The sequence below is a fragment of the Citrobacter sp. CK180 genome (genome assembly GCF_030333655.1).
GTDB classification, from domain to species: Bacteria; Pseudomonadota; Gammaproteobacteria; order Enterobacterales; family Enterobacteriaceae; genus Citrobacter_B; species Citrobacter_B koseri.
Genome location: NZ_JAOWFM010000034.1, coordinates 1 through 84,630 on the forward strand (window position 1 = coordinate 1; position 84,630 = coordinate 84,630).

The window sequence follows — 84,630 nt, forward strand, 5'->3', positions numbered from 1 at the left end:
TTGTTCCGTGTCAGTGGAGGCGCATTATAGGGAGTTATTCCGGCCTGACAAGGGGAAATTTAAAATTATTTTCCGACTGCGTGTTTTTTATTCTTTACGTTTATTTTGCCAACGATTTGTTGGTTAATTGGGCGATGTCGCGGGCAAAATTCGCCACTTGTTCCCAGTCGGTATAGACCACTTCTTTACTCGTATCCGTTTCACCGCCAGACATCTTCATAATGAGCTTAATCATCAGACGGTCATACCAGCGGTAACGAGGGTAACGAAGCGCGCCAGCAATAACGGCGCAAAGATCGGGTCGCCACTGCGAACTCATCAGAAACTTGCGCGCGTAGCTGTTGGTCTGCGGTGTGCGCTTTTCAGGTTTACGCGCGACAAGGTTAACGGAATAAAACGCACTCGGCATCGCGTTCAGGCGCGTAGCGTGCTTCTTCACAAACTCCTGGAAAGCGGCATGGTAATGCCCATAACGAATAGAGGCGCCAATCACCACGCGATCGTAACTTTGCCAGTCCAGCTCTTCAGTACGATGGAGATTAATCACATCCGCCCAGATCCCCAGCTCCTTTAATTCCGAGGCCAGATAAGAAGCTATCTCGCGCGTTTGTCCGTCCCGGGTAGAAAAAAGAATCAATGTTTTCACGTGTTACTCCATTATTCACGCCAGAAGGTAGGGGTAAAAAGTACCAGCAAAGTAAAGACTTCAAGACGACCAAATAACATATTGGCGATCAGAATCCATTTCGCAACAGGGTTCATGCTGGCAAAGTTGTCCGCAACCACACCTAACCCTGGCCCCAGGTTGTTAAGGGTCGCCACAACGGAGGCAAACGCGGAAAAGTCATCCACGCCAGTCGCGATAATGGCCAGCATACTGACAATAAAGACTAAGGCATAAGCAGAAAAGAATCCCCATACCGCTTCGAGGATACGTTCCGGCAACGCACGGTGCCCCAGTTTTATACTGTAAACCGCATTCGGATGGACCAGACGCTTCAGTTCACGGTTCCCCTGTTTGAACAGCAGCAGGATGCGGATCACCTTCAGCCCGCCGCCCGTTGACCCCGCACAGCCGCCGATAAACGCAGAGCATAACAGCAGCACCGGCAGAAAGAGCGGCCAGCGGGCGATGCTGTCGGTGGTAAACCCGGCGGTTGTCGCCATTGATACGACCTGAAAGAACGCCTGGTTGAGCGTGGTCAGCGCCGAGTTATAGATATCGTGGAACCACAGCACCAGCGTACAGATCACTACCAGCGTCAACTGAACGCCAATGAACATGCGAAATTCAGGGTCACGCCAGTAAACTTTCAGGCTGCGCCCGCTTAATAAAGAGAAGTGCAGACCGTAGTTACAGCCAGAGATCAGCAAGAAGATAGCCATGATGCTGTTAATGGTCGGGCTATCGAAATAACCGACGCTGGCATCGTGCGTAGAGAAACCGCCGATCGCGATAGTAGAAAAACTGTGCCCAATGGCGTCAAACGCGGGCATTCCGGCGAACCATAGCGCCAGCGCGCAGGCCACCGTCAGTAACACATAAATCAGCCATAGCGTCTTTGCCGTTTCCGCAATACGCGGGCGCATTTTATTGTCTTTCAGCGGCCCCGGCATTTCTGCGCGGTAGAGCTGCATCCCCCCGACGCCGAGGATAGGGAGAATCGCCACCGCCAGCACAATGATCCCCATCCCGCCAAACCATTGCAGCATCTGGCGGTAAAAGAGAATCGCGTGCGGTAAAGAGTCCAGCCCCACCAGCGTCGTCGCGCCCGTTGTCGTTAAGCCGGAGAATGATTCAAAAAAAGCATCGGTAATGGTGAGGTTCGGGCTTTCAGAGAAGATAAACGGCAACGCCCCCACGCTTCCCAGTACGGTCCAGAACAGCACCACAATGAGAAACCCTTCGCGGGATTTAAGCTCGCCTTTCTCCCGGCGGTTGGGCCACCACAGCAGAGAGCCGATCACCAGTGCGACAAAGAATGTCTGCGTGAATGCCCGCCCCGCCCCATCACGGTAGATCAACGCAACCAGTCCAGGGAGGATCATTGTTCCCGAAAATAAAATGACCAACAGTCCAACGATTCGGGTAATGGCGCGAAAATGCATCTCTGCCGCTTCCTTTGTTCTTCAAAATGAGGTGGGATTATTCTTCAATCGCTAACAATTGCAATGAACCACGGCTAAAATCCGCCAGCCTTGCTGAAAATTCATCCACATTTGCATAAGGAAGCGCCACCCTGAGCCGAACGAATGCCTGATAATCGCTGGTAACGATTTGACCGGCAAACTGCCCTAATAATGCTTCTATTCCGACCAGTTGGCCGTACTCACACTGCAAAGTATATTCGGTTAACGGCGTCTTGCGCTGCGTCGTTAACTGACGCAACGCCTGATTCACGCCGCCGCCGTAGGCTTTTACCAGCCCACCGGTGCCGAGCAGAATACCGCCATAGTAACGCACCACAACAGCGGTGATCTCGCCAACGCCGCTGCCCATTAGCTGGGCAAGCATCGGTTTGCCCGCCGTTCCCGCCGGTTCGCCATCATCAGAAAATCCCAGCTGTTGTGAATCATCCGGCGCGCCCGCCACCCATGCCACGCAATGATGACGCGCATCTGGATGCGCCGCTCTGACAGCATCAACAAAGGCTTTCGCCGCTTCAACACCGTCCGTGTGGGCGAGCAGCGTAATGAAGCGGCTTTTTTTGATCTCTTCCTCGACAGTGACCGGCGCCGCAGGGATTAACCAGCTGTCCATCACGCCAGTTTCAAATCCCGCGTCATATTTTCAACACCGTTTTCGTGAATCACCACGTTGTCTTCAATACGAATGCCGCCGAACGGTTTCAGCGCTTCAATTTTCTGCCAGTTGAAGTGCTTGCTGAATTGCCCCTCGCGCCACGGCGCCAACAGCGATTCGATAAAGTAGATCCCCGGCTCAATGGTCAACACCATGCGCGGTTGCAGCACGCGGGTGCAGCGCAGATAAGGGTATTTCGACGGCGCGGCCAGATGCGTCCCGGTATCGTCCTGCATAAAGCCTGCAACATCATGAACCTGAAGACCCAGTTGATGACCAATACCGTGCGGCATAAACGGCCCGGTGAGATTGTTCTCGACCATCGCTTCTTCGCTGATATCGGTGACAATCTGATGCTTACGCAGCAATTTCGCGATGCGTTGATGGAACTGAATGTGATAATCCACGTAGCTGACGCCCGCTTTCATGGTCGCAATCAGCGCCAGCTGTTCGTCATTCACATCTTTGATTAACTGAGCGTAATCGGTGTCATTGTTTGCCGCCCAGGTACGCGTCAGGTCTGCGGCGTAACCGTTATATTCCGCCCCGGCATCCAGCAGGAAGCTGCGCATTTCAGACGGCGCGCGATGATCCAGTTTGGTGTAATGAAGAACCGAAGCGTGCTCGTTGAGCGCCACGATATTGCTATAAGGCACATCGGTGTCACGGTGGCCGGTCGCGGTCAGGTAAGCCAGGTTAATGTCGAACTCGCTCATACCGGAACGGAACGCTTCTTCTGCCGCGCGATGGCCGTTCACCGCCGTTTTCTGCGCTTCACGCATACAGGCCAGTTCGTAATCCGTTTTGTACGCACGGTAGTAATGCAGGTAATCGATCACCCCTTTCGGGTTGATGTTGCTGGCGGCGATATCCAGTTGCAGCGCACGCTCCGGCACCGGACCGATGTAACCGATATTACCGCGCGCGGCAGGGAGCTGGCTGCCAATACCGTCGGCTTTCGGCAGGGCAATCACCTCTACCTCTTCGGTCCAGAACGACGTGGGCAGCGGCTCAACGTTGTGCCAGTAATCCACCGGCAGGTAGAACCACAGTTTGGGTTTATTCACGCCATCGACCAGCAACCAGCAATTTGGAACCTGTGTGACCGGTACCCAGGCTTTAAACTGCGGGTTAACTTTAAACGGATAGGGATGGTCGTCGAGGAAGACGTTGATAAGCTCGCCGGAGTGAATAAGTAGCGCATCCAGCTTAAAACGCGCCAGTGCGTCACGCGTCCGTTCTTGTAAGGTAACGATATGATTTTTATAGAGTGCGGCCAGTGATTCCATTTTCTACCCTTCTGTTTTTTTGACCTCGAGTCTCCGCATCTTAGCACATCGCTCCGGGAGAGCGTGATTTCTGCCGAGCGTGATCGCATCGGCATTTTTTTAATCTCTTATTTGCATTTTTTTAACACAAAATACACACTCGCTTCATCTGGTATGACCAGATCACCTTGCGGATTCAGGAGACTGACATGCTTTACAAAGGCGACACCCTGTACCTCGACTGGCTGGAAGATGGCATCGCCGAACTGGTGTTCGATGCCCCAGGATCGGTCAATAAACTCGACACTGCGACCGTCGCCAGCCTCGGCCAGGCGCTGGACGTGCTGGAAAAGCAAACAGATTTAAAAGGGCTGCTGCTGCGCTCTAACAAAGCAGCCTTTATTGTCGGTGCTGATATCACCGAATTCCTTTCGCTGTTCCTTGTTCCTGAAGAACAGTTAAGCCAGTGGCTGCACTTTGCCAACAGCGTCTTTAATCGCCTCGAAGATTTACCGGTGCCAACGCTTTCCGCCATCAACGGCTATGCGCTGGGCGGCGGCTGCGAGTGCGTACTGGCAACTGATTATCGTCTGGTGACGCCGGATCTGCGCATTGGCCTGCCAGAAACGAAGCTGGGCATCATGCCGGGCTTTGGCGGTTCTGTCCGTATGCCTCGTATGCTGGGCGCTGACAGCGCGCTGGAAATTATTGCTGCCGGGAAAGACATTGGCGCTGAGCAGGCGCTGAAAATCGGCCTGGTCGACGGTGTCGTGAAACCGGAAAAACTGCTTGATGGCGCAATAGCGGTATTACGTCAGGCGATTGACGGCTCACTGGACTGGAAAGCCAAACGCCAGCCGAAACTGGAACCGTTGAAGCTCAGTAAAATTGAAGCGGCGATGAGCTTTACCATCGCCAAAGGCATGGTGGCGCAGACGGCCGGGAAGCATTACCCCGCCCCGATGACCGCCGTGAAAACGATCGAAGCCGCCGCACGCTTTGGCCGTGAAGAAGCCCTGAATCTGGAAAATAAAAGCTTTGTCCCGCTGGCGCATACCAATGAAGCCCGCGCGCTGGTCGGTATCTTCCTCAACGATCAGTTCGTGAAAGGTAAAGCGAAAAAGCTGACCAAAGACGTTGAAACACCGAAGCAGGCAGCCGTACTGGGCGCAGGTATTATGGGCGGCGGCATCGCTTACCAGTCAGCCTGGAAAGGCGTGCCGGTGATCATGAAAGATATCAACGACAAATCCCTGACGCTGGGCATGACCGAAGCGGCGAAACTGCTGAATAAGCAACTGGAACGCGGCAGGATCGACGGCCTGAAACTGGCGGGCGTGATTTCAACGATTCACCCAACGCTGGACTACGCCGGTTTTGATCGCGTTGATGTGGTGGTCGAAGCGGTAGTGGAAAACCCGAAAGTGAAGAAAGCGGTACTGGCGGAGACCGAAGACAACGTCCGCCCGGATACCGTGCTGGCGTCGAATACGTCCACCATTCCAATTAGTGAACTGGCAAGCGCGCTGAAGCGCCCGGAAAACTTCTGCGGCATGCACTTCTTTAACCCGGTACACCGGATGCCGCTGGTTGAAATCATTCGCGGCGAGAAAAGCTCGGATGAAACCATCGCTAAAGTCGTCGCCTGGGCCAGCAAAATGGGCAAAACGCCGATTGTGGTCAACGACTGCCCCGGCTTCTTTGTTAACCGCGTACTGTTCCCGTATTTCGCCGGTTTCAGCCAGCTACTGCGCGACGGCGCCGATTTCCGCAAAGTCGACAAAGTGATGGAGAAACAGTTTGGCTGGCCGATGGGCCCGGCTTATCTGCTGGATGTGGTCGGGATCGATACCGCGCATCATGCGCAGGCAGTCATGGCGGCCGGTTTCCCACAGCGTATGCAGAAAGATTATCGTGATGCCATCGACGCGCTGTTTGACGCCAGCCGCTATGGTCAGAAAAACGGTCTCGGCTTCTGGCGCTATAAAGAAGACAGCAAAGGCAAGCCGAAGAAAGAAGAAGATGCGGCCGTGGACAGCCTGCTGGCAGAGGTCAGCCAGCCGAAGCGCGACTTCAGCGACGAAGAGATTATCGCCCGCATGATGATTCCGATGGTCAACGAAGTGGTGCGCTGTCTGGAAGAAGGCATCATCGCCAGTCCGGCAGAAGCGGATATGGCGCTGGTTTACGGTCTGGGCTTCCCTCCGTTCCACGGCGGCGCGTTCCGCTGGCTGGATACGCTCGGCAGCGCAAAATATCTCGATATGGCGCAGCAGTATCAGCACCTCGGCCCACTCTATGAAGTGCCGGAAGGTCTGCGTAACAAAGCGCGCCATAACGAACCGTACTATCCCCCGGTTGAGCCAGCCCGCCCGGTTGGCGACCTGAAAACGGCTTAAGGAGTCACAATGGAACAGGTTGTCATTGTCGATGCAATTCGCACCCCGATGGGCCGTTCAAAGGGCGGCGCATTTCGTAACGTGCGGGCAGAAGATCTCTCCGCACACTTAATGCGCAGTCTGCTGGCGCGTAATCCCGCGCTGGAAGCAACCGCTATCGACGACATTTACTGGGGCTGCGTGCAACAGACGCTGGAGCAGGGTTTTAACATCGCCCGCAACGCCGCGCTACTGGCTGAAATCCCCCACTCCGTTCCGGCGGTCACCGTTAACCGTCTGTGTGGTTCCTCCATGCAGGCGCTGCACGATGCCGCTCGGATGATCATGACCGGTGACGCGCAGACGTGCCTGATTGGCGGCGTGGAGCATATGGGCCATGTGCCAATGAGTCATGGCGTCGATTTCCATCCCGGCCTGAGCCGCAACGTAGCCAAAGCCGCCGGGATGATGGGGCTGACGGCAGAAATGCTTTCCCGTATGCACGGCATCAGCCGTGAAATGCAGGATGCGTTTGCCGCACGTTCACACGCCCGCGCCTGGGCAGCCACGCAGTCCGGCGCGTTTAAAAACGAGATCATCCCGACCGGTGGTCATGACGCTGACGGCGTGCTGAAGCAGTTTAGCTACGACGAAGTCATCCGCCCGGAGACCACCGTCGAAGCGCTGTCGACTCTGCGCCCCGCGTTTGATCCGGTCAGCGGCACCGTGACCGCAGGCACCTCTTCCGCCCTCTCCGATGGCGCAGCCGCCATGCTGGTAATGAGCGAAAGCCGTGCGCATGAACTGGGCCTGCAACCACGCGCCCGCATTCGTTCAATGGCGGTTGTCGGTTGCGATCCCTCAATTATGGGTTACGGCCCGGTTCCGGCGTCAAAACTGGCGCTGAAAAAAGCAGGGCTTGCCGCCAGCGACATCGATTTGTTTGAAATGAACGAAGCGTTTGCCGCGCAGATCCTGCCGTGTATAAAAGATCTGGGACTGATGGAGCAGATTGACGAGAAGATCAACCTCAACGGCGGCGCGATCGCACTGGGCCACCCGCTGGGTTGTTCCGGGGCGCGCATCAGCACCACGCTGTTGAATCTGATGGAGCGCAAAGACGCCCAGTTTGGCCTGGCGACGATGTGTATCGGATTAGGTCAGGGTATCGCGACAGTATTTGAGCGAGTTTAATCATAGAGCGTTATTTATTGCAGGCCGGGCAAGCGAAGCGCCCCCGGCGACCATGCCGGATGACGACGCTCAGGCGTCTTATCCGGCCTACAACGCAAATGCCACTCTATAACAATTTAGTTGCCGTTCTTCCCGCCTGTCAGGGGCGGGTTTTTTATTGCTTAGATAAAGGCAAACGCATCGCCAAACAGGCGATCTTCCCGCGCGTTACGCTCATTGCAGAACAGGTCACGAGCGATTTTCGCCATCTCAAAACGACCGGCAATGTAGATATCATGCCCCGCCAGCGTACCGTGATCCTGCAATACCGCAGTTAATACCGTGCCCGTGCGGCCACGCCAGCCTTCTTCCGGTTGCTCTACCACCGGCTCAACGCGCAGATTCGGGTGCTGAACCGAAAGCGCCTCCAGCTCAGCGAGATCGTAGAGATGTTTCTCTTCACGTCCGCCCCAGTAGATCGTCACGTCGCGATTCGGATTACGCGCAAGCGCCGTCAGCAAGATTGAACGGACATAGGAGAAACCCGTTCCCCCCGCAATCAGAATCAGCGGACGCTCTTCATCATCACGCAGCCAGGCTTCGCCATGCGGAATATCGACGACAATTTCTCTGTCTTTCAGAATGCGATCCATCACCGCCATCGCATACAGATTAAGCTCCGAAGCGCCAATGTGCAGCTCAATGAATCCGTGCTCATCCGGCGTGGAGGCCATAGAGAACGGACGCTTATCCCGCTCATCCATTACGACCATCAGATACTGACCAGCGCGAAAGGAAAACGCCGCGTCTGGCACTAAACGAACGCGATATACGGTATCGGTGATAGCTTCTACCGAGGTCACTTTACAGCTTAAGGTTGTCATGCGCTCCCTCTGTCGGGTCTATAGGGCAAAACGATCGCGCCTCAGGCGCCTTTACCGTCGTTAAAGATGGCCAACTCATCCCAAATCGCGTCAATACGCGCAGTCACTTCAGGATCTTTCTTGATAGGGCGCCCCCACTCACGTTGGGTTTCGCCCGGCCATTTGTTTGTGGCATCCAGTCCCATTTTTGAACCTAGCCCGGAGATCGGCGAGGCAAAATCCAGATAATCAATGGGGGTGTTTTCTACCAGCACCGTATCCCGCGCCGGGTCCATACGGGTGGTGATCGCCCAAATCACATCATTCCAGTCGCGTGCGTTGACGTCGTCATCGCAGACGATAACAAATTTGGTATACATAAACTGGCGTAAAAATGACCAAACGCCCATCATGACGCGTTTCGCATGGCCCGCGTACTGCTTTTTCATCGTTACAACGGCCAGTCGATAAGAACACCCTTCCGGCGGAAGATAGAAATCAACAATTTCCGGGAACTGCTTTTGCAAAATCGGGACGAAGACTTCATTCAACGCCACACCGAGCACAGCAGGTTCATCAGGCGGTCGGCCGGTATAAGTTGAGTGATAAATGGCGTCTTCACGCTGCGTAATGTGCGTAACGGTGAAAACCGGGAAGTTATCCACTTCATTGTAATAACCGGTGTGGTCGCCATACGGCCCTTCCGCCGCCATTTCGCCCGGTTCAATATAACCTTCCAGGACGATTTCCGCACTTGCAGGTACTTCAAGATCGCTGGAGAGACATTTAACCACTTCCGTCTTTGTGCCACGCAGCAGCCCTGCAAACGCGTATTCCGACAGCGTATCCGGTACGGGGGTCACTGCGCCGAGAATGGTGGCCGGATCGGCGCCCAGCGCCACGGCAATCGGGAAACGCTCGCCAGGATGCGCCGCGCACCACTCCTGGAAATCCAGCGCGCCGCCACGATGCGACAACCAACGCATGATCAACTTGTTTTTGCCGATCAGTTGCTGACGGTAGATCCCCAGATTTTGCCGCTCTTTGTGAGGGCCACGCGTCACGGTCAGCCCCCAGGTAATAAGCGGCGCGGCATCTTCCGGCCAGCAGGTCATGATGGGAATACGCTGTAAATCAACGTCGTCGCCAGAGAACACTTTCTGCTGGCACGGCGCGCCGCGTAGTCGTTTGGTCGGCATGTTCAGCACTTGCTTAAACTGCGGCAGCTTATCAAACAGGTCACGGAACCCTTTCGGCGGCTCCGGCTCTTTCAGAAACGCCAGCAGCTTGCCGACTTCGCGCAACGCGGTGACATCTTCCTGGCCCATGCCCATTGCGACGCGTCTGGGCGTGCCAAACAGGTTGCACAGCACCGGCATCGCATAGCCTTTGGGATTTTCAAACAACAGAGCAGGCCCGCCCGCACGCAGCGTACGGTCAGCAATTTCAGTCATTTCCAGATGAGGATCTACCGCAAGCGTAATGCGTTTGAGTTCACCCTGCTGTTCCAGCAGCGTCAGGAAGTCGCGTAAGTCGTGATATTTCATGGCGTCAGTTGTGGCCTCTTTGTAAGCGCCTCATTATACGGCGTTCATCATCGTGATGCTGTATTTTTGTTAAATTAGCGTGAACTCTGACGGTACAGGGGAACCCGGGGGTTATCTACTCAATGAATTTCAGGTTGCGGCGAGGTAGCCAACAAAGAAGCAGCCTGAAATACAACGGGTATAATTAACTTAGCGCATGGCTTTTGTTATGCTTGCGCCCCGGACAAGCGGATAAGAGTTATTATGCAATCCTGGTATTTACTGTACTGCAAGCGCGGGCAACTTCAGCGTGCCCAGGAACACCTCGAAAGACAGGCGGTAAATTGCCTGACGCCGATGATCACGCTGGAAAAAATGGTGCGCGGCAAACGTACCGCCGTTAGTGAACCGCTCTTTCCTAACTATCTGTTTGTTGAATTCGACCCGGAAGTGATTCATACCACCACGATCAACGCCACGCGCGGCGTCAGCCACTTCGTGCGGTTTGGCGCACACCCTGCCACCGTTCCGTCCAACGTGATTCATCAGCTTTCTGTCTACAAACCGGAAGGCGTTGTTGATCCCGAAACGCCCTACCCAGGGGACAGCGTGATTATCACTGAAGGCGCATTTGAAGGTCTGAAGGCGATTTTTACCGAACCGGATGGCGAAGCGCGCTCCATGCTGCTGCTTAACCTGCTGAATAAAGAGGTGAAGCAGAGCGTGAAAAACACCGCGTTTCGTAAAGTTTAAGCGCGCTTTAGAAAGCAATCCCAAACAGCGTTTTAACATTGGCATCCGTTGTGGCCGCCAGCCATTGCGGGTCTTCCCCGCGCCAGTGGGCAACGCGCGCAAGAATGTGCGCCAGATGCGCCGGTTCGTTACGCCGCGAAGCCGGTTTAGGCGTGAGATCGCGCGGCAACAGGTAGGGGGCGTCGGTCTCAATCAACAGTTTTTCCGCAGGGATGAAGGGCAGCAACTCACGCAATTCAAGACCGCGACGTTCATCGCAGACCCAACCCGTGATACCGATATAAAGCCCTCTGTCTATGCACTCCTGCATTTCCTTACGCGTACCGGTAAAGCAATGCAACACCGCGCCCGGGAGTTTATCCAGCCACGGCTCAAGCAGCGCCAGAAAACGCGCATACGCATCCCGACAGTGCATAAAAACGGGTATCTGCAACTCAGCGGCAATGCGCAACTGCGCCTGGAAGGCGCGTTCCTGTTCTTGCGGCGTGGAAAAATTACGATTGAAGTCCAGACCACATTCGCCAATCGCCACCACGTCCGGCAGGCTTGCCAGAGCGACGATCGCGTCTTCAGTTTCTGATTGCCACTGACTGCTGTCATGCGGATGTACACCAGCCGTCGACCAGCAGCAGGCATAACGCTGCGCCAGTTTTTGCGCCTGCTGGCTTTCGTGCAGATTGGTTCCGGTCAGAAGCATACCTGACACCCCGGCCGCCAGCGCGCGCGTCACCACGTCATCGCGATCTTTCGCAAATTGCGAACTGGTTAAATTAACGCCGATATCAAACATGCTTCCTCCCATATAACAACCGCCCTGACGGGCGGTTGCGTTTATTCTTCAGTTTTCCCGGCCTGCTCAGTCTCGGCCTCGTCATCTTCTTCTCGTGGACGTCGTTTACCGACATAGAAGCGAGAGAAGAACACGCCAACCTCAAACAGGCAGTACATCGGTATCGCCAGCAATGTTTGTGAGAAGACATCTGGCGGCGTCAGCAGCATCCCCACGACAAACGCGCCAACCACGACGTAAGGGCGCTTCTTACGCAAGTCCTCAGGGGTAGTTACCCCCATCCAGCAGAGCAGGACAATCGCGACGGGCACCTCGAAAGAGACGCCGAATGCCATAAATAACGCCATCACAAAGCTGAGGTAACTGGCGATATCGGTAGAAACCTGTACGCCCTGCGGCGCGGTATTGGCAAGGAAACCAAACGCGAGCGGGAAGACCACAAAGTAGGCGAACGCCATGCCGATATAGAACAACAGCGAGCTGGACACCAGCAGCGGCACGACAAGACGACGTTCATGCTTATACAGCGCAGGGGCAATAAACGCCCATACCTGGTACAAAATCACGGGCGCAGACAGGATCAGCGACACCATGAAAGTCAGTTTGATAGGGGTGAAAAACGGCGAGGCCACGTCGGTGGCGATCATCGTCGCACCCTGCGGCATCTGTTCGATCAGCGGCGCGGCAACCATGTGATAAATGTCATTGGCGAAATAGACCAACGCCAGAAAAATCACAATAACCGCAATAATGCAGTTCAACAGACGCTTACGCAGTTCAATCAGATGCGTAATAAGAGGTTGGGTATCATCTACAGCCATGTTTACGATTTATCACTCGACGAGGGGGAGGATTCGACAACAGTCGCGGCGGATTTCTTTTCTGCGTCCATCTCGTTTACGGAAGCGGCTTCCGTCTGTTCAGGCTGCCCGGCATCAGCCGTTTCCGGTGTTTGCTCAGGAGAATTGGCCTGGGTTTCAGCGGCGGCAGGTGTAACCCCTTCATGCTGCGCTTCGTTATCCTTCACCACCGGATTATGGATGGTATGCGCTTCATCGCTCGCTTTTTCAGGATCGTTGGCGCTGTAGGAACGCTTCATCGACTCCGCGGCCTGACGAAGTTCATCCATCGAGGCTTTCAGTTCTGGAGTCAGGTTCTGGAGGCTCGCTTTTTCGACCTTCTTCAGACTGTCCTGAAACTCCTGGAGCTTCAGCTCCTGGGTCAGTTCATTCTGCACCGTGGTCGCAAGGGATCGCAACGCGCGTACCCAGCCCGCTACCGTTTTTACCGCTACCGGCAATCGTTGAGGCCCCAGAACGATGAGGCCGATCACGAATACCAACAGCAGTTCGCTAAAACCGATGTCAAACACGAATTATACCTGCTCTTTATCGTGACTTTTGGCGTCTTCTTTCTTCGCTTCGCCTTGCGCTTCACCTTGCTTATCAGCGATAGATTTAGCGGTAAAATCAGCGTCCTGACTGGTTTTATCCTGCTTCGCATCATCATCGCTCATCGCTTTTTTGAAGCCTTTAATGGACGCGCCAAGATCGGAACCGATGGAGCCGAGCTTTTTGGTGCCAAATAGCAGTACAACGATGACGGCAATGATCAACAACTGCCAAATACTGATACCACCCATACGAGTTCCTCTGTGATAGATGATGAATTATTAAGGTCGCATTATACACGACTTGCCTTGAGCGATGAAAAAATCAGCGAGTTTTACGCCAGCCAATCAGCCAGGCGACCAGGCCTCCGGCCATTAACCAGCAAGGCATCAGCCCCCATTCCGGGCGGCTGACAAGCAGGAATGTCCCACTTAACAACAACGTCGCGCCAATGCCCAGTAAATAGCGGGATTGTCCCTGACGCACATGATTCTCCTGAAGCTCGCGCGCAATCTTATCAACACTGTGCTGTAAATATTTGCCCTGGCGCAAACTGTCATACACCAGTTCAGGTATTTCTGGCATTTTTTCGACCCAGAACGGCGCTTTTTCCTTAAGTGCTCTGGTGAGCGCAGGAATGCCAACCTGATCTTTAATCCAGGATTCAAGAAACGGCTTCGCCGTTTTCCACAGATCCAACTGTGGATAGAGCTGGCGTCCAACCCCTTCAACATACAGCAATGTCTTTTGTAACAATACCAGCTGTGGCTGGACTTCCATGTTAAATCGACGCGCCGTATTGAAAAGGTTTAATAAAACGTGACCAAACGAGATTTCCGCCAGCGGTTTTTCGAAAATGGGCTCGCACACGGTGCGAATAGCGAACTCAAACTCTTCAACATTGGTATCCGGTGGCACCCATCCTGAATCCACATGCAGTTCCGCTACTTTGCGGTAGTCACGGTTAAAGAACGCGATGAAATTCTCCGCCAGATAGCGTTTATCCTCTTTGTTCAGCGACCCCACAATGCCGCAATCAATCCCAATGTATTTCGGATTTTCAGGATGCTCATAGCTGACGAAGATATTGCCAGGGTGCATATCCGCATGGAAAAAACTGTCGCGGAACACCTGGGTAAAGAAGACCTGTACGCCACGCTCAGCCAGCAGCTTCATGTTGGTGCCGTTCTTTTCCAGCGTCGCCACATCCGAAACGGGAATGCCGTAAATCCGCTCCATGACCATCATGTCCTGACTACAGTAGTCGGAATAGACTTCGGGAACATACAGCATGGGGCTGTTTTCAAAATTACGCCGTAGCTGGATGGCGTTTGCCGATTCACGCAGCAAATTCAGTTCATCGATCAGCGTTTTTTCATACTCGCGAACGACTTCGGTCGGGCGAAGGCGTCGTCCATCCGGCAGCAGGCGCGGCACCCAACGGGCAAGACGGTAGATCAGTTTTAAATCGGCTTTAATAACCGGCAGAATATCCGGGCGGATAACCTTAATCACCACCTCTTTACCGTTCGACTTCAGCCGCGCGGTATGTACCTGGGCAATCGACGCAGAGGCTAATGGCTGGATGTCAAAGTCATCAAACCACTCTTCAACAGGCAGGCCGCCCATTGCTTCTTCAATTTGTGCTTTCGCCAGCGCGCCATCAAAAGGGGCAACTTTATCCTGCAATAGCGCAAGCTGATCGGCAATCTGAGGCGGGAAAAGGTCACGACGGGTGGAAAGCATTTGACCAAATTTGATCCACACCGGCCCCAGCTCCTGCAAAGCCAGCCTTAATCGTTCACCCAGCGGTTTGTCTTTATGCCGGTTCGGCATCCAGAATAATGAGTAACGCCATAACCGAAGCGGCAGCGTGATACGCATTTTGGGGATCAGCTCATCAAGGCCGTAACTTAAAAAGGTGCGAATGATGAAATAAAGGCGCCGTACTTCACCTGGCGTCATTTGGCCTCCAGTTTTTCCAGCCGTTTAGTCAGCGCGTCTACTGCACGCTCAACGGCTGCCGTTTCTTCTGCAAACCATGCCACTTCCAGCGGCCCAGGCGCCATACGCCACTCTTCAGTCATCGCCTCAGCGATATAACGCTGCTGACGCTGAATGTTATGACGTAAAAACTTAGCGCCGCCACGCAGGACTTTGCTGATCCCTTCCGCCGCGATATCGCCGGTATAAGGCGCCAAAAGCTCTGCGGGATCGAATTCCGCCAGATCGGCCAGCGCCACAAAATTCTGTACCACCTGAATATCGCCCTGAACCTCCAGCTCGCCGCTGCGAATAAGCGCGGTAAGCCGCTGGCGATCGCGCAATTCAGGCAACACGCTGGCATGCGTGATGACCGTGCAATCAGCCTCGCCTTCCCATGCCCCCAGCACATCGACCTGGCGTTCACTGAACACCAATACGAGCGGCGTCGAAAATCCTTTGAGCTCCACACGCAGCACCTTGTCCTGCAAACGCGCTCTGGCGGATTTCAGCGCCGGTGAACGGTACAGAAAGGTATTGAGCAGATTTTCGATTCCTGCGGTCACGAAGGGTGTAAAAGGCATCCCCGGTCTCCTGTCAGAACTTATAGCCACGATGCAGCGCAACAACGCCCGCCGTCAGGTTGTAGTAATCGACGCTTTCAAACCCGGCGTCCTGCATCATCGCTTTTAAGGTGTCCTGATCCGGATGCATACGGATAGATTCCGCCAGATAGCGGTAACTGTCCGCATCATTCGCCACGACTGAGCCAATACGCGGCAAAATGTGGAATGAATATGCGTCATACGCTTTGCTCAGCGGCTCGATAATTGGTTTAGAAAACTCAAGTACCAGCAAACGCCCGCCCGGTTTCAGTACACGGTACATGGAACGCAGCGCTTTCTCTTTTTCCGTCACATTACGCAGACCAAACGAAATGGTGATGCAATCGAATGTGTTATCCGGGAAAGGTAGCGCTTCGGCGTTGGCCTGCACGTACTTAACATTGCCAATCACGCCAATGTTACGTAGCTTCTCGCGGCCCATTTTGAGCATCGAGTCATTGATATCCGCCAGGATAACGTTGCCGGTTTCGCCAACCAGACGCGAGAATTTGGCTGTCAGGTCGCCTGTACCGCCCGCCAGGTCAAGAACAGTCTGACCACGACGCACGCCGCTACAGTCGATGGTGAAGCGCTTCCACAAGCGGTGAATGCCAAATGACATCAAGTCATTCATGACATCGTACTTTGACGCCACAGAATGAAAAACGTGGGCCACCATGTCAGCTTTCTGCTCTTTAGCGACGGTCTGAAAGCCAAAGTGCGTCGTTTCTTGTGAATCTTCCACCATCTCAGTGCCTGCTCATCAATAAAATGTTCGAGAAGTGTAACAGATTGGGCCAATTTGCCCTACCCTTCAACCGGGCTCCGCTACCCCGAAGGAACTAGTGCGATTGCTGATTTATCCGCTCATCATCAGCACAAGGCGTATCCTGTTGATCTTCAGGAACCGCGCGTAAACGATACTCTTCATCCTGCGAGGTCGCACGTTCAACCAGATCTGGATTTATCTCGCGTTTGATTTCCACCCCCAGCTCACGAAAAGCCTCCGCCTGCGCCAGCACATTTCCACGCCCTGAGGAGAGTTTTTTCATGGCTTGCCGGTAGTTGTCCTGCGCTTTGTCCAGACTCTGGCCGATGGACGACATGTCATCGATAAATAAGCGCATCTTGTCGTAGAGTTTGCTGGCTCTGTCTGCGATGTGCTGCGCGTTACGGCTTTGATGCTCATAGCGCCATAAGTTGGCAATCGTACGCAACGCCACCAGCAACGTCGTCGGGCTGACCAGCATAATATTATTTTTAAGCGCTTCGGTAATCAGTTCGGGCTGTCTGTCCAGCGCCAGTAAAAACGCAGGCTCGACAGGAATGAACATCAGCACATAGTCGAGCGTGCGTAACCCCGGCAACTGCTGGTAATCCTTGCGCCCCAGCAAGCGAATATGGTTACGTACTGACGCGATGTGCTCCTGCAACGCGCTTTCGCGCGTGTACTCATCTTCAGCGTTAAAATAGCGCTCATAGGCAACCAGCGTCATTTTGGCGTCGATGACGACATCCTTCCCTTGCGGCAGACGCACAATAACATCCGGCTGCATACGCGAGCGGGCGTCATTTTCAATACTCACCTGGGTTTCATACTCATAACCTTCACGCAGACCCGAGGCTTCAAGTACGCGCGTCAGCACCACTTCTCCCCAGTTACCCTGGGTTTTATTATCGCCTTTCAACGCGCGCGTCAGGTTCACCGCTTCCTGCGTCATTTGCGCATTCAGCTGTTGTAGATTGCGGATCTCATGCGCCAGGGTGTGGCGTTCACGCGCCTCCTGACCAAAGCTGTCCTGCACCTGGCGACGGAAGCCATCCAGCTGTTCGCGCAGCGGCGTTAACAGGCTATTCAGACTCTGGCGGTTTTGCTCATCAACCCGGCGGTTGCTCTGCTCGAAGATGCGGTTGGCAAGGTTCTCAAACTGCTCGCTTAAGCGCTGTTCGCTGTTGATCATCTGGCGGATTTTATCTTCCGCATGCAGCTGAGTGGCCTCCAGTCGCGTGGTGACTTCACGCAGATCCGCTTCCAGCGAGGTGTTGATGTCCCGCAGATTGCGCAGTTCGTTATTGAGCAGTTCACACTCCTCGCGCCAGTGTTCGCTTAGCGCAACCTGCTGTCTTGCAGCGCTGAGCGACGCCACAATCTCTTCACGTTCCGCCAGCTGTTCGGCCTTATGCTGCGCCTGTTGATAACTGGCGATCAGCCAGCCTACCCCCACACCTGCCAGCGCCAACACGGCATACAAAATGATTGTGATATCCACCACGCCCCCTGCATCAAGGAATTACCCGCACAAAATAGAATTGTGCTGTATAAACGTCCAGTTTGAAAGGGTTTTCCTGCGAGGCGCTACGCAAAAAGAAAAGGCCGAACGCGTCGGCCTTTCGTGGGAAAGGGAAGAATTACAGCAGACGACGCGCTGCTTCCACAACAATTTTCACCGCATGGCTTTCGGTCTGTTTCATCGTTTCCGCATTCGGGATCTCTTGCTGAGTGCGGTTAACGATAACGCCCGCCACCATACCGGCACGCAGACCCTGGCTCGCGCACATGGTCAGCAGCGTAGCGGATTCCATTTCGTAGTTCATGACGCCCATCGATTGCCACTCTTCCATAGAACCTTTGAAACGACGAACGACGCGGCCAGAGAAGGTGTCGTAACGTTCCTGACCCGGATAGAAGGTGTCAGAAGAGGCGGTAACGCCAACGTGAGTGGTCGCGCCCACGGATTTCGCCGCTTCAACCAGCGCAGTCGTACATTCAAAATCGGCGACGGCCGGGAACTCCATCGGCGCAAAGTGCAGGCTCGCTCCGTCCAGACGTACAGACGCGGTTGTGACCAGCACATCGCCCACGTTGATATGCGGCTGAATAGCGCCAGTGGTGCCGATACGCAGGAAAGTACGAATACCCAGTTGCGCCAGTTCCTCTACCGCAATAGAGGTGGACGGGCCGCCAATACCGGTAGAGCAGACGATGATAGCTTTACCATCCAGCTCAGCACGCCAGGTGGTGAATTCGCGATGAGATGCCAGCTTAACCGGCTTTTCCATCAGCGCGGCGATCTTTTCCACACGCTCCGGGTCGCCAGGGACGATAGCCAGCGTAGCCCCTTGTAAATCATTTTTGGTGAGGCCGAGATGAAAAACATCAGACTTGGACATAAAAACTCCTCTGTGAATCGGGTTTGTCAGAAGAAGCAAAAAGACACTTTACCGAAGAGCTAAAAATAGTTTCGTGACGCTCATCACCATGAAGTAAATAAATTGCATTGAATTACCATGAAATAGTGAGTTACATCACATAAATATATCAATACCGCGCACCATTGCACAAAAGATAGCCTGTTTCAGGCAATGTGATTTGTTGCATGCTGTCTATATTTAACATTGCGCTATTTCCTTAAGGGTACGGAGAATACCATGACAACGATACAACAATCTGGCTTTGCACCTGCTGCTTCCCCCCTTGCTACCACAACGGTTCACACCCCTGATGACGCCATTATCGCAGGCGTAACATCCATTCCTACTCAGGGTGATGAGATGCCCGCCTGGCACGCGCGGCCAAAAGTGAACGATGGCGCGTTACCCGTTGTCATTGTGGTGCAGGAGATCTTTGGCGTTCATGAACATATTCGCGACGTTTGCCGCCGCCTGGCGCTGGAAGGATATCTGGCTATCGCACCAGAACTCTATTTCCGCGAAGGCGATCCGAATGATTTTGCCGATATCCCAACGCTGTTAAGCGGTCTGGTGGCCAAAGTACCGGACTCTCAGGTACTGGCGGATCTGGACCACGTCGCCAGTTGGGCCTCCCGCAACGGCGGCGATGTACATCGTCTGATGATAACCGGCTTTTGTTGGGGCGGGCGTATTACCTGGCTGTATGCTGCACACAATCCACAGTTAAAAGCTGCGGTAGCATGGTATGGAAAGCTGGTCGGGGACAAAACCCTGAACTCGCCTAAACACCCGGTGGATATCGCGACCGATCTGAACGCGCCGGTTCTGGGGCTGTATGGCGGGCAGGACACTGGCATTCCCGTGGATACCGTCGAAACCATGCGGCAGGCGCTGCGCGCAGCAAACGCCAAAGCGGAGATCGTCGTTTACCCGGATGCAGGACATGCTTTTAATGCGGATTATCGTCCGAGCTATCATGAAGAGTCGGCGAAAGATGGCTGGCAAAGAATGCTGGAGTGGTTTGCGCAGTACGGCGGGAAGAAATAAACGTTAATTGCCCGGTGGCGGCTACGCCTTACCGGGCCTACAACAGTTGCGATTTCCTGTAACCCGGGTAAGCGCTAGCGCTTCCCGAGCACCAAATTATGCCTGACGCAGATTCTGCGCGGCTTTGACCATGTTCGCCAGCGCGGCGCGGGTTTCCGGCCAGCCGCGGGTTTTCAGGCCGCAGTCCGGGTTCACCCACAGACGTTCCGCCGGAATACGCTGAGCGGCTTTATTCAGCAGGGCTTCAATCCACTCGACGCTCGGTACGTTCGGCGAGTGAATGTCGTAGACGCCCGGCCCGATTTCGTTCGGGTATTCAAATTCTTCAAACGATTCCAGCAGCTCCATATCAGAACGCGACGTTTCAATGGTAATCACGTCCGCATCCAGCGCCGCGATAGAATCCATGATGTCATTGAACTCGCAGTAACACATGTGGGTATGGATCTGGGTATCATCCTTCGCCACCGCAGCGTTGATGCGGAAGGCTTCCACACCCCATTGCAGGTAAGCATCCCAGTCGCTGCGACGCAGCGGCAGCCCTTCACGCAGTGCCGGTTCATCAATCTGAATGATGCCGATTCCCGCCGCTTCCAGATCGGCAACCTCATCACGCAGCGCCAGCGCAATCTGTTTAGCGATAGTTTCACGGCTTACATCTTCACGCGGGAATGACCAGCAGAGGATCGTCACCGGGCCGGTCAGCATCCCTTTCACCGGTTTATCAGTCAGGGACTGCGCGTATTTCGCCCACTCCACGGTGATCGGTTCCGGGCGGCTGACATCGCCAATGACGACCGGCGGTTTCACGCAGCGGGAGCCATAGCTCTGCACCCAGCCATTCTGGGTGAAAACAAAACCGTCCAGATGCTCACCGAAGTACTCCACCATGTCGTTACGCTCGGCTTCACCGTGTACCAGTACGTCTAAACCTAAACGCTCCTGCTCAACGATCGCCTGTTTGATGTGTTCAGCGATGCCGGTACGGTAGTGATTCGCATCAAGGTTGCCCTTTTTGAAGTCCAGGCGCAGGCTGCGGATTTCCGTCGTCTGCGGGAATGAGCCGATCGTGGTGGTCGGCCATGACGGCAGGTTAAAACGGTTACGCTGCGCCTGGGCACGTTCGGCATAAGGGCTGGCACGCTGGCTGTCCTGGGCGGTAATCGCCGCCAGACGTTTCTCCACCGCCGCGTTGTGCACGCGGGTGGAGTGGCGACGAGCCTGAATCGGCGCGCTCCACGCTTCAAGTTTTGCCGTGTCGCCGCTGTTCAGCGCATCGCGCAGCAGCGCCAGTTCACCGCATTTTTGCAGCGCGAAAGCAAACCAGCTCTTCACTTCCGCATCCAGACGGGTTTCGACGCTCAGGTCGATCGGGCTGTGCAGCAGAGAGCAGGATGAGGCCACCCACAGGTCGCGTTTGCCGACAATGTCCTTAATTTGCGCATATTTTTCCGTAAGATCGGCGCGCCAGACGTTGCGACCGTTAACCAGCCCCGCAGACAGCAGCCAGTCAGACGGCAAACGCTTGTGCAGTTCGGCAACGTCATCTTTACCGTGTACCAGATCAACGTGCAGACCCTGCACCGGCAGCGCGGCGATGGTATCCAGATTCGGCGTAACGCCTTCAAAATAGGTCGTCAGCAGCAGCTTCACCTGGCCTTGCAGCGCATCATACGCAGGCTTGTAAGCATCCAGCCATTCCTGCGGCAGTTCCAGCACCAGCGCAGGTTCATCAATCTGTACCCATTCAACGCCGCGTTTCGCCAGCTCGGTCAGTACCTGTTTGTAGACCGGCAGAATGTCGTTCAGCAGGCTCAGACGGTCGAACGACTCCCCCTTCACTTTACCCAGCCACAGGTAGGTTACCGGCCCCAGCAGTACCGGTTTCACCTTGTGACCCAGCGCCAGCGCTTCGTCCACTTCATCCAGAAGCTGAGTCCAGGTCAGTTTAAATTGCTGACCCTTCACAAACTCCGGCACCATGTAGTGATAGTTGGTGTTAAACCATTTGGTCATTTCCGCCGCCGCAGCCGGCTCACCGGTCGGCGCGCGACCGCGGCCAATGCGGAACAGAGTGTCGATATCCACCGAGCCGTCGCTGTTCTGATGACGAGCCGGTACATTGCCCAGCAACAGGCTGGTGGTCAGAACATGGTCGTACCAGGCGAAATCGCCCACCGGCAGCAGGTCGATGCCCGCCTGCTTTTGTTGATCCCAGTGGCGCGCACGCAGTTCACGTCCGGTTGCCAGCAGGTCTTCACGGGTGGCGTTGCCCGCCCAGTAGCTCTCTTGCGCTTTTTTTAACTCACGACGCAGGCCAACGCGAGGAAAACCGAGGGTGTGATTGCGGATTGTCATGTTTATTCCTCTCTTATTTCATTGAATCTGAAGAAAAACTCTAAATAGTTCGGCTTGCAGGAAGGCGGCAACGATGCGCATCCCCAGGAGCTTACTGAAGTAAGTGACTGGGGTAAGCGAGGAAGCCAACGCATCTGCAAGTCGAAATATGACGAGTTTTAGCCGTCCAGATGTTTACACATCTATAATTGGCAGGTACTGTATATTCCTCAAGCGCAATTTACTCATGCCGAAGTGAAGGACTTTCATGATCGAGATTAAACACCTGAAAACGCTCCAGGCGTTGCGGAATAGCGGTTCGCTGGCGGCTGCGGCGGCTACGCTGCACCAGACCCAATCCGCCTTGTCTCACCAGTTCAGCGATCTGGAACAGCGCCTTGGCTTCCGGTTATTTGTCCGTAAGAGTCAGCCGCTGCGTTTTACGCCACAGGGGGAAATTCTCCTGCAACTGGCAAACCAGGTACTGCCGCAGATTAGCCGCGCCCTACAGGCCTGTAACGAACCACAGCAGACCCGATTACGCATTGCGATTGAATGTCATAGCTGTATTCAGTGGCTGACCCCGGCGCTGGAAAACTTCCACGCCAGGTGGCCGCAGGTTGAGATGGATTTCAAATCCGGCGTGACGTTTGATCCCCAGCCCGCGTTGCAACAGGGGGAGCTGGATCTGGTGATGACATCAGACATCCTGCCGCGCAGCGGGCTGCACTATTCACCGATGTTCGATTTTGAAGTACGACTGGTGCTGGCGCCCGATCATCCGCTGGCCAGTAAGGCGCAGATTACGCCGGAAGATTTAGCCAGTGAGACGCTGTTGATCTATCCGGTACAGCGCAGCCGACTGGATGTCTGGCGGCATTTCCTGCAACCCGCCGGCATCAGCCCGTCACTGAAAAACGTGGATAACACCCTGCTGCTGATCCAGATGGTCGCCGCCAGAATGGGCATTGCCGCCCTGCCGCACTGGGTAGTGGAGAGTTTCGAACGCCAGGGGCTGGTCGTCACCAAAACCCTGGGCGACGGCTTATGGAGCCGCCTCTACGCTGCGGTGCGCGATGGCGAGCAGCGTCAGGCGGTGACTGAAGCGTTTATTCGCTCGGCGCGGAACCACGCATGCGACCATCTGCCGTTTGTACGGAGCGCGGAGCGACCCACTTCCGATGTACCCACAGGGAAGCCAGTATCACAAGCGCGCCTGTAATAAAACTCGGCCAGTGGGGCTGTTGATGCCAGATCGCCAGATTAACCAACAGTCCCGCAGGCACATGCATATTGTTCATGATGCCTAACGTACCGGCATCCACCTGGGTCGCGCCATAGTTCCACATGAAGTAGCCGATACCCGATGCCGCCACGCCCAGGAAGATCAGAATGCTCCACTGTAGCGTCGTTTCCGGCATATTCTGCGCGTTCCCCAGCATAGACCAGGCGACAACGGCCACCAGAAATGCCCCGACGTAAAACCAGGCGAACGCGTTATGCTGCGGCATAGGCCGGGTTTCCATCAGACGCTTGTAGCCCACCATCCCGATGGCAAAACTGATATTGGAAAGCTGTACCAGCAGTAACCCCGTCCAGAAATGATCGGTAACCTGGTCGTAACGAATAATCCCAGCGCCGATGACCGCCAGCAACGCGCTGAAGGCATAACCCCAGCGCAGGCGACGCTTGCTCATCAAATCATAAATCAGCGTGATATAAAGCGGCGTGAGGACGGTAAACAGCAGCAGTTCGGAGACCGTCAGATAGAGATAGGCGCGGAAACTCAACATATACATAATGCCAAGCTGCATCGCCCCCACCAGCATATACAGGCCAATGGTTTTTACGCTATGCCCACGGGTACGCAGAAACGGGAGAAACACCAGCGCTGCCAGCCCAACACGCACCAGCACCGCAAAATAGCTATCAACATGACCCGCGAGATACTCGCCGAACAGGCTAAAGGAGAAGGCCCACAGGATAGTGGTAATGATGAGTAGCGCCACAATGGATGTCTCTTTGAATAAGGGGCACCCATTGTAGCGGAGAGTTTAGTTGACAACTGGTCAACTAAAGAGCAATCGCATTACCGCAAAAAGAGCTTACGCAGATAATGCGGTACGGCATCGTCGGCATTGATGCCAATGATTTCCAGGCCCGGATGCAGATCTTTCAGGCGCTGATGGGCATTGCCCATAATGCAGCCTTTCCCCGCCATCGAGAGCATTTCCGCGTCGTTCATGCCATCGCCAAACGCAATGCAATCCTGCAATTTGTAGCCCATCGCTTTCGAGACGGCTTCCAGAGCATGCCCTTTCGACACGCCTCCCGCCATCACTTCCAGACAGGTCAGCGTAGAGAAGCTGACGTTCACACGATCGCCCCAGCGTGCGTTAATCGCCTGCTCCAGCGGCAGTAGTTTTTCATGCGCATCGCTGGTGAAGAACACTTTGCTGACCCCTTCAGGCTCCAGCATCGCCGGTTCGAACAGCGAATAGTGAAATACCGCTTCTTTGAAGAAACGCATTTCATCCGGGCGGTGGCGGTTCATAAACCACTCATCATCGCGATAGACGTTAGTCACGATATCCGGGCTTGCATTCACTACGCCAAACAGATCGCTGGCGATGTCGCGGTCAAGGTTGTGGGTGAACACCAGGTTCCCGTCGGTGTCATGCACGCGCGCGCCGTTGGAGGTAATCATGTAAGACTTAATCTCAAGATTATCGCGGATTTGCCCCACATCGACGTGGTGGCGGCCAGTCGCGAACACAAAATTCACGCCACAGGCGGTCAATAATTTCAGCGTCTCTTTCGCGTAAGGGGACAACGTGTGATCGGGAGAGAGCAGCGTACCATCTAAATCAGACGCAACAACCTGATACATAAGAAAATTAAACCTCAAGGCAAAGCGGTTTCCGCTGGATGAATTAGTTATGCCTGTCGAAAAATTCGACAATGGCGTTAAGCGCGACTGAGCGCATTGCGTCCTTTTCAAAAAGGATCTCATGGTACGCGCCTTTTATGACAAGCGGTCGCTCTCCCTCTACGGGATGGCCCGCTGCGGCGCGGATTTCACAAAAACGGTCATGCGCGCGGTTATCCACCACACGCTCTTCTTCAGCCTGAACGAGTAGCACAGGGGTTGCGTCATCACCCGCCCCCGCCAGAGCCTGCTCACCCGCCAGAATACCTTCACGCACCCAGTGGTAAGTCGGCCCCCCGACGCGCAGCCGGGGTTCATCGGCATAGAAACGTAAATTGCGCCGATAGCGCTGCCGACTGTGCGTTAGCACATTCATACTAAAGGGCAGCGCTCGCCAGCGCCCGGTGCCAATGGCATACCCTTCACGGATTCGCTGATGCCCCTCGGCCCAGTCAAGAATGTGGCGCACCATCCATTCCGGTAAGCGCATCACGATACCAAACATCGGCGCGCAAAGCGCGATGGCATCACACTGGACGGCGTTGCGTTGCAGGAACAGCGTGGCGATAGCGCCCCCCATAGAGTGCGCCAGAATATAGCGTTTCCGCCACGGCCCCGATTGCACTTCCTGCTGCCAGAATGCGGTTAAGTCATCGACATAATCGTTAAAATTGACCACATGACCACGGTGCGTATCCGACAGCAAACGCCCGGAGCGCCCTTGCCCGCGGTGGTCGATGATGAGGACATCAAAACCAAGATGGAACAGGTCATACGCCAGTTCGGCATACTTTACGTAGCTTTCAATGCGACCTGGACAGATGACGATGACACGATCGTTTTTCTTTGCGTGAAAGCGGACAAAGTGTACGGGAACGTCGTCCACGCCCGTGAATTCTGCTTCTTCCCGCTGACGCCAGAAATCTGTCAGTGGCCCCATAGAAAAAGCAGCGAACGCGTTTTCTCTCGTTTCCCAGTCCTTTTGCTGCTGAAACATCGGGTATCCAGCCTCGTTTACCAGGTAAAAATCGTTTTCTTTATGATGCCTGACACAATACAGCGACAGTAGGGTATTGTGGCATAAAAACAGACAATCAGGGAGTTCCTCATGACCTTCGAATGGTGGTTCGCTTATCTGCTGACATCCATTATTTTGAGCCTTTCTCCCGGCTCCGGCGCCATCAATACCATGACCACGGCAATCAGCCACGGCTATCGCGGCGCAACGGCGTCTATTGCGGGTTTGCAGACCGGGCTTGGCATTCACATCGTACTGGTTGGCGTGGGCCTGGGGACGCTGTTTTCACGTTCCGTCGTCGCATTCGAAGTCCTGAAATGGGCAGGCGCCGCTTATCTGATCTGGCTGGGTATCCAGCAATGGCGTGCCGCAGGCGCCATCGATCTCAACACACTGGCGCACGCGCAGTCCCGAAGCCGTCTGTTCAGGCGCGCGGTATTTGTAAACCTGACCAACCCAAAGAGCATTGTTTTCCTCGCCGCGCTATTTCCGCAGTTTATCAAGCCGCAGGAGCCGCAGCTGATGCAGTACGTCGTGCTCGGCATCACAACCATTGTCGTTGATATCATTGTGATGATCGGTTACGCGACGCTGGCAACACGTATCGCAGGCTGGATTAAAGGGCCGAAGCAAATGAAGGCGTTGAATAAGGTATTTGGTTCGCTGTTTATGCTGGTGGGTGCGCTGCTGGCGTCCGCAAGGCATGCCTGAGAAATTGCCGGATGGCGCTAACGCTTATCCGGCCTACGATAATTAACGCGAAATAATCAGGTGAATGCCGAAACCGGCAAACAACGCACCGGCAAAACCGTCGATCCACTTCGCCAGACGCTGATAACCGCGACGCATTTTCGGTAGCGCGAACAGGCTGGCGACTACGGTAAACCAGGCCAGCGTTTCCACGATAATCAACGCGAAAATGCCCCAGCGCGCGGCTACGCCGACGTTATCGCCAACGAACAGTGAAAAGACCGATCCGAAATAGATGATCGCTTTCGGGTTCGCCAGGTTCGTCAGCAAACCTTTCACAAAGCTACGACCGCTTTGCGCCAGTTCAATCTGCGGCGCAGGCGCGGCGACGTCCTGTTTTTTCAGCGCGCCACGCAGCATCTGATAGCCCATCCAGCACAGGTACAAACCACCACCCACCATAATGATGGTATGCAGCCAGGCCATTTTCTCGATAATCAGATGCAGGCCGAGCAACGCAACGCCCGCCCAAACCATGACGCCGCAGGTAATGCCCAGCACGCCCATCATCGCTTCCTTGCGCGAGCGGCTCACGGCGGTTTGAGAGACAAAGAAAAAGTCCGGTCCAGGACTCATTAACGCAACGATATGCACCATCGCTACGGTGAGAAATAGCATCAACATAAAAATGACTCGCGGGGGAATAGTTTACCGAGTCACCATCCTGGCACTTTTTTACCTGGCTGACTACTCTTCGTCGTCACCATCGACATGCGCGCGGATCAGCGCCATAAACTCTTTACCGAAACGCTCCAGCTTGCGCATGCCGACGCCGTTAACGCTCAGCATTTCGCTCGGCGAAACCGGCATCTGTTCGGCCATTTCAATCAGCGTCGCATCGTTAAAGACGACATACGGCGGGATATTCTCTTCATCGGCAATGGCCTTACGCAATTTGCGCAGTTTGGCGAACAGTTTGCGATCGTAATTGCCGCCGAAGGATTTCTGCATCACTCGCGGCTTCAACGCGACGATACGCGGCACGGCAAGCTGCAACGGCACTTCGCCACGCAGCACCGGACGCGCCGCTTCGGTTAACTGCAACGCCGAATGTTGGGCAATATTCTGCGTAACCATACCCAGATGAATAAGCTGACGAATCACGCTGACCCAGTGCTCATGGCTCTGATCGCGACCAATGCCGTACACCGGCAATTTGTCATGAGCTAAATCGCGGATACGCTGATTGTTCGCGCCGCGCAATACTTCCACCACATAGCCCATACCAAAACGCTGATTAACGCGATAAATCGTCGACAGGGCTTTACGCGCATCCATCAGGCCGTCGTACTGTTTTGGCGGGTCGAGGCAAATATCGCAGTTGCCGCAGGGTTCCTGCCGACCTTCGCCAAAGTAGTTCAGCAGCACCAGACGACGACAGGTCTGCGCTTCGGCAAACGCCCCCATCGCGTTCAGCTTATGCCGTTCAATATCCTGTAGCTGCCCGGCGGGTTTCTCCTCCAGACAGCGGCGCAGCCACGCCATATCAGCCGGATCGTAGAACAGCATCGCCTCTGCGGGCAGGCCGTCACGCCCGGCGCGGCCGGTTTCCTGATAGTAGGATTCAATATTGCGGGGAATATCAAAATGCACCACAAAACGCACGTTAGGTTTGTTAATGCCCATACCAAATGCGACGGTCGCCACGACGATTTGCAGATCGTCGCGCTGGAACTTCTCCTGCACATCGGCGCGCACGTTATTTTCCAGACCGGCATGATACGCCGCCGCGCTGATGCCGCGACTTTGCAGACGTGCGGCGGTGTCCTCCACCTTCGCCCGGCTGTTACAGTAGATGATACCGGACTTGCCGCGCTGTTCCTGCACATAGCGCATCAGCTGATCGAGCGGCTTAAATTTCTCCATCAGCATGTAGCGAATGTTCGGACGGTCAAAGCTGCTGATCTGGATTAACGGATCGTTCAGCCCCAGCAGGCGAACAATATCCAGTCGGGTGGTGTCATCTGCGGTGGCGGTCAACGCCATAAACGGCAGGGAAGGAAAACGCTGGCGGAGCTGACCGAGCGCGGCGTATTCCGGGCGGAAGTCATGCCCCCACTGCGAGATACAGTGCGCTTCATCGACGGCCAGTAAGACCGGGTTCCAGTGCGCCAGATGCTCAAGGAAGTTATCCAGCATCAGGCGCTCCGGCGCAATATACAGCAGGCGAACCTGCCCGGTTCGGCAACCGGCCATCACCTCATGCTGCTGTTCACGGCTCTGCGTCGAGTTCAGGCACGCCGCCGCCACGCCGTTTGCCAGCAACTGGTCGACCTGATCTTTCATCAGGGAGATAAGCGGCGAAACGACAACGGTGAGTCCGTTAAGCAGTAAGGCTGGAATCTGGTAACACAGGGATTTGCCGCCGCCGGTCGGCATGACGACCAGGCAATCACGACCCGAGACGACCGTCTCAATGATCTCTTCCTGGCCTGGGCGAAACTGTTGGTAGCCAAAGGTTTCCTGTAAAACCTGTTTAGCCCCCAATTCCAGATTCAACACTTCCGCCTGCGCCACATTAACCCCGTTTGCCTGAAATAAAAACAGGCGCTATTTTCAGCGCCTGCGAAAGAAACTGCAATGTTTTAAACACAATCATTGCGCAGATCAGAATATGTCATTCAGCATAACACCCACGCCGACACGCGTCTGATTAAAGTTATAGTCGATTAACGATTCGCCATAGCCACTGTATACCTGGGTATAGAGACGCACATGTTTCGTCATCGGGTAACTTAACCCCACTTCCGCCCCGCCGTAACCGGTATTCCAGTTGTACTGGCCCTTCGCACTCAGCACCGCATCTCCCAGGTGATAGCCGATTTTAAGCTGATAGTAGCCCATATATTTAGTGATATCGGGGTTATCGCCGGTGCCGCCAACGACGTACCACGGTTTCACTTCCATCAGCCAGTTACCGTTTTGCGCCATCAGACGCGTATACAGGCGGTTCCAGCTCCGCGAAGTCGGATCGGAACGCCCGTTGGAGTTATGGTTATACCCCATCTCCACATCGCGCAGCGTCCAGCCTGCAAAGTGGTAATCCGTGGCAAAGCCGAGGAACAACTGCGGTTCGTAGTTAGTCTCACGAAACGGCGAGGACTCTTCGCTGTTGGACAACTGCCACCAGGATTTCTGCGTGTACGACGCCCCCAGCACCGAGTTTGGCCCAACAATCCCACGCCAGAACGGGAAGGCCAGGCTCAGCTGAAACTTCACTTCGTCTTTGCGCGCGTTTTCAGACCAGTTATAAGAGCTGATCGCTTCTTTGTTCAGATCGCTGGTATTGGTGTAGATCAGGTAGTTCGTATCATAAGGATAAAGCGTGAAGGGATTATCATGCACCTGCAACATGTTTGCGATAATACTGCCCTGTACCGCAGGCGCGTCATGAATTTCTTTCACTGTCGCTTCCTGCGCATATACAGCCAATGGCATCATTGCTGCTGGTAATAACCAACCCAAAATCGCCCGCATCGGTCGTGTTCTCCTGAACGCAATAAGTGTTGAATGGTATAATTATCTGCCAGCCATTCTACATACTTACTTAATCCCTGTTTAGTTATCCTCTCTTAAAGTAGAAAACAACAAATAAGAAGCATAATATCAACATTTCATTAACCAATGGAGTGTCTGGATCGTATGTCTTCCGTACTTACCGCTGAGCAGGCCCTGAAACTGGTGGGCGAGATGTTTGTTTACCATATGCCTTTTAACCGGGCATTAGGACTGGAGCTGGAACGCTATGAAAAGGAGTTTGCCCAACTGGCCTTTAACAATCAGCCGATGATGGTAGGCAACTGGGCGCAAAGTATTTTACACGGCGGAGTGATCGCCTCCGCGCTGGACGTCGCCGCCGGACTGGTGTGCGTGGGCAGCACGCTGACCCGCCATGAGACCATCAGCGAAGACGAGCTACGCCAGCGCATGTCGCGTATGGGAACTATCGATCTGCGCGTTGACTACCTGCGCCCGGGCAGAGGCAACCGCTTTACCGCCACCAGCAGCCTGTTGCGCGCGGGCAATAAAGTTGCTGTGGCGCGTGTGGAACTGCACAACGAAGAACAGCTTTACATTGCCAGTGCGACCGCAACTTATATGGTGGGATAAAAACAGGTAAACTGTTGTTACATTTCTGATATGAGTTTTCCCGATGGATGCTAAGCAAACGCGGCAGGGCGTGTTACTCGCTCTTGCCGCCTATTTTATTTGGGGCATCGCACCCGCGTACTTCAAACTGATTTACTACGTGCCCGCAGACGAGATCCTGACGCACCGCGTGATCTGGTCATTTTTCTTTATGATCGCGCTGATGAGCATCAGCCGCCAGTGGTCTGGCGTTAAAACACTGCTGCAAACGCCGAAGAAAATTTTCATGCTGGCGCTGTCAGCCGTGCTGATCGGTGGAAACTGGCTGCTCTTTATCTGGGCGGTCAATAACCACCATATGCTGGAAGCCAGCCTCGGGTATTTTATTAACCCGCTGGTTAACATTCTGCTGGGAATGCTGTTCCTCGGCGAGCGCTTCCGTCGTATGCAGTGGCTGGCGGTGATTCTGGCGGCCTGCGGCGTACTGGTGCAGCTCTGGACCTTCGGCTCTCTGCCGGTCATCGCACTGGGGCTGGCGTTTAGCTTTGCGTTTTACGGCCTGGTACGTAAGAAGATTGCGGTTGAAGCACAAACGGGGATGCTGATCGAAACGCTGTGGCTATTGCCGGTCGCCGCGATTTATCTGTTTGGCATCGCGGATAGCCCAACCAGCCATATGGGGCAGAATCCGCTGTCACTGAATCTGTTGCTGATTGCGGCAGGTATCGTCACCACGGTACCGCTGCTGTGCTTTACCGGGGCGGCGACGCGCCTGCGCCTCTCCACGCTGGGTTTTTTCCAGTACATTGGCCCAACCCTGATGTTCCTGCTGGCCGTGACGTTCTATGGAGAAATACCGGGCGCCGATAAGATGGTGACGTTTGCCTTTATTTGGGTGGCGCTGGCGATTTTTGTGATGGATGCGATTTATACACAAAGACGCAAAGTTCGAGGATAAAAGCGTGCCGATGGCGCGTCGCTTATCCGGCCTACGGATCAGTAGGCCCGGTAAGCGACGCACCACCGGGCGCAATATTACAGCCAGTTCTTACGCTTGAAGTACAAATACGGCGCCAGACCCGCAAGGATCATAAAGATAATCGCGCCAGGGTAACCAAAGCTCCACTTCAGCTCCGGCATAAACTCAAAGTTCATCCCATAGCTGGACGCCACCAGCGTCGGCGGCAGGAACACCACGGATACCACCGAGAAGATCTTGATAATGCGGTTCTGCTCGATGTTGATGAAGCCCATCGCCGCCTGCATCAGGAAGTTCACCTTCTGGAACAGGGATTCGTTGTGCGGCAGCAGGGACTCGATATCGCGCAGAATCTCACGCGCCTGCTCCAGTTGCCCCCCCGGAAGACGCGCCTTGCGCACCAGGAAGTTAAGCGCGCGCTGGGTATCCATCAGACATAAGCGAACTTTCCAGCCGATATCTTCCAGCTCTGCCAGCGTGGAGAGCGCTTCGTCATATTCATCGCCCTGATGCCCTTCCATGATCACGCGGCTTAGTTCTTCCAGATCGCTGTAGATGTTTTCAATTTCATCCGCCAGCTGTTCGATTTTGGTTTCAAACAGGTCGAGCAGTAATTCATAGGCATTGCCGTCCACCATCGCCTGGTTACGGGCGCGCATACGGTACAAGCGGAAAGCGGGCAGTTCGCGCTCACGCAGCGTAAACAGGCGGCCATCGCGAATGGTGAATGCTACCGTGGAGTTACCGGCGTGGTCTTCCGCATCTTCGAAAAAGAAAAAGGAGTGGATGTGCAGCCCGTCTTCGTCTTCAAAGAAACGCGCGGATGCTTCGATGTCTTCCAGTTCAGGACGTGTCGCCAGGCTTTGGCCCAGTTCAGATTGTACGCGCAGTCGCTCGTCGTCGTCCGGTTCGACCAAATCGACCCATACGGCATCAATCAGGGTTTGTGACTCTTCGACTTCCAGCCGGGTCAGTCGATTATTTTCCAGTTGAAATGCGCTCAGCATGACCGGGACTCCCAATGCTTAAAAATATCGGACAGTTCGGGTGGGCACACAGAAACAAATTGGGTTTCAGACCATTAAACAGCCTGACTCAGCGCGACGGGAAAAAGAGAAGGTCGCTGACAACCGCTAAGGCTATCAGCAAAAAGGGATAGCCTTAGGAGTTGATCCTGAATGACAGGATAATGAGCCAGCATCTACTGGGTGTGTCCAAGGCGAATGTCCTCTTAGCGTAATCGTGCGCGCATGTTACGCCAGCAAAAATTTGACGTCAACACGCAACGAAACGCTGAAGAACAATTATTGCCCTTCAGCGTATAAGGCTAGCAGATTATTACAAAATAATGATATTTTTCTGAAAGTTACGCATTTTCGAATTGAACATAAGAAGCAACAAACCATTTAATGCCCTGCCCCTGAAACGCGATTTGCAACCGGGTATGTTCACCGCTGCCTTCCAGATTGACGATCGTGCCTTCACCGAATTTCGGGTGACGCACGCGCTGTCCCAGCTTGTACCCGGTGTCGTTTTCCGCCATCGGGGTTCCCATCCGCTGGTGACTCACCGGACGACTGACCGTGGCACGCAGCCGCACTTCTTCCACACAGTCTTCCGGCAATTCGCCGATAAAGCGCGACGGGCGGTGGTAGACCTCTTTGCCATACAGACGGCGAGTTTCCGCATAGGTCAACGTCAGCTTCTGCATCGCGCGGGTTACGCCGACGTAGGCCAGGCGACGCTCTTCTTCAAGGCGCCCGCCTTCATCCAGCGACATCTGGCTGGGGAACATCCCCTCTTCCATGCCGACGATGAACACCTGAGGAAACTCCAGCCCTTTCGCCGAGTGCAAGGTCATCAGTTGAACCGCATCCTGCCACGTATCCGCCTGCCCTTCGCCCGCTTCCAGCGCGGCGTGAGAGAGAAACGCCTGCAACGGCATCAGGTCTTCATCTTCTTCGTTGTAGCTGAACTGGCGCGTCGCCGTCACCAGTTCTTCTAAGTTCTCAATACGCGTCTGGCCTTTCTCGCCTTTTTCCTGCTCGTACATCATGCGCAGACCCGAGTCTTTAATCACCCGATCGGTCTGAACATGCAGCGGCATATCTGCCGTCTCCTGCGCCAGCGCGTCAATTAGCTCGATAAAGCGTTGCAGGGCGCTTGCGGCGCGGCCAGCCAGCGCTTTCTCCTGCAACAGCTCGCGGCACGCCTGCCACAAGGTTAACTGACGGTCGCGCGAGGTCTGGCGCACAACGTCCAGCGTGCGATCGCCAATACCGCGCGTCGGGGTGTTCACCACGCGCTCAAACGCCGCATCATCATTACGATTGGCGATCAGGCGCAGATAGGAGAGCGCATCTTTAATTTCCTGACGTTCGAAGAAGCGCATACCGCCATAAATACGGTACGGCATACTGGCCTGCAACAGCGCCTCTTCCAGCACGCGCGACTGGGCGTTGCTGCGATAGAGAATGGCGCACTGTTCCAGCGCCCCGCCGTTGTCCTGCCAGGTTTTGATGCGGTTAACGACAAAACGCGCTTCATCCAGCTCATTAAACGCGCAATAGAGTGAAATCGGTTCGCCATCAATGCCATCGGTCCACAGCTTTTTCCCCAGACGGCCATTGTTGTTTTCAATCAGGGTATTCGCCGCACTGAGGATGTTGCTGGTCGAGCGGTAATTCTGCTCCAGACGAATGGTTTCCGCGCCCGGGAAATCCTTGAGGAAACGCTGGATGTTCTCTACCTGCGCTCCACGCCAGCCGTAAATAGACTGGTCATCATCGCCGACGATCATCACTTTGCCGGTATCGCCTGCCAGCAGACGGATCCACGCGTACTGGATGTTGTTGGTATCCTGGAATTCGTCCACCAGGATATTGGTAAAACGTTCGCGGTAGTGCTGAAGGATATGCGGCTTGTTGAGCCACAGTTCATGCGCGCGCAGCAGCAGTTCGGCAAAGTCCACCAGCCCTGCGCGATCGCACGCTTCCTGATAGGCCTGGTAAACCTTCTGCCAGGTCTGCTCCACCGGGTTGCCGTAGCTCTGAATATGGTGCGGACGCAGCCCTTCGTCTTTCTGGCTGTTGATGTACCACATCGCCTGGCGCGGCGGCCACTGCTTCTCGTCAAGGTTCATCGCTTTAATAAGGCGCTTGAGCAGGCGCAGCTGATCTTCGCTGTCGAGGATCTGGAAATCCTGCGGCAGGTTGGCGTCCATATGGTGCGCGCGCAGCAGACGGTGCGCCAGACCGTGGAAGGTGCCGACCCACATCCCGCCCTGCGTGGTTCCCATTAACTGACCGATACGGTGGCGCATTTCCGCCGCCGCCTTATTGGTGAAGGTAACGGCCATAATGGAATAGGGTGAATTATTCTCTACGCTCAACAGCCAGGCGATACGGTGCACCAGCACGCGAGTTTTGCCGCTCCCCGCTCCCGCCAGCACCAGCATGTTGCTACGTGGCGCAGCCACCGCTTCGCGCTGTTTATCATTAAGGCTTTCGAGCAGGTAAGAAACGTCCATTGGCACCGCCGCGTAAAAGTGTGTTGGGCGGATAAGCGCAGCGCCATCCGCCAAAAAGCTGGGTATATATACAATACTGCTGGTGATTATATCAGCGAGGTCAAAGATGCCAACCGTGAAATTTCGATATGCGGCAGTAAACGGCTGTCAGTGGTCTGCATCAGGTCGGCATTTTCCGGTTTGATCCAGCAGGCCTGCATTCCACAGCGGATCGCCCCGGCGACATCGGTCGTCAGATCGTCGCCGACATGGAGGATCTCGCCGATCGGCATGTTGAGCTTCTCCGCCGCCAGAGAGTACATGTCGCTGAACGGTTTAGAACGCCCGTCCGGGCCTGCGCGCAGCACAAATTCGAAGTAATCGCCCAGCCCAAACAGTTCCGGCTGCGCATTGCCGTTAGTAATGGCCACCAGCGGCCATTTTTTGGCAAGCCGCTTCAGCGTGTCATGCGTCACTTGTGGAACATCGATACGGCTGCGCCACTTTGCGAAATTGATCATCGCGGCGTTCGCCCCCGCCATTGCCTCTTCCGCCGACAGGCCTGCTTCCAGCATGGCGCGCTCCACGGCGCGATGACGCCATCGCGTCACATCATGATAAATTTCCGGCTCTGCTTCGCGTACCGCCTGACGCAGGCGATACAGGTCGGCATTCTGCAATGTACACAGCGCAGGATGGTAGTTTTGCACAAAGGTGAGCGCTTCCTGCTCGGTGCGCAGGATAACCGGACGGTTATCATAAAGGGTGTCATCCAGATCGAACGTGAGTGCTGAGATGTGTCCCAAAGGCCGGTAAAAACGCATTATTTCCCCCGTTTGGCGCGTGGATGCGCCGCATCGTACACCGAGGCCAGGTGTTGAAAATCAAGATGAGTATAGATTTGCGTGGTAGACAAATTGGCATGGCCTAACAGCTCCTGCACGCCGCGCAGGTCGCCGCTCGACTCCAGCATATGGGTCGCGAACGAGTGACGCAGTTTATGCGGATGGACATGGCTGTTCAGCCCTTGCTTAATGCCCCACTCCGCAAACCGTTTTTGTACATTGCGCGCGGAGATCCGTTTCCCGAGCTTTGAGAGAAACAGCGCATCGTCATCGCTGCCGAACAGGCCGCGCAGATCCAGCCAATGCTCAATCCACGCCACCGCATTGCGGCCAATGGGCAGACGCCGTTCTTTGCTGCCCTTCCCCATCACCCACACTTCGCCCGTATCGAGATCGAGGTGTTTGATGTCTAACCCCACCAGTTCAGACAAACGCAACCCCGCGCCATACATCACCTCCAGCATCGCCCGATCGCGCACGGCAAGCGGATCGTTGAGGTCGATATCCAGCAGGCGGTTGATATCATCCACGTCGATATTTTTCGGCAGGTGACGAGGCGCTTTCGGCGCAGAGACGCCTTTCGCCGGATTAGCGTTGAGTTCACCCTGGCTCACCAGCCAGTCAAAGAAACTGCGTAAAGCAGAGAGGCGCAACGCCAGGCTGGCGGGCCCTAACCCTTTACGGCGGCTGCGTACCGCGAAAGCGCGCACCATCGCAGCGTCACATTGTTGCCAGCTTTGCAGACCGGTTTCTCCGGCTAAAGCGATAATGGCATCAAGCTGACGCTGATAGTTCAGTAGCGTAATGGGGCTAAGTTGCCGTTCTACGCCCAGGTAACGCAAGAAGCGCGCAACGTCCTGAGAAAGCGATAATTCGGTCATACACGTTCAATCCAGCGCTCCAGCAGTTCCGGCAACATCAAGGCGATTTCTTGCAGTAACTGTGTCCCCTGCCCCTGCTGGTAATGATGCACATCGCGGCTACTGAAGAGTATGACCCCCAGATCGCCATCACGCCCCAGCATCGACATCGCCACCGAGCCAATCGCTTTGGCTTCAGGCAGCACCACCAGCAGTTCCGGGCCATTCAATGGGCCAAGATAGTGTTGCGCCTGCCCCAGACGCTGGATACGCAGCGGTTCAAAGGCCTGACGGCTTAACGCCAGATGGGTATGATTCGACGGCGCGCCGAGTCGCCAGCGATCGGGAAACAGCCGGATGGTCGCGCCCGCCAGCCCCAGCTCCCGCGCCCAGCGATGAAAACGCATCAGCATTTCATCCAGGCTACTGGCGGAAACCAGCCGTCCCTGCAAATGCAGCAGACGGTAGAACAGGCTTTCGTTGGCATTCGCCTGTTCCATTAGCAGCGTCATATTCTCTTCAAGAACATGGATATGATTCCGGGCGCGGGCCATGTGCCACTCAACAAGCGACACCGTCCCCCGCACGGGATGCGGAACGCGCATCGCCTCAACGGCGCGCGCATTACGGATAAAAAACTCAGGGTTACGCAGTAGATAATCGACGACCGCCCGGTCGTCCAGTTCCATCTGTGTTTCCTGTAGTTCTTCCCCTGGTTGCTTCATAGATGAATAAATCCGTCGTAGACATGTGCCGCCGGGCCAGTCATATACAACGGATGACCCGGGCCTTTCCAGGCGATATCAAGGCGACCGCCAGGTAATTCCACGCGTACTTCTTCTGCCAGCAAACCCTGCTGAATGCCCACCGCAACGGCGGCGCATGCGCCGCTGCCGCAGGCCTGAGTTTCTCCTGCCCCACGTTCATAAACGCGTAATCGGATATGCTCGCGCTTCACAACCTGCATAAACCCAATATTCGCTCGTTCTGGAAAACGTTCATGGCTTTCCAGAACCGGTCCCAGCGTTTCGACTGCCGCCGTGTCGATATTATCGACCTGAATCACGCAGTGCGGGTTCCCCATTGAAACCACGCCGCACAATATTGTCTGCTCGGCCGCTCGCATAATATAGGTCTTTTCCGCTTTGTTGGCGCGAAAAGGAACCTGCGCGGGTTCAAAGTTTGGCTCACCCATGTTCACCCGCACCAGCTCATCATCAGTGACGCTCAGCACCATCCGGCCATTGGCCGTGCTGACGCGGATATCGCGCTTATTGGTCAGCCCTTTCAGACGCACAAACCGCGCAAAGCAGCGGGCGCCGTTACCGCACTGCGACACTTCGCTGCCATCGGCGTTGAAGATGCGGTAATGAAAATCCAGTTCAGGATCGTAAGGAGGCTCGACAACCAGAAGCTGGTCGAACCCCACGCCCAGATGCCTGTCTGACAGGCGGCGGATCAACTCCGGCGAGAAAAAGACATTCTGCGTTACCGCGTCGACGACCATAAAATCGTTGCCAAGGCCATGCATTTTAGAGAATTGCATCATTCACTCCATTTACGCGGGGACAGAAACGTACCGTCAATAGTTCACCTGAGAAGGGCCGTCTCCCGTAGCGCGATCGTTTTGATCGGGCGTCGTCGATTGGATTTGCGAATCAACCTCATGCGTCGGCGGCGGCGCGTTTTTGTCAGCAGGTGGAAAATAGAGCGGGCCTTTCAGACCGCAGCCGGTCAGGCTGAACAGAGTGAGAAGTACAGCGAGTGCCTGAAACACATTTTTCATTATGGATTGCCTGTAAGTTCATGCTTTCTGTTTTCTATCATCGCAGGAGAAGACGTAAAAGCAAGAGTTGGCTGAAAACTGCATCATGAATTCTTCCAGGTTATACTGCCGCCATCACGTAAAAAACGGGAAACAACAATGAACGACAGTGAATTTCATCGCCTCGCAGACACCCTGTGGATGACCATTGAAGAACGTCTGGACGACTGGGACGGCGACAGCGATATCGACTGCGAAATCAACGGCGGCGTGCTAACCATTACCTTTGAGAACGGCAGCAAAATCATCATCAACCGTCAGGAGCCGCTGCACCAGGTATGGCTGGCGACCAAACAGGGCGGCTACCATTTTGACCTGAAAGGCGACGAATGGATTTGCGATCGCAGCGGCGAAACCTTCTGGGATCTGCTGGAGCAGGCCGCGACACAACAGGCTGGAGAAGCGGTGAGCTTCCGCTAAGTTTTATTGCCGGATGGCGCTACGCTTATCCGGCCTACATATCTCGCGTCATTTGTAACACCGCCATCCGGCATCATGTTCACGAGAAATACTGCTGCAACAGCGGCGCGTCGTTGTCCTGGTTTGCCGGTGGCACGGCGCTGATGGGCTGGGTACGGAACGGAATGACCTGCTCGCGACCATCGGTATTCACAATCTGGTAGAACTGCGGCAGGTTGAAGTTGATGAAGCTGGAGCCGTAGGTGAAGCGATCGTGCGACGACGAATAGAAGCGGCTCACGTCGCGTACCAGCTCTTCTTTGCTGCCTTCGCAGTGGTGATACACTTCCGCTCGGTTACTCTCGTCCAGAATATAAATATTAAAGCCTTTCTCATCACCGGTTTCTTCAAAGAAGAACTGGATGATCCCTTCGCTGGCGAACCCATCCACCACCGACGGTAATTTCACATGGTTGGTCTCAACCTGAACGGAAAGTCCGTGAAGTTTGTTGTGCGAAATCGCGCCGTAAAACTCAATGGCGTTTTCCAGTTTCTGCACCGAAACATTCAGGCGCTCGAAGAACAGCCCCCAGGTTTGGCCCGAAACGCGCAGCGCTTTAAAACGTCCGGTTTCCTGACGGGTGCTGGAGAGGCGCAGTTCAATGCACTCGGAGACCAGTTGCTGTACGCGGGTGCGGATCAGGCCGCGCAGATGCTGGCTATAGCAGAACACTTCCACGCTGTCCGGCGGCGCGGCATCCTGGTGCATTTTGCCGAGAATCGTTTTCAGCGCTTCAATCATCGCCTGTTCGCCGTTGAAGTGCAGGGTACGCACTTCGTTCCACGAGTTGCGATACAACAGGTCGACACTGCCGACCAGGCAGTTTTGCTCTTCGCCAAAGCTGAAGACATCCAGCTTACGGAAATCAAAATGCACCACCTGATTGCGGAACGCCGCCGTCGGGTCATATTCAAGGTTAACGATGATCGCCAGATGGCGAATTTCACACGGACTGTAGAGCGCTTTCGGCGTTGGCGCAGGCAAACGCAGCGGGAAATGGTGCGACACATCGGCCACCATCTCCTGCAACTTAGGCAGGTCCACAATGCCGTTGCCCTTAATAAACAGGTGGGTACGCGACGTCAGCAAACCGTTAAACCAGGCCCACGCCACCAGTTTGTTCAGGTAGCGGTTATATTCCAACGGCTGATGGCTGATGATCGAATCCATGTTCGGCGCACGGTTGTAGAGATACCAGCCAGAACGGTTGGCCCGGCCCGGCGGCACATGGATAAAGGTCAGGTTCGGTTCGGAGAGATCCGGTGAAATCTGCGGGTTCACCAGCGTCACTTTGCCCGGCAAGGCTTCAAATGCGGCATACAGTTTACGCGTCAGCACGCCAATATCCTGCGGGCTGGCGCTAACGCTGAGATTGTTACGGCGGGCAAAACGGATCAGATTACGATAGCTCTGCATCATGGCGTCGAGCAGTTCGTTATGCGCTTCGCGTACCTGATCGATCTTCCAGTTCGCCCGGTTGTCGAGCATTGTCAGACGGGCGTCGTCCCATCCCCACTCGTTCACTAACTGACTTAACACTTCACGACGCCAGCCAACACAGGCGCGTTCGCGGCTCAGTTTCTCACACACTTTTAAGTAGAAACATCGACGGACTAAATCAAGACGCGTCGGATCTTCAATAGCCGTGAGGTATTCGGTCACGCGTTCCAGCATCATGCAATACGGGTCGAGACCAAACGAAACGATCTCGCCGTCATGCAGGCGCTGTTTAATGTCTTTCGCCAACAGGCGCGGATTGGGATATTCCCAGGAGTAGGCTTCCAGCAGCAGCGTTTTCAGCACCGCTTTGTACGGGGAATCGATACTCTTGTACAACTGCCAGAGGCTGGCGCCAAAGTACTCTTCGGCGGAGAGCGAGCTTAATCCGCCCAGATCCAGCCATTCGTTTGGCGTGAGGACACCCTGCGCGTAAAGCGTCATGACGTAGTCGTCGTAATGCTCTTCTTCGTCGCACGGCACCATATTCCACAGAATACGCTTACCGGCCAGACGCACAGCGGTGCGATAAAATTCGTCGAGCAGCAGGATGTGCTGCGTCGAGCCGCAGTCTTCACCACCCAGACTGCCGCTTTCATTATGGCGGAAACGGTTTTCGTCGATCAGGAAGAAGCTGACTTCCACGCCCAGCGAAGCGGCCCAGCTTTCCAGCAGGCTGCATTTACGTTGCAGCAACTGGCGCTCTTCGCTATCAAGCCAGGACTGGTGGCAGACCCAGATATCCAGGTCAGAAGAACAGCTTTGCCCTACTGAAGATGTACTGCCCATTGAGTACACGCCGGTGATCGGCAGCTCGCCTTTCGGCGAGTCCTGCGGGGACATACCCCGGTACAGTTCAAGTTCATTCAGGTAGTGGCGTTGGGTTTCATCAGGCGTGTAAAAGCATATGCCCTTGGGAACGTTACCGTCGAGGTAACCCGGCATCAGCGGATTATGGTAGTGCAATAATGTCGGCAGCAGACTGTATACCTGCTGGAAGGCAGGGCCCATGGCAGCAAGCGCGCGATCCACACGCAATTGATTGATGGCATCCAGTCTCTGTTTCAAAGTCTCAATATAGAGGTACAAGACGTATCGCCTGATGTTGCTACCCGTCATGCGTCTGATTGCCATCGCGAGTGCGGACAACCAAACCATTCGGGATAAACCGTATGTCAAAAATAACCGTTACCTTTTTCATCCTTCTCCCCATTAAGGGGTAAAGACGAAAAAATGGTCTAAAACGTGATCAATTTAACACCTTGCTCATTGACCGTAAAGAAAGATGCACTACATACAAGTGTAGCACCGTTAGCTGCGTGTAAATTCCTTAATACGGTCAGGCGGTTTCTCGTCATTATTCACTGCCAGTCGCGACGCCGCGCCTGATCCTCTTACTCACCTTTGACCGTAACACTGACATCCCACTTGTAAGGATGTTAGGATGGTCCACGGACGATAATGACGGTAACAAGCATGTTAGACAATGTTTTAAGAATTGCCACACGCCAAAGCCCCCTTGCGCTCTGGCAGGCACATTATGTCAAAGACGCGTTGATAGCACAGCATCCGGGACTGGTCGTGGAACTGGTGCCGATGGTAACGCGCGGCGACGTGATTCTGGACACCCCTCTGGCAAAAGTGGGCGGTAAGGGCTTGTTTGTAAAAGAGCTGGAAGTCGCGCTGCTGGAAAAGCGCGCCGATATCGCCGTGCATTCGATGAAAGATGTGCCGGTAGAATTCCCGCAAGGGCTTGGCCTGGTCACGATTTGCGAACGCGAAGATCCACGCGATGCTTTCGTCTCGAACCAATACAACAATCTGGATGAACTGCCCGCAGGCAGCATCGTCGGCACATCAAGTTTGCGTCGCCAGTGCCAGTTGGCCGAGCGTCGCCCGGATCTCGTCATCCGCTCGCTGCGCGGCAACGTCGGCACACGCCTGAGCAAGCTCGATAACGGCGATTATGATGCAATTATCCTGGCGGTTGCCGGGTTAAAACGGTTAGGTCTGACGTCGCGTATTCGCACCGCGCTGCCTCCCGAAATCTCTCTCCCTGCCGTAGGGCAAGGCGCAGTGGGCATTGAATGCCGACTGGATGACGCACGTACTCAGGCGCTGTTAGCGCCGCTGAATCATGAAGAAACCGCACTACGTGTAAAAGCCGAACGCGCCATGAACACCCGCCTGGAAGGGGGCTGTCAGGTGCCGATTGGCAGCTATGCTGAAATCATTGATGGTGAAGTCTGGCTGCGTGCGCTGGTTGGCGCGCCTGACGGTTCGCAGATGATTCGCGGAGAACGTCGCGGATTGCCGCAGGACGCCGCGCAAATGGGCATTTCCCTGGCGGAAGAGCTGCTGGAAAACGGCGCCCGCGCGATTCTGACCGAGGTTTATAACGGAGAAGCGCCCGCATGAGTATTCTGGTCACCCGCCCGTCTCCCTCCGGGGAAGAGTTAGTGAGCCGTCTGCGCACACTGGGGCAGGTGGCCTGGAGTTTTCCGCTTATTGAGTTTACGCCGGGCCGGGAACTGGCAACGCTTGCCGATCGCCTGGCGGCGCTCACGGACAACGATCTGGTGTTCGCCCTCTCGCAACACGCCGTCGCCTTTGCCCACGCCCAACTACAACAGCAGGGGCTGGGCTGGCCTGTGCAGCCACGCTACTTCGCCATCGGGCGCACAACGGCGCTGGCGTTGCATACCGTTAGCGGATGCGATATTCGCTATCCTCTGGATCGGGAAATCAGCGAAGTCTTGCTACAATTACCTGAATTACAAAATATTGCGGGAAAACGAGCGCTTATTTTACGGGGCAACGGCGGGCGTGAACTGTTAGGCAAAACCCTCACAGAACGCGGCGCTGAAGTCACCTTTTGTGAATGTTATCAACGCAGTGCAAAACATTACGATGGCGCGGAAGAGGCGATGCGCTGGCACTCTCGCGGCGTGACGACGATTGTTGTCACCAGCGGCGAAATGCTGCAACAGCTCTGGTCGCTGATCCCGCAGTGGTATCGTGAGCACTGGTTACTACGCTGTCGGCTGCTGGTCGTCAGTGAGCGTCTGGCGCACCTCGCCCGGGAACTGGGCTGGCAAGATATTAAGGTCGCTGATAACGCCGACAACGATGCGCTACTGCGCGCATTACAATAACTCTCATAATGGGATGCCATAATGACGGAACAAGAAAAATCCTCCGCCGTGGTTGAAGAGACCAGGGAGGCCGTGGAAACCACGCCGCAGCCAGTCAATGCAGAAAAGAAGAGTAAGAACGGCGCCGCGCTGGTATTGAGTGCGGTGGCAATCGCCATTGCCCTGGCGGCGGGCGTTGGTCTGTATGGCTGGGGAAAGCAGCAGGCCGTTAAACAAACGGCCACCAGCGATGCGCTGGTTAACCAACTTACGGCGCTGCAAAAAGCCCAGGAAAGCCAAAAAGCGGAGCTGGAAAGCATTATCAAACAGCAGGCGACGCAACTGGATGATGCAAATCGCCAACAGGCCGCGCTGGCGAAACAGCTGGATGAAGTGCAACAGAAAGTCGCGACGATCTCCGGCAGCGATGCCAAAACCTGGCTGCTGGCGCAATCTGATTTTCTGGTCAAACTCGCCGGACGTAAATTGTGGAGCGATCAGGATGTCACCACCGCTGCGGCGCTGCTCAAAAGCGCGGATGCCAGCCTGGCGGACATGAACGACCCCAGTCTGATCGCCGCGCGCCGCGCCATTACCGATGATATTGCCAGCCTGTCGGCGGTGGCGCAGGTGGACTACGACGGCATTATCCTCAAAGTGAACCAGCTCTCTAACCAGATTGATAACCTGCGTCTGGCCGATAACGACACCGACGATTCGCCAATGGACTCCGACAGCAGCGAGCTGTCCAGCTCGATCAGCGAATGGCGCGTTAACCTGCAAAAAAGCTGGCAGAACTTTATGGACAGCTTTATTACTATTCGCCGTCGTGATGACACCGCCGTCCCGCTGCTGGCGCCGAACCAGGACGTTTACTTACGTGAAAACATCCGCTCCCGCCTGTTAGTGGCGGCGCAAGCCGTGCCGCGTCATCAGGAAGAGACTTACCGTCAGGCGCTGGATAATGTCTCCACCTGGGTACGCGCGTACTACGACACCGACGACGCAACGACCAAAGCGTTCCTTGATGACGTGGATAAACTGAGTCAACAGAGCATCACGATGGACGTGCCGGAGACGTTACAGAGCCAGCCGATTCTTGAAAAACTGATGCAGACTCGCGTGCGTAACCTGCTGGCGCAACCGGCGGCAGCCACGACCGAAGCGGCTCAGGCCCCTGCTCCGCAGGCAGAAGCACCGGCAGCCGCGCCGCAAGGAGAATAATGATGCTGAAAGTATTATTGCTCTTTGTGTTGTTGATCGCCGGTATCGTCATAGGCCCAATGATCGCCGGTCATCAGGGCTATGTTCTGATCCAGACCGATAATTACAACATTGAGACCAGCGTAACGGGGCTGGTGATCATCCTGATCGTTATGATGGTCATTCTGTTCGCCATTGAGTGGCTGCTGCGACGCGTTTTCCGCACCGGCGCACACACTCGCGGCTGGTTTGTCGGGCGTAAACGCCGCCGCGCACGTAAGCAGACCGAACAGGCGCTGCTTAAGCTGGCGGAAGGCGATTACCAGCAGGTTGAGAAGCTGATGGCGAAGAATGCCGATCACGCTGAACAGCCGGTGGTGAACTATCTGCTGGCCGCCGAAGCCGCGCAGCAGCGTGGTGACGAAGCGCGCGCTAATCAGCATCTGGAACGTGCCGCTGAACTGGCGGGCAATGACACGATTCCGGTGGAGATCGCCCGCGTACGTCTGCAACTGGCGCGCAACGAGAACCATGCGGCGCGTCACGGCGTGGATAAACTGCTGGAAGTTACCCCGCGTCATCCAGAAGTGCTGCGCCTGGCGGAACAGGCTTACATCCGCACCGGAGCATGGAGTTCACTGCTGGACATCATCCCATCAATGGCGAAGGCCAACGTCGGCGATGAAGAACATCGCGCCATGCTGGAACAGCAGGCCTGGATTGGGCTGATGGATCAGGCGCGAGCCGATCAGGGCAGCGAAGGATTACGCGAATGGTGGAAGAACCAGAGCCGTAAAACTCGCCACCAGGTTCCACTGCAAGTGGCAATGGCAGAGCATCTGATTGAGTGTGACGATCACGATATGGCGCAGCAGATCATCATCGACGGCCTGAAGCGCCAGTATGACGACCGCCTGGTTCTGCCGATCCCGCGCCTGAAAACCAACAACCCGGAGCAGCTGGAAAAAGTGCTGCGCCAGCAGATTAAAACCGTTGGCGATCGCCCGCTACTGTGGAGCACGCTGGGTCAGTCATTGATGAAGCATGGCGAATGGCAGGAGGCTACGTTCGCTTTCCGCGCCGCGCTCAAGCAACGCCCTGACGCCTACGACTACGCCTGGCTCGCCGATGCGCTGGACCGGTTGCATCAGCCGGAAGAAGCGGCCACCATGCGCCGCGACGGTCTTATGCTGACCTTGCAGAACAATCCTCCGCAGTAATTCCCATTGCCCGGTGACGCTACGCTTACCGGGCCTGCCAGGTCACCGTAGGCCGGATAAGGCGAAGCCGCCATCCGGCAGTTCTCTCCCGCTTCCCCATAAAAAAACGCCTGCTCAAATGAGCAGGCGTCAAAACAGGTCTGTATGACAACATAAATGGGTGCTTCACTCAACGTTATGTCCATGGTGTTTGATGAGGCGTAAACGACATCTGTCTGTGGACGATAAGCACCGTAAACGGCTCTGCATCATTCCTGAGTTTATGAGGCACTAAGGCGAACATAAGAGATGGAATGAGCATCTACAGAGATATTATTGCACATTGCATGCCAGGATTGCACCGCCAAAAATAAGGATTCAGACTTTTTAACGTATCAGGCCATTCGCGGCTCTGCGGCGGTTTCTGCCAGCCTTCTTCGCCATAAAAATCCCCTCTTTGTCTCTGAACGGAGACAAATAACACGCAATACCGATAATTAGTGATAAATCATGGCGTTAGACGTCACCAGATAGCGACAACAGAAGCCTGGAATGTCTCAACATTGCGACAGTGATACAGGGGATCGGGAAAGAAGAGGAAGAAGAGGTGAAAACAAAAAACCCCGCCGAAGCGGGGTTCAAAATTGGTCGGCGAGAGAGGATTCGAACCTCCGACCCACTGGTCCCAAACCAGTTGCGCTACCAAGCTGCGCTACTCGCCGATGTACTGCTTTTTTTGAATTTTTAGTTCAACTCTTTAAGTCGTGGTGCGAGGGGGGGGACTTGAACCCCCACGTCCGTAAGGACACTAACACCTGAAGCTAGCGCGTCTACCAATTCCGCCACCTTCGCATTTCACAACTTTTAATAATGGGGTGGCTAATGGGATTCGAACCCACGACAACTGGAATCACAATCCAGGGCTCTACCAACTGAGCTATAGCCACCACTGAAATCTTTTACGCGGTATTAAAACCACCGCAGCTCCAGCACCGGGTAAATGGTGCGCCCGACAGGATTCGAACCTGAGACCTCTGCCTCCGGAGGGCAGCGCTCTATCCAGCTGAGCTACGGGCGCTTAGCGCCGTTGCGGGGGTGGATAATACGGACTTCCCACCCCTCTGTCTAGTGCCTTTTTAAATAAAATGCGCGTTTGGTTACGCTTTGCGCGTTTTGCTGCTTATTCCCCCACCTTGTGGGCAGTTCCGGCGCGATTCAGGCCGAAAACCTTGTAGACGAGCGTGACGGCAAGCAGGAAGATGATGCCGACAAACAGCGACATACGGGTATCTTCATTCAAGTACATGCCAATTAAAACGCAAACCAGGAACGCCATCGTCAGATAATTCGCCCACGGGAACATAATAGAACGGAAAGGATGGCTGATCATCGCGTCTTTATGAGCACGACGGAAACGCAACTGGCTAATCAGGATCACGAACCACGGCACCATACCCGGCAATACGCTGGCGCTGTAGACATACACAAACACCCGCTGCGGGTTCGGAATAATGTAGTTCAGGCATGAACCAATCAGCAGAATCGCGATCGACAGCGCCACCCCGGCGACCGGTACGCCATGACGGGAGACTTTCGCCATCGCCGCCGGAAGCTGGCGGTTTTTTGCCAGGGCATACAGCATACGTCCACAGCTATACATGCCGCTGTTACAGCCGGAAAGCGCGGCGGTCAGCACCACGAAGTTAATAATGCCCGCCGCAGCGGTAATCCCGATTTTGGCAAAAGTGAGTACAAACGGACTACCGTTACTGCCGATTTCGTTCCACGGGAAGATCGTCACGATAACGAAAATCGCCCCTACATAGAAAATCAGGATACGCCACAGTACCTTGCCTACCGCGCTGCGCAGCGTAACCTGCGGATTCTTCGCTTCACCCGCGGTAATGCCGATCAGCTCCACGCCCTGATAGGAGGCGACCACAATACACAACGCCGTCAGGAACCCTTTCCAGCCACCGGCAAAGAAGCCGCCGTGTTCCGTCAGGTTGCCAAAACCGATCGCCTGGCCGCTATTGCCAAAGCCAAAGAAAATCACCCCCAGTCCGACCACAATCATCACAATGATGGTGGTGACTTTGATCATCGCAAACCAGAACTCGATTTCGCCGTACAGACGGACGGCGGCCAGATTAGCCAGCGCCACCAGCCCAACGGCGATCAGGGCGGGTATCCATTGCGCCATGTCCGGGAACCAGAACTGCACGTATACCCCGATAGCGGTTATTTCCGATATCCCCACCGCCATCCACATAAACCAGTATGACCACGCGGTGAGATAGCCAAAGAAGGGGCTCATGTAACGGTGCGCATAAACGGCGAATGAGCCAGTAACCGGCTCCAGGAACAGCATTTCGCCCATTGAGCGCATGATGAAAAAGACGAACAGCCCGGCGACGATATACGCCAGCAGCACGGAGGGCCCCGCCCATTTCAGCGTACTGGCGGCGCCCATAAACAGCCCAACGCCAATCGTGCCCCCAAGGGCGATCAATTCGATATGACGAGCTTCCAGCCCACGCTGTAGCTCCGGTTTTTTCTCTGCCATAAATCCTCTTGTCGTGTTTGCACTCGTTCCGGCGTTGTTGCCGGTTATTGTTATGGGTACATCAAGCGATGCGAATGGTTTCTTAAATTTGGCAAAATGGCAAATGAAGCATTAAAAAAATGCATGTTTTGTGTAAAAAAGGAACAAAAATGTGGGAGGCGGGCAACGTATTAAGCAGAATGCGCTGCCCGTAAGAAAAGCAGCGTTCAGAGATTGCCGGTGTAATGCCAGCGGAGATAGCGCAACAGACGCAGCTGGCGGGTGATACGGCTCGGCTGAGACAGCAGGCGATACAGCCACTCCAGCCCCAGCGTCTGCCACATTTTGGGCGCGCGTTTCACATGACCGGTAAAGACATCGTAGGTGCCGCCCACCCCCATATATAAGGCCTGAGGATGAATCACCCGACAGTCGCGCATCAGGATTTCTTGTTTCGGCGATCCCATTGCCACGGTCACAATCTTCGCCCCGCTGGCATGGATGCGCTCAAACAGCGCCTGGCGCTGCTCAGGTTTAAAATAACCGTCCTGGCTACCGACAATATTGACGTTCCACTGCGCACGCAGTTTCGCTTCCGTCTGCGCCAGCACCTCCGGCTTACCGCCGACCAGAAAAACGGGCGTCCCTTCTTTACCGGCACGCGCCATCAGTTCTTCCCAGAGATCGGCCCCGGCCACCCGTGAAACCTGCGCCTGGGGGAATTTCTTACGCACTGAGCGCACGACGCTAATGCCATCCGCATATTTAAACTCGGCGGCATCAATCAACGCCCTGACTTCCGGGTCATCTTCTGCGGTCAGCATTTTCTCAGCATTGATCGCCACCAGCGTACCCTGCTTCATTTGCCCATCGGCAAACAGGTAATTCAGCGCATGTTGCATATCGCGCCAGCCAATCAGCTGCAATCCACGAAGTGAATAGAGCGGCGCTGTCGTGTTATCCGTCATTATTATCCTTCAACCTGAGTCTGCGGCTGCGGTTTCGCCCGTTGATGGACCAACCCGGCACAATCGAAAAGCCAGAACAAGAGTTTTGCCACCAGCAGGCAGGCACCAAAAATCACGAGGAAAAAGACCACTCGCGAGACAAAAGAATCCAGCCCTTCTCGCGCCAGAACAATCATATTGAAGATGGCGCCAAAGCAGAAACTGTGCAAAATCGCCGCCTTATAGCGATTCGTCTCGCGGTTGCCAAGCTCATACAGCCAGTCAAACCATTTGATAATCAGCCCAACCGCGACCGCCCCCAGAGGGATAAACAGCGCGCCGCCCATCACCACCAGCGAACCAATCAGCGTGGGGGAAATGGCGAGGCCTGAGTGGTTGTTCAGCACTTCCCAGGTAAAGTAGTTGGCTGAATTCAGCACAATGCCCGGACGCCCAGGCCACAGCCACGAAGGAATGAAGACATAAAAATCACGGACGATCGGCGCCAGTCCCTGGAAATCGATGTTGTCGTAGTTTTGCAACAGCAGCGCCAGGTTCTCCCACGGCGAAAAGGTATCACGGGTCAGATACAGGAAAGTGTAAAACGCCTCATCGCCGCTCACGTTCAGCCCATAGCGCTTCAGCGCCAGCCAGAACATCCCGACAATTCCCAGCACCCCCGCCGCCACCAGCATCCACAGCGAGATCCAGCCACGAATAATGCCGATAAACAGGAAGATGGCAAACGCGATAATGATGTTAGCGCGCGTGCCGCCAACAATCATGTAGGTCAGCAGGCCAAACGCAACGGTACTCACCAGGAAAAACAGCCACGCTTTACTGTCCTGGCGCAGGAAGTAGATCACCAGCATCGCCGGAATAAAGAAGTAGAAGAAGCGTTTCAATGCCACGCCGGAGACTTCGCTGGAGAAGATCTGGCTGTAAGAGTGCAGCCGGAACAGCAGGAACCCATTGTGCATAAAGAAGATGCCAACGCTCACCAGTGCAATCCCCATCAGCATGACCCAGGTAAGGTGAGTCTCCACCCGGTTCATGGTAAATAGCGGCTTGCGCGGCACATCCGTCACGCGTTTACGTAAGCGGGTTTTATAGGTCACGTAATAAACGGCATAAAAACACGCGGCGGACAATAACGCCTGCAACAGGATTTCCGGCGGCGCCACGCCGACGTCAAAGCGGAACACCAGCACGCTGGTCAACGGGAAGCCGAAGAAAAAGGTCAGCAAAAACAGCAATGAAAAGAATACGTTGAAGTTAAAGCGCACGCGGCGAAACTCAAACCAGGTCAACGTGGCGATAAACAGCGTAGAGAGCAGCCAGACGACCAGTAACCCGCTAAATTGCATCAGGCTCATGCGGCTTCTCCTGCGGCAATGCGTAACGCGTTATGCCACGGTTCAAGGTAATTTGGGCTAAAGAAGGTGATCCCGCTTTTATCCACGGACGCCAGCTGCCGCTGCGCCTCACGAACCACGCCTTCATTAAGCGCGTCCGTCGTGAACAACACGGGCAGATGCTGTTCCGCCATATCCTGCCAGAACGGGTTCTCACGGTTAAGCACGCACGGGACACCCGCCTGGATAAGCAGGCACAACGTGCCGATTCCCTGCTGACGGGCAAAGATGAAATACCCGAGGTCGCACTGGCGAAGCAGCGCCAGATAGGCATCGAATTCCAGTTTTTCGCTGAGGATGTGTAAATTTTCCGCACTGAACAGCGCCTGTCCCGCCTGACGGACTTCATCAATGTACGCGTCGTTATTGGCCGGATAGCCCATCGGCACGATCACATTTACCGTGTCGCCGAACTGCTGATACACCGCGCGTAACGCCGCAATATGTTCGTTACTGCGATCGCCGGAGTTACCCACCAGAACCGTCATTTTCCCTTCACGCGGACGATCGTTTGCCATGTTATTAAGCGAAGAGTCCATTCGCGTCGGGAAATAGAGCAGTTCACCACGCACGCGCGGGTGCTGACGGGCGAAATAGCTCAAATCGCCACGAGTAGCGAACACACAGCCCACTCGATTTTGCGCCATGCGGCGAACGGGGTAAAACAGACGGAATTTCAGCCCACGGGAAACTTCATACAGATCCGCGCCCCAGATGTGCCAGTAAAACTGCTCAGGTTTGATTCCGCCACTTAGCAGCGCCAGCCACAGGCTGGTATTGAACTGACCGTGGAAGAAGAAACGTTGCCGGCGATTGGCTTTCGCTTTGGCGATGACCGCCTCAGCCAGCGTTTTTTTCCCGGCGTAGAAACTCAGCGACAGAGCCGGGCAGCTTTCCCTGAGCCCCGCATCCTGACCTGCAACCATAAACACGCGCGCATGCTCGCTTGTCGCGGCCAGCGCATCATTGAAAAACCGCAGCACGGTTTGATTATGGTGAGGGATATCCGATCCCAGTACGTGAATCAGTACAGTCATGCCCGCCTACGCCAGAGTAAAAACACGCCACAACAGAGAGAGAAATAGACCACATAGGTGGCCATATACGCCTGTGCCGCCCCCAGCGCGCCATGCGCGGGGATCAGCCAGTGAGCGAATGCCATCAACAAAATGAACTGGCTAATCTCAGCCAGAATATAAAACCGCAGCGACGCTTTTGCGATCACCAGATAGCCAAAAACGTACGCGCCCACTTTCAGCACATCGCCCACCAGTTGCCAGGCGAACAGATCGCGCATGGCGGTGAATTTGGCGGAAAAGAGCAGCCAGATGGCGAAATCACGCAGCAGCCAGACCGTAAAACTCGCCGCCGCCACCGCAGGCAGAACAAATTTCAGCGATTTCACCACTTCGCGCGTAATCGCCTGCTTTTCGGTCAGACGCGACAGCGTTGGCAATAAGTACACGCTAAACGAGGCGGTAATAAATTGTAGATAGGCATCGGAAATACTGCTTACGCCCTGCCAGATACCAACATCATCCCAGCTGTAATGCGCCGCCAGCAGGTTTCGCATCATCACATAAGCCACCGGTAGCGTGACGGACGTAATCAGCGCCATCAGCGTAAATTTGCTGAGCTGTCCGGCAAGCCCTTTATCCCACGACGGTTTCAGGTAGCTAAGCGGGATCGCGCCGCGTTTAATCAGCATAATCGCCGCCGGGATCACCACCAGCGCAGGCACCAGCGCCAGACCCAGCAGCGCACCTTCATAGCCGCCCAGACGGTAGCAGCCATAGTAGGCCACAACTCCCACCAGGCTCCCCACAATCAGCGACAGCGCATTCCCGGCAGCGTCACGAAACCCTTTCATCAGCGCCAGCAGCAGGTTCGCCCAGGCGATCCCCATCTGCACCAGCGCCACTAAACGCACCAGCCCCTGGTAGTGGCTGTGCCCAAACAGCCCCTGGCTAATGGGGGCCGCCGCCAGCACGAAGACCAGCGCCAGTAGCGTGGAGAACCCCAGCACCATTGCGGATGAAGTGCCCACCACGTTACGCAACCGGGCAGGGTTATCATGATGCTGAGCGACATACTTCGTCACCCCGTTAAATATCCCGGCCCCGGCCAGCACGCCGAGCACGGTCACCATCTGGCGGAAGTTACCCGCCTGGCCGACGCCCGCAGGGCCAAACGACACCGCCAGCAGTTTTACGACCAGTAAGCCTGCGCCAATTTTCACCAGCGTACTGGCGGCCGTCCACAGGGACGCTTTCGCAAGCGACATATCAGGAGAAATAGTTCAGCAAGGTCGAAATCACCGTTCGCTGATTAACGGGAGACAGATTATAAAACAGCGGCAAGCGCAGCAGGCGCTCGCTCTCTTTGGTGGTGTACCGATCTTCGCCACGGAACTCGCCAAACTTGTCGCCTGCCGGACAATCATGTAGCGGGATGTAATGGAACACCGCCATGATTTCCGCTTCTTTCAGGAAGTTGATCAGCGCGCTGCGATCGGTAATATCCCGCAACTTGATATAAAACATATGCGCGTTGTGCCTACAGTCGTCCGGGATAGAGGGCAGGTCAATACGTCCCGCGCGCGCCAGCGGCGCCAGTGCGTCATAGTAGGTCTGCCACAGCGCCAGACGCTGTTGATTGATGCGATCGGCCGCTTCCAGCTGCGCCCACAGATACGCCGCCTGGAGATCGGACATCAGATAGCTGGAGCCGATATCCCGCCAGGTGTATTTATCCACCTGTCCCCGGAAGAACTGGCTGCGATTGGTGCCTTTTTCACGGATGATTTCCGCCCGTTCAATCAGGGAACGGTCGTTAATCAGCGTCGCGCCGCCTTCACCACCTGCCGTGTAGTTTTTGGTTTCGTGAAAACTGAAGCAACCGATATGACCAATCGTCCCCAGCGCACGGCCTTTCCAGGTCGACATCACGCCCTGCGCGGCATCTTCCACCACAAACAGATTATGACGCTTCGCAATCGCCATAATGGTGTCCATTTCGCAGGCGACGCCCGCGTAATGCACCGGGACAATGACGCGCGTCTTGTCGGTAATCGCCGCTTCAATCAGCGTTTCATCAATGTTCATGGTATCCGGGCGGATATCGACGAAAATGATTTTCGCCCCGCGCAGCACAAAGGCGTTGGCGGTAGAAACGAAGGTGTAGCTTGGCATAATGACTTCATCGCCCGGCTGGATGTCCAGCAGCAATGCCGCCATTTCAAGTGACGCCGTACAGGATGGCGTCAGCAACACTTTAGCGCTGCCAAAACGTTGCTCCAGCCACTGCTGGCAACGGCGCGTAAAGCCGCCATCTCCGCAAAGTTTGCCGCTTCCCAGCGCTGACTGCATGTAATCGAGTTCGGTTCCCACCACCGGCGGCGCGTTAAATGGAATCATTTTGTCACCTGTATAACCAGTACGCGGTGCTTTCTACGTTGCCACCGCTCTGTATATAACGTTTAAGCGCGGCGGTGTTGCCCATCTGGGTCGCCACCCGCAATGTTGTCTTTCCGCGAGACTGCGCCCACGCGAGCGCCGCCTGCATTAATTCTGCTCCTGCTCCACGCCCGGCCAGCAGGCCGATGCGCGCATCGGTGTCGTTCAGTTCGCGCAGCGAGACAAACCCGCGAATATCGTTATTCGCCGCCCGGATAACCAGACACTGGTGATCGAAGGTGCCGTGCACGGCATTTTCAATCCACTGAGCATAAAAACGGGCGCTGGCGTCCGGCGCATACCACGGTGCGCGGAAACGGCTTTGCGCAAACGCAGCGGACGCCTGTTGACGTAACGCGGGAATATCGGCAATTTGTGCAATTTCCACGCCAGAAATACGTTCAATGCCAGCGACCGGCAGGCTGAAGTCAACTTCACCTTCTACCAGCGAAAACCCCAACTGTTGCAGCGCATCTAATTCATCCGTGCGCGCAGCAGAAATTTTCGCCTGCACGCGCGACCAGGGTTGCAATGCCTCTGGCGTTAACACTGGCGCGGCAGGGTCCACGCGAACAATGGCGCTATTGACGCCAAAGAACGTATTTTCCCACGTTAATGGTTCAATACTGGCGCGGACGGGCACGGAGTAGCTCCAGTAAATATTGGCCGTAGCCGGTTTTCGCTAAAGAACTGGCGGCGCGTTTTACGCCCTCGTCATCCAGCCAGCCGTTACGCCAGGCGATCTCTTCCAGACAGGCAATTTTGAAGCCCTGGCGTTTTTCAACCGTCTGCACAAACGTGCTCGCTTCAATCAGGCTGTCATGGGTGCCGGTATCTAGCCACGCAAAGCCGCGACCGAGCAACTCAACCGTCAGCTTGCCGTCATTAAGGTACATCTGATTAATGGACGTAATCTCCAGCTCACCGCGCTCGGAAGGCTTCACGCGCTTCGCGTACTCTACTACCTTGCTGTCGTAAAAATAGAGACCGGTCACCGCCCAGTTTGATTTCGGCTGTTTCGGCTTCTCTTCCAACGAGACCGCGCGAAAATTGTCGTCGAACTCCACGACGCCAAAACGTTCCGGGTCCATAACCTGATAACCAAAAACGGTCGCCCCTTCGGTTCGCGCCGCCACATGACGCAATTTCGGGCTGAAACCCTGACCAAAGAAGATATTGTCGCCCAGTACAAGACAGGACGGCTCGCCGTTAAGGAATGTTTCACCAATGATAAAGGCCTGCGCCAGCCCATCCGGGCTGGGTTGTTCGGCATACTGCAACTCAATGCCAAACTCCGAACCATCGCCCAGCAGACGCTGAAAATAGTGCTTATCTTCCGGTGTGGTGATAATCAGGATTTCCCGGATACCCGCCAGCATCAGTACCGACAGCGGATAGTAGATCATCGGCTTGTCATAAATCGGCAGAAGCTGCTTCGACACACCGCGCGTAATCGGATGCAGGCGGGTGCCAGAGCCGCCCGCCAGAATGATACCTTTCATGCGTTCCTCCTCCGGGTTTAGCCCTTCAGACCTAAACGTTCACCCTGATAGCTGCCATCCTGCACGGGCTTCCACCAGGCCTCATTCGCCAGATACCACTGCACGGTTTTCCGCATTCCGCTTTCAAAGGTTTCCTGCGGCGTCCAGCCAAGTTCACGCGCAATTTTCGCTGCGTCGATGGCATAGCGTAAATCATGGCCTGGACGGTCATCCACAAAAGCGATCAGGGAGCGATAATGCGCCACGCCCTGCGGTTTTTGTGGCGCAAGTTCTTCCAGCAGATCGCAAATCGTTTCCACAACCTCCAGATTCTTACGCTCATTATGGCCGCCAATGTTATATGTCTCTCCCACTTCGCCCGCCGTCAGCACGCGATACAGCGCCCTGGCGTGATCTTCAACGTACAGCCAGTCGCGGATCTGTTGTCCATTGCCATACACCGGCAGCGGTTTACCCGCCAGCGCGTTCAGGATCATCAATGGGATCAGCTTTTCCGGGAAGTGGTAAGGGCCGTAATTATTGGAACAGTTAGTGACCAGCGTCGGCAGACCATAGGTGCGCAACCACGCGCGCACCAGGTGATCGCTGCTGGCTTTCGAGGCGGAATAAGGACTGCTCGGCGCATACGGCGTGGTCTCAGTAAAGAAATCATCCGTGGAATGCAGATCGCCATACACCTCGTCAGTGGAGATATGGTGGAAACGAAACGCCGATTTTTTTTCATCATTGAGCGTCGCCCAGTAAGTCCGGGCCGCTTCCAGCAGCGTGTAGGTTCCCACGATATTGGTTTCAATAAACGCAGCCGGGCCGTCGATAGACCGGTCAACGTGGCTTTCCGCCGCCAGATGCATCACGTAATCCGGCTGGTACTGCTGAAAAACGCGATCCAGCGATGCCCGATCGCAGATATCCACTCTCTCAAAGGCAAAGCGCTCATGCTGTGCAACTGGCGCCAGCGACATCAGGTTTCCGGCGTAGGTGAGCTTATCCACCACCACCACGGCGTCGGGGGTTTCATCAATGATGTGGCGTACAACGGCAGAGCCGATAAATCCCGCGCCGCCAGTGACCAGAATCCGTTTCATCAGCGCCAGACTCCTTTTGTATCCACAATGTAGCGTTGCTGCACAGCGTCGCCGTTAATCGCTTTAAACGGATGATGGTCAACCAGCATGACCAGCACATCCGCTTCCGCCAGCGCATTTTCCAGCGTGGCTAACGTGCAGCGACCTTCCAGTTTTTTCGGCAACTGATGAATATTAGGCTCTACCACCAGCGTTTCACCGGCATGCCAGTGCGCAATCTCCTGCGCAATGCCCATCGCCGGGCTTTCACGCAGATCGTCAATATTCGGTTTAAACGCCAGACCAAAACAGGCGATTTTGATGTCGCTGGCGCGCTTATTCGTTGCCGTCAGACAATCCGCCACTGCGGCTTTCACCTGCGCCACCACCCAGTGTGGTTTACCGTCGTTCACTTCACGCGCGGTACGGATCAGTCGCGCCTGCTGCGGGTTTTGCGCCACAATAAACCACGGATCGACGGCGATGCAGTGGCCTCCCACGCCCGGCCCAGGCTGGAGAATATTTACGCGCGGATGACGATTCGCCAGACGAATCAGTTCCCAGACGTTAATCCCCTGATCGGCGCAAATCAGCGACAGCTCGTTCGCAAAGGCGATATTGACGTCACGGAAGCTGTTTTCCGTGAGCTTACACATTTCGGCGGTGCGGGAATTAGTCACCACACACTCGCCTTCAAGGAAAATCTTGTACAACTCGCTGGCACGCGCGGAGCATACCGGCGTCATGCCGCCAATCACGCGGTCATTTTTGATGAGCTCCACCATAACCTGACCCGGCAATACGCGCTCCGGGCAGTAGGCAATGTTCACATCAGCCTGTTCCCCCGCCTGCTGCGGGAAAGTCAGATCCGGGCGCATTTCCGCCAGCCATGCGGCCATTTGTTCTGTCGCGCCCACCGGCGAGGTGGATTCGAGGATGACCAGCGCGCCTTTTTTCAGTACGGGAGCAATAGATTTCGCGGCCGCTTCGACATAAACCATATCGGGGTCGTGATCGCCCTTGAACGGCGTCGGCACGGCGATCAAGTACGCGTCGGCTGCTACCGGCGTTGTCGTGGCCCGGAGGAATCCGCCTTCAACCGCAGTTTTCACGACGCTATCCAGATCCGGCTCAACAATATGGATGGCTCCACGGTTGATGGTGTCCACCGCCTGCTGATTGATATCCACGCCAATAACGTGCTTTTGGCGAGAAGCAAAGGCCGCAGCCGTCGGCAACCCGATGTATCCCAGCCCAATAACAGAAATGGTCGTAAAACTCATAGCGATACCCGATTATTTTTTAACGCGTGTAAAATGCGGCCGCACGCCTGCCCGTCGCCATAAGGATTATGGGCGCGGCTCATGGTTTGATATTCATTTTCGTCGTGCAGCAAACGTGTGACTTCTTCCACAATACGGTGTGAATCGGTTCCCACCAGACGCACCGTGCCAGCGGTAACGGCTTCTGGCCGTTCCGTCATTTCGCGCATAACCAACACCGGTTTGCCTAATGACGGCGCCTCTTCCTGAATCCCACCGGAATCGGTAAGGATCAGCCAGGCGTGGTTCATCAGCCAGACAAACGGCAGGTAATCCTGCGGCTCAATCAGTATCACATTTTCAACATGCCCCAGGATGCGGTTAACCGGTTCGCTGACGTTGGGATTCAGGTGAACCGGATACACAATTTGTACATCCTGATTGGTAGCTGCTATCTCCGCCAGCGCATGGCAGATTTGCTCAAACCCCCGGCCAAAGCTCTCACGGCGATGTCCGGTCACCAGGATCATTTTTTTATCGTCACACAGGAAAGGATACCGCTTTGCCAGTTCGGCGCGTAGCGTATCGCTGGCCAGTACGCGATCGCGCACCCAGATCAGCGCATCAATCACGGTATTGCCGGTGACAAAGATGTGGTTATCAGGGATCTGTTCCCGCAGTAAATTCTGCCGTGAATTTTCCGTCGGCGCAAAATGGTACATAGCCAGGCGACCGGTCAAGGTGCGGTTCGCCTCTTCAGGCCAGGGGGAGTAGAGATCGCCGGTTCGTAGCCCGGCCTCTACATGACCGACAGGGATACGCTGGTAGAAAGCCGCCAGACTGGTGGCGAGAGTGGTTGTCGTATCGCCATGCACCAATACGACATCAGGTTTAAAATCGGCAAGAATCGGTTTTAATCCTTCCAGGATTCGACAGGTAATCTCTGTCAGCCCCTGACCCGGCTGCATAATATTGAGATCGTAGTCAGGCACAATAGAAAAGAGATTCAAAACCTGATCGAGCATCTCCCGATGCTGCGCAGTAACGCAGACTTTTGCCTCAAAATGAGGGTCCTTTGCCAGCGCATGAACCAGAGGCGCCATCTTGATGGCCTCCGGTCGCGTGCCAAATACAGTCAGTACTTTCACATCGATTCTCTTCGAATAGGCAGTGAGGGCCTAACCCCTCACTGCTGAGATGTTGCTAAATCGCGCGGCGGCGGGTTAATGCGACGCCAGCCCCGATCAGCGCCCCAACAATGCCCCACATAACCATCAGGAAAGCACGGCGCGGGCTATCGCGTTTTACCGGCTCTTCCGGCGTGCGCAAATAACGATAGGTCTGGAAACGCGGGTCCAGCGTCGGCCCCACGTTCAGCGTGTTCAACATGGCCCGGTTTTGATCATAGTCCAGATCGAATGCCGGACCGACAGCCTGAAGGTTTTCAAGACGCGCTTGTAGCATAGGGCGGCCAAGCAAAAACAGCTCAGAGTCGGGTAATTCATCGGCAGGAACATCGGTAGCCGTACGAGAAATATTATGCTGCTCGGCAATTTTGAGCGCCTGTTCAATGCTATGAACACGACGAGAGAAAATGCTTTTCGCCACCTCTTCCTGGCGTTTAACCTGCGCTTTCATCTGGATAGTCCGCGCGGCCCATGCGCCTTTTAACTCATCATTCAGATGGCTCGCCGCACGTTGGCTGGCAAACGCCACATACTGGCGAAGCAGGTTGTTGGCATCGGGCGCCGTTTCCGCAATCAGCTTCACGCTATCATTGGTGTTGCGAGTGAAATCGCCTGGCGTGAACTGAATGTTATTGATCATTTCATCCAGCATCGCGGCATCGGCTTTGCTGTTGCCGACCATGCGCTGCTTGTAATAATCGGTCTGTAGCCAGAAATCGCGACGCGTATCCCAGGACGCCAGTTGCATGACGAACTCTTTATACGCTTCATCCATTACCGAAGGCTGATCGGCCGACGCGAGGCTGGCTTTGATATCAAGGTTGCGCAAAAACTGCTGTTGGGAGTAATAGCCGCCCAGCATATTGACGGTGGGGCGGTCGGAAATCGCCGTTGCGCTCCACTCCTGACGGGCAAAAAACGTATACGCTAACGCAATAAGCGCAAAAGCCAGCCCTGTTCCCACAATCCATAGCTTCCCAGCCCACAAGGTACGAAACAACCCACGAATATCCAGTTCATTTTCAGCGCTCACGGCGTGTGCCCCCGGTAATGGTTGTGTCATCGCATCCTCAATTTACTTGGTTATCGTTGGATTGTTATCACGGTTTCTGCGTAGTCTGCGCTTCACGCGCTTAATAAATCTCGCCACCTTCCAGGCTCGCTTAATGCAGTAACCGTAAAGGAAGAATGCTAGCAAAAAGAGCACCAACATGACCCATTCTGGAACAAAATGGGAATATTCTGCGGCAACGCCAATGGAAGCCAGAATAGCTGCGGCGAGCGTGATCAGGACAAATGCCTGTCGGGAAGTAAACCCTGCGCGCATGATCAAATGATGAATATGCTGGCGATCGGGAGAGAAGGGGCTCATGCCTTTACGCAAGCGACGATACATAATCGCCACCATGTCCATCAATGGAATCGCAATAATCCACAGCGCAGTAACCGGGCTGATAGGATGCGTTTTACCCTGCGTGGTTTCCAGCAGGATCCAGATGACCGTGAAGCCAATCAGCGTACTGCCCGCATCGCCCATAAAGACTTTATAACGACGCCCCAGAACACCAAGGTTTAACATGATATAGGGTAGAATCGCGGCGATCATGGCGAAACACCATACCGCCAGACTCGTCTGCCCATCAAACCACAGAATCAGTCCCATTGCGGCAAATGAGACGCTGGACAGCCCGCCAAGTAAGCCATCAATACCATCAACCATATTGAAAGCGTTGATCGCCGCCCAGACGGCAAAGAGCGTGAGGAAATAGCCAAAGGGGCCGAGTACCATCTCCCAGGGACCAAAGATGTATCCAAGGCTGCTTAAGTAGAGTTTACCGACCACCATCATGATGACGCCGATCGCGGCCTGAATCGTCGCGCGGATTTTTACACTGATATCAAAGCGATCGTCCAGCGCGCCAATGAAGACCAGTACACCAGCGCAGGCCAGATAGAGAGAAGCATGCGGAATATAATAATCAACAATTCCGAAGGTAAAGCAAATACCTGCGAAAACCGAAATCCCCCCAACCAACGGTATCAGTCCCTGGTGGCGTTTACGGAAGTTGGGTTTATCCACTAAACCGATCTTTTTTGCGACCTTGCGTGCAAAAAACAGAAACAGTGTCGTGAATAAAAAAATACTGATGAGATCAGTACTCACTGTCAGTAAATTCACAATGCATGCTCTCAGAGAAAATTAATAGCAGAAGTATAACCATGACGGCGCTTATTCAGAAGGGAAACCCTGTTCTGAATCAGGCAGTTTTGTATATTTATCAACCACACGATACAAAATCATAATGAAACATAGCGTAGCGGTATGATATAGCGACTTTTGTCAATGTGCCGCTAAGATGACAGACATAAAAGAAAAACGCCACGTAAAAACGTGGCGTTTTCGGTATCAGCCGGACTTACGAGCGCTTCATCATGTCGAAGAAGTCGTCGTTGGTCTTGGTCATTGCCAGCTTGTTAATGAGGAATTCCATCGCGTCGATTTCACCCATCGGATGGATGATTTTGCGCAGAATCCACATTTTCTGTAGCTCTTCCTGAGTGGTGAGCAGCTCTTCTTTACGCGTACCGGAACGGTTGTAGTCGATAGCCGGGAAGACGCGTTTTTCAGCGATCTTACGGGAGAGGTGCAGCTCCATGTTACCGGTGCCTTTAAACTCTTCGTAGATCACTTCATCCATCTTAGAACCGGTGTCGATCAGCGCCGTTGCGATAATGGTCAGGCTGCCGCCCTCTTCCACGTTACGCGCCGCGCCGAAGAAACGCTTCGGACGGTGCAGGGCGTTGGCGTCTACACCACCGGTCAGGACTTTACCGGAAGCCGGCACCACGGTGTTGTAGGCGCGAGCCAGACGAGTGATGGAGTCGAGCAGAATGATGACGTCTTTTTTGTGTTCAACCAGACGCTTCGCCTTCTCGATTACCATTTCAGCAACCTGAACGTGACGGGATGCCGGTTCGTCGAAGGTGGAAGCAACCACTTCACCTTTTACCAGACGCTGCATTTCGGTCACTTCTTCTGGACGTTCGTCGATCAGCAGCACCATCAGTACGCAGTCAGGGTGGTTGTAAGCAATGCTCTGCGCGATGTTCTGCAACAGCATAGTTTTACCCGCTTTCGGCGGTGCGACGATCAGACCACGCTGACCACGGCCAATCGGGGAAGCCAGATCCAGTACGCGAGCCGTTAAATCTTCAGTAGAACCGTTACCACGTTCCATACGCAGACGTGAGTTCGCGTGCAGCGGCGTTAAGTTCTCAAAGAGGATTTTATTACGGGCGTTTTCAGGTTTGTCGTAGTTAACTTCGTTAACTTTCAACAGCGCAAAGTAACGTTCGCCTTCTTTTGGCGGGCGAATCTTACCAGAAATGGTGTCACCAGTGCGGAGGTTGAAACGGCGGATTTGGCTGGGAGAAACGTAGATGTCATCAGGACCGGCGAGGTAGGAGCTGTCTGCAGAGCGGAGGAAACCAAATCCATCCTGCAATATCTCCAGCACACCGTCACCAAAGATATCTTCGCCACTCTTTGCGTGCTGCTTCAGGATGGCAAAAATAATGTCCTGCTTGCGCATACGAGCCAGGTTTTCCAGCCCCATATTTTCGCCGAGAGTGATCAGCTCAGAAACCGGCGTATTCTTTAATTCGGTAAGATTCATAATGGTGTGAGTTCTTAAACTTGGGGTAAATCTCGAACTTAATGTTGTGAATGGTATGGCAGGATCATCCATGCCTGTTTACGGCCACCAACTCATGTCTGTTCGCTGTCTGGTCACAGGAAAGTACACAGAACTGAAACGACAAGACGGATTGAGTGACAAGCCAGGAATCTGTTCACTTCTCGCGCGAGAAAAAACGGGAAGCGTTGGAAAAAACAAGACTCAAACTTAATAAGGTATGTTTAATACGAAGTCAACACTAAGTTAGCACGACTCAAGCCGGGCGTCCAGTCATCCGAATAATTTAGGATGCTGGTCACCCGAACATGAAACTTCCGTCTTACGCCAGGTTGGCGTCGAGGAACTCTTTCAGCTGACCTTTGGACAGTGCGCCCACTTTGGTTGCTGCGACTTCACCGTTTTTGAACAACAGCAGGGTCGGGATGCCACGGATACCATACTTCGGCGCGGTGCCTGGGTTTTGGTCGATGTTCAGTTTAGCAACCGTCAATTTGCCCTGATATTCGTCAGCGATTTCATCCAGAATCGGGGCGATCATTTTGCACGGTCCGCACCACTCTGCCCAGAAATCAACGAGGATAGCCCCGTCCGCTTTGAGTACATCCGTGTCAAAACTGTCGTCAGTCAGGTGAATAATTTTATCGCTCATAATAACTCCACAGGAATAAGCCTGGTGTGTTGGTTTCGCCTTCATCAACGACGTGTTGATGTCGCATTAACCAACTAAAGGTTGACTTTATTTCACCGGATACGCTTTCGTAAAGCAATAGTAAGCTGATATTCTACCACACTATGAGCAAAACACATTTAACAGAACAGAAGTTTTCCGACTTCGCCCTGCACCCAAAGGTGATAGAAGCCCTTGAAAATAAAGGGTTTCATAATTGTACGCCCATTCAGGCATTGGCCCTCCCGCTAACGCTGGCGGGTCGTGATGTCGCAGGGCAGGCGCAAACCGGAACCGGAAAAACGATGGCGTTCCTGACGTCTTCGTTTCATTATCTTCTCTCTCATCCCGCGATTGACGATCGCAAGGTGAACCAGCCGCGCGCCTTAATTATGGCGCCGACGCGTGAGTTGGCCGTGCAGATCCACGCCGATGCGGAACCGCTGGCGCAGACCACCGGCCTGAAATTAGGCCTGGCCTACGGCGGTGACGGCTACGACAAACAGCTGAAAGTGCTGGAAAGCGGCGTCGATATTCTGATCGGCACCACGGGTCGTCTGATCGACTACGCGAAACAAAACCACATTAACCTCGGCGCCATTCAGGTCGTCGTATTGGATGAAGCCGATCGCATGTACGATCTGGGCTTTATTAAAGACATCCGCTGGCTGTTCCGCCGCATGCCGCCGGCCAATCAGCGTCTGAACATGCTGTTCTCCGCAACCCTCTCTTACCGTGTTCGCGAACTGGCGTTCGAGCAGATGAACAACGCCGAATATGTTGAAGTGGAACCGGAACAAAAGACAGGCCACCGTATTAAAGAAGAGCTCTTCTACCCTTCTAACGAAGAGAAGATGCGTTTGCTGCAAACGCTGATCGAAGAAGAGTGGCCGGATCGCGCCATTGTTTTCGCCAATACCAAGCACCGCTGCGAAGACATCTGGGGGCATCTGGCAGCTGACGGTCATCGTGTCGGCCTGTTGACCGGCGACGTTGCGCAGAAAAAACGTCTGCGTATTCTCGACGAGTTTACCCGTGGCGATCTCGATATCCTCGTTGCAACCGACGTTGCCGCGCGCGGTCTGCACATTCCGGCCGTAACGCACGTCTTTAACTATGACCTGCCGGATGACTGCGAAGACTACGTTCACCGTATCGGACGTACGGGTCGCGCAGGAGCGAGCGGTCACTCTATCAGCCTGGCCTGTGAAGAGTACGCGCTGAACCTGCCTGCCATTGAGGCTTATATTGGTCACTCTATCCCGGTCAGCAAATATAACCCGGAAGCGCTGATGACCAATTTGCCGAAGCCGTTGCGCCTGACGCGCTCGCGCCCAGGCAATGGACCGCGTCGCACCGGCGCGCCGCGTAATCGTCGTCGTTCAGGTTAACGTAATATATGCTCACTTCCACTTCGCTGTATGCCGCAATTGATCTCGGTTCCAATAGTTTTCATATGCTGGTTGTACGCGAGGTGGCTGGAAGCATCCAGACGCTCACGCGAATCAAGCGCAAGGTGCGTCTGGCTGCGGGCCTGAACAGTGATAATTCGCTTTCCGCTGAAGCAATGGAGCGCGGCTGGCAATGCCTGCGCCTTTTCGCTGAACGTCTACAGGATATTCCTCAACCGCAAATCTGCGTCGTCGCCACGGCAACGCTGCGTCTCGCCGTCAATGCGGGCGAGTTTATCGCCAAAGCGCAGGAGATCCTCGGTTGCCCTGTCCAGGTCATTAGCGGCGAAGAAGAAGCGCGGCTGATTTATCAGGGGGTTGCCCATACCACCGGCGGCGCCGATCAGCGTCTGGTGGTCGATATTGGCGGCGCCAGCACCGAACTGGTCACCGGAACCGGCGCACAAACCACCTCTTTGTTTAGCCTGTCAATGGGCTGCGTCACCTGGCTTGAACGCTACTTTACCGATCGCAATCTGGCGCAAGAAAATTTCGATGAAGCGGAAAAAGCCGCGCGTGAAGTGCTGCGTCCGGTCGCCGATGAGCTACGCAAGCATGGCTGGAAAGTCTGCGTAGGCGCGTCTGGCACCGTCCAGGCGTTGCAGGAAATCATGATGGCGCAGGGCATGGATGAGCGCATCACATTGGCGAAACTTCAACAGCTGAAGCAACGCGCAATTCATTGCGGCCGTCTGGAAGAGCTGGAAATTGAAGGGTTAACGCTGGAACGCGCGCTGGTATTCCCCAGCGGTCTGGCCATTCTGATCGCGATTTTCACCGAACTGGACATCCAGTGTATGACGCTTGCGGGCGGAGCGCTGCGCGAAGGGTTGGTGTATGGCATGCTGCATCTGGCGGTGGATCAGGATATTCGCAGCCGCACGCTGCGTAACATTCAGCGTCGGTTTATGGTCGATACCGAACAGGCGCATCGCGTAGCGGATCTGGCGGTAAACTTTCTCGATCAGGTGGAAGATAAGTGGCATCTTGAGCCGATCAGTCGCGAACTCCTGACCAGTGCCTGTCAGCTGCATGAAATCGGCCTGAGCGTTGATTTTAAACAGGCGCCGCAGCACGCGGCTTATCTGGTGCGTAATCTGGATTTACCGGGATTCACCCCCGCGCAAAAGAAACTGTTAGCCACCCTGTTGTTAAATCAGACCAACCCGATCGACCTCTCTTCCCTCCACCAGCAGAATGCGGTGCCGCCGCGCGTCGCTGAACATCTTTGTCGCCTGTTGCGTCTGGCGATCATTTTTGCCAGCCGTCGCCGTGACGATCTGGTGCCACAGATTACGTTGCAGGCGCAGGATGAGAATCTGACGTTAACCTTGCCGCAAGGGTGGCTGGAGCATCACCCGCTGGGTAAAGAGTTGATCGAGCAGGAAAGCCAGTGGCAAAGCTATGTCCACTGGCCTTTGGACGTTCATTAGATGCTGGCAGCCGGATGGCGCTTACGCTTATCCGGCCTGGAAAATACCTACTTCGCTTTTGCTTTCGCCATCATGGCGCGGATATTGGCTATGCTGGCCTGCCCTTTCTGCATCCGCTCCTCGGCCGTTACCACTTTACGCTCCTGCTCCCAGATAAGATCGTCCTGCGGCAGTTCCAGCAAAAAGCGGCTTGGTTCCGGGCGCACCAGTTCGCCGTACTGACGACGCTCTTTGCACAGCGTGAAGATCAGCTCTTTCTGCGCGCGGGTGATCCCCACATAGGCCAGACGGCGCTCCTCATCGATATTGTCTTCGTCAATGCTGCTCTGGTGCGGCAGGAATCCTTCTTCCATTCCCACCATAAACACGTACGGGAACTCCAGCCCTTTCGAGGCATGCAGCGTCATGAGCTGTACCTGATCCAACTCTTCTTCACTTTCACCACGCTCCATCATGTCGCGTAGCGTAAAGCGCGTCACCACCTGGGTGAGCGTCATGGGTTCGTCAAGTTCGTTACCTTCAAGCATTTCGGTCATCCAGCTAAACAGCTGGTTGACGTTCTTCATGCGCATTTCCGCCGCTTTTGGGCTCGGCGAGGTCTCATACAACCAGGATTCGTAATCAATACCGTGGATGAGATCGCGCACGGCGGCAATCGGCTCACGCTCCGCCAGACGCTGAATTTCCCCCAGCCAATGGGTGAAGCGGGTCAGTGAATCATAGCCGCGCCCGGTCAGCGTCTGGTTCAGCCCCACATCAAAACTGGCGGTAAACAGACTCTTGTTGCGCGTCATCGCCCATTCGCCCAGCTTTTGCAGCGTGGCCGGGCCGATTTCTCGTTTTGGCGTATTCACAATCCGCAGGAAAGCGCTGTCATCATCCGGGTTGGTCAGTACGCGCAGATAGGCCAGCAGGTCTTTAATCTCCGGGCGGGAGAAAAACGACGTGCCGCCAGAAATTTTGTAGGGAATACGGTTCTGCATAAGGAATTTTTCAAACACCCGCGACTGGTGGTTCCCGCGATACAAAATGGCGTAATCCTTGTATTCAGTCTTATTCACAAAGTGATGAGCAATCAGCTCGCCGGTGACGCGTTCGGCCTCGTGCTCTTCATTGTTCGCGCTCAGCACCTTGAGTTCCGCGCCATAGCCCAGTTCAGAAAAGAGGCGTTTTTCAAAGACGTGAGGGTTATTGGCAATCAGGATATTCGCCGCTTTCAGAATGCGCCCGGAGGAACGATAGTTCTGCTCCAGCTTGATCACCTGTAGCGCCGGGAAATCCTTACTCAACAACACCAGGTTTTGCGGACGCGCGCCGCGCCAGGAGTAGATCGACTGGTCATCATCACCCACCACCGTAAAGCGCGCGCGACTTCCCACCAGCAGCTTCACCAGTTCATACTGACTGGTGTTGGTATCCTGGTATTCATCCACCAGCAGATAGCGAATCCTGTTCTGCCAGCGCTCACGCACCTCTTCATTACGCTGTAGCAGCAGCGTCGGCAATAGAATCAGGTCGTCAAAATCGAGCACATTGCAGGCCTTCAGATGCGCATCGTACAGACCATAACAGTGAGCGAAGATGCGGTCGCGCTCCCCTTTTGCGCTTGCCGCCGCCTGAGCGGGCGTCATCAGATCGTTTTTCCAGTTAGAGATCGTCGAGATCAGCTGTTGCAAGATAACTTTGTCATCCTCAATCAGACCGTCAGTCAGCTCTTTCAGCAATGCGACCTGATCGGTATCGTCAAACAGCGAAAAGTTCGATTTCATCCCCAACGCCGCATATTCACGTTTGATGATATCCAGCCCCAGCGTATGGAAAGTGGAGATCATCAGCCCGCGCGCCTCTTTACGCCCCAGCGTTTGCCCGACACGCTCTTTCATTTCACGTGCCGCTTTATTGGTAAAGGTCACTGCCGCAATATGGCGCGCCTGATAGCCGCAACCACGAATCAGATGGGCGATTTTATTGGTAATAACGCGAGTCTTACCAGAACCCGCGCCCGCCAGCACCAGGCAGGGACCGGTGACGAATTCGACAGCGTGTTGTTGGCCGGGGTTTAAACGCATGGGAATATTGCTCAATCTTCGAACGGGGGAAGGATTGTAGCAGAAAGCAGGGCCGAGGGAGTAACAGGCTGCCCTTTCAGACAGCCTGGAAAGCGTTAATCAGGAGGCGCTGGCGGCAAGCGGCGTATAGCCGTTGCGTTTTGCGCTCAGGACCCAGCTGTACGATCCCATAATCGCAATCGCCGTTAGCAGGACATACTCCAGAGACATCGCATAGACGCCCTGTACCGCGTAAATCACCACGCTAATGACGTCGATAAGCACCCACAGCAGCCAGTTTTCCACATATTTGCGGGTCATCAGCACCATCGCCGCAATTGACAGCACCAGCATGGTGGAATCCCAGAACGGGAACGCGTCCGGCTGTAGCTCTGGCATCGCCACCTGAACTCCTACCGTTTGCAGCATCCCGAGCATAATATGGGTCAGCATGGCGAACACCGGGTCGATAAACCGCGTCATCAGCAGGATGGCGACAATACACACACCACTCAGCACCAGCGTTTGCTGGCGGGAGAGCCAGCGCACCTTCAGCGCCGCCTCTTGCGCCTCATTCTGACGGCTCCACGCATACCAGCCATAGATATTGGCGGCAAAGAAGAACACCTGAAGCAGCAGGCTGGCATATAGCTGAATCTGGAAAAAGATCGCGGCAAACAGGGTGACGTTAATCAGACCAAACAGGTAATTGATGATTTTTTCCCGGCTGGCGCACCAGATGCACAATAAACCAAAGACCGTGCCGATAGCCTCAATCCACGACAGCGCATACCCGCCTTCGCCGAGAGGAATGTTGACCATCACGTTGTTAATACTGAAAAAGTCCATCACTGCTCTCCTTGCTGGCTATCGAAATAAATGGCCTGTAGCGCCAGGGAAATCTGACGTTCTTCACCCTGCAGGCACAGCGTTTCCTGTTGAACATAATCATTAATACTGCTGTCCAGACAGCCGTTGTGGGCAACGACCACGTTCAGCAACGACGCCGTACGCAGCCCACGTAATGCGCCGACCACCATCAGCGCCGCCGTTTCCATATCCGCCCCGAGAATGCCGCGCGCTGACCATTCCGCATCCAGTTCAGCTTCACGATCGGTATAAAAGCTGTCGTGGCTGCGCACCAGTCCGTAAATCGCAGGAATGTTCATCTGCTTCGCCTGCTGGATCAACGTGGCGATAAGCTGCGGGTCTGCGCAGGCCGGATAGCAGGCTGGCGCGTAGGTTTTGCTGGTGCCGTCATCGGCGACCGCACCGTTGGCGATAATCAGATCGCCCAGCGCCAGCGTATCCTGCAATGCCCCACAGCTACCGATGCGAATCAGCGTGTCCACGCCAATCTGCCGTAACTCTTCAATGGCAATGGCCGTTGATGGCCCGCCGATTCCCGTCGACAGCACCAGAATCTCAATCCCTTTATATGTGCCGCGCGCCGCCCGAAATTCCCGGTTTTGCCCCAGTATCTCAGGGTTATCAAGAAAGTGGGCGATCCTGTCCACCCGCTCAGGATCGCCGGGCAATAGCGCATACCGCGCACCGGTCATGCTATTGCTTAATCGAATATGGGGTTGCATCTTCTGTCTCCTTACTGTGCTGAGGGACTCAGATCTCCGCCTCCTGTTTCAGTTTTTCAGGGGCTAATAAGACGATCCGCTCACCGTCGGTATCAATAATTTTCAGCGATTTCAGATCGTGCAAAATACGGTTGATACTGCGCGTCGTCGCCGCAAATTCCTGACTGAGATTTTGTTTATCCAGCAAAATCGTGGTCGATTCATCATGTTGATATCGCTGCCATAATGCCTGGCAAACCCGTTGATACAGCGAGTACAAATTGTCGCTGCTGGCCTTTTTCGACAACTGATAATATTGCTGGCTGAAAAAGCGCAGCATCCGCTGGTTAAAATGGTTATCCAACGCCAGCCAGCGATGAAAATCCGCCTGCGGCAGGCTTAACAACTGAACGCTGCCAACCGCCATCACCGAGCAGATGTAATGCCGCGACTCAAAAATCTCCAGCTCGCCCAGCATGTCGCCTTTGCGGTAATGTGCCTGCCGATAACGGCGCCCGTCTTCAGCTTCGTAAAAGACATCCACCTCACCGGAAACAATCAGCGAGAATTGCCGACAAATGTCGCCCTGACGGCAAATCAGCGCTCCGCGAGGTATTTCCTCAACGCGCCAGCGCTGCATGATGTCCAGCGGGCAATATTTGAGCAGCTCATACAGCTGCGGATCGCGTACGATTTGGGTTAGCCCTGTCAGCCAGTCGCCTGAAAATTCTGCGTTTTTCATTGAGCTCATGTTATCTCTCTCCTGAGATGGAAAGACAGGACGGCTGTCCTGTTGCAGAGGGAATATGTCTGATAAAAGTGTCGTTCATCTCCCGGTTCATTAAACCCGGCGGGACATCTGTCCTGCGATGGCGAAGAGTATATGTCCGACGCCCTAAGGAATGATAAAGTGGCGGGCAACCTTTGAGACATGAGAGCGAAATAATGGCGAAAACCGCAGCAGCACTGCATATCCTGGTAAAAGAAGAGAAGCTGGCGCTGGATCTTCTGGAACAAATCAAGAATGGCGCCGACTTTGGCAAACTGGCGAAAAAGCACTCTATCTGCCCGTCAGGCAAAAGAGGCGGTGACTTAGGTGAGTTTCGTCAGGGCCAGATGGTTCCGGCGTTCGACAAAGTGGTCTTCTCCTGCCCGGTGCTGGAGCCAACCGGCCCACTGCACACCCAGTTCGGATACCACATCATTAAGGTGCTGTATCGCAACTAATAAAAAGCCCGGAGGTTCATACTCCGGGCTTTTTTGCCTGATGGCGCTTCGCTTATCAGGCCTACGAAATAATGGCTTTTTGTAGGTCGGGTAAGCGCTAGCGCCACCCGACAACCTGTTTAACCAGCTACCGCAATGCGTTTCATATCAGTCATATAGCCACGCAGCTTCTGGCCCACTTTCTCAATAGCGTGGCCACGAATCGCTTCGTTCACATCACGCAACTGTGCGTTGTCAACCGCGCCTTCAGCAATCGCTTTACCCAGATCGCCCGGTTGAATTTCAGTCATGAACGCTTTCAGCAACGGTACGCAAGCGTAAGAGAACAGGTAGTTGCCGTACTCGGCGGTATCAGAGATAACCACGTTCATTTCATACAGACGCTTACGGGCGATGGTGTTGGCGATCAGCGGCAGTTCGTGCAGTGACTCATAGTACGCAGACTCTTCGATGATGCCGGAATCCACCATGGTTTCGAATGCCAGCTCAACGCCCGCTTTCACCATCGCGATCATCAGTACGCCTTTATCGAAGTACTCCTGCTCACCGATTTTACCTTCATACTGCGGCGCGGTTTCGAATGCGGTTTTACCGGTCTCTTCACGCCAGGTCAGCAGTTTCTTATCGTCGTTCGCCCAGTCCGCCATCATACCGGAGGAGAATTCACCGGAGATGATGTCGTCCATGTGTTTCTGGAACAGCGGCGCCATGATGGTTTTCAGCTGTTCAGACAGCGCATAAGCACGCAGTTTTGCCGGATTGGACAGACGATCCATCATCAGCGTAATGCCGCCCTGCTTCAGCGCTTCGGTGATAGTTTCCCAGCCGTACTGAATCAGTTTTTCCGCATATGCCGGGTCGGTACCTTCTTCCACCAGCTTATCGAAGCACAGCAGAGAACCCGCTTGCAGCATACCGCACAGGATGGTCTGCTCGCCCATCAGGTCAGATTTCACTTCCGCCACGAAGGAGGACTCCAGCACGCCCGCACGATGACCGCCAGTTGCCGCCGCCCATGCTTTGGCAATCGCCATCCCTTCGCCTTTCGGATCGTTTTCCGGGTGAACGGCGATCAGCGTCGGTACACCGAAACCACGTTTGTACTCTTCACGGACTTCAGTACCCGGGCACTTCGGCGCCACCATCACCACGGTGATATCTTTGCGGATCTGCTCGCCCACTTCCACAATGTTGAAACCGTGGGAATAACCCAGCGCCGCGCCGTCTTTCATCAGCGGCTGGACGGAACGCACCACGTCGGAGTGCTGTTTGTCCGGCGTCAGGTTAACCACCAGATCGGCCTGCGGGATCAGCTCTTCGTAAGTCCCCACTTTGAAACCGTTTTCGGTCGCTTTACGCCAGGAAGCACGTTTCTCGGCAATCGCCTCTTTACGCAGGGCGTAGGCGATATCCAGACCGGAGTCACGCATGTTCAGGCCCTGGTTCAGCCCCTGAGCGCCACAGCCGACGATGACCACTTTTTTACCCTGAAGGTAGCTCGCGCCATCGGCAAATTCATCGCGGCCCATAAAGCGACATTTACCCAGTTGCGCCAACTGCTGGCGCAGATTCAGTGTATTAAAGTAGTTAGCCATATCTGTAACTCCGTGATGTTGTGTCGTGCTTATTGTTCGGTTCGCTTGCCGTGTCTGTGCAAGAGAGAATGAACTCACTATATGACAGGAAATTTATTGCGGAAATTGATATATTCACAACATCACATTGCAATTTCTGCAACGTAGACATCGGGAGTAAAGCCAGTGGATTTACGCGATCTGAAAACCTTCCTGCATCTGGCGGAAAGTCGCCATTTTGGCCGCAGCGCGCGGGCAATGCACGTTAGCCCTTCCACGCTCTCCCGGCAGATTCAACGCCTCGAAGAGGATCTCGGCCAGCCGCTGTTCATTCGCGATAACCGTACCGTCACGCTCACCGAAGCGGGAGAAGAGCTGCGAACGTTTGCCCAGCAAACGCTGTTGCAGTATCAGCAGTTACGCCACACCATCGACCAACAAGGCCCGTCGCTGTCGGGCGAGCTGCATATCTTCTGCTCGGTCACCGCCGCTTATAGCCATCTGCCGCCCATTCTTGACCGTTTCCGGGCGGAGCATCCCTCTGTGGAAATCAAACTCACCACCGGCGATGCCGCCGATGCGATGGAAAAAGTGGTGACGGGCGAGGCGGATCTGGCGATTGCCGGTAAACCGGAAACCCTGCCCGGGGCGGTCGCGTTTTCAATGCTGGAGAATCTGGCGGTGGTGCTGATAGCTCCCGCATTGCCTTGCCCGGTGCGAAATCAGGTCTCAGTGGATAAACCCGACTGGTCAACGGTGCCGTTTATCATGGCCGATCAAGGCCCGGTGCGTCGCCGTATTGAGCTGTGGTTCCGCCGTCAGAAAATCAGCAATCCGTCGATATACGCGACGGTCGGTGGACATGAAGCGATGGTGTCGATGGTCGCGCTCGGCTGCGGCGTGGCGCTGCTGCCGGAAGTAGTATTGGAAAATAGCCCTGAACCCGTGCGTAACCGCGTGATGATCCTGGAGCGCAGCGACGAGAAAACGCCGTTTGAGCTGGGCGTTTGCGCACAAAAAAAGCGGCTGCATGAGCCGCTTATTGATGCGTTCTGGAACATTCTGCCCAACCACTAGCCGGATGGCGGCGCAAGCGCCTTATCCGGCCTACGGCTCAAAAGAACGTAGGCCTGATAAGCGCAGCGCCATCAGGCATTTTCCCGAACACCCTAACCCGCCAGGAAAAAGCGGAATGCCGGGTTATCGCTTTCGTTGTGGCACTCATAGCCCAGCTCGTTCAGCCGGGTTTCGAAATCAGGCTCGTTTTCGCCCAGTTCGAACGCCGCCAGCACACGACCATAGTCGGTGCCGTGGCTGCGATAGTGGAACAGCGAAATATTCCAGTGCGTTCCCAGCGTGTGCAGAAACTTCAGCAGCGCGCCGGGCGACTCTGGAAATTCGAAACTGTACAGACGTTCCTGCAACGGTTTCGATGGGCGTCCGCCAACCATATAGCGCACATGCAGTTTCGCCATTTCGTCGTCGGAGAGATCCACCACGCTGTAGCCGCCTTCATGCAGCAGCGCGAGAATCTCTTTGCGCTCTTCCAGTCCACGGCTCAGACGGACGCCGACAAAAATGCAGGCATCTTGAGCGTCGGCAAAACGGTAGTTAAATTCGGTAACGGAACGGCCGCCCAGCAGCTGACAAAACTTCAGGAAGCTGCCTTTCTCTTCCGGGATAGTCACCGCCAGCAGCGCTTCGCGCTGTTCACCCAGCTCGCAGCGTTCAGACACATAGCGCAGACCATGAAAGTTCACATTCGCGCCAGAAAGCACATGCGCCAGGCGTTCGCCGCGAATATTGTGTTGGGCGATGTATTTTTTCATCCCCGCCAGCGCCAGCGCACCGGAAGGTTCCGCCACCGCACGCACATCCTCGAACAGATCTTTCATCGCTGCGCAAATCGCATCGCTGTCGACGGTGATAATGTCGTCGAGATATTCCTGGCACAGACGGAAGGTTTCATCGCCGATACGTTTAACCGCCACGCCTTCGGCAAACAGTCCCACACGCGGGAGATCCACCGGATGACCGGCATCCAGCGCCGCTTTCAGGCAGGCCGAATCTTCCGCTTCAACGGCGATCACTTTGATTTGCGGCATCAGTTGTTTGATGAGCACCGCCACGCCTGCCGCCAGTCCACCGCCGCCAACCGGCACGAATACGCGGTCGAGATGCGCATCCTGCTGGAGCAGTTCCAGCGCCAGCGTGCCCTGCCCGGCAATCACCATCGGATGATCGAACGGCGGAACCCAGGTGAAGCCCTGCTGTTGCGCCAGATCGATAGCTTTTGCTTTCGCTTCATCAAAGTTCGCGCCGTGCAGCAGCACTTCCCCGCCAAACCCGCGCACCGCGTCCACTTTGATATCGGCGGTCGCCAGCGGCATCACAATCAATGCTTTCACACCCAAACGCGCGGAGGAGAACGCCACGCCCTGAGCATGGTTACCCGCCGATGCGGTGATAACGCCGTGGGCTTTTTGTTCTTCGGTGAGCCCCGCCATCATCGCGTAGGCTCCGCGCAGCTTGAAGCTGTGTACAGGCTGCCTGTCTTCACGCTTCACGAGAATAACGTTGTCGAGGCGCGAAGAGAGTTTTTCCATTTTTTGCAGCGGCGTCACCTGCGCTGCTTCATATACCGGCGCGCGGAGTACCGCACGCAGGTACTCCGCCCCTTCCGGGGCGGCTGACAGGGGTTGCGACTCGGCCATCATCAACCTCCCAGCTTCGATTTATCGCGTACCGCGCCTTTATCGGCGCTGGTCGCCAGGCTGGCATAAGCACGCAGCGCAAAGGAGACCGGACGCTGACGATCTTTCGGCGTCCAGGCTTTATCACCACGGGCTTCCTGCGCTTCGCGACGCGCGGCGATTTCCGCATCGCTCAGTTGCAGTTGAATACCACGGTTTGGAATATCAATAGCAATCATGTCGCCATTTTCGATGATGGCGATATTACCGCCGCTGGCCGCTTCCGGTGAGACGTGACCGATAGAGAGGCCAGACGTGCCGCCGGAGAAACGGCCATCGGTGATCAGCGCACAGGCTTTACCCAGCCCCATCGATTTCAGGAAGGTGGTCGGGTAGAGCATTTCCTGCATACCAGGCCCCCCCTTCGGCCCTTCGTAGCGAATAACCACCACATCACCGGCAACCACCTTACCGCCGAGGATCGCCTCAACCGCATCGTCCTGGCTTTCATAGACTTTCGCCGGGCCGGTAAATTTCAGGATGCTGTCATCCACGCCCGCAGTTTTTACGATACAGCCGTTTTCAGCAAAGTTACCGTAGAGCACAGCCAGACCGCCATCTTTGCTGTAGGCATGTTCCAGCGAGCGAATGCAGCCTTCGGCGCGGTCGGTATCCAGCGAATCCCAGCGGCAATCCTGCGAGAACGCCTGCGTCGTGCGGATACCCGCCGGGCCTGCACGGAACATCTGTTTTACCGCTTCATTCTGGCTGACCATAACGTCGTACTGCTCCAGCGTTTGCGGCAGCGTCAGACCCAGCACGTTTTTTACATCGCGATTCATCAACCCGGCGCGATCCAGCTCGCCCAGAATACCCAGTACGCCGCCTGCGCGGTGGACGTCTTCCATGTGGTATTTCTGCGTACTTGGCGCGACTTTACACAACTGTGGAACCTTGCGGGAAAGCTTGTCGATATCGCTCATGGTGAAGTCGATTTCCGCTTCCTGCGCCGCCGCCAGCAGGTGTAAAACGGTGTTGGTCGAACCGCCCATGGCGATATCCAGCGTCATGGCGTTTTCAAACGCCGCTTTACTGGCGATATTACGCGGCAGTGCGGAAGCGTCGTCCTGCTCGTAGTAACGTTTAGTCAGCTCAACAATGCGCTTACCGGCATTGAGGAACAGCTGCTTGCGATCGGCGTGGGTTGCCAGCAACGAGCCGTTGCCTGGCTGCGACAGGCCCAACGCTTCCGTCAGGCAGTTCATTGAGTTAGCGGTGAACATCCCGGAACACGACCCACAGGTCGGGCAAGCGGAGCGTTCGACCTGATTACTCTGATCGTCGGAAACTTTCGGGTCCGCGCCCTGAATCATCGCATCAACCAGATCGAGCTTGATGATCTGATCGGAAAGTTTGGTTTTCCCGGCTTCCATCGGGCCGCCGGAGACAAAAATTACCGGAATGTTCAGGCGCAGCGAGGCCATCAGCATCCCTGGGGTGATTTTGTCGCAGTTGGAGATACAGACCATCGCATCCGCACAGTGGGCGTTCACCATGTACTCCACCGAGTCGGCGATCAGTTCGCGAGACGGCAGTGAATACAGCATGCCCCCGTGACCCATAGCGATGCCATCATCCACGGCAATGGTGTTGAACTCTTTGGCGACGCCGCCAGCGGCTTCAATCTGTTCGGCGACCAGCTTACCGAGATCGCGCAGGTGAACGTGACCCGGCACAAATTGGGTGAATGAGTTCACGACGGCGATGATCGGTTTGCCAAAATCGGCATCGGTCATCCCGGTGGCGCGCCACAGCGCGCGGGCACCCGCCATATTGCGACCATGTGTGGTTGTGGCGGAACGATACTTAGGCATGCGTAATTTACTCCCAGTGTCTGTCTGTTAAATGGGACGGTGCGTGCCGTCCCATTTATTTTTAATTTATGGATTTACCTGATCCAACCAGCCCCATTTATCTTCGGTTTCACCGGTGAAGAGGCCAAAGAATGCTTGCTGAATACGTTTAGTGACCGGACCGCAGCGGCCCTCGCCTACCTGGATACCGTCCACGCTGCGAACCGGTGTGATCTCTGCCGCAGTACCGGACATAAACACTTCGTCCGCCAGATACAGAGATTCGCGAGACAGCACCTGCTCACGCACTTCGATATCCAGCTCTTTCGCCAGCTTGATGATCGCATCACGGGTAATACCAGGCAGCGCGGAGGAGGTAAACGGCGGGGTAAACAACACGCCATCTTTCACTTCAAACAGGTTTTCACCTGCGCCTTCGGAAATATAACCATTCACATCCAGCGCGATACCTTCCTGGTAGCCATGACGACGCGCTTCACTCCCTACCAGCAGTGAAGAAAGGTAGTTACCGCCCGCTTTTGCCGCTGTCGGAATGGTATTTGGCGCTGCGCGGTTCCAGGAAGAAACCATCGCATCGATCCCCTGATCCAGCGCTTCTGCGCCCAGGTATGCGCCCCACGGGAACGCCGCGATGATGACGTCAGTGCTGTACCCCGGAGGCGGGTTAACGCCCATCCCTACATCGCCCACAAACACCAGCGGACGAATATATGCGCTGGTCAGGTTGTTTTTACGGATAACGTCGCGGCAGGCTTCCATCAGCTCATCAACGCTCTGGGAGACGGGAAAACGATAGATTTTGGCTGAATCATGCAAACGCTGCATGTGTTCACGATGGCGGAACACCACTGGACCTTTGTGAGAATCGTAGCAACGGATCCCTTCAAACACGGAAGTACCGTAGTGCAGTGCGTGGGACATCACATGAACCTTCGCATCTTCCCAACGAATCATCTCACCATTGAACCAGATGTAATCAGCTTTTTTCGTCGTCATTTTTCTTCCTTTTGCGCTCAGGCGCGGATTTGTTGTGATGTGGTTGTGCTCTGGCAGATAGCAACATGTGCAACATCTACCAGTTTACTTAACTGACTAAACAGTAAGTCGACCGACCGGGGGCTGGCAACGGTCAATTCGATATTTATATTTTGCGCATCGGTGGCGGCTTCCATATTCATGGAGCACACCTGAAAACCACGGTGGCGAACCACGCGTAAAACACGTTCTAACGTTTCCGGGTTGAAGCGAGCCGCCACATTGACCTGATGTTGCATCATGATAATTTCTCCAGCATTTCTGAGTTACTGGCGCCAGGCGGCACCAGGGGCCAGACATTCTCAAGTTCGTCGATTGAGACATGAAGCAGGTATGGCCCATCACTGTTCAGCATGGTGTCGAGCGCCGCTTCAACCTGGTCTTTACGGGTGATGTGTTGGCCAGGAATGCCGAAGGCGCTGGCTAACATGAGGAAATCGGGGTTATCGGTAAGGGTGGTTTCGCTATATCGTTCCTGGAAAAACAGTTGTTGCCATTGTCGAACCATGCCTAACCGCTGGTTATCGAGTAAGACAATCTTCAACGGCAACTGCTTGCGTTTTACGGTGCCCAACTCTTGTACATTCATCATGAAAGAGCCGTCACCGGAGATACAGATAACGGTATCATTCGGCCTCGCAACCTGCGCGCCAACCGCCGCAGGCAGGCCAAAACCCATCGTACCTAAGCCGCTGGAGGTGATGAAATTCTCCGGGCGAGTGTACGTCATATGCTGCGCGGACCACATCTGATGCTGGCCCACATCCGTCGTCACCACGCTGTCTGCGGGTTTACGTTCCGACAGCTGTTTTAACAGCAGCGGCGCATAGATGGCTTCACCGGGATGATCGTAACGCCAGGCGTGCTCAGTACGCAGTTCAGCATTGTGCTGACGCCAGGCGTCAATATTTAACGGTTGCTGTAACGCGGGCAATAATGCGTTCAGATCGCCCTGCAACGCGACATGCGCCTGACGCAGTTTGTTCATTTCCGCCGGATCGATATCCATGTGGATCACGCTGGCGTTCGGCGCAAAGGTATTCAGCTTGCCCGTCACCCGGTCATCAAAACGTGCTCCTACGGCAATCAGCAGATCGCACTCCTGCACCGCAAAGTTTGCCGCTTTAGTGCCATGCATCCCCAACATACCGAGATAATACGGATAGTCGGCATCCACCGCGCCCAGGCCTTTTAACGTGCAGGTCACCGGCATTTGCGTCGCAGCGATAAATTCGCGCAGCGCGGGTACGGCCTGCGCCATGCCTACGCCGCCGCCCACGTACAGCATCGGTTTTTGCGCCTGCGCCATCATCCGACGCGCCTGCTCAACGTCCGCGTGCGGGAAAGCCGTTTCGTTTTCAACGGTGGTGAAATACGGCTCCAGTGAACCATTGGCTAACTGGATATCTTTGGGGATATCAACCAGAACAGGGCCAGGACGACCCGAATTAGCAACCCGGAAAGCCTCAGCCATGATGCGCGGCAGCTCTTCCAGCGATTGCACGAGGAAGCTGTGCTTAGTACATGCCAACGACAGCCCCAGCACATCAACTTCCTGAAAAGCGTCCGTTCCGATGAACGGAGCGGAAACCTGACCCGTGATGGCCACAACCGGCACGGAATCTAACAGTGCGTCAGCCAGACCGGTGATCAAATTGGTAGCGCCAGGGCCGGACGTGGCGATACAGACGCCCGTTTTGCCCGTTGAACGCGCATAGCCGATTGCCGCCATCGCCGCACCCTGCTCGTGACGACACAACAGATGTTCCACGCCGCCGTCATACAACGCATCGTAAACCGGCATAATTGCGCCACCGGGATAACCAAAAACGGTTTCAACGCCCTGTGCTCGCAAAGCATGTACCACCCACTGTGCCCCATTCATAGCTACATCCCCGCCGTAAATCTGGAGAAACAGAATTTTATGCTATTAGTCATTATCTGCTCCTCGTTTATGTTTTTAAGGTCAAAAAAAACCCCCGGACCTTTCGGTGCGGGGGTCTTAGTTCGTTAAGGCTTGATTTCTAAGCCTTTCCTCGTCCAAGTGCAGCCCCGCACGGTGGGATAATAATCACCACCACGCTAATCACGACCAGGCTAATCACTCGTAGAAGGGCTGTCATTTTTGTCTATTCTTGCATCTTGTTCGAAGGAATGCCTAAAGAGTTACCATAGCTTTCGCCAATAGCACAAGATATTTTTATTTTCATTTTTCTGACGCAGCTAACGGTTTAGCAAAAAATCATTGTTTTTTATACAAAAAACAGGAAATGAAAAATTTTCACTTTTTGCCTCATGAACAACAGCAACCCCCATCTTTTTTTCGCATCTGTTATTTTTTGCGAGCACGCTTCCGAACAGCAAAGCATATTTTGAAAAGGCGATAAAATTACCGGAATACGCGCCGAAAGTTAACGATCGTGCAGGATATTCCTGGTTTTTAATGCAGCATAATTCTCTCAACGGGAGGAATTATGTCACTGTCGATTGTTCACACACGCGCCGCACTTGGCGTTAATGCGCCCCCAATAACCATCGAGGTGCATATCAGTAATGGCCTGCCGGGTTTAACAATGGTTGGGCTACCTGAAACGACGGTAAAGGAGGCCCGGGATCGGGTTCGCAGCGCAATCATCAATAGCGGGTATGAATTTCCGGCGAAGAAAATCACCATTAATCTGGCCCCGGCAGATTTACCCAAAGAGGGCGGAAGATATGATTTACCTATCGCAATTGCGCTTCTGGCAGCGTCAGAGCAACTTACAACAAATAAGCTTAATGAATATGAACTGGTGGGCGAACTGGCCCTTACAGGTGCGTTACGTGGCGTTCCAGGCGCGATATCCAGTGCAACCGAGGCGATTCGGGCAGGCAGACATATCATTGTTGCAAAAGAGAATGCAACAGAAGTTGGGCTAATCAGCGGAGAGGGATGCCTGATTGCAGATCATCTGCAAACGGTATGCGCATTTCTGGAAGGGAAACGGGATCTTGAGAAACCAGTCTCTACCGATTCTGACGCCTGTTTACTGCATGACGATCTCAGTGATGTTATCGGTCAGGAACAGGGGAAACGAGGCCTGGAAATCACGGCCGCAGGAGGGCACAACCTGCTGCTGATAGGCCCGCCAGGTACGGGAAAAACCATGCTGGCCAGCCGCATTAATGGGCTACTGCCATCATTAAGCGACAAAGAAGCGCTGGAAAGCGCGGCGATTCTCAGCCTGGTGAACGCCGATACGGTACAAAGGCAGTGGAAACGACGTCCTTTCCGCTCGCCTCATCACAGCGCGTCATTAACGGCAATGGTGGGGGGAGGTTCAATACCCGCGCCAGGAGAAATATCGCTGGCGCACAACGGTATTTTGTTTCTGGATGAACTGCCTGAGTTTGAACGACGCACGCTGGATGCGCTGCGTGAACCTATTGAGTCTGGTCAGATACACCTTTCGCGCACCCGGGCAAAGATCACCTATCCTGCGCGCTTCCAACTGATTGCAGCGATGAATCCCAGCCCGACCGGTCACTATCAGGGGAACCATAATCGCTGTAGCCCGGAACAAACGTTGCGCTACCTCAGCCGTTTATCCGGCCCCTTTCTCGATCGATTCGATCTCTCGCTCGAAATTCCCCTGCCACCGCCCGGTATACTCAGCCAGGCAGCGGTGAAAGGCGAGGACAGCGCTACAGTGAAAGTACGGGTGATATCCGCACGGAAACGCCAGTACGAACGACAGGGGAAGCTAAACGCCCATCTGGACAGCCAGGGTATACGAAAGTACTGTTCTCTACACAGTGATGATGCGCACTGGCTGGAGGAGACGCTGATACATCTGGGATTGTCTATACGAGCCTGGCAGCGCTTACTGAAGGTTGCCCGTACCATTGCCGATCTGGAACAAACGGAGAATATTACGCGCCTGCATTTGCAGGAGGCTGTGGGCTATCGGGCAATAGACAGGCTACTGATTCATTTACAAAAACTACTGACGTAAAAAAAGGGCATTTCGCCCTTTTTTATTAATCATCAGATTCGGTGTAGTCTTCCGCACCTTCCATCTGCGGTTTACCGCCAGACAGAGTGTGGAAACGTTTTGGACGCTTAATACGCGTCATATATTTAGACCAGACGCGTTCTGCTTCTGTCACCGGCTCACGTTCGCCACGGCATACCGCGACAAACAGTCTCTCTTCTTCGGTTACTGGCTCACGTTTCCCCAGATCCAGCTCATTGAAGGCATAACCATGACGTTCAAGCAGTTGTGCCTCTTTGATGGTGAAATCACCATGACGAGAGAATCCGCGTGGATAATATTTGTTGTCGAAATATCGATTAGTCGTCGTAAAGCTTTCCGCCATCCTGCACGCTCCTAATTCTTTGGCCGAGCTATTTATGGCGCGGAGTATTAGTTACGCTTGACAGAGTGTAAAACAAAAGATTTAAATCATTACGACAAATAATTTTGTGGAGAGCGTTGTGGATACGGAATTGTTAAAAACTTTCCTGGAAGTTAGCCGGACACGCCACTTTGGACGAGCGGCAGAAGCGCTCTACCTGACCCAATCGGCGGTCAGTTTTCGGATAAGACAACTGGAAAATCAGCTTGGTGTGAACCTGTTCACCCGGCACAGAAACAATATCCGCTTAACCGCAGCAGGTGAAAAGCTACTACCCTATGCAGAAACGCTGATGAATACGTGGCAGGCGGCACGTAAGGAAGTGGCGCATACATCGCGGCATAATGAGTTTTCTATCGGTGCCAGCGCTTCTCTGTGGGAGTGCATGCTCAATGACTGGCTGGCACGCTTATATCAGTCTCTGGAGCCGCAAGCCAGTCTGCAATTTGAAGCCAGGATCGCTCAACGCCAGTCGTTAGTAAAGCAACTCCATGAACGTCAGCTTGATCTGCTCATTACCACCGAAGCGCCAAAAATGGATGAGTTTAGCAGCCAATTGCTGGGACATTTCACACTCGCGTTGTATTGCAGCAGCCCATCACAGATGAAAGATGAATTAAATTATCTGCGTCTTGAGTGGGGGCCTGATTTTCAACAGCATGAAGTGGGTTTGATTGCGAGCGATGAGGTTCCCGTTCTTACCACCAGTTCAGCTGAACTGGCGAGACAGCAACTGTCTGCTCTTAATGGATGCAGTTGGCTTCCAGTTGGCTGGGCCAAAGAAAAAGGCGGGCTTCATACCGTTGCCGACAGCGCTACGCTTTCACGCCCGTTATATGCAATATGGCTACAAAATAGCGATAAACATACGTTGATCCGCGATCTGTTAAAAACAAACGTCCTGGAAGATTAAAGGGACAGCTATGGCAAGGATGCCGGGAAAGGAGTTGAATGGATATGCTGGGGGTCGTTTTTCAGGCAAAAAAAATCCTTAGCAAATGCTAAGGATAATTTTCTGGCAGGGGCGGAGAGACTCGAACTCCCAACACCCGGTTTTGGAGACCGGTGCTCTACCAATTGAACTACGCCCCTAATTAGGGTGGCGGAACGGACGGGACTCGAACCCGCGACCCCCTGCGTGACAGGCAGGTATTCTAACCAACTGAACTACCGCTCCAC

The 84,630-nt window shown here is 54.7% G+C and carries 78 protein-coding genes, 6 tRNA genes and 1 pseudogene; 19 read left to right on the forward strand and 66 right to left on the reverse strand.

Annotation, left to right across the window (positions count from 1 at the left end):
- Positions 1 to 100: 100 nt before the first annotated feature.
- The 4 genes from hemG to pepQ are packed head-to-tail and all read right to left on the reverse strand — an operon-like array spanning position 101 to position 4,092.
- Positions 101 to 646: a menaquinone-dependent protoporphyrinogen IX dehydrogenase gene (gene hemG / locus OGV50_RS04650; RefSeq protein ID WP_047459942.1), complete on the reverse strand. Its 546-nt coding sequence runs from the start codon at positions 644 to 646 to the stop codon at positions 101 to 103.
- 11 nt (positions 647 to 657) lie between these two features.
- Complete coding sequence (gene trkH / locus OGV50_RS04655) at positions 658 to 2,109, reverse strand: Trk system potassium transporter TrkH (RefSeq protein WP_012131195.1); 1,452 nt, start codon at positions 2,107 to 2,109, stop codon at positions 658 to 660.
- Positions 2,110 to 2,146: 37 nt separating this feature from the next.
- Positions 2,147 to 2,761 (reverse strand): IMPACT family protein, encoded by a 615-nt coding sequence (locus OGV50_RS04660; RefSeq protein ID WP_200093323.1) that lies wholly within the window; start codon positions 2,759 to 2,761, stop codon positions 2,147 to 2,149.
- Positions 2,761 to 4,092: a Xaa-Pro dipeptidase gene (pepQ, locus tag OGV50_RS04665; protein WP_012131193.1), complete on the reverse strand. Its 1,332-nt coding sequence runs from the start codon at positions 4,090 to 4,092 to the stop codon at positions 2,761 to 2,763. Before pepQ ends, OGV50_RS04660 begins: the two co-directional genes overlap by 1 nt.
- A gap of 188 nt (positions 4,093 to 4,280) precedes the next feature.
- Here pepQ and fadB point away from each other — a divergent pair, with 188 nt between their 5' ends.
- Both fadB and fadA read left to right on the forward strand, forming a co-directional pair.
- Positions 4,281 to 6,470: a fatty acid oxidation complex subunit alpha FadB gene (gene fadB, locus OGV50_RS04670; RefSeq protein WP_200093325.1), complete on the forward strand. Its 2,190-nt coding sequence runs from the start codon at positions 4,281 to 4,283 to the stop codon at positions 6,468 to 6,470.
- A gap of 9 nt (positions 6,471 to 6,479) precedes the next feature.
- On the forward strand, positions 6,480 to 7,643 hold the full coding sequence (fadA, locus tag OGV50_RS04675; protein WP_200093327.1) for an acetyl-CoA C-acyltransferase FadA: 1,164 nt from the start codon (positions 6,480 to 6,482) through the stop codon (positions 7,641 to 7,643).
- 161 nt (positions 7,644 to 7,804) lie between these two features.
- On the opposite strand, the gene fre is transcribed toward fadA, so the two are convergent.
- Positions 7,805 to 8,506, reverse strand: coding sequence for an NAD(P)H-flavin reductase (gene fre / locus OGV50_RS04680; RefSeq protein WP_012131188.1), 702 nt, complete (start codon positions 8,504 to 8,506; stop codon positions 7,805 to 7,807).
- Positions 8,507 to 8,547: 41 nt separating this feature from the next.
- Entirely contained in the window at positions 8,548 to 10,032 is a 1,485-nt protein-coding gene (gene ubiD / locus OGV50_RS04685) for a 4-hydroxy-3-polyprenylbenzoate decarboxylase (protein ID WP_012131187.1), read from the reverse strand.
- A gap of 243 nt (positions 10,033 to 10,275) precedes the next feature.
- Between ubiD and rfaH the strand changes: the two genes are divergently transcribed.
- On the forward strand, positions 10,276 to 10,764 hold the full coding sequence (gene rfaH, locus OGV50_RS04690; RefSeq protein WP_012131186.1) for a transcription/translation regulatory transformer protein RfaH: 489 nt from the start codon (positions 10,276 to 10,278) through the stop codon (positions 10,762 to 10,764).
- Between the two features lie 7 nt (positions 10,765 to 10,771).
- Here the strand turns inward: rfaH and tatD are convergent, their stop codons facing one another.
- The 9 genes from tatD to udp all read right to left on the reverse strand — a co-directional run bounded on the left by tatD (position 10,772) and on the right by udp (position 18,704).
- Entirely contained in the window at positions 10,772 to 11,554 is a 783-nt protein-coding gene (tatD, locus tag OGV50_RS04695; RefSeq protein ID WP_200093329.1) for a 3'-5' ssDNA/RNA exonuclease TatD, read from the reverse strand.
- A 41-nt stretch (positions 11,555 to 11,595) separates the two neighbouring features.
- On the reverse strand, positions 11,596 to 12,375 hold the full coding sequence (tatC, locus tag OGV50_RS04700; RefSeq protein WP_012131184.1) for a Sec-independent protein translocase subunit TatC: 780 nt from the start codon (positions 12,373 to 12,375) through the stop codon (positions 11,596 to 11,598).
- A 2-nt stretch (positions 12,376 to 12,377) separates the two neighbouring features.
- A complete protein-coding gene (gene tatB, locus OGV50_RS04705; RefSeq protein ID WP_012131183.1) occupies positions 12,378 to 12,926 on the reverse strand; it encodes a Sec-independent protein translocase protein TatB in 549 nt (182 codons plus the stop codon).
- Positions 12,927 to 12,929: 3 nt separating this feature from the next.
- Positions 12,930 to 13,196 (reverse strand): Sec-independent protein translocase subunit TatA, encoded by a 267-nt coding sequence (gene tatA, locus OGV50_RS04710; protein ID WP_012131182.1) that lies wholly within the window; start codon positions 13,194 to 13,196, stop codon positions 12,930 to 12,932.
- A gap of 73 nt (positions 13,197 to 13,269) precedes the next feature.
- On the reverse strand, positions 13,270 to 14,910 hold the full coding sequence (gene ubiB, locus OGV50_RS04715; protein WP_012131181.1) for a ubiquinone biosynthesis regulatory protein kinase UbiB: 1,641 nt from the start codon (positions 14,908 to 14,910) through the stop codon (positions 13,270 to 13,272).
- Complete coding sequence (gene ubiJ, locus OGV50_RS04720; protein WP_012131180.1) at positions 14,907 to 15,512, reverse strand: ubiquinone biosynthesis protein UbiJ; 606 nt, start codon at positions 15,510 to 15,512, stop codon at positions 14,907 to 14,909. The genes ubiB and ubiJ overlap by 4 nt, the downstream gene beginning before the upstream one ends.
- 13 nt (positions 15,513 to 15,525) lie before the next feature.
- Positions 15,526 to 16,281: a bifunctional demethylmenaquinone methyltransferase/2-methoxy-6-polyprenyl-1,4-benzoquinol methylase UbiE gene (gene ubiE, locus OGV50_RS04725; protein WP_012131179.1), complete on the reverse strand. Its 756-nt coding sequence runs from the start codon at positions 16,279 to 16,281 to the stop codon at positions 15,526 to 15,528.
- A gap of 94 nt (positions 16,282 to 16,375) precedes the next feature.
- Positions 16,376 to 17,803: a DNA recombination protein RmuC gene (rmuC, locus tag OGV50_RS04730; protein ID WP_200093331.1), complete on the reverse strand. Its 1,428-nt coding sequence runs from the start codon at positions 17,801 to 17,803 to the stop codon at positions 16,376 to 16,378.
- A 139-nt stretch (positions 17,804 to 17,942) separates the two neighbouring features.
- Complete coding sequence (udp, locus tag OGV50_RS04735) at positions 17,943 to 18,704, reverse strand: uridine phosphorylase (RefSeq protein WP_012131176.1); 762 nt, start codon at positions 18,702 to 18,704, stop codon at positions 17,943 to 17,945.
- Positions 18,705 to 18,962: 258 nt separating this feature from the next.
- On the opposite strand from udp, the gene OGV50_RS04740 reads away from it, so the two are divergent.
- Positions 18,963 to 19,772, forward strand: coding sequence for a dienelactone hydrolase family protein (locus OGV50_RS04740; RefSeq protein WP_200097416.1), 810 nt, complete (start codon positions 18,963 to 18,965; stop codon positions 19,770 to 19,772).
- Positions 19,773 to 19,868: 96 nt separating this feature from the next.
- On the opposite strand, the gene metE is transcribed toward OGV50_RS04740, so the two are convergent.
- A complete protein-coding gene (gene metE / locus OGV50_RS04745; protein ID WP_286488364.1) occupies positions 19,869 to 22,130 on the reverse strand; it encodes a 5-methyltetrahydropteroyltriglutamate--homocysteine S-methyltransferase in 2,262 nt (753 codons plus the stop codon).
- A 247-nt stretch (positions 22,131 to 22,377) separates the two neighbouring features.
- Between metE and metR the strand changes: the two genes are divergently transcribed.
- Positions 22,378 to 23,331: an HTH-type transcriptional regulator MetR gene (metR, locus tag OGV50_RS04750; RefSeq protein WP_071258139.1), complete on the forward strand. Its 954-nt coding sequence runs from the start codon at positions 22,378 to 22,380 to the stop codon at positions 23,329 to 23,331.
- Here the strand turns inward: metR and OGV50_RS04755 are convergent.
- The 3 genes and pseudogenes from OGV50_RS04755 to pldB all read right to left on the reverse strand — a co-directional run.
- On the reverse strand, positions 23,219 to 24,118 hold the full coding sequence (locus OGV50_RS04755; RefSeq protein WP_012131171.1) for a carboxylate/amino acid/amine transporter: 900 nt from the start codon (positions 24,116 to 24,118) through the stop codon (positions 23,219 to 23,221). The genes metR and OGV50_RS04755 overlap by 113 nt on opposite strands.
- Positions 24,119 to 24,198: 80 nt before the next feature.
- Complete coding sequence (gene yigL / locus OGV50_RS04760; protein WP_012131170.1) at positions 24,199 to 24,999, reverse strand: sugar/pyridoxal phosphate phosphatase YigL; 801 nt, start codon at positions 24,997 to 24,999, stop codon at positions 24,199 to 24,201.
- A gap of 46 nt (positions 25,000 to 25,045) precedes the next feature.
- Positions 25,046 to 26,035 (reverse strand): annotated as a pseudogene (gene pldB, locus OGV50_RS04765) (lysophospholipase L2); the annotation flags it as partial.
- Positions 26,036 to 26,146: 111 nt separating this feature from the next.
- On the opposite strand from pldB, the gene rhtB reads away from it, so the two are divergent.
- The gene (rhtB, locus tag OGV50_RS04770) at positions 26,147 to 26,767 is read left to right on the forward strand and encodes a homoserine/homoserine lactone efflux protein (protein WP_047459975.1); all 621 of its coding nucleotides are present in this window, start codon (positions 26,147 to 26,149) and stop codon (positions 26,765 to 26,767) included.
- A 42-nt stretch (positions 26,768 to 26,809) separates the two neighbouring features.
- Here rhtB and rhtC read toward each other — a convergent pair whose 3' ends face one another.
- The 3 genes from rhtC to pldA all read right to left on the reverse strand — a co-directional run bounded on the left by rhtC (position 26,810) and on the right by pldA (position 30,283).
- Positions 26,810 to 27,430 carry a threonine export protein RhtC gene (gene rhtC / locus OGV50_RS04775; protein ID WP_012131165.1) on the reverse strand — a complete coding sequence of 207 codons (621 nt, stop codon included), beginning with the start codon at positions 27,428 to 27,430 and terminating at the stop codon, positions 26,810 to 26,812.
- Between the two features lie 63 nt (positions 27,431 to 27,493).
- Positions 27,494 to 29,323, reverse strand: coding sequence for an ATP-dependent DNA helicase RecQ (recQ, locus tag OGV50_RS04780; protein ID WP_012131164.1), 1,830 nt, complete (start codon positions 29,321 to 29,323; stop codon positions 27,494 to 27,496).
- Between the two features lie 90 nt (positions 29,324 to 29,413).
- Complete coding sequence (pldA, locus tag OGV50_RS04785) at positions 29,414 to 30,283, reverse strand: phospholipase A (RefSeq protein WP_047459983.1); 870 nt, start codon at positions 30,281 to 30,283, stop codon at positions 29,414 to 29,416.
- 165 nt (positions 30,284 to 30,448) lie between these two features.
- Here pldA and yigI point away from each other — a divergent pair, with 165 nt between their 5' ends.
- Together yigI and rarD are read left to right on the forward strand one after the other, a co-directional pair.
- A complete protein-coding gene (gene yigI, locus OGV50_RS04790; protein ID WP_024130101.1) occupies positions 30,449 to 30,916 on the forward strand; it encodes an acyl-CoA thioesterase YigI in 468 nt (155 codons plus the stop codon).
- A 43-nt stretch (positions 30,917 to 30,959) separates the two neighbouring features.
- Positions 30,960 to 31,853 (forward strand): EamA family transporter RarD, encoded by an 894-nt coding sequence (gene rarD, locus OGV50_RS04795; RefSeq protein WP_047459986.1) that lies wholly within the window; start codon positions 30,960 to 30,962, stop codon positions 31,851 to 31,853.
- A 77-nt stretch (positions 31,854 to 31,930) separates the two neighbouring features.
- Here the strand turns inward: rarD and corA are convergent, their stop codons facing one another.
- From corA to lptM, 8 genes are all read right to left on the reverse strand, one after another.
- Complete coding sequence (gene corA / locus OGV50_RS04800) at positions 31,931 to 32,881, reverse strand: magnesium/cobalt transporter CorA (protein ID WP_012131160.1); 951 nt, start codon at positions 32,879 to 32,881, stop codon at positions 31,931 to 31,933.
- Positions 32,882 to 33,035: 154 nt separating this feature from the next.
- Positions 33,036 to 33,092 (reverse strand): YsgD/CorL family protein, encoded by a 57-nt coding sequence (gene ysgD, locus OGV50_RS04805; protein ID WP_213164972.1) that lies wholly within the window; start codon positions 33,090 to 33,092, stop codon positions 33,036 to 33,038.
- Between the two features lie 148 nt (positions 33,093 to 33,240).
- Complete coding sequence (gene uvrD / locus OGV50_RS04810) at positions 33,241 to 35,403, reverse strand: DNA helicase II (RefSeq protein ID WP_012131158.1); 2,163 nt, start codon at positions 35,401 to 35,403, stop codon at positions 33,241 to 33,243.
- Between the two features lie 86 nt (positions 35,404 to 35,489).
- Complete coding sequence (yigB, locus tag OGV50_RS04815) at positions 35,490 to 36,206, reverse strand: 5-amino-6-(5-phospho-D-ribitylamino)uracil phosphatase YigB (protein ID WP_200029319.1); 717 nt, start codon at positions 36,204 to 36,206, stop codon at positions 35,490 to 35,492.
- Entirely contained in the window at positions 36,206 to 37,108 is a 903-nt protein-coding gene (gene xerC, locus OGV50_RS04820) for a tyrosine recombinase XerC (protein WP_012131156.1), read from the reverse strand. The genes yigB and xerC overlap by 1 nt, the downstream gene beginning before the upstream one ends.
- Entirely contained in the window at positions 37,105 to 37,812 is a 708-nt protein-coding gene (locus tag OGV50_RS04825; protein WP_012131155.1) for a DUF484 domain-containing protein, read from the reverse strand. The genes xerC and OGV50_RS04825 overlap by 4 nt, the downstream gene beginning before the upstream one ends.
- Entirely contained in the window at positions 37,809 to 38,633 is an 825-nt protein-coding gene (dapF, locus tag OGV50_RS04830) for a diaminopimelate epimerase (RefSeq protein ID WP_024130100.1), read from the reverse strand. The genes OGV50_RS04825 and dapF overlap by 4 nt, the downstream gene beginning before the upstream one ends.
- A gap of 36 nt (positions 38,634 to 38,669) precedes the next feature.
- Positions 38,670 to 38,873, reverse strand: coding sequence for an LPS translocon maturation chaperone LptM (gene lptM / locus OGV50_RS04835; protein ID WP_012131153.1), 204 nt, complete (start codon positions 38,871 to 38,873; stop codon positions 38,670 to 38,672).
- Between the two features lie 138 nt (positions 38,874 to 39,011).
- Here lptM and cyaY point away from each other — a divergent pair, with 138 nt between their 5' ends.
- The gene (gene cyaY, locus OGV50_RS04840) at positions 39,012 to 39,332 is read left to right on the forward strand and encodes an iron donor protein CyaY (RefSeq protein WP_047459992.1); all 321 of its coding nucleotides are present in this window, start codon (positions 39,012 to 39,014) and stop codon (positions 39,330 to 39,332) included.
- A gap of 79 nt (positions 39,333 to 39,411) precedes the next feature.
- Here cyaY and cyaA read toward each other — a convergent pair whose 3' ends face one another.
- The gene (gene cyaA / locus OGV50_RS04845) at positions 39,412 to 41,958 is read right to left on the reverse strand and encodes a class I adenylate cyclase (RefSeq protein ID WP_286488365.1); all 2,547 of its coding nucleotides are present in this window, start codon (positions 41,956 to 41,958) and stop codon (positions 39,412 to 39,414) included.
- A gap of 387 nt (positions 41,959 to 42,345) precedes the next feature.
- Here cyaA and hemC point away from each other — a divergent pair, with 387 nt between their 5' ends.
- The 4 genes from hemC to hemY are packed head-to-tail and all read left to right on the forward strand — an operon-like array spanning position 42,346 to position 46,426.
- Positions 42,346 to 43,287, forward strand: coding sequence for a hydroxymethylbilane synthase (hemC, locus tag OGV50_RS04850; protein WP_071258150.1), 942 nt, complete (start codon positions 42,346 to 42,348; stop codon positions 43,285 to 43,287).
- On the forward strand, positions 43,284 to 44,024 hold the full coding sequence (hemD, locus tag OGV50_RS04855; protein ID WP_071258134.1) for a uroporphyrinogen-III synthase: 741 nt from the start codon (positions 43,284 to 43,286) through the stop codon (positions 44,022 to 44,024). The genes hemC and hemD overlap by 4 nt, the downstream gene beginning before the upstream one ends.
- Positions 44,025 to 44,045: 21 nt before the next feature.
- Positions 44,046 to 45,227, forward strand: a complete 1,182-nt coding sequence (hemX, locus tag OGV50_RS04860) for a uroporphyrinogen-III C-methyltransferase (RefSeq protein WP_115626151.1) — start codon at positions 44,046 to 44,048, stop codon at positions 45,225 to 45,227.
- A gap of 2 nt (positions 45,228 to 45,229) precedes the next feature.
- Positions 45,230 to 46,426 (forward strand): protoheme IX biogenesis protein HemY, encoded by a 1,197-nt coding sequence (hemY, locus tag OGV50_RS04865; RefSeq protein WP_047460000.1) that lies wholly within the window; start codon positions 45,230 to 45,232, stop codon positions 46,424 to 46,426.
- 624 nt (positions 46,427 to 47,050) lie between these two features.
- On the opposite strand, the gene OGV50_RS04870 is transcribed toward hemY, so the two are convergent.
- From OGV50_RS04870 to trxA, 20 genes are all read right to left on the reverse strand, one after another.
- Positions 47,051 to 47,127, reverse strand: a tRNA-Pro gene (locus OGV50_RS04870).
- Positions 47,128 to 47,170: 43 nt separating this feature from the next.
- A tRNA-Leu gene (locus tag OGV50_RS04875) sits at positions 47,171 to 47,257 on the reverse strand.
- Positions 47,258 to 47,276: 19 nt separating this feature from the next.
- Positions 47,277 to 47,352, reverse strand: a tRNA-His gene (locus tag OGV50_RS04880).
- Positions 47,353 to 47,406: 54 nt separating this feature from the next.
- Positions 47,407 to 47,483: transfer RNA gene (locus tag OGV50_RS04885), tRNA-Arg, on the reverse strand.
- Between the two features lie 102 nt (positions 47,484 to 47,585).
- Positions 47,586 to 48,971: a bifunctional threonine/serine APC transporter ThrP gene (gene thrP / locus OGV50_RS04890; RefSeq protein ID WP_058668340.1), complete on the reverse strand. Its 1,386-nt coding sequence runs from the start codon at positions 48,969 to 48,971 to the stop codon at positions 47,586 to 47,588.
- 206 nt (positions 48,972 to 49,177) lie between these two features.
- Positions 49,178 to 49,918: a lipopolysaccharide N-acetylmannosaminouronosyltransferase gene (wecG, locus tag OGV50_RS04895; RefSeq protein WP_012131145.1), complete on the reverse strand. Its 741-nt coding sequence runs from the start codon at positions 49,916 to 49,918 to the stop codon at positions 49,178 to 49,180.
- A 2-nt stretch (positions 49,919 to 49,920) separates the two neighbouring features.
- Positions 49,921 to 51,273, reverse strand: coding sequence for an ECA oligosaccharide polymerase (gene wzyE, locus OGV50_RS04900; protein ID WP_012131144.1), 1,353 nt, complete (start codon positions 51,271 to 51,273; stop codon positions 49,921 to 49,923).
- Positions 51,270 to 52,349: a TDP-N-acetylfucosamine:lipid II N-acetylfucosaminyltransferase gene (locus OGV50_RS04905; protein WP_110494862.1), complete on the reverse strand. Its 1,080-nt coding sequence runs from the start codon at positions 52,347 to 52,349 to the stop codon at positions 51,270 to 51,272. Before OGV50_RS04905 ends, wzyE begins: the two co-directional genes overlap by 4 nt.
- Positions 52,346 to 53,596: a lipid III flippase WzxE gene (gene wzxE / locus OGV50_RS04910; RefSeq protein WP_012131142.1), complete on the reverse strand. Its 1,251-nt coding sequence runs from the start codon at positions 53,594 to 53,596 to the stop codon at positions 52,346 to 52,348. Before wzxE ends, OGV50_RS04905 begins: the two co-directional genes overlap by 4 nt.
- A 1-nt stretch (position 53,597) precedes the next feature.
- Positions 53,598 to 54,728 carry a dTDP-4-amino-4,6-dideoxygalactose transaminase gene (gene rffA, locus OGV50_RS04915; protein ID WP_049009039.1) on the reverse strand — a complete coding sequence of 377 codons (1,131 nt, stop codon included), beginning with the start codon at positions 54,726 to 54,728 and terminating at the stop codon, positions 53,598 to 53,600.
- 4 nt (positions 54,729 to 54,732) lie between these two features.
- The gene (gene rffC / locus OGV50_RS04920; protein ID WP_286488366.1) at positions 54,733 to 55,410 is read right to left on the reverse strand and encodes a dTDP-4-amino-4,6-dideoxy-D-galactose acyltransferase; all 678 of its coding nucleotides are present in this window, start codon (positions 55,408 to 55,410) and stop codon (positions 54,733 to 54,735) included.
- Entirely contained in the window at positions 55,388 to 56,269 is an 882-nt protein-coding gene (gene rfbA / locus OGV50_RS04925) for a glucose-1-phosphate thymidylyltransferase RfbA (RefSeq protein ID WP_012131139.1), read from the reverse strand. Before rfbA ends, rffC begins: the two co-directional genes overlap by 23 nt.
- A gap of 17 nt (positions 56,270 to 56,286) precedes the next feature.
- Positions 56,287 to 57,354: a dTDP-glucose 4,6-dehydratase gene (gene rffG / locus OGV50_RS04930; RefSeq protein ID WP_047460017.1), complete on the reverse strand. Its 1,068-nt coding sequence runs from the start codon at positions 57,352 to 57,354 to the stop codon at positions 56,287 to 56,289.
- The gene (gene wecC / locus OGV50_RS04935; protein WP_286488367.1) at positions 57,354 to 58,616 is read right to left on the reverse strand and encodes a UDP-N-acetyl-D-mannosamine dehydrogenase; all 1,263 of its coding nucleotides are present in this window, start codon (positions 58,614 to 58,616) and stop codon (positions 57,354 to 57,356) included. The genes rffG and wecC overlap by 1 nt, the downstream gene beginning before the upstream one ends.
- Positions 58,613 to 59,743, reverse strand: coding sequence for a non-hydrolyzing UDP-N-acetylglucosamine 2-epimerase (gene wecB / locus OGV50_RS04940; RefSeq protein WP_012131136.1), 1,131 nt, complete (start codon positions 59,741 to 59,743; stop codon positions 58,613 to 58,615). The genes wecC and wecB overlap by 4 nt, the downstream gene beginning before the upstream one ends.
- 55 nt (positions 59,744 to 59,798) lie before the next feature.
- Entirely contained in the window at positions 59,799 to 60,845 is a 1,047-nt protein-coding gene (wzzE, locus tag OGV50_RS04945; RefSeq protein WP_130028654.1) for an ECA polysaccharide chain length modulation protein, read from the reverse strand.
- A 12-nt stretch (positions 60,846 to 60,857) separates the two neighbouring features.
- Positions 60,858 to 61,961 (reverse strand): UDP-N-acetylglucosamine--undecaprenyl-phosphate N-acetylglucosaminephosphotransferase, encoded by a 1,104-nt coding sequence (wecA, locus tag OGV50_RS04950; protein WP_115615301.1) that lies wholly within the window; start codon positions 61,959 to 61,961, stop codon positions 60,858 to 60,860.
- Positions 61,962 to 62,199: 238 nt separating this feature from the next.
- Complete coding sequence (rho, locus tag OGV50_RS04955) at positions 62,200 to 63,459, reverse strand: transcription termination factor Rho (protein ID WP_002437993.1); 1,260 nt, start codon at positions 63,457 to 63,459, stop codon at positions 62,200 to 62,202.
- Positions 63,460 to 63,537: 78 nt separating this feature from the next.
- On the reverse strand, positions 63,538 to 63,630 hold the full coding sequence (locus tag OGV50_RS04960; RefSeq protein WP_223849128.1) for a rho operon leader peptide: 93 nt from the start codon (positions 63,628 to 63,630) through the stop codon (positions 63,538 to 63,540).
- A 169-nt stretch (positions 63,631 to 63,799) separates the two neighbouring features.
- Entirely contained in the window at positions 63,800 to 64,129 is a 330-nt protein-coding gene (trxA, locus tag OGV50_RS04965; protein ID WP_001280776.1) for a thioredoxin TrxA, read from the reverse strand.
- Positions 64,130 to 64,272: 143 nt separating this feature from the next.
- Here trxA and rhlB point away from each other — a divergent pair, with 143 nt between their 5' ends.
- Positions 64,273 to 65,538 carry an ATP-dependent RNA helicase RhlB gene (gene rhlB, locus OGV50_RS04970; RefSeq protein ID WP_012131132.1) on the forward strand — a complete coding sequence of 422 codons (1,266 nt, stop codon included), beginning with the start codon at positions 64,273 to 64,275 and terminating at the stop codon, positions 65,536 to 65,538.
- Between the two features lie 8 nt (positions 65,539 to 65,546).
- Positions 65,547 to 67,031, forward strand: a complete 1,485-nt coding sequence (gppA, locus tag OGV50_RS04975) for a guanosine-5'-triphosphate,3'-diphosphate diphosphatase (protein ID WP_071258127.1) — start codon at positions 65,547 to 65,549, stop codon at positions 67,029 to 67,031.
- 47 nt (positions 67,032 to 67,078) lie between these two features.
- Here the strand turns inward: gppA and rep are convergent, their stop codons facing one another.
- The 4 genes from rep to OGV50_RS04995 all read right to left on the reverse strand — a co-directional run bounded on the left by rep (position 67,079) and on the right by OGV50_RS04995 (position 71,401).
- On the reverse strand, positions 67,079 to 69,100 hold the full coding sequence (rep, locus tag OGV50_RS04980) for a DNA helicase Rep (RefSeq protein WP_049009050.1): 2,022 nt from the start codon (positions 69,098 to 69,100) through the stop codon (positions 67,079 to 67,081).
- Positions 69,101 to 69,199: 99 nt separating this feature from the next.
- The gene (gene pnuC, locus OGV50_RS04985; protein WP_047460031.1) at positions 69,200 to 69,928 is read right to left on the reverse strand and encodes a nicotinamide riboside transporter PnuC; all 729 of its coding nucleotides are present in this window, start codon (positions 69,926 to 69,928) and stop codon (positions 69,200 to 69,202) included.
- Positions 69,928 to 70,671, reverse strand: a complete 744-nt coding sequence (locus OGV50_RS04990) for a nucleoside phosphorylase (protein WP_199977721.1) — start codon at positions 70,669 to 70,671, stop codon at positions 69,928 to 69,930. The genes pnuC and OGV50_RS04990 overlap by 1 nt, the downstream gene beginning before the upstream one ends.
- A 28-nt stretch (positions 70,672 to 70,699) precedes the next feature.
- Positions 70,700 to 71,401, reverse strand: coding sequence for a Crp/Fnr family transcriptional regulator (locus OGV50_RS04995; protein WP_024130094.1), 702 nt, complete (start codon positions 71,399 to 71,401; stop codon positions 70,700 to 70,702).
- Positions 71,402 to 71,595: 194 nt separating this feature from the next.
- Between OGV50_RS04995 and ppiC the strand changes: the two genes are divergently transcribed.
- Positions 71,596 to 71,877: a peptidylprolyl isomerase PpiC gene (gene ppiC / locus OGV50_RS05000; RefSeq protein WP_001140251.1), complete on the forward strand. Its 282-nt coding sequence runs from the start codon at positions 71,596 to 71,598 to the stop codon at positions 71,875 to 71,877.
- A 119-nt stretch (positions 71,878 to 71,996) separates the two neighbouring features.
- Here the strand turns inward: ppiC and ilvC are convergent, their stop codons facing one another.
- Positions 71,997 to 73,472: a ketol-acid reductoisomerase gene (gene ilvC / locus OGV50_RS05005; RefSeq protein WP_012131124.1), complete on the reverse strand. Its 1,476-nt coding sequence runs from the start codon at positions 73,470 to 73,472 to the stop codon at positions 71,997 to 71,999.
- Positions 73,473 to 73,637: 165 nt separating this feature from the next.
- Between ilvC and ilvY the strand changes: the two genes are divergently transcribed.
- Positions 73,638 to 74,528, forward strand: a complete 891-nt coding sequence (gene ilvY / locus OGV50_RS05010) for an HTH-type transcriptional activator IlvY (protein ID WP_024130093.1) — start codon at positions 73,638 to 73,640, stop codon at positions 74,526 to 74,528.
- A gap of 92 nt (positions 74,529 to 74,620) precedes the next feature.
- Here ilvY and ilvA read toward each other — a convergent pair whose 3' ends face one another.
- From ilvA to ilvL, 7 genes are all read right to left on the reverse strand, one after another.
- Positions 74,621 to 76,165: a threonine ammonia-lyase, biosynthetic gene (gene ilvA / locus OGV50_RS05015; protein ID WP_047463829.1), complete on the reverse strand. Its 1,545-nt coding sequence runs from the start codon at positions 76,163 to 76,165 to the stop codon at positions 74,621 to 74,623.
- Between the two features lie 2 nt (positions 76,166 to 76,167).
- Complete coding sequence (ilvD, locus tag OGV50_RS05020; RefSeq protein ID WP_112002541.1) at positions 76,168 to 78,018, reverse strand: dihydroxy-acid dehydratase; 1,851 nt, start codon at positions 78,016 to 78,018, stop codon at positions 76,168 to 76,170.
- A 66-nt stretch (positions 78,019 to 78,084) separates the two neighbouring features.
- Complete coding sequence (gene ilvE / locus OGV50_RS05025; protein ID WP_012131120.1) at positions 78,085 to 79,014, reverse strand: branched-chain-amino-acid transaminase; 930 nt, start codon at positions 79,012 to 79,014, stop codon at positions 78,085 to 78,087.
- A 17-nt stretch (positions 79,015 to 79,031) separates the two neighbouring features.
- Complete coding sequence (gene ilvM, locus OGV50_RS05030; protein ID WP_012131119.1) at positions 79,032 to 79,295, reverse strand: acetolactate synthase 2 small subunit; 264 nt, start codon at positions 79,293 to 79,295, stop codon at positions 79,032 to 79,034.
- Positions 79,292 to 80,938, reverse strand: a complete 1,647-nt coding sequence (ilvG, locus tag OGV50_RS05035; RefSeq protein WP_115626141.1) for an acetolactate synthase 2 catalytic subunit — start codon at positions 80,936 to 80,938, stop codon at positions 79,292 to 79,294. The genes ilvM and ilvG overlap by 4 nt, the downstream gene beginning before the upstream one ends.
- A 2-nt stretch (positions 80,939 to 80,940) precedes the next feature.
- Positions 80,941 to 80,991, reverse strand: coding sequence for a peptide IlvX (gene ilvX / locus OGV50_RS23575; RefSeq protein WP_202401504.1), 51 nt, complete (start codon positions 80,989 to 80,991; stop codon positions 80,941 to 80,943).
- An 86-nt stretch (positions 80,992 to 81,077) separates the two neighbouring features.
- A complete protein-coding gene (gene ilvL / locus OGV50_RS05040; RefSeq protein WP_001311244.1) occupies positions 81,078 to 81,176 on the reverse strand; it encodes an ilv operon leader peptide in 99 nt (32 codons plus the stop codon).
- A 351-nt stretch (positions 81,177 to 81,527) separates the two neighbouring features.
- On the opposite strand from ilvL, the gene OGV50_RS05045 reads away from it, so the two are divergent.
- Positions 81,528 to 83,048 carry a YifB family Mg chelatase-like AAA ATPase gene (locus OGV50_RS05045; protein ID WP_071258123.1) on the forward strand — a complete coding sequence of 507 codons (1,521 nt, stop codon included), beginning with the start codon at positions 81,528 to 81,530 and terminating at the stop codon, positions 83,046 to 83,048.
- Positions 83,049 to 83,073: 25 nt separating this feature from the next.
- On the opposite strand, the gene maoP is transcribed toward OGV50_RS05045, so the two are convergent.
- Complete coding sequence (gene maoP / locus OGV50_RS05050; RefSeq protein WP_012131115.1) at positions 83,074 to 83,412, reverse strand: macrodomain Ori organization protein MaoP; 339 nt, start codon at positions 83,410 to 83,412, stop codon at positions 83,074 to 83,076.
- A gap of 106 nt (positions 83,413 to 83,518) precedes the next feature.
- Here maoP and hdfR point away from each other — a divergent pair, with 106 nt between their 5' ends.
- On the forward strand, positions 83,519 to 84,364 hold the full coding sequence (gene hdfR / locus OGV50_RS05055; RefSeq protein WP_161799994.1) for an HTH-type transcriptional regulator HdfR: 846 nt from the start codon (positions 83,519 to 83,521) through the stop codon (positions 84,362 to 84,364).
- A 103-nt stretch (positions 84,365 to 84,467) separates the two neighbouring features.
- On the opposite strand, the gene OGV50_RS05060 is transcribed toward hdfR, so the two are convergent.
- Positions 84,468 to 84,543: transfer RNA gene (locus OGV50_RS05060), tRNA-Trp, on the reverse strand.
- An 8-nt stretch (positions 84,544 to 84,551) separates the two neighbouring features.
- A tRNA-Asp gene (locus OGV50_RS05065) sits at positions 84,552 to 84,628 on the reverse strand.
- Positions 84,629 to 84,630 lie beyond the last annotated feature (2 nt).

Excerpts from the sequence above, each read along its gene's own strand:
- ilvG (WP_115626141.1), bottom strand. The coding sequence starts at position 80,938 with ATGAATGGGGCACAGTGGGTGGTACATGCTTTGCGAGCACAGGGCGTT.
- OGV50_RS04660 (WP_200093323.1), bottom strand. The coding sequence starts at position 2,761 with ATGGACAGCTGGTTAATCCCTGCGGCGCCGGTCACTGTCGAGGAAGAG.
- metE (WP_286488364.1), bottom strand. The coding sequence starts at position 22,130 with ATGACAATCCGCAATCACACCCTCGGTTTTCCTCGCGTTGGCCTGCGT.
- xerC (WP_012131156.1), bottom strand. The coding sequence starts at position 37,108 with ATGACCGAATTATCGCTTTCTCAGGACGTTGCGCGCTTCTTGCGTTAC.
- tatA (WP_012131182.1), bottom strand. The coding sequence starts at position 13,196 with ATGGGTGGTATCAGTATTTGGCAGTTGTTGATCATTGCCGTCATCGTT.
- fadB (WP_200093325.1), top strand. The coding sequence starts at position 4,281 with ATGCTTTACAAAGGCGACACCCTGTACCTCGACTGGCTGGAAGATGGC.
- dapF (WP_024130100.1), bottom strand. The coding sequence starts at position 38,633 with ATGCAATTCTCTAAAATGCATGGCCTTGGCAACGATTTTATGGTCGTC.
- pepQ (WP_012131193.1), bottom strand. The coding sequence starts at position 4,092 with ATGGAATCACTGGCCGCACTCTATAAAAATCATATCGTTACCTTACAA.
- hemY (WP_047460000.1), top strand. The coding sequence starts at position 45,230 with ATGCTGAAAGTATTATTGCTCTTTGTGTTGTTGATCGCCGGTATCGTC.
- thrP (WP_058668340.1), bottom strand. The coding sequence starts at position 48,971 with ATGGCAGAGAAAAAACCGGAGCTACAGCGTGGGCTGGAAGCTCGTCAT.
- ilvL (WP_001311244.1), bottom strand. The coding sequence starts at position 81,176 with ATGACAGCCCTTCTACGAGTGATTAGCCTGGTCGTGATTAGCGTGGTG.
- rho (WP_002437993.1), bottom strand. The coding sequence starts at position 63,459 with ATGAATCTTACCGAATTAAAGAATACGCCGGTTTCTGAGCTGATCACT.
- trxA (WP_001280776.1), bottom strand. The coding sequence starts at position 64,129 with ATGAGCGATAAAATTATTCACCTGACTGACGACAGTTTTGACACGGAT.
- ilvD (WP_112002541.1), bottom strand. The coding sequence starts at position 78,018 with ATGCCTAAGTATCGTTCCGCCACAACCACACATGGTCGCAATATGGCG.
- ppiC (WP_001140251.1), top strand. The coding sequence starts at position 71,596 with ATGGCGAAAACCGCAGCAGCACTGCATATCCTGGTAAAAGAAGAGAAG.
- wzzE (WP_130028654.1), bottom strand. The coding sequence starts at position 60,845 with ATGACACAACCATTACCGGGGGCACACGCCGTGAGCGCTGAAAATGAA.
- cyaY (WP_047459992.1), top strand. The coding sequence starts at position 39,012 with ATGAACGACAGTGAATTTCATCGCCTCGCAGACACCCTGTGGATGACC.
- uvrD (WP_012131158.1), bottom strand. The coding sequence starts at position 35,403 with ATGGACGTTTCTTACCTGCTCGAAAGCCTTAATGATAAACAGCGCGAA.
- gppA (WP_071258127.1), top strand. The coding sequence starts at position 65,547 with ATGCTCACTTCCACTTCGCTGTATGCCGCAATTGATCTCGGTTCCAAT.
- rfbA (WP_012131139.1), bottom strand. The coding sequence starts at position 56,269 with ATGAAAGGTATCATTCTGGCGGGCGGCTCTGGCACCCGCCTGCATCCG.
- OGV50_RS04740 (WP_200097416.1), top strand. The coding sequence starts at position 18,963 with ATGACAACGATACAACAATCTGGCTTTGCACCTGCTGCTTCCCCCCTT.
- lptM (WP_012131153.1), bottom strand. The coding sequence starts at position 38,873 with ATGAAAAATGTGTTTCAGGCACTCGCTGTACTTCTCACTCTGTTCAGC.
- ubiB (WP_012131181.1), bottom strand. The coding sequence starts at position 14,910 with ATGACGCCAGGTGAAGTACGGCGCCTTTATTTCATCATTCGCACCTTT.
- OGV50_RS04825 (WP_012131155.1), bottom strand. The coding sequence starts at position 37,812 with ATGAAGCAACCAGGGGAAGAACTACAGGAAACACAGATGGAACTGGAC.
- wzxE (WP_012131142.1), bottom strand. The coding sequence starts at position 53,596 with ATGTCGCTTGCGAAAGCGTCCCTGTGGACGGCCGCCAGTACGCTGGTG.
- ubiD (WP_012131187.1), bottom strand. The coding sequence starts at position 10,032 with ATGAAATATCACGACTTACGCGACTTCCTGACGCTGCTGGAACAGCAG.
- ilvM (WP_012131119.1), bottom strand. The coding sequence starts at position 79,295 with ATGATGCAACATCAGGTCAATGTGGCGGCTCGCTTCAACCCGGAAACG.
- pnuC (WP_047460031.1), bottom strand. The coding sequence starts at position 69,928 with ATGGACTTTTTCAGTATTAACAACGTGATGGTCAACATTCCTCTCGGC.
- ubiE (WP_012131179.1), bottom strand. The coding sequence starts at position 16,281 with ATGGTGGAAGATTCACAAGAAACGACGCACTTTGGCTTTCAGACCGTC.
- rffA (WP_049009039.1), bottom strand. The coding sequence starts at position 54,728 with ATGATTCCATTTAACGCGCCGCCGGTGGTGGGAACCGAACTCGATTAC.
- wecG (WP_012131145.1), bottom strand. The coding sequence starts at position 49,918 with ATGACGGATAACACGACAGCGCCGCTCTATTCACTTCGTGGATTGCAG.
- OGV50_RS04990 (WP_199977721.1), bottom strand. The coding sequence starts at position 70,671 with ATGCAACCCCATATTCGATTAAGCAATAGCATGACCGGTGCGCGGTAT.
- fadA (WP_200093327.1), top strand. The coding sequence starts at position 6,480 with ATGGAACAGGTTGTCATTGTCGATGCAATTCGCACCCCGATGGGCCGT.
- wzyE (WP_012131144.1), bottom strand. The coding sequence starts at position 51,273 with ATGAGCCTGATGCAATTTAGCGGGTTACTGGTCGTCTGGCTGCTCTCT.
- maoP (WP_012131115.1), bottom strand. The coding sequence starts at position 83,412 with ATGGCGGAAAGCTTTACGACGACTAATCGATATTTCGACAACAAATAT.
- rffG (WP_047460017.1), bottom strand. The coding sequence starts at position 57,354 with ATGAAACGGATTCTGGTCACTGGCGGCGCGGGATTTATCGGCTCTGCC.
- yigB (WP_200029319.1), bottom strand. The coding sequence starts at position 36,206 with ATGCGTTTTTACCGGCCTTTGGGACACATCTCAGCACTCACGTTCGAT.
- rfaH (WP_012131186.1), top strand. The coding sequence starts at position 10,276 with ATGCAATCCTGGTATTTACTGTACTGCAAGCGCGGGCAACTTCAGCGT.
- fre (WP_012131188.1), bottom strand. The coding sequence starts at position 8,506 with ATGACAACCTTAAGCTGTAAAGTGACCTCGGTAGAAGCTATCACCGAT.
- ilvE (WP_012131120.1), bottom strand. The coding sequence starts at position 79,014 with ATGACGACGAAAAAAGCTGATTACATCTGGTTCAATGGTGAGATGATT.
- rhlB (WP_012131132.1), top strand. The coding sequence starts at position 64,273 with ATGAGCAAAACACATTTAACAGAACAGAAGTTTTCCGACTTCGCCCTG.
- rhtB (WP_047459975.1), top strand. The coding sequence starts at position 26,147 with ATGACCTTCGAATGGTGGTTCGCTTATCTGCTGACATCCATTATTTTG.
- ilvA (WP_047463829.1), bottom strand. The coding sequence starts at position 76,165 with ATGGCCGAGTCGCAACCCCTGTCAGCCGCCCCGGAAGGGGCGGAGTAC.
- OGV50_RS04995 (WP_024130094.1), bottom strand. The coding sequence starts at position 71,401 with ATGAGCTCAATGAAAAACGCAGAATTTTCAGGCGACTGGCTGACAGGG.
- udp (WP_012131176.1), bottom strand. The coding sequence starts at position 18,704 with ATGTCCAAGTCTGATGTTTTTCATCTCGGCCTCACCAAAAATGATTTA.
- metR (WP_071258139.1), top strand. The coding sequence starts at position 22,378 with ATGATCGAGATTAAACACCTGAAAACGCTCCAGGCGTTGCGGAATAGC.
- pldA (WP_047459983.1), bottom strand. The coding sequence starts at position 30,283 with ATGCGGGCGATTTTGGGTTGGTTATTACCAGCAGCAATGATGCCATTG.
- wecC (WP_286488367.1), bottom strand. The coding sequence starts at position 58,616 with ATGAGTTTTACGACCATTTCTGTTATTGGGCTGGGATACATCGGGTTG.
- hemC (WP_071258150.1), top strand. The coding sequence starts at position 42,346 with ATGTTAGACAATGTTTTAAGAATTGCCACACGCCAAAGCCCCCTTGCG.
- ilvC (WP_012131124.1), bottom strand. The coding sequence starts at position 73,472 with ATGGCTAACTACTTTAATACACTGAATCTGCGCCAGCAGTTGGCGCAA.
- rep (WP_049009050.1), bottom strand. The coding sequence starts at position 69,100 with ATGCGTTTAAACCCCGGCCAACAACACGCTGTCGAATTCGTCACCGGT.
- OGV50_RS05045 (WP_071258123.1), top strand. The coding sequence starts at position 81,528 with ATGTCACTGTCGATTGTTCACACACGCGCCGCACTTGGCGTTAATGCG.
- corA (WP_012131160.1), bottom strand. The coding sequence starts at position 32,881 with ATGCTGAGCGCATTTCAACTGGAAAATAATCGACTGACCCGGCTGGAA.
- rhtC (WP_012131165.1), bottom strand. The coding sequence starts at position 27,430 with ATGTTGATGCTATTTCTCACCGTAGCGATGGTGCATATCGTTGCGTTA.
- rarD (WP_047459986.1), top strand. The coding sequence starts at position 30,960 with ATGGATGCTAAGCAAACGCGGCAGGGCGTGTTACTCGCTCTTGCCGCC.
- trkH (WP_012131195.1), bottom strand. The coding sequence starts at position 2,109 with ATGCATTTTCGCGCCATTACCCGAATCGTTGGACTGTTGGTCATTTTA.
- yigI (WP_024130101.1), top strand. The coding sequence starts at position 30,449 with ATGTCTTCCGTACTTACCGCTGAGCAGGCCCTGAAACTGGTGGGCGAG.
- hemX (WP_115626151.1), top strand. The coding sequence starts at position 44,046 with ATGACGGAACAAGAAAAATCCTCCGCCGTGGTTGAAGAGACCAGGGAG.
- hemD (WP_071258134.1), top strand. The coding sequence starts at position 43,284 with ATGAGTATTCTGGTCACCCGCCCGTCTCCCTCCGGGGAAGAGTTAGTG.
- tatD (WP_200093329.1), bottom strand. The coding sequence starts at position 11,554 with ATGTTTGATATCGGCGTTAATTTAACCAGTTCGCAATTTGCGAAAGAT.
- tatC (WP_012131184.1), bottom strand. The coding sequence starts at position 12,375 with ATGGCTGTAGATGATACCCAACCTCTTATTACGCATCTGATTGAACTG.
- OGV50_RS04905 (WP_110494862.1), bottom strand. The coding sequence starts at position 52,349 with ATGACTGTACTGATTCACGTACTGGGATCGGATATCCCTCACCATAAT.
- ubiJ (WP_012131180.1), bottom strand. The coding sequence starts at position 15,512 with ATGCCTTTTACACCCTTCGTGACCGCAGGAATCGAAAATCTGCTCAAT.
- yigL (WP_012131170.1), bottom strand. The coding sequence starts at position 24,999 with ATGTATCAGGTTGTTGCGTCTGATTTAGATGGTACGCTGCTCTCTCCC.